Here is a 115,343-nt window from a genome sequence, read left to right as displayed (position 1 = left end):
ATACATCTTTCACATATTACTTGTGATACTTCTACTTTTCCTAAGGATATATTTGGAGATATAAAACTTAAATCATTTGTGTAAAGTTGCATGAAAAATCTATCGTCATTTAAATCTTCTATTGATTTATTTAACCAATTATTTTTACAACATTCATAAAAAAATAGCCAATTTTCATCATATAAATCGTTATTAACAATAATTTTTTCATATGGTTCAAAATTTATTGAATTATGAATTAGGCTTTTATCATTAAGTATTAAAACTAAAATGTTTACTAAGGCATTTTCGTAATAACTTAATAGATAAGCAGCTTTTTCATTAATTTTTAAATCGAATTTGTTAGCTAGACTTAATGACCATATAATTTCATAATCATTATTGATCAAACAATTTTCTTCGATTAGGGAATTTACAAATAACTCCATTAAATCTAATTGTATTTCATAACCTTTATATTTATAATTCTCTATTATTCTAAATACATCAGGCATAATTGAAGAATCAACTTGTACTGCTTGCATTAAGAGAGAGTTAAAAATCTTCCAATTCTCTCTATGAACAATATTTTTATTATGGAATAATTTTATTGCGAACTTTGAAATTCCTTTTTCATTAATATTAGATTGAAATTTAAAAATTAAATTGAAGTATTCAACTATTTGTTTTCTTTGAATGTCTATAAAAAATTCGGATTTAGGCGTTTTTATAAATTTATAGTTTACAAAATGATAAACCCATTCTGCCTCTATTTCTAAAGGAATTTTTTTTATCCCAGTTTTTTCTATATTTATGTCTAAATTGTACTCCTTTAAAATCTTAGTAATTACGCTCAGTGCTTTACTTGCTTCTTCATGTGTTGTAAAAAAGTACTCTATATCATCTGTATATCTAAATCCAGGAATTTCTCTACCCATAATTTTTTTAAATTCATTATCAATGGTAGTACCAATAATCTCTTGAATTACAACAGAAGTTAACGGACCAATAGGTATCCCCATAGTTTGACCATCTTGCATGTTTCTAATATGCATATCTAAATTGTTCCCTAGTAATGAATCATTGTTAAAATTTACTTTTGCAACTTCTTTAGTATGTAGACACCAAGGTATTGTATGAGTATAAATGCTAGGATAATATCTATTTATGTCTACTACTAGTATATATCTGTTTGTAGCTAGATATTTTATTCTTAAATCTTTTTTATAGTCAAATGAATGCTCAGTAACAAGCTTTTCATCTTTAAAAATAATTTTAGAAATTGAAATATTAGACTTTTCATAATGTTCTTCTATTTCGTTCCACCCTTCATTTATTGAATTAGCTAATCTAATGAAATTTAAAGGGTGAGGAACTGCAGCAGTTCTTCGAAAATGACCTTTTTTAGGAATTGAAAAATTTATAAGTTTAGACTTTTTATTAAAAATATTTTTTGAAAGTTTTGATTTTGTTAAATCAAGAATATTATATATTTCAGAAAGTTTTTTACTATTAAATTCTGAAGGTAGTTCTTTTGCAAAAAATCCTTCACGAATCAGATAATCTGAAATTCCATTTGTCATAAAAAATTTACTCCTTTGTGAATAAATCTATTAATAATAAGAAAATAGTTTTTACCATTCTTTGATAACTCAATATTTTTAAATATATATTTTCGTATTCCATATTTAAGACAAATAAAATTATAAAATTGAGATAGCCTAAATTTATAAAACAACATATGAACACTCTGAAAATCGGACTTAAAAAGTATTATCAATATTGTATAAACAAAAATATATATTCAAAAAATTAAAAGTTACAAAAGTAAAGTTATGATATGTAAACCATAAAAAAACTCAAATCAAACTATACATTAACTGATAATGGTCAAAGCTTTTTATCGACTTGATCCATTTATTAGAAACAAAATATCTATGAATGCGATTCTTGAAATGATAAAAATAAATAAAAAATTTTGATTTAAAGATTGAAATGAAATACTGCAAGAGTTTTTAATATTAATTCTCATATAATTTGAATCCTAAAAATATCTCCCCATTAAGTGCAGCAAACGTACATTGAGTTAGTATATTAATTAAAATAGGTGGTTTAAGAATACTTTTTATTTTTTGGGAAATCAAGTAACAATATTCTTATTTATTACATAATTTATACTCAAATTATTTCAATATTACATTCAAATAAGATTAGGAAATTTATTCTTGTAAAATTGATACATGTTACAGGAAAATCAACAAATTTCACTTGATTAAAATAAGTCAATTAAAAAAGAACCGTTTTTATTGAACGGTTCTAGTTATAAAATATTTTTTCCATATCAAAATTAAAATGTATATAGCTAATAATTTTTTATGGTTCACAATAACTTAAGCCTGCGGACGTTTCCGGCGCAAACCATAATATTGATAGAACTGAACTTCGATGTTCCCGTTATAGAGCTTCCGGCGCTTCGTCGCTGGACGACCGTACGCTTTTTCGAACTCAACATACGACGTGATCATATAGACACTATAGTATGGGAATTCTTTATATGCCGTTCCGATCTTGCGGTACAGTTGATGTACTTCACGCGCGTCTTCGAGACGTTCTCCGTATGGCGGGTTTCCGATGATGACACCAAAGTCTTCCTTCGGTTTGAAGTCTGCCGCGTCACGTTGCATGACGTTGATCGCATCGCGGACGTCTGCGAGTTCTGCGTTCGTTTTCGCAAGCTTGACCATCTCTGGATCGACATCGCTTGCGTAAATTTTCAGTGGTTTGTCCCACTCCGCTTTTTCGTTCGCTTCGTTGATCGCATCGAACCACGCTTTCTTCGGAATGCATTTCCACTCTTGTGAGACGAACTCACGGTTGATGCCTGGTGCGATATTACGCCCGATCATCGCCGCTTCGATTGCCAGGGTGCCTGAACCGGTAAAGACGTCGTAGAGCGGCATGTCCGGCTTCCAGTTCGTCAGCATCAGCATCGCTGCTGCCATCGTTTCTTTCAGTGGAGCTGCTGAGTGGAACTCACGGTAGCCACGTTTGTGCAATGCGTCGCCTGATGTATCGATCGTTAATGTTGCGATGTCCTTTAACAAAGCGACTTCGATCGGATAGCTCGCACCTGTCTTCGGTAACCATTCCGTTCCTTTGTTGTACTGCTCTTGCATGTGCGAGACGATCGCTTTCTCAGTGATCTTTTGACAGTCACGGATCGAGAACAGCTTCGATTTGACCGAACGACCGTTGACGATGAAGTTCGCATCCCACGGCATCAATTCGTGCCACGGTAGTGCCTTGACTTGATCGAACAATTTTTCGAATGTTGTCGCGCGGAACTCAGCAACGACAAGTTTGATCCGGTCCGCTGTCCGGAGCCACATGTTCAAACGGGGAATGTCCTCCATCTCACAATCGATGTAGACCTTTCCGTCTTCGACCGTACACTCGTATCCTAACGCACGGACTTCTTTTGCGACGAGCGCTTCGATTCCCATCGCCGCTGTCGCGATGACTAAGCGTTTTGCCATATCGCGTTCACTCCTTTATCGTTTCTTCCACTGGATCGTTTCATTGCAATAAAAAAAGAGCCCAGGGTGGACCTGGACTCTCGTTCAACTTAAAAATAACAGCCTATGTGGTCCTGTAAGCCATGTTCTGTTCCTTAGTGTTCCAAACGGTTTGACCCTCACACGCAGGCGACAATCATCTATCTCCGTATTTGCATACGCTCTCCATTGCGTTCAGTTCCGCTCCGGAAATTCCCCTACCAAATTTGGGTTTCTCGCTCGTGGGGTTTACCTCGTTCCACCTTCATGGTTTCCCATGAAGCTCCGTCACTGTGGCACCTTCAAGAAGTTTCGGCCATATCCGAAGACTTAGGCGTTCCTTCTGCCGTCAGCTTGACGCTGCCTACACTTATCTTTTAGTGTAGCACGATCACTACAGCCATCGCAGGCTGTGCGAGCATGGACTTTCCTCAAAGCATCGAAATGCCCCGCGATTGTCCGAACCAACATAGTCACTGCTTATGAGTGTAGCGTAGATGCCGCTTTCCTGCAAGAGGTAATTCTCGTTTTACAAACGAAAAAGTTGCGTCCCTGCCTCATTTCACGGTATAGTACAAGAGTTCAGAAGGAGGCATGCAGCATGAAAAAACGACGCTCTGGTACGAACCGGCGAACGGTTCGCAAGTTGACATTCCTGATCGAGATCGACGAGATCAAGGCACTTCATCTGCGAAACGGCATCTTCGCCTTCTATCGTCAAGGAGAGCTCATCCACGCGTTCGAGCCGTTCAACGTCAAGGCGCCCGATGCACTCTCAAAACGTAGCTATCATTTCGATCAACACGATATCTTGCTTATGAACGAACGGTTCCCTGAGCAAATCCCGTTGTATGATGAAGCGATGACGTTACGCTCTTGGGCCGACCAGGTCGCTTATGGTTTATACCAATTGATCGATTCCAGTCGCCTGTCGTTCGTCCATGAGGATGACACAGGATACAAGATGGAAGCGATGATCACATGGACTGGAGAGGCATTGACGCCTCCGACGCCCGTCTATAAAAAAGGAAAAGACCCGAAGTAACCTTCAGGTCTCGTACGGCGCTTCCCACTCAGTGGGAGGCGCTTTTTTATTTGACTGTCAGTAAGCGTTCGACGGTCCGCGTATGCCGTCCACCTGTCGTTGTAAAGACAAGCTTATATGACCCCTTGTCTTTCAACTTATACGTAAACTTATGCGTACCGTTCGTTAAATTCGATTGCGTGAATGTCTTAACGACCTTCCCGTCCTTATAGAGACGTGTCGTCGTCTTCGCACTCGCATACTCATCAAAATAGAATGTAAACGCCTGATTCGGCTTAACCGTTGCCGGTAACGAGATCTTTGAGATCGGTGCCGGCAGTGTCGCTAAGATTCCGGCATTCAAGCGACCTGCTCCGTAATGCAACTTCGTATCACCTGATTTTTTCGTCGCTGCAGCATATAACTTACTGCGCATCGTCGTGTTCGAGACGAATGGGTTCTTCGATTTCGCGAGCGCCAACACACCACTGACGACCGGTGTCGCCATCGATGTTCCGTCCAAGTAGCCGTACTTGTTGCCGACGATTGTCGAGTAGACCCCTTCCCCCGGTGCCATGATGTTGACTCCTTTACCGTAGTTCGAGAACGTCGAGGCACGCCCCAGCGTTCCGACGGACCCGACACCGACGACTTGACTCATCGATCCTGGGAAGAGTACTTTATTGCGCCCGTCGTTTCCGGCTGCTCCGACGACGAGTATGTTCTTCGCTTCCGCCTTTTTGACCGCTGCTTCCATGTACGGATCAAACTCATATTGTCCGAGTGAGAGATTGATGACATCTGCTCCCTGCTCGATTGCATACAAAATACCGTCGCCGATGTCGATTGATGCGGCAAAGTCTCCATCGAAGACATCGGCCCCGATCAGTTTGACACCAGATGCGACACCGACGATCCCTTGACCGTCTTCACGCGCCGCGACGATACCGGCGACGTGTGTCCCGTGATCGTCAGGTTTCCGGATTCCAGAAATCGTCGTCGTCTTATAGATGACGTCCTTGAACTCGCGGTGTTTCGTATCGATTGCATCATCGATGATTGCAACGCGAACGTCCGATTTCCCGCGGCTGTACTTCCAGTAAGCCGGAATCCGTGACTGATCGAGGTACGTTTGCTGGAACTGGGCAGAATCCGTTGCTTTTTTGACGTCCGTGATTGGAATCAAATCGGCATCGATATCCTTTTCTTCGAGATGCTCAAGCGGCTCAACGAGCGAGAATCCTTTTTGTTTCAAGGCACGAATCTCGGTCAGCCCCTGATTCGCCAACCACTCTTGTTTTTGTTGTTCTGTAAACGTCGGATCATATTGTACGTATTGAGACTGCGCGAAAGCAGACGTTGGCATGGCGACGATTGTCGCTAGCGTGAGTAGTGCAAGTTGCTTTTTCATGGGAACCCTGCCCTTCTCTGATTACGCGCCGACCGAAGAATCGTCTGGACTAAAGCGGAACCGTGCCGTCCGGTTCTTCGCTGACTTCAAAAGGAATGATCTTTCCGATCGTCACGTAAGCATAATAGCGTGCAAGGACCGCACGCCAACGCGTTGCATCGATCCCCGTCAGGTCTTCACCTAACGGGGAACCGTCGAATGTCTCGAACTGTTGGCAAAAGAAGGCTTCTTCCTCCTCGTGCCACGTCACTTCTTCGCCGATGAACCCGGTCGAAAAGCGGACAAAATCCGCAATCGAGGGTCCAATCACTTCTGCCGGCAAGCGTTCGCTCATCCGTCCGACCAGTTCATACCGGTCGCGTTGTGCTTGTTCCGCTTCTTCAATCGAATGACACAGCAGCACTTCACGATTTATTTCTACTAACACGACATAGTCACCACTCGGTAAATTGACGTGAATCATCCCTACACCCCTCGGACTGAATTCGTGCGGCTTCTAGGTGTCATTTTTTCTTCGATAATTTATAATGTCCATTTTCGATCAAATGTTAATTCAATCGGCTCGTTATCTTTCGACTTTAACATAACGACCCGCGTCGTTTCAATTTGATCGACGAGATCCGCTTGACGAAGAGACTGAATTTCCTTTGAAGAACCGGCTTCAATCCGGTCTCTGTAAGGGGCAAGCAACTCTTGTTGATTGCTTGCGAGTGCGTACCAGGCAAGACGGGCAAACGGTTCGTCCTTCGCCGTTTCAAGCGCATAACTCTCGAAGATATCTGGAAGATAACTGCTAAATTGATCAAGCGCGTCGATTCGTTCAGCGATATCTAAAATCGTCAACCAGCTCGGGAGTGAAAGCAACGATTCGCTCGACCACCAGTCGAGTAAATCGACATGCTCTTTAAGTAATTGATGAGCTTCCGGCCGGTCAATCATATGTTGTAGCGTCTGGATGAGTTCGTTCCAGGCAAGTGACCAGTACTCCTCTGATGGATTAGCTGAAAGGAAAAATTGACGATAGACCGTCAACAATTCCGAAACGTCCGTTAATGGTTCGACTTCTAACCGTTGATTGAATCGGCTAACTGCTTTTGTAAAATAATTTGGTTCAAGCGTCAGTGCCATATAGAGTAATTTTGGTGCATTTTTAATTTCGCCTTGATCGACCGTCTCAAATAATTCTTGAATCCATTCTGGTTGTGGTTGTGTCATAATCTTTTTCCTCCGTCTAGTAAATTTATTTACTATACCCGAAAAAAGATTGGTTAAATCCTTTCTTCTCTAAATCGCTCCGATTCGTTGGGCAGTTTCCTCCGAACACAAGACGATCAACGTCCCGTTTTTCGGAATCGCTTCATCGAGTCGACGGTTCAAATCGAGTCGTTTTCCATCAGATAAGATCGTGACGCCTTCTTCTAGCAAAGCATGATAGGCGTCACGGTACGTCCCCCACTCCGGTCTACTCGGAATCGAGAACATGCCTTCACCGTCCTTCGTCAACAAATCCGTCACGACCTTCGTCACACCAGGATGATGTGACGCAAGGATCGCCATCCGGGCAATCGTCTCATCACCAAGTAACACCTCATCAACCTTAACCTGTTCGAAGCTGTCGAGGTGTTCTTCAAGCATCATTTCGACGATTGTATAAATGTTCGGATTCGCCCGTTCGATGCTTGAAGCAATCAACAATGTCCGTCCGTCAGCATGGACCGGTGGAATCGAATGATCAGCGAGGACGATCGCGCGAACTGCCTTTTCGATGTGTGCCCGTTCGAGCGTCGATGTCAGTGCCTGATCACCACAGACGTAATGAAATCGTGGGTGACTGAATGGCTCGCGCTCTAAATCATCGACGAGGACGACATCCGTATGTTCGAGTAATGAATCGATGACGTGCTTCGAACGCCGACTGTAACCGAAAACGACGGTATGCCCTGTTTCTTTCACTTGTAATAACCCTCTTTCCTTTTGATTACGAATCAACTGGACACCGTCGACCAGTTTTGAGATTAGTCCCCCGACGATCCCGATTCCAAAGATGAAGACGAAAATCGTCAGAATTCGACCGGTATCAGAATTCGGGAAGAAGTCGCCGTACCCGACCGTGACGACGGTCGTCATCGTCCAGTAGACGGCCCGGAAGTAGGATCCGAACGTTTCTGGCTCAAGAGCATACATGATGCCCGCGACACCAAAGACGAAGATCAAGGACGCATATCCGAGCGTCCGCATGCGTAAAAACGACACTTTTCGTAAAAAACGTAACCAGACCATCTTTTTTTCATTCCTTTCGAACAATCCGGTCTCTTTCCCTGTCAATAAGGGCGAAGGAGGTGATACACATGACACAAGCAGAAGAAATCAAGACGAGTCTCGTCATTGTCTTCGAGCGGAAGGACAAGGTGACAGCAAACGGTGATGCCGTCGTTGCTCGCCGCCGCTATAACGGCTTACGTTCGAATCTTCCAGCAGACGTCGTCGCTTCGATCGGTCAAGCGGTCGGCAGCTTACTCGACGGACGCTACGCGCTGACGGAAATCAGCCGTGACTACGCTCTACTCAAGGCATAACTTATCTCTACATTTCATGAAAGGAGTGACCATTGATGGAACATACGATCGTCCTGACATTTGATACGGTGACAAAAAAACCGTATCGCTTGCGGATCGCTGGTGCGAAGGAAAATGCGACCGTGGCTGAGATCAAAGCAATCGGTGACTTGTTCGTCGCCCATGACCCGTTCATGAACGGTGTCACACGTCTCGCGTCCGCTGAATTGCAAAATAGTTCGGAATCGCCATTCGTCTTGTAAGCTTTTTCAGTCCATCGTCACGGGATTACGTGACGATGGCTTTTTTTTGGTATACTAGAAACATCAACCAGCTGAAAGGAAGTCAATTTATGGCCAAACGCCCACTCACTCCTCGCGAATGCGAACTCGTCGTCTGTAGTCTCTACGTAATGGAACTCATCCCGTTCGAAGGCATCATGGAACGTCTCGAATCCATTACGCTCCGAGACATCATCGGCCCCGTCGCACGTGGTGAATCGACGCGGGAGCAAGCTGCTGACGCGCTTGACCAGTACATCAAGGTCCGACGTCGCCGGTTCCGCAACGTCCCACCGGAACATTTGTGGTCGCTTGACGACCGGATTGAACAAGAAGCATTGCGGATGATCCGCAAGCGTTCGCCGCTCTCGGCAGGAGAAAAGCTCCAGCCGAAAGCCATTCCACATGAAATGGGTGATACGGTCGAGTTGAAAGTGACCGAAATTCAGGATCGCAACAACAAAGTGACCTTGATCGGGAAAGTCGGAAACGTCACGGCGAAGCTCCCGGTCGCGAACCGTCAAGCCTATAAAGGCAATAAGACGATCTCTGCCTGGATCACGGGTGTCGAGAAAAAACCTGCCTTACTTCATCTGTCGACATCCGACTACGGTAAGCATCAGCCGTCAGACGACGTCAAAGCAGCGTACGCAACTGCCGTTGCCGCGTTACGTCGTTATTTCGAGACGAACGAACTCCCGACGACCGAAGAAGTCGATCTCGCGAAATCACTGTTCCAACGGATGATCCGTCGCGATCAGAATGATTGGTTCACGGTGTACGTCGCGATGGGTCGTCCGCAACTTGATCACGTCCGGCGCTGGGTCAAGGTCATTCAGATGCTCGCCCGCTCACTGCGCGGAGACGAGGAAGCGACACAACAACTCGCTTCGCAGGAAGATCGTTTCTTCAAGGATGCCTTATTGCGTGCCTGTAAAGCGACAGAGAAAAATTTCACGTCTTGATGCTTTCGCCCTAGAACGTATCGATTCCTAGTCAAAACGAAAAAAGAACGCTTCGGACCGGATAAGTTTTTCCGGGACGAAGCGTTTTTCGTGGATCATTGAACCGCAAAATCATAGATACGCGTTCCTTTTTTACGATTCGCATCTTTGATTTCTCCTTGATACATCAGTTGCTCATTCTTCAGATCGATCACGGACACTTGGAATCCATCGTTTGTCTCGGAAGAGAGATAAAGCTGCATCTCGTCCTTCGAATCCAACCAATCAATCTTTTTCAAAACGAGCGGACTGCTTACGCTATGCTCGGATAATCGTTTCATTTCCAAGTCGAACATCGACCATTCGATTCGTTTCGTCTCCCCTTCCGGCAGGCGGAAGCCGATGAGATAACGACCGTTCGCATAGGGCGTATAACCGATTTGCTGCTGATTCAACTCCTTGATGGAACGAACGCTCTTCCCGTCATCGAGGAAATAAGATAGTTTAGTGTTCTCCTCATCGCTGTCAGACGGTTGTTCCGTGTAGACGACCTCATTTTGATGAATCGCTAAAAATTGACGAGCGTGTTTAGGCGCTACTGGCTTTTGAAGAACGATCTCTTCAACCCGGTCGCTTGTTAAATCGAGCACAAGCAGTTTCGTTTCCCTTGGCTGATCGACTCGATCAAGTTGAATGTAGACCTTCATCGCCTGTTTATCGACGACACTGGCTTGTATGTCCATCCCCGTCTCAAGTTTTGTATCATACTGAAATGTTTTCTCGAACATCTCCTCCGTCTTAAACGTAAACATCTTAAATTGCAGTTTATTGTGTTTGATCTGAATCGCATACTCTGATTGTCCATCTCCACTTACATTCGTTTCCATATGCGTCGTGAATTCGTAATATTTATCTGGCAAATCCGTCATGCTATCTTCACGGAATAGTTGTCCGACGTAAGAATTTGACTGTTTTTCGATGTCTCCCTTAGCGTTGACATCATAAATCGTCGAACGCATGCCTTTCGTCTGAAGACGTAAATTAAAATTTTCGATTTGCGAAGGTTTTCCACTGACGGTCTCGAGCGAAAAGTCTGCTCCTTTGATCGACAGCGTGTAGCCGATGTAGCTTCCGATTGTTATGAGAATGATCACTCCATAGATCAGAAGTTGACGATATCGTTTCATGAGATTTCTCCTTTAGACGGATAGACGCGTCTGGACTAACCGCAGATTTTTGTACGACACATATAACGTTAAGAGCACGATGTACCCGAGATAAAATTGCATGTGCAGTTGACTCAAATCGTTCGAAATAGCTGACAATGCTAAGCCCAAAATGATATAACCGCCAATCAACGCAATCCCATGTAATCCGACGAGCAAGAACGCTTTTCCCTTTCGGAACGATCGTTCAAGTAATACTGTCATGAAGACGAACGAGATGACGATGAATGTCATCAGTAAGATGAATAAAATATCACTCGGATACATCGTATAGAACAACTTCATATAGATGGAGTATTCATTGATGCTGGCTGTGACCTGTTGAGCATCTGGTAACAACCATAAGTAGAGATTACGACTAAGCAACAACAGCCCCCACTGAATTCCGATCAAACTAGTCACGACAAGTAAGAGTGCCGTCATTTTCGACCCAAAAATCGCCCGGCGTGATCCCGGTAACAATAGCAATCTGTAGATGTACTTCGTCTCACCTATCCAGTCGCGGTACCAAATCCAAAACGCAAACAGGATGATCATCCCCATTGCTAATACAAGGATTGAATCGTAAAAATCCGTTGCCTGTGCGAATGTCAACGCACCACCTGCTCGCGCAATTGCGTCCATTTCTGATATCTGTTCAATCCGCATCGTTTTCTCGATCGTGCTTTGATAATCGTAAATTTGATAGAGCAGAGACGCGATTTCCGCGACGATCAAGCCTGAAATCAACAACACCAATACTTTCGTACTTCGTTTCAGTTCTTCATTCGTTAATAACAACCAGCGTTTCATCCTTGATATACCTCCCGCATCCGGTCTTGGACCGATTGATGATGATGACCTCGCAGTTCATCCGTCTCTTTGACTTCGACGATCTGACCGTCTCGTAAGAACAACACTCGGTCGATCACTTGCTCGACTTCAGCGATTTCGTGAGTCGTCATCAGGATACTCCGTCCTTCCATGAACTCACTTGAGAAAATCCAGGCAATCTGTTCCTTCATGAACAAATCGATTCCCGCGAGCGGTTCGTCGAGTAATATGTATGGACGATCGAGGGCGAATCCTAAGACGAGATTGAACTTCGCTTTGTTCCCTTTTGATAAGTTCGCCATTTTATCCGTCGTAAACAGCTGAAACGTCTGCAGTAACCGTTCCGCTGTCTCTTGATTCCAGTCTGGATAATGATCTGCCATATATGCGAGCGCTTGTCCGATCGTCATGTAGCTCGGCATCGTCTGAAGATCAGGCACGAACGCAATTTTGTCGCGCGATGTTTTACCGTCGACCGTCACCGTCCCGGCATCTACCGGAATCAGACCGAGAATTGCTTTTAGGATCGTCGACTTCCCTTCCCCGTTCAAGCCAATCAGACATGTCACTTCGTTTAGACCGACGGAGAACGTCACGTCACGTAAGACCTGTTTTTTCCGTCCATATCGCTTCTGTAATCCTTTTACCTCAAGCATCCGGTTCACCCTCCTTGATTATCACCATTGTATTAAGACAATAGTACATCTGTTAACTGTATGGTACATGCCATACAGTCTAGCGTCAACTTGTTTTTTTCCTGCTATCATCCAGAAAATGAAAAAGAGCCGGACAATCCTGTCCGACTCCGCGAGTATTCGACTTCGTTTTTGCTTTTTAATTTATGAAAGAAGAGAGACGTGAGACGTTTGGTTCACTCGAAATCGCTTCCTAAGGAAAAACAAGCAGGAGCGACCCTGCAACGAAGTGAAGCGGCGCGATGCTTGTCCCAGGAAAACGATTCGAGATGAACAAAAAAGTGCACGCTGTCTTCACGACGTCGAATTCTCTCGATTCGTTGATTAAAAAAAGAGAGGACATCCTAACGGACGCCCCCTCTGAAAACGTGACTGGTGCTTCAATAAATATCAATCGTTGACTCCAGTGCCCGGCATGTCCGACGCACGGTCGGTAAGAAGTCGGTCCGTTTTGCGACACCGCCTTCAATCTGGACATGCTGAATGCCTTTCGTCCGCTGCATCGCTGTTAAGACGGTGACCAGCTCAATGAACCAATTCGAGATCAGTTCGACGACCTGTTCGTCAAAAGCGGCAGCGCCATACACATCATACCCGTTCTCGCAGAGATGGTTCGGGAAGCGGGCTTTGAACCGATGAATCAAAGTGTCCGTCGTTGGAATCAAAAATTCGTTATAGACGACACGTTGTTCGGCATCAAGCGTTTGTTCTGTCACACCATCCATCATCAAATGTGGCTGATTGCCGATATTCAATGTCCAACTCGTCTTTTTTCGCTCGCCAGTGGAAGTGATCGTTCGCATGGTTTCATCCATCTCCTTTTGATGTGTAAGCGTTTACCTTCTCATTTTACCTGTCATTTGACATGTTCTGCAACCGTCAACTTGACCATTTTAACCGATGACTTCGCTTGACATTCAGTCTACCAAATTCAACGCTTTTTGACGATGTCAGGAATTAACATCGTCCTTGTAAATGTAGACAGCAACGAGACCGATCAAGACATGGATAATGACCAGCGGCCAGAGTGTCTCAAGTGCTAGGTACAAGTAACCGAATCCCGCCCCGATTAGTCCTGTCACGAGGATTGCGAACCACCCTTGATAACGATGCGCGACACCAAACAAGATTGCCCCGATCCAGACGAAACTGACGTCAGAAAACGGTAAAAATAATCCGAGAGCATGAAAGAGGAATCCGCGATAAATCAACTCTTCCGTCACTCCTGCCATCAGCGCGACCATCTGAAACCCGGTCCGTTCCTCTTTCGTTCGTGGCAGAATCAGTCGCTCCGCCTCACTTTGATAAAGCGGCAACAAACGTTTGCGAAACGCCGGAACGGTCGCCGTCAAAAGCAAGACGATGCAAAGCAAGACGATTAGTCCGATCGTCGCGTACCAGACCGGACCACTTGGGACAAAAAACGTCAAGCCGATTTCCGGCAACTGTGTGCCGCTGATCAGTGTTCCACCGACGAGCAACAAACATAAGATCCCGCTTGACTGGACCATCGAGGGGTAGAATTCCTTGCGAGGAACGATCGTCAAATCGACCGGACGGACCGCTGCGATGATCGAAAGGACGACGAGTAATCCGAGTAAAAACCCATTTACGAAGAGATACATGACTTCGACTCCTTTTTTGATTCCACACTCCCGTCACAGAAAGTGCTATTAGACCCTACTAAAATATGATACCATTCAGTGGAATCCTAAACAGAGGAGAGAACAATATGCGAAAAGTTTTTCGAATCAGCATCTTGTTCGTACTGTTCGCCCTCATCGTCAGTAGCTTCATCTACTGGCAAAATCGGGAACGTGTTCAAAATGAAATGTATCGTACGTATTATGGACAGCATGGCGTACCTGCCGAGAACATCGACATCTACGAACAAGCCGCGGCACGTTACGGCATCGACTGGAAGCTACTCGCCTCCATTCATCGCGTCGAGACGATCTTCTCGAACTCGTCAGCGATGCAATCGTCCGTTGGCGCCATCGGCCCGTTCCAATTCATGCCGAAAACATGGGTCGGTTGGGGATACAAAGGTGGCACGTCGCTCGGTGACATCGAGCATGACGGCATTGACGTCACGGATCCGGAAGCCATCGAGAAATATGGTGGTCTCGGAGTGGACGCGGACGGCGACGGGAAAGCCGATCCGACAAGTCTCGTCGATAGCGCCCACACGGCAGCGAAATACCTGAAGCAACACGATGTCACACAGACATCCGACCGAGACACGCTCGCGACAGCACTGTTTGAATACAATCGCAGTGAACAATATGTCTCTGACGTGCTCGCCCAATACGATCGTTACCAGCAACACGTCGAGGCGATCGATGCGAACGACCTCGACCTCAAGAAGAAGACACTCGCGTTCTTCCTTCGCATCAGCTCACGTTTGACCAATTAAAAGGAGGCACCACCCATGACACCAGCCGATTCTTCCGAACTCTTGATTGAGGAATCGTCGATCCGCGTCCAGACGACGTTTGATCGAGACAAGACGAAACGCTATTTACGCAGCTATATCTTTGACGACATCGCAGAAGGAACGCACGTCGCCGCTTTAATTTACACACCACGGACGACGGATGCCTTTCTCTCTGGAACGACGACACAACGTGCGTACAATTTGATGAAGAAGTATGTCAATGACCCCGTCAAACAATATGACATCATCAGTTTGATGCCGGACCTTCTCGTCAGCGAGGATCTACCGTTCGCTCAAGCAAGCTTCGATGAGACGAACTATGAGTTCGTCGCGAAGACGCTTGCCGATGTCAAAGCGAAAAATGGCGTCGTCCTCTGTGGCTGGGGTTCTCCTGGTCGTCTGATGCACCACTTGCCGGCATATGAGGAACTGTTTGATCAATATGCTGACATCCTTTATTGCTCCGGCATCACGAACAAAGGTGAACCGAACCATCTGCGCTTGACGATGGACGATAGTCCAATGATCACGTATAACGACATGAAACAAAAAGCGAAAAAATTGCGTCGTAAATGACACAATAGACCCTTCCTTAATGGATAGGGTCTTTTTTCGAAACATTTTCCAAACATATTGCGTATAATCAAGGTCTACATCAATCATTACATAGTAAGGAAGGTCATATGATGCCATTTTGGGATGAAGATCTACAAGAAGAAACGATCATTTCAGTCAAAGAAACAGACATCACACGAATCGAGCAAGCTGTCAGCGGTCGACTCCCCGCTCGCTACCTCAAACAGATGCGAAAGCAAAACGGTGGAGTTCCAGAAGCGAAGGTCGTGATGGTCGAGTTCGAGAATACATGGTCGGACGAAGAAACGGGTCTACATCTTCCGCTCTGCTCGATGACATCATTGACATTCGAGCGGTATCTGGACGAATTGTCGGTCCTCCGGGAATGGGACGTCGAAGGGAACGTCATGATGTTCGCTGAAGGAGAAGGTAGCTATTTTTGGTACTTCCACTTTACGGAAGATACTGAGCCGACTGTCTGGTGTCTCGACATTTCGGACGAGACGACCCATTTCGTTGCGTCAACCTACGACGAGTGGTTAACGAAGCTGAGTAGCGATGTTCCGGAAGTCGTCATGCCGGATGTCGTATTTCTGACGTTACCTGAAATCAAGGACATTCTCCGTGGAGATGATGAAAACGAAAAACTCCTCGCCTACTCCCACTGGATGATTCTCGATGAAGAACAAGAAGAACTCATCGAAGCGTTCATGACACTGATCGAACAAAACGACCAGCCTGATTTCCTTGGCTCTTATGCGTATTACCTCATAGAAGTCTTGACGAACAACCCGGATTTATTAGACCAGAAACGAGATGTCGTCACTGCCTTGATTCTCAGCAAAGGTGACGATCTCGATGCAGAGGATCTGTTGTCTTGGATGGACGAAGAGAAAGACGAAGAGTTATGACCTAAACCATAAAGCCAGTATTCCTCGTCCAAACGGATGACGAATACTGGCTTTTTGCATGCATATAAAATCTTTTAAGACAACATCAACTCAAGCAGGCAGTCGACAAGATCCTTCTCCAGTTCAAGTGCTTGCAACTGGTGCATCATGTTGACCGGATCGAGCTTTTGTGACAATAGACGATACAAACGATCCTTCAGGTCATAGCTGATTTCCGCTTGATCGAGGAACGCATACAACCGGTCCATCTTGTTCTCGTTCGTCGAGATCTCGACTTGGAGCGACAACGTGATCGTATCCGTCACTTCACCGAGTTCGACACGAAGTGACTGCGTCGCATGATCATAGACGCCGGTGACACTTTCCCCGTCGCGCTGGACGTAACCTTCGCGGACCCCGCGTAAAATCAATGTGATTGACCGATTTTCCGGTAGCAAGTCACGATGTCCAGTGGGTGCAGCGATCGTCAGTTCACGCGCTTCCCAGTCGAGCGCGAATGTCGTCTCAACATTGACGCCATCGCGGTGTGCGATCCCTGTGCTGTCGTCTTCAAACAACGTAAACCGGTTCGAGGCTCCTGGGAAGACGACAACTTCGAGATCGTCCGGATTATGCAATGCATTCGAATGCTCGAGATGACGACCGAGTGGGACGATCGCACCGGCTTTCGCAAGTACGCCTTGGTCTTCGAGATAGCGGAACAGACGGATCTGTTTGCCACCTCGATAACGGTGCCCATTGAAGAAATCGAACCATTCTCCTTCTGGCAACCATGCAGTCGCAGCCGTCATGTGCAGTTTCCGGTGCATCGGTGTGACCATCGGCGTGACGATCAATTCCGTTCCGAAGTAGAACTGATTCGGGACATTGTATGCTTGATCGTCTTCTGGATGCTCATAATACATTGGTGAGACGAGGGGCAAGCCGTCAAAGTGATTGCGGGCATTCATCGTGTAGATGTACGGCACGAGCTGATGCCGAAGTCGTAAATATTTCTTCATGACGTTCGCCGCATCGGTCGAATAGCGCCATGGTTCCTTCCCATTGAAGATGCTCATCGTACTATGCAGACGCATAATCGGACTGAAGACACCGTACTGGAGCCAACGTGTCGATAACTCGTCATCTTTTTCCCCGCGCTGGTGACCCCCGATATCATGACTCCACCATCCGTAACCGATGTTCGACGCCGTCGCCGTGAAATACGGCTGGAATTGGAGTGATGCCCACGAGATGATCGTATCACCCGAGAAACCGACCGGATAACGGTGACTTCCGGGTCCCGCGTAACGTGAGAAGATCAACGGTCGATTACCATCACGTGCGATATCGAGTGCGTGGTAATGATTGAGCATCCAGAGCGGATCAAGCCCTTTCATCTTCGAGTTCGCACCCTGTTGCCAGTCGATCCACCAGAAGTCGACGCCATCCGCCTCATGCGGATGATGCAACTTCGTGAAGTAGTTCTCGATAAACGTCCGGTCCGAAAAATCAAACGGAATCCGGACATCCGATTCGGGATCAACACCCATCGCGACCGCCATCGCCTCGTATGCTTCCTCAAACCCACGCACACCGTCCGCCGGATGCAAGTTGAGCGTGACCATCCGATCGTCGTCCTTCAACCATTGCAAGAAGCCCCGTGGATCCGGGAACAAATCACGGTTCCACGTATAACCCGTCCAACCGCTCCCGTATCGTTCCGGAATATCGGTAACGTGCCAGTCCATGTCGATAACGCTGACCGAGAACGGAATATCTTCCGTCTTGAAGCGTGTCATCAAGTCCTTATATTCTTTCTCACTATAACGCCAGTAGCGACTCCACCAGTTGCCAAGTACCTGACGCGGTAACATCGGTGTCGGTCCTGTCAGGTGGTAGAAGTCACGCAGTGCCTGTTTGTAGTCGTGACCGTATCCGAAATAATAGATGTCATGCGTACCAGAGCGACGCGGTTCGACGAAGTGGTCTTCCGTCAGTACGAAGGCGTTCGAATCGTCGATCGCCGCGTATCCTTGCCGTGAGACAATTCCTTCCTCGAGAGGAATGACACCGTCCGCGTGGTCAAGCGTCCGTGCCGTTCCTTTTAATGTCCGGAGCGGTCCGCCGAACGTATAACGGCTGTAATAGGTACTGAAGTTCCCTAAGACATCGATATAAAGTGTGTTTGCAGCGAACGGTCCCTTTGTATAATGCAGATGGACGTGCTCGGTGATGATTTGCAATTCTTCCTCGTTTTCAACGATGCGGTAAGCAGGTACCGGGAAATCACGATTGAAGACCGTTTGGGTCGGTCGATCCTCGAATTGTCCATCCGCCGCGTATTCGAGTCGAATCATCCGACTCGTCAAGACCGTGAAACGGTAGACATCTCCTTGAATGATAGCGTCTGGTCGTGCTTGTGGTTTCATGTCGCGCGTGTAGAAATGGGATTCATCAATTGTTCGCATACGGGTTCGGGACTTCCGTCCCTTTCACTTCCTTCCAGGCTAAGTAGTGTGCAACCGATTACACATCTAGTGTATAAGAGTTCATGTTCCCACTTCAAGGAAGAATCAACCTAAAAATGTCCCGCACCTGAAAATAGATGCGGGACGTTACGTCATAATAAGGGTGAAATCAAGCGCGAAAGTGACTCGAAAATCCGGAAGCGGAGCGGGCGTTTGACGTAATCATTCGATGATAACTGAATCGAGACGTCGAAATCAGCAATGAAGTCACGCTCGAGCTGCTCGGCACTTTCCGTATCATACAGGAACGCCATTAGTTCATAGTTGAGAACAAAACTGCGAATGTCCATGTTTGCCGTTCCGACAGCCCCAATCTTGCCGTCGACGAGAAATAGTTTGGCATGGATGAAGTGACGGTTGTACGTGTAAATCTTGACCCCATCTTTCAGGAGTGGTCCAAAGTAGGAACGGGTGCCGTAGTAAGACGTAAAACTATCGCCTTTCCCCGGTGTCAGGATGCGGACGTCAAGCCCGGCACGTGCAGCAAGTCGAAGTAGCGTCATCGTCTCATTGTCCGGAATCAAATACGGTGTCGCAATCCAGATCGAGCGTTGCGCCGAGATGATGGCCGCAATCAAGGCATTGCGAATCGCGGGATCCTTTGAGGTCGGTCCGCTCGTGACAATTTGAATCGCTCCGTCGGACGCAACATCATGTTTCGGGAAGTACTGGTGGATTGTCTCTTCCCCCGCAAACGTCTCCCATGTGTCGTCCGATTCGATTTGGGCATAAATCCAGTCATCGAGGAACGTCGCTTGTAATTCCTTAACGGCACGTCCTTCGAGCCGTAAATGCGTATCGCGCCAAAACCCGAACTTCTTACTCTTGCTGTCGTATTCATCACCGACGTTCAGTCCACCGGTGAAGCCAACCTTCCCATCAACGACGACGATTTTCCGGTGATTGCGGAAGTTCGCCGTGAAGATGAATAAGGGACTCGAGATTGGATCATAGGCTGCGATATGTGCCCCAGCGTCGCGTAACGGACGTAGGAAATTCTCACCAAGCATATAGCTTCCAAGTCCGTCATACATGAACCGCACTTCGACTCCCGCTTCGAGTCGCTCGATCAATGCTTCCCGGATTGCCTTGCCTGTCTCATCGTTTCGATAGATGTAGTACTGGATGTGGACGTGATGTTTCGCTTGACGAATTGCGTCAAGAATCGCCGGGAACGTCTCTTCCCCGTTCGTCAGAATCTCACTTGCTGTATGAACGTCCACCCCGCCACCACCGAAGTTGCGAATCGTGTTCGCAAGCTTCAAGTGATTCGGTGGCAATTCACTGACGGCAAGCGACCGGACTGGACGAATCGCTTGTTTCAGCAATTTCCGTTCGTCATGCGAACGGCGATTCCGGCGGCGACGCCGCGGATTCCGACCGAACATCAACCAGATGATGACACCGAGAATCGGTAAGAAAATCAGGACGAGAAACCAAGCGATCGTTGATTCCGCTGTCCGGTTCTCGATGAAGATGATCATGATGACGGCGAGCGGCACAACCGTCGCTGAAATCGTTAAGACATAAAATAAATAGCCGAGTTGATATAGTCCCCAAATAATTCCGCCGGCGACTAAAAATACAAGCGCGAATTGTAAAATCCGGTTGCGCACAGACCTTCCTCCTTCAATTAACATACCTTCACTAGTATTCTTTTCCCATTCACTATGAAAATATAACAAAAAAGAGAAACCGCAGATACGGTTTCTCTAAAGATTGACCTTTTATAAAAAGTTTTCTTCGTACATCTCACGACCGGGTATCGGATCGTTCAGAGATGCCCAGTCTGTTTCGTCTTCCTGGACGAGACTCGCATCAAACAACGCTTCGAGCTTCTCTTGTTCTAGTCCGATCCCAATCAAGACTAGTTCCGTCCGTCGATCCTCGTCTGATGCAAAGCGACCGGCGTATTCCATGTTCGACGCATATCCTGCCTGATGGAACAACAGTGCCATCTCAGGACGTGTCGCGAGGAACAAGAATCCTTTCGCCCGGACAACTTCTTGCGGCCAATCTTCGATCAAGGCAAGCAAACGCTCAGGATGGAATGGAATATCGCGCCTGTAAACGAATGAACTGATCCCGTATTCTTCCGTTTCCGGAATATGTGCTTCGGCATTCAACTCGCGGATCCAACCGGCACTTGCTGCTGCTTGTTCGAAGTCAAATAGATCAACGTCTAATATCTCTGTCGGATCGACTTGACCATACATCGTCTCAATCAGACGAGCCACTGGATTCAATGCCTTTAGATAGCCGATGACGGTATGGCGTTCTTCCGGTGTCAGGCGATCGACTTTATTTAAGACGATGATGTCCGCAAACTCGACTTGGTCGACGAGTAGATCGACGACTTCGCGCACGTCTGTCTCATCGACTGCCTGTCTGCGCTCGATCAACGACTCACCGGATTCGAAGTCCTTCAGGAAACGGTACCCATCGATGACCGTGACCATCGCATTGATTTTCGTGACATGTGATAAATCGATTGCGCTGTCCGGATCTTCATACGTGAAGGTCTGGGCGACCGGAATCGGTTCCGAGATACCACTCGATTCGATGACGATCCCGTCAATATTGCCTTGGTCGACGAGGCGTTTGACTTCAAGCAACAGATCATCACGCAATGTGCAGCAAATGCAGCCGTTCGAGAGCGTGACGAACGACTCTTCCGTCCGCGAGAATCCGCCTTGCTCAATCAATGTCGCGTCGATGTTGACCTCACTCATATCGTTGACGATGATCGCGAGGCGGCGCCCTTCGCGATTATGTAGTAAATGGTTCAATAGTGTCGTTTTACCGGATCCTAAATAACCGGATAAAACGGTGATCGATATCGGTTGCATCATCATCCATCTCCTAAAACGTAATCGTTACGCTTTATAGAGTAACCGACTTTTTAACTGACGTCAATCGTAATGATTTCGATTTATTTTGTTTCCTAAAAAAAGCCGATAAGTGTCGACTCAAGGAGTAGACGGGGCTGACTCCAAAAAAATGACGCATCTTCTCACGCCCTTTCCTCAGGCGAGACACAAGCCAGTTTTCCTGCTTCCTTCAAGCAGGAAAGCGGATCTTGTTTGTCTCTGACAGCGCATAATGCGCTTTTTCCTGTAGGAGTGGCGTGTGACGCGTCATTCTTTGTAGATACTGGCTTTAGAGTCAGCTCCGTCAGATATTCCGAAGCACAAGAAAAGAAACGTTTTGTAAGCTCGGAATCGCTTCCTAGGGAAATACAAGCAGGAGCGACCCTGCAACGAAGTGTACCGGCGCGATGCTTGTCCCAGGAAAACGATTCGAGCTAAACGAAAAAGCGTAACCTTACTACTGACTTTGAATCGGTAAATCCCATGTCGAGCCAATCAAATCCGTGATCCGCTCCGCTGCCTCGTAAGAAAATCCGGCGATCGTGTAATGATTCGTATCTGCAATCACATGATACATTCCGTTCGGTAAACTGTCGGCGAACGCAGCGTGAGCCGCATTGATTTGTTCGGTCAATGCCGGGTTCAACCAACTTTCTGGCATACCACCCGCCCAGTTCGAAGCGGACAGGACGAGGACCGGCTGCGTCACGTCTTCGATCAACGAAAGAATCATCTGATTGTTCTCCTCTACCGATTGCCATTCATCGAGCGTTCCCCGCCAATGCCCAGGTGCCGCAAAATGCTGCCACATCGGCAATTGATCAGCCTCCGGTAAGACACTGAACATCTTTTTTCCCAAACGGTCAGGGATCATCCAAGCAATCGGTCGAATGTGACTAAGAAAATAGAGGAATCGATTCCACTCTTCTTGTGTTCGTTCGTACCAGTTCGGCAATGCCGCATCGACATCTGGGTGCGACGGATCAAGCAAGACGATGCCGCGTGTCTCGTCTGCAAATAATCGTCCACTCGCGAGCGAAATATAGGCTCCGAGCGAGTGACCGATGAAGACATACGGTCCTTCAACTCGAAGCATCCGTAAAACATCTGCCAACTCATCCGCTTGATGTGTAAAGAGTCGTTTGTTTTTGCCACGACTCGACCGCCCATAACCGAGACGCGAATATTCAAAGACCCGTCCCCTTTTCAATAATTCAGTTCGGAGCCAACCCCACTGATGCCGATTCGACATCATCCCGTGATCGAGGACGAATGTGACGTCCCCGCTTCCCGTCAACCGGGTATCAAATCGACCGGCTGATGTTTCGACGATATATTCCATACGCTATCCCTACTTCCATTCATTCAAATAACGAGATCTCTAATTCGTACCCAAGGATGTTCAAGTAATCAAATAACTGGGATCGATGATGATAGAGATGCACGACTGCTTCAATCGCCCAACCATGCATCGAATCGGTAACTCCCCAGTACGTCGGACGCGTCGAAAATCCGGCCGTGACTTTTTCTTGATAGACCCGAAACGCTTGATCGATTCGCTCAGATAACTGATTGCACGTGACCGGTTCCGCATAAAGTGCCTGCATCGCTTCAGCCGTCGCCCCTTCTGCGAGCATCAAATCGGCTTCAAGTAATACAGCGAGATGGACGGCGACTTCACCGACGGTCCGCTTCCCAGGGATCGGTTGCGTGTTCCAGTCCTTTGCTTCGATCTTCTCAAACAAGACTTTCGACGTCTTTACACCAACACTGACATGGCGAATGAGGGCACGTTCCCAGTCAGTCATGCGCGTTCCCCCAAGCAATTGCGCGGAGTTCGAGTTCCTTGACGAACGCATCCTTACCGGCGATATAGGCTTCGATATCAAGCGGATATGTTGTCGCTAACTGTTCCTTTAATGCCCCGTAAGCAGCGGCTTCTTCTGGATGTTTGCGTAAGTAATCCCGGAAGACGAGATGGCGCTTGATATCAGGATCTCCCGTCGCATAGAGATGGATGTGATGCGTCCGTTCGTCTCCGCCTTTTCGGTAATAGCGGCGCCCCGGCATGCCGAATTCACCCTTCGCTTCATAACCGAGTGCTTCCATCGGTTCATCAAACTGCTCGATTCCCTCGAGCGCATCGACGACAGGCAGGATATCGATGATCGGTTTTGCCGCGAGTCCTGGAACTGATGTACTTCCCATATGATGGATTTGCTTAAGACGTACTCCGAACACCTCTCGTAATCGGTCCGCTTCTCGCTCGTATTCACTCGCCCATTCTGATTGATAAGGTAACACAATGACTTGTCGCATGATCGTCTCCCCCTCTTATCTCAGTATGCCAGTTTTTAGGGTAAAACAAAACGACCATCCGTTTTGGAGGTCGTTTTGCTACATATGATGTTAGAGAAGTGTTAGTCCTTTAGATAATCAAACAGTTTCGCAGGTCCACCGAGTCGGAGATCAGCGATGATATGCTGAGCATCGACGACCTTTCGAACAGGGAAGTCAGCGAGTGGTGCCATGACATGTTCAAACAATTGAAGCCGAGCCGGTCCACGGTATGCTTCTTTAATCTCAAGATCCGTGATTTGACTGCGTGTCAGTTCAGAGATGATCAACTCGCCTTGATAACCGCGATGTTGTTTGAGCATGAACTGCGGCGCACCGACAATTGACTGTGCCTCTTCGACTGCCATCGGAACGTATTTGTATCCCATCGTCGCTTGTGCAACGCGGAGCGAATGATAGTCAAGCGTTCCAACGAGTACATCATTGTCGAGATACAATCGGGGTGAACCATACTTCTTCGGAAAAGCAGCTACTTCTCGACCAGAGGCGATCGCCGGCTGATTGTTGACATACATCGATAGGTAGAACTCACCGATTTCCCCTTGATACCGAACCGGAATCACTTGCCCGCACTCAAGATAACTCCCAAGACCGGTGCTATCTGGCATATTGATGATCTCGAACTTGATCTGATTGCTCAGCACCTCAAGCGGTTCCGGAACGACTGCTTGTAACGCTTCGATGTCCGTCTCATAGATGATGTTCAAGTATTCCCGATTCCGAAAGAAGATATCGACTGCCGGAAAAACCGGCGCATTGATCGGCGTCGCGACGACATTTTGTACATCTTCCTGTCTCATCTGAATCCCTCCTTTATGCATTCAATAATGTTTCAAAGCGTGCGACACTTGTTTCAAAATCAGGAACTGTCTTCGCTGCTTGCGCTTCTTCGACGATTTCTTGAATGAGCGAGTTGAACGGCGTTTTGATATCGTACGTGTTGCCGTACATCGTGACGATCCCATTAATGAAACGAATTTCGGTCGGTTGACCTTTTTGTAAGTCCTGCAACATGCTTGCTTCTAAGTCACGCGACCCGTGCATCAATTGTGGTACGGTGATCAGTTTTTCATCGATATCCTCTAGTGTTGCGTAAGCTGCCGGCTCAAACGTACTCATCAGCGCGAATGTGATGCCGTGGGCGTGACCGACCTCAACGACTTCCTGCATCGTATGGATTGCTGCCCGTAACAAGACAGGATGATCGAGAACGTCGCCGTACGTACCGTTACACGCAGCGGATAACCCGCTGAACGTACTATTGATGACGAGTTTTGACCATTTCGTTCCCGGTAGATTATCAGAGATTTCTGTCCCACCGATGTGATCAAGGATTTCCTTCAGTTGGACGATCCGATCCGTCTTCTTCCCGTCCAGTTCACCGATTTGCATCGCATACGTCTTGAAATGTTCGTAATCTGATGTCAGGCGTGACTCACCTGGTCCGACGTATGTCGCTCCGAACTCGACGGATCCCGCAATGATACGTTCGCTTGGAATCTGTTGTTGAATGAACTCTTCCGGTACACCGTTTTGCAAGGAGACGAGAATGCCGTCTTCCTTCAAGATCGTCCGCACTTTCGCGAGGACCGGTTCATTGTAGACCTGCTTCGTCAGCAATAATATGATATCGTACGTCTCTGTGATGTCATCCGGATGAATTGCATGAACAGCTTGCGTTAAATCCGGACCAATGACGTGTGCCCCTGTTGTGTTCAGTGCCTCGATATGTGCGCGGTTCGTATCAATCAGATCGACATCTGCATACTGTTGACTTAGATAAGCTCCCATGATGGTTCCAAGGGATCCTGCTCCGTAAATTCCGATTTTCATTTCTATCACCTCTGGTATATACGGTATACTAGTTTCATCATAAACAGAAATATATATAATTATATGTTTTGATAACCTATAGGTTATGTCAGGAGGATATCATGGAACTCTTACATTTAAATTATTTTCGTCACGTTGCAGAGGAATTGAACGTGACGCGTGCTGCCGAACGATTATTCATCAGTCAACCTGCCCTTAGTGCGACGATCAAGAAACTCGAGCGTGAATTGAACACGACATTATTTCATCGAAAAGGTAGAACGATCAGTTTGACTGACAATGGTCGACTGTTACTTCAGTCTGTCGAAAAAATCGAACACGAGTTGACACGTGTTCAGGAACGAATGGTACGAAACGATGCATCAACGAAAACACCACTCAGTCTTGCCAGTTCACATGGTCGTTTCATCCAATTGATTCTACGGGAGTTTCTTCTTCCACAAACTGCTCCCTTGTTCAACTCGGACATCCTCTCGAACCGTGAAATCCTGAGCGGTCTCCTTCATCAAGAATTCCATTTCTCAATCAGCTTCATGGAACTCAAACATCCGCTCATTACGAGTGAACCAATCGTGGAAGAGGAGATCGTCATCACCTACCCTGCTTCCTATTCAGAGAAAGAAGCGATTACAGCACTCTATACGGATGCAACGGAGACTGCCTTTTTGTTTCCCTCCCACAATAAGGACTACAACCGCTTCATCCAATTGAAGATGGCGGAACTGAACATCTATGCCGATACCACGCACTACATCGATGATGTCTCACTTCAGCTCGCCTTACTCCAGCAACGGTATTTCAGCTTCGTTCCTGTTTCCGTTTGTCGGGAGATGGGACTTCCCTTCATTACGGACGATGTATTTACAGTGAAGTCACGACTCTACATGTCGCATGCGACGGATCAATTGACGGTCGAACAAGCAATCATGTACGAACGCATTAAACGGTTTCTACTTTCGCAACGCGCATATCTAATCAAATAAAAACGGATGCCTGCATATGCAGACATCCGTGTGAGATATTACTTCGTGATGAAGTAGCGTGACTGATCGAGATGATCTTTCGCTGTATAGATGTTGAGTTTGTACGAGCCGTTCGTCAATGCCTTACGCATCTTCAAGACATAGTTCCCGTGCTGATCCGCCACGTCTTGAGCAATCAATTGATAACCAGACTCTGTTTTTTGGTAGAGGCGGACGATTTGTCGTTTTTCGACTTTACCTGTCAACGTCTTTTTGCCTGACCATTTTTTGACCGGATACGTGTTCTTAATCGTGAACGACGCCTTTTTCGTGATCTTGTTCGAGATGTCTGTCGACTTGACCGTGTACGTACCTGTCGTTAGACCATTTTTGACCGCAATCTTGAAGCCGCTTGCCGTCGTTTTCGCTTTCGCGATTTTTGTTGATCCTTTATAGAGCGTCACGTCAAGACCTTCCGTTGCTTTACCGCGGAGGATAGTTGATCCGTAAACTGCTGATTTTTTATCGATCGCCGGTGTCGCAACGACACCTGTTCCGACCGTGACGTTCGTTTCTGTCTTCATGAAGCTGAGTTCTGAGACAATCGTCAACTGATCACGCAATTTAAGCGGACGTGTCACGACTTCATATTGACCCGCTTCGTTTGCTGTTGCTGTTCCAAGGACTTTATCACCGAGTTTGACCGTGACTGTTGCGCCCGGAACGGCTTGACCAGTAACGACTTTCGCACCTGGTTTAACTGCTTTTGCCGAGACCGTGAAGTCTTTCATCGGCACGTTCATGTTGAATTTAAGGAACGTACCTGTCTCGCCCGGACGTGTTACACCTGTATTCGTGATGCCTTCATACCGCTTGACGTACGGTGCAGCTGCAGCCGCTGAATCAAAGCTGACCGTCATCGGTTTGCTTGCGACGAGTGACCAGTTGTCGTCCGCTTTATAATCAACCGGTTGTTTCGCTTTGATGAAGTCCGAGATGACGTTACGTGTTTCGTAAGCCGATTTGTAGACGATGTTCTTTCCGCCGCCAAGACCTGGGAACGTCGCACTACCAGCGCGATAGTTGTTCGTCGCAACGAGGAATTCTTGATCGTCTGTGATGGCTTTTCCTTGATATTTGATGTTTTGAACACGACTTGCATCTTTATTGGCGACACCACCGTTATAATCGAATTTCGCCGGTTTCGTGATGTCGATTTCATATGTCAGTCCATCGAGGATATCGAAGTTGTAGCTCCGGAATTCTTTGTTCAACAACTCTGTCTGCTCACCACCAACTTGGTTGAATTGACCGGCAGACATCTCGAGCCAATCTTTGACGTCAGCACCTGTTACTTTGACGACTTCGAGTGTATTCGGATAAACATAGAGATCGGCAACGTTCTTCAGTGCGATCGGTCCCTTTTTGATCAATGTGTAATCGGATGCGTTGACTTGGTTACGACCACCTGTTTTGAATGGTGCACCTGCTGATAACAACGGGAGATCTTTATATTTCGCAAGATCCGCATTTTCGTTGAGTTGTTTCTCGACATACCATTTTTGAGCGTTCGTCACGAACTGAACCGAATCATCGTCTTGCGCGAGGGCAAAGAAGCTCTGGATATCGTCATTGATCGTCCCGACTTCTTGACGAATATAAGCGAGTGTTCCTTCATGCGCTTTTTCGATCAACTTGACGGCACCTGCATCTGCTGTCGTGTCTTTCGTCACGTCCGCTAATTTAGCGCCAGATGTATCAACGACCCATTTCCCGTCGACTTGCTTCAATTGAAGATCGATGACACCGACGTTTTTCCCTTGCGTGTTCGCCATGACGACCGGTTTGCCATTGATCAAGCCGTTCGTTGCATCAACGTTTGGTAGTTTATTAAACGCCGAATCGGCTGCCGGGAATTTGCCATGCTGGTGACCGGTCATCAAGACATCGATGTCTGCGACTTTCGTCAACGCGTAGCCAACGTTCTCATCACCATCTTTTTGATCAGTCGTATCCCCGATACCTGTGTGTGCGAGTGCCACGACAACGTCTGCGCCAGCATCTTTTAATTTCTTCGCTGTTGCTTTAGCAGTCGGGATGATATCTTCAGCCGTGACTTTCCCCGTCAGGTTCCCCGCATCCCATGCCATGATTTGTGGCGTGACGACTCCGAACACACCCACTTTGACTGTGTTCATGTCACCGTTCTGGTCCTTGACTTGACGTTCGATGATTTGATAGTCTTTTCCATCTTTGTTGTAGTCCGCGACGATTGGCTTTTTCGTGACCGCATCCAATACGTTCGAGTTGACGAACTTGATTGAACCGCTCGAAGCACTCATCGCTGACTTAAGGAAATCAAGACCGAAGTTGAATTCATGGTTTCCGAGCGTGACCGCATCATAACCAAGGTATTCCATCAATTCGTACATCGGATGTTTGCCTTTGTTTCCTTTGTCGTACTGATTCTTGACGTAATCACCAAACGGTGTTCCTTGAAGAGTATCTCCGTTATCAAATAAGAAGCTGTTCGTCGCGCCCACTTCCGTTTGTTGCTGTTTGATGACTGTAGCGGCTTTGACAAGACCGATCGTCTCGTCCTGTGCATCCTTGAAATAATCGTAGTTCATTGAGTTCGTATGTAAATCCGTTGTTTCTAAGAAGCGTAACTTGACGACACTGTTGTCGGCAGCAAGTGTCTTGACTTGAACGACTGGTACGAGCATCGGTGCGATCAATGTCGATGCGATGACAAGTTTTGTAGCTTTTTTCATATGGATTTCCCCCCAGGAAGTTTTAACTGCTTCATTAATTTAGCATGGTTCGATTATAGCTAATAGTCCTTTCAAATAGGTCGGACATCCGTCTTATTTAACCTACTTAACCAATTCCAAATACTGGCTTTACATTGTTGATTTTACCTTTACAAATCAGGTTCACATGGTAAAAAAAGGGGATGATACAAATGAGATGAACCACATAAAAAAACGATACATTTTAGGACATGAACCTGAAAACGTATCGTTTATAATTGATGTAGAACGTAATTGTTCATTCTCAACTCCTACAGGAAAAGAAAGCACGTTTTTCGCTTTCGTCAGGGTCAGGTGAGACCCGGTAGACGAAACGTAGTTTAGGATACCGCGGCTTACCTCCCGCCTGTGGAAAGCAAGAATGACAATAACGTTCGTCGTCTCCATTCATGGCACATCTCCTAGTGGAAGAGCTTCATCACTCCACGTCTCTTAAACCGTTTTGTCGGGCTTCCGCCGGACGACATAACCAAGAATTCCACCAAGTAACGCAAGTCCTGTTGCGAAAAGCACCGTCCATCCTGCCGTCTGTTGAGCGAACTCGAATAAGACGTCACTCCGCCACTTCATCGCGAACTGAACATATGAAGCTTGACTGACGATGAAGCTGATGACACCGATCGCGATCGCAAAAATGAATGGGTCGATGATCGACTTGAAACTCCGGATACTACAGACGAAGTAAATCACAAATGTCACGAGTAACAACACCCAATACGCACTCTCACTTGAGATGTTTGGTGCCGTCGTTCCGGCCGATTCAGCATCAATTGCTTGGATCGTCTGTCGTGCGACACCGTAATCAACAGGATCAAGCTTCAATTGTGTCGCTGATAAATCAGGACGTTCTCCACCGATTAACGTCAGCAATTGTTCCGTCACCCGATTCGTATCAATCCCATCGACAACTTTCTGAATCGAGTCATTGAGCTGTTCCGTTGAAGTCTCCCCGTTTAGCATCGAGACCGGGATTTCCGCATTCGCTCCAAGGACGTCTGCTTGATACACGACTTGTCCACCATGAATCCAGTCATACATCCCTCCACTTCCGGCGTTCAGACTCGCAACGGTCAATGCCGTTCGTAGTGAGGAATCACCGTCATACTCCGCTTCGTCCTGCACCGTAAAGACAAGTTGGAGCGTACTCGCGAACATCAAAATCAGCAAGCTGGCACGTCCGGCAGCTGTCAGACCGGATAACTTTTGCGGGAAAAACGCCATCCAACCAAGCAGACTGACGACGAGAAGTGGTAAGATCCCGCTCATCGCATAGCCGTCTTGTAACGCAAGGAATGGGACACTGTTTCCGCGTCCGGCAAGGACGAACCAGATGATTCCGACCGTTAAAAAGAAACTGACCGATCGAATCGTCCACCCAAGACGACTTGCCTTAATCCGTAACACTAAAAATAACAGGACGATCAATCCGATACCAAAAACAGAATAAAGCAACGTGCCGTAAGAGACATCGAACGTCAATGGCGCAAGGACTTGTTTTAAGTCAATCCCAAACAACGATAAGACGTCGCCGGCAGAACTTGCATCAAGCACCTGATTGATGATCCCTTCTCGGACTGCGCTCGGCATCGTGATCGACAGCCCACCGACGAACAAAAGCATCAACGAAACAGTGATGTCTGTTTCTTTCCATGTGATATCCGCCTGTTGCATCTGCTTCACGAGATCCTGATAGTCTGAGGATGAGGTGATTTGTGAAGTCAAAAATGCCATCACACCGTAGATGACACCGAAAAAGATGAGACCGATGAGGACGCCATACAGGACGTCCCAGACGGAAAACCGTCGTTGTTTCCTTTCTTGCCTTGACTCCATCCCATTTCCTCCTTTTTATGTCTGATGTTTGAATATTCCTGCTACAACGAAACCAAAAACATCAAATTCATTCAACAGCCATTATATCCCACCTTTTCTCTGACTGTCTCCATCGATTTCCAAAACAAAAACCGACTTCTCAGAGTGAGAAGCCGGTTGAACGATCTTTTGCCATAGTATTTTTTTCTCTATTAGATGCCTTCGTATGCTTGTTCCATGATCGTCCGTAATTCAGCGACAAGCGGCATCTTTGGATTCGCTGTCGTACATTGATCTTCGAAAGCATCGACTGCCATCTTATCGAGTTTTGCCTCAAAGTCTGCTTTTTGAATACCTTGCGCCTTGAATGACATCTTGATGTTGAGACGTTGTCCAAGATCGGCAACTGCTTGAATAAGTGATTCGACCCCTTGTTCTGTCGTTGCTGCCGGAAGACCGAGGTAACGTGCGATGTCGGCATACCGTTCATCGGCGACGAATGATTCGTATTTTGGGAATGCTGCCAGTTTCGTTGGGCGTGACGCATTATAACGAATGACGTGTGGCATCAGGATCGCGTTCGTCCGTCCGTGTGGTGTGTGGAATTCCCCACCGATTTTGTGCGCGATCGAGTGGTTGATTCCGAGGAAGGCGTTCGCGAAAGCCATCCCTGCCATCGTTGACGCATTGTGCACTTTCTCCCGAGCTTCTGCGTCAGATCCGTTCTCGTACGCTCGTGGCAAGTAGTCAAAGATCATCTTGATTGCTTTGAGTGCCAGTCCATCCGTGTAGTCGTTCGCAAGAACCGATACGTATGCTTCTGTTGCATGAGTCAAGACGTCCATTCCGGTATCAGCAGTAATCGAAGCCGGTACAGTCATGACGAATTCCGGATCAACGATCGCGACGTCGGGTGTCAAGGCATAGTCAGCAATCGGGTATTTGACGTTTTTCTCTTTATCCGTGATGACGGTGAACGGTGTCACTTCTGAACCCGTACCCGATGTCGTCGGGATCGCGACGAACTTCGCTTGACGACCGAGTGCTGGGAATTGATACGCCCGTTTGCGGATATCGAGAAATTTTTGACGTAAGTTCGAAAACGTTTCGTTTGGCTGTTCATAGAAGAGCCACATTCCTTTTGCAGCATCCATCGCTGACCCACCACCAAGAGCGATGATCAAGTCGGGTTTGAAGTCACGCATGGCTTGGGCACCTGTCTGAACAGTCGTCACCGATGGATCTGGTTCGACTTGGTCGAAGATCCGGTAACTGACAGACTGTGGCAAGTTTTGAATCACTTTATCGGCATATCCGAACTGTACCATCGTTGGATCGGTGACAATCATGACGCGTGAGACGTCAGTCATTGACCGGAGGTACTGGACGGAGTTCTTTTCGAAGTAGATTTTTTCAGGTACCTTGAACCATTGCATGTTCACGCGTCGTCTCGCCACCTTCTTGACGTTGAGTAAGTGTTTCGCAGTCACGTTCTCAGAAACAGAGTTTTTCCCATATGAGCCGCAACCGAGTGTTAGTGATGGTGTCAACTCGTTATAAAGATCACCGATTCCGCCATGAGCAGATGGACTGTTGACGAGAATCCGGCAGGCTTTCATGCGGAGTCCGAACGCTGTCATCAAATCATCGTTCGTCGTATGAATGACGGCGGTATGACCGAGACCCCCGATTTCAAGCATCTGTTCAGCAATCGTAAACGCTTCTTCGGTGGATGCAACGCGGTACGCACCGAGTACGGGACTGAGTTTTTCATGCGACAGTGGTTCTGCTGCCCCGACGTACCCGAGTTCCGCGACGAGCATGACCGTCGTTTCCGGAACATCGATCCCAGCTTTTTCTGCAATCCATGTCGCAGGTTTCCCGACGATGTCCGCATTGACGGCACATGTATCGGTTTTGATGACGAGTGATTCGAGGCGTTGTTTTTCTTCCGGTGTACAGAAGTAACAACCGAGTGCTTCCATTTCAGCACGGACCGTTGCATATATTTCTTGGTCAACGATGACGGCTTGCTCAGACGCACAAATCATCCCATTATCAAACGTTTTTGAGAGAACGAGATCGCTGACTGCCCGTTTGACTTTTGCTGATTGTTCAATGTAGCAAGGAACGTTCCCTGGTCCAACACCGAGTGCCGGTTTACCTGTTGAATACGCTGATTTGACCATTCCTGCACCACCTGTTGCCAGGACCATGGCGATGTTTTCATGGTTCATCAAGACTTTCGTTGCTTCAAGTGATGGTTCTTCGACCCATTGAATGCAGTCTTTCGGCGCCCCAGCTTTGATGGCTGCATCGCGAAGTGTTTTCGCCGCTTCGACGGAACACCGTTGTGCCGACGGGTGGAACGCGAAGATGATCGGGTTACGTGTCTTAATCGCAATCAATGCTTTGAACATCGTCGTTGACGTTGGGTTGGTGACTGGTGTGACACCACAGACGACACCGACCGGTTCAGCGATATATGTGATGCCGTTTTGGACATCTTCTTCCAGAATCCCGACCGTTTTTTCATGACGTAGACTGTTGTAGATGTATTCTGTCGCAAATATATTTTTAATCATCTTATCTTCAAAGACACCGCGCCCTGTCTCTTCTGTTGCGAGACGAGCGAGTTCGACGTGCCGTTCTAGTCCGGCAAGTGCCATATCACGGACGATCGTATCAATTTTTTCTTGATCGAATGTCAATAACTCCTGTAATGCACGTTGTCCTTTTTCAACAATTTGTCCAATTGATTGTTCGACCGGCGTTACCGTCGATTTTGTTTTTTCTTTCACAGCCATGAGTGGTTTCCTCCCTGTCGTGGAACGAATCTGAGTTTGATTTGCCAACCATTATGTCAGGAATGCCAAGCTGTTTTTCAATAGTTTGTGCTTTCCTTCACAAATCAATCATAACTCCTTTTTCCTGTTTTGTGCATGACCATCCTGTGAATTCCCTCACATCCTTGGTAACGTTTACATCTATTGCGGATTCTCCTTTTTCATCGTTTTGCTCTATGTACGAAGACGTGTGCGATTTGTCACACTCGCATTTTCGTGACTTGATAGCCATTTCATCATCTTGTATTCTGATTATGGGGTACATATTAAGAGCTACCACTAAAGGAGGACACTTGAATGTCAGTTGTACAGGAAATGCTAGCTTTCAACGAGCGATTCGTCGCCGAAAAACAGTATGAGCAGTTCGTCTCGGATAAGTTCCCGGACAAAAAGGTCGTCATCCTGACGTGTATGGATGCCCGCCTAACGGAACTTCTTCCACACGCACTCGGCCTTAAGAACGGGGATGCGAAGATCATCAAAAATGCCGGTGCTATCCTATCGCACCCATTCGGTTCTGTCATGCGTTCGATTCTCGTCGCATTGTATGCACTCGGTGCCGAAGAAGTCGTCGTCATCGGTCACCACGACTGCGGCATGAGCACGATTGATCCTAAACATATGATCAGCGAAATGAAGGATCGAGGTATCGACCAACAGATTCTTCACACGCTTGAAGTATCAGGTGTTGATTTAAATCAATGGTTGCGTGGCTTTACGTCAGTTCAGGAGAGTGTCGCCCACTCCGTCAGTCTCGTGAAGAACCACCCCTTACTGCCACCTGGTACGAATGTCCATGGACTCGTCATCGATCCAGGGACCGGTAAACTCGACGTCGTCGATTGCTGATTGCTCTCTATAGAAGAAACTCAACGAGATTTGGATATTCTACTCCATCTTAAATTAAAGATAACGTGCCATTTTCTTTTAAAGGAGAAGGATGGCACGTTTTTTTGTGTGAGCCATTTTTAGTGATCAAAACGCTTTTCATCTCATGCTTCCGGGTATAAAAAAATGTGACTTTTTATGCAAAGCTAGAAAGCCTATCGTGAAGTCCTTTAATACGAGGTCAGACTTTTATCCTTGACAGTGTTCCACCATGGCTGTAAGATACTTTAGTATAGTGCAGTGATAACAAAAGAAAGTGTGGTTTTACCGAATGATTAACGCCGTATTGTTTGCCGTCTTTTTACTATTCATCTTAGCGATCTTCCGCGTCCACATCGTGCTCGCGATGGTCATCAGTGCGTTCGCCGGCGGTCTCGTCGGCGGTCTCGATTTAACGAAAACAACCGAAGCATTTGCAGGTGGTCTTGGCGATGGGGCAGAAATCGCTCTTAGCTACGCGATGCTTGGTGCGTTTGCTGTTGCCCTCTCGAAAACGGGCTTACCGGGTGCTCTCGCTCACGCATTGATTGCACGTTCACGTGGTAACGCAAGTGCCGCATCGGTCAAAAAATTAAAAGGATTCGTCTTGTTTGCGATTCTGTTACTCGCAATCAGTTCACAAAATGCTTTACCGATTCACATCGCCTTCATTCCGATCATCATTCCGCCGCTTCTTGGTCTCTTTTCTCAGTTGAAGATGGACCGACGTCGAATTGCGATCATCATGACATTCGGTCTCGTCACACCGTACATGTTCTTACCGATCGGATTCGGAGACATCTATCTGAATCAGATTTTACTGAAAAACCTTAAAGCTAATGGTCTTGATACGACGGGAGTTTCTGTCATCGAAGCGATGGCGATTCCAGCACTCGGAATGGTCGTCGGTCTCTTGATTGGTCTTTATACGTACCGGAAAGAGCGGACGTATGAAATTCGTGATATCGCCCCAGACGACTATGAAATCCCGGTCATCACGAAAACGAAACTGATCTTAAGTGGTGTCGTCGTCATTGCGACATTGATCGTTCAACTGCAGACGGAATCAATGATTCTTGCTGCAACGACGGGACTCATCCTCTTCTTGTTGCTTCGTCTCGTTCGATTCAGTGAAGCCGATGACGTCATCACGCGTGGTATGCGGATGATGTCATTCATCGGTTTTGTCATGATCTCAGCGAACGGATTCTCGAACGTCTTGCGTAAGACGGGTGATATCGAACCGCTCGTTGAGAACTCAAAAGCATTGATGGGCGACTCCCAACTTGTTGCCGCGTTCGTCATGCTCTTGATCGGTCTTCTCGTCACGATGGGCATTGGATCAAGTTTCTCAACTGTTCCAATCATCGCTGCGATCTTCGTTCCACTTTGTATCCAGTACGGCTTCAGCTTAGAAGCGACGGTTGCGATCATTGGGACAGCTGGTGCTCTTGGTGACGCTGGTAGCCCCGCGTCAGACTCGACGCTTGGACCTACGAGTGGTTTGAATGCCGATGGTCAGCACGATCACATGCGAGAAACCGTCATTCCGACGTTCTTGCACTACAATATTCCGTTGCTCATCTTCGGTACGATTGCTGCGGTCGTATTATAAAAACAAGACGGATTCGCTATCATGGTGGATCCGTCTTTTTAATTGTCTCCGTTTTTTTCCTTTTCATTTGATCTTCGGTTCTCTAAAATAAAGGAATGTACTGATTACAAAGGAGTTGTCTTACGTGTTATCTCAAATCGTCAACCAGATTTTGCTTTCACTTGCCGATCTCGGATATTTCGGTATCGCCCTCGGGTTGATGATTGAAATCATACCGAGCGAAATCGTTCTCTCATACGGCGGATTCATGATTTCTCAAGGAACGATTAGCTGGCCGCTCGCTGTCGTCGCCGCCGGCATTGGCGGATTGTTGTCGCAATTGTTCTTATATTGGTTTGCTCGCTATGGCGGTCGTCCATTGATCTTGAAGTACGGAAAGTATGTCCTGATCTCTGAACATCATCTGGATTTAGCTGAACGCTGGTTCTTGAAGTACGGTCAAGGTGTCATCTTCGGAGCTCGCTTCATTCCTGTCGTCCGCCATGCCATCTCGATTCCAGCTGGTCTTGCGAAAATGGATCAAACGAAGTTTTCGCTCTACACGGTTCTTGCCATCATTCCATGGTCAATCTTGTTCCTCTATCTTGGAGAAACACTCGGAACGAACTGGCGCTCGATCAAGGAAGTCGCTGCACCATATACGAATGGTGTTTTGATTGCTGCCGTCGCCTTAATCATCGTCTATTTCTTCTATAAACGCCGTCAACGGTCGGTTTAACTTATCAAGCAGTCTGTCTGTCGACGGACTGTTTTTTTACAACACATAGGAGGTCCTGCCATGCTCACATACCCGCTCGCCCATTTCCCGTTACGTCGTTTGACCGCATCCTATCGTTCTGGAAGCCCGGTCGCGACTGGCATCACTGTCAGCGGACATATTTTAATCGTTGAAGAAACCATCGACGAATTGCTCGAAACATCTGTGCTTTCCATTCATCAATTGAAAGATGATTGGCGAAAGACGACGATCGTCGAAAGAAACGACATCGACTTTTCCTTCGTTGATCGTTTTCCAGACGGACGGCTGTTACTCGTCGCTTCTCGTTGTGATGATGATATCGACGGCACATGGTTGCCGAACGCCTTTATCTATGATTCTCAAGGTCAGTTACTAAATAGCTTTTGTTTAGATGATGGGATTCAGAATATGCAAATCGACGAACAAGGTTGGATTTGGGTTAGTTATTTTGATGAAGGTATCTATGCCGATGCCGTCACGAGTTCAAATGGTGCTTTCGGTCTGGTCGCTTTTGACGATACAGGTGAAGTGCAGTATAAGAATCGCCAATATCCGATTGATGATTGTTATGCTCTGAATGTCTGTTCATCAACAGAAATCTGGTTCTTCTACTACTCCGATTATCGTTTCATCCGTATCAATCAAGCGGATGATCTCGTTTGTGAGGCTCCTACGATCGCCTTTTCTCAGTTTGCTCGGTACGATGACCATCTACTTGCCGCATACTCTGATGATGTACAGTTACTTGAACGAAACGGAACACGTTTTAAGAGCATTCGTTCGATTCGTTTCATGACCGAACAAGGAAATTCCCTGTCAGGTGACCTTACAATGCGTAATGATTTGATCGTCTTAGCAACTGCTGAGCATCTGTATGTTGGAAGACTAGGTCAACAACTTGACACTCTACTAATGGGCGAATGAAAGCTGTTACATGTTTGTTTCATTAATATCTGATTATTGAAAACTCTATTTCAAATTTTCAAAAAGACTAGCCGAGCCCTATCCGAGGATAGTATACTCAGCTTTATAGTTCTTACGACAAGTTGTCTGAACATTATGACGTCACAGATTTTTTTTGGGGGAAACGATGAGTTCGAATTTGAAACGAGATTTAACAGCACGACAGGTACAAATGATTGCACTCGGAGGAACGATCGGGGTCGGTCTTTTTCTTGGAGCATCGAGTACAATTGCTTGGACGGGACCATCCGTCTTACTCGCGTACATGCTAGCAGGAGTCTTTATCTTTTTCATCATGCGGGCACTTGGTGAGATGGTCTACACCCATCCGCACAGTGGTTCGTACGCAAAGTTCGCAAACGATTATATCCATCCAGCTGCTGGTTTTTTAACAGCAAGTAGTAACATCTTCAACTGGGTCGTCGTCGGAATGAGTGAAGTCATCGCTGTCGGGACATATTTACGCTTCTGGTGGCCGGAACTACCAACATGGATTCCAGGGGTCATCGTTATCATTCTCTTGACGCTCGCGAACCTCGCTTCCGTCAAGATGTTCGGTGAACTCGAGTTCTGGTTCGCCTCAATCAAGGTAATAACGATTCTTCTGATGATCGTCGCTGGCTTCGGAATCATCTTCTTTGGTCTAGGGAATGATGGAAACCCGGTCGGCTTCTCGAATCTTTGGGCGAACGGTGGATTTTTCACGAATGGTTTCACCGGCTTCTTCTTCGCGCTCTCGATCGTCTTCGCCTCTTACATCGGTGTTGAGTTGATCGGCGTAACAGCTGGAGAAACAAAAGATCCAGAGAAAAATATTACGAAGGCGATCAATGGTGTCGTCTGGCGAATTTTGATTTTCTACGTCGGATCCATCTTTATCATCGTCACGGTGTATCCGTGGAATGAGTTATCGGATCTCGGCAGTCCGTTCGTTGCGACATTCGCCAAGGTCGGTGTGACGATTGCTGCCGGCATCATTAACTTCGTCGTCATCACGGCCGCTTTATCCGGTTGTAACTCAGGAATCTTCAGCGCCAGTCGGATGATCTATGCATTAGCGGAAAAAGGGCAAATGCCGTCTTTCTTCTTAAAGGTCAATAAACGTGGGATTCCGCTCTATACAGTTCTAGCCATTTCAATCGGGATTTTCTTTGGTGTCATTCTCGATATCATTCTCCCGCACGTTCTCGGAAAGGATACGAACATCTTCGTTTATGTCTACAGCGCTTCGGTACTACCAGGGATGGTGCCGTGGTTCGCGATATTAATCAGTCATATCCGTTACCGAAAACTCGAAAGTGAACGGACAGCCTCGCATCCGTTCAAGATGCCAGGTGCGCCGGTGACGAACTATTTATCGATCGTCGCGCTGATCACAGTACTCGTCGGCATGCTGTTCAATGACGAGACACGCGTCTCAATCTTAATCGGAATCGCCTTTTTGATTTTAAGTACGATCTACTACATCGTAAAAGTACCGAAAATCGAAAAATAATCGTTTGTTTCTCCTCTCATGACAGTATGAGAGGAGTTTTTTTCATTCACTGTATTTTTATTTTGACGTCACATATTATTCATAGTGTTCGTGATTTCCCGAACGTCTAAACAATTTAACGACAGAAAGGAGAGATGAAATATGAATGGATTCAATTGTTTCCTGCTCGTCTTAATCGGTATTCTCAGTTTAATCAGTGTCGTCAGCATCTGAACAGTCGTCGATTTCCCGGCACCGTTCGTTCCAAGAAAGGCGAAGATTTCCCCTGCTTGCACGTCAAACGAAATCCCTTTGACGACATCCTTTCCATCGTACGTCTTCGTCAAGTTCACGACATGAATCATCTTCATTCCTTCTTTCCATGAATTCAAAGTCATGTCCAAGATTTTCCTATTTTTTCTGTTCGAAAATCAAAAAAGACACCTGAATCGGTGCCTTGATTCAATCTCTAACGATTACTCTACAATCTGGTATACACCATATACGGCACCTGCAGACAAGGCGAGCGTTACGACTACCGACACCAGCATCATCTTAAACTCAACTCCTTTTAAGCGAACGGCTCGCGCTAACGCGAGACTAAACGATAGTACCGCGCCACTCGTAAATACAAACGCTCCTGCGAACAGTAACGTAGGATTAATCCAAACATCTCCGATGACGAGCCATGTGTAAGTGACACAGGCTAAAAGAGCGGTCATGATGAGCCATTGTTTCGATGTTCTCTTTTTCAACATATCGGTTTCCTCCTGGTTTGCTTCTACATACTTGTTCGACTTTTCCCATCAGATTCCTGTCATTAAAAAATCGTGCCTCCTGCTATCAGGAGGCACGATCCACTTATGACGCCACTTGCCATTTCTCTTTTAATTGCTCCATCTCTTCCTGTCCTTCGTACGACTGCATCCAGAGGTTAAAGACATCGACGACGTCCCCTTCTGACTCCCGGACGAGGTAGCTTTTCTCCGCCGGAATCCACTTTTCTTGAATTCTTGGTGCCGCGAGTCGTTGATCGAGTGCTTCATAATGAATCGCCTCGACCGTATCAGTGATCATGACATCAACTTTACCTGAGGCAACAGCATGCGGGATGTCGAGGTTTTGCTCATACATGACGATGTTCGCCTTCGTAAACGTCTTGCGGACGAATTGTTCATTCGTTCCGCCTGGATTTAGACCAATCGTCACGTCCGGTCGATTGATTTGTTCAATCGAAGCGAGGCGTCCGGCATCTTCTTTACGGACGAGCGGTGTCTTTTGGAATGACAGGTAACTTGACGTGAAGTCGCCAATGATCTCGCGCTCGATGTTTTTCGTCACTCCCCCGACGACCATATCGAATTTCCCGCTAGCGAGATCAGCAGACAGCGTCGGCCATGTAGTCGGGACGAACTCCACATCGATGCCGGTCGTCTTCGCGAAAGAACGGATCACTTCGATGTCGAATCCTTCGTACTCGTTCGTCTTCCGGTTCAAGTAGGTGAATGGTTTATAATCGCCGGTCGTTCCGACGACGATTTTTTTCGTCGCAAAGACGTTCTTTGCTTGTACACGTCGTGGTTGCTCCGTTTGCCAAAGTGTTAGTAAGCTGGCAAACAAGACGCCACCTCCGACGACGATCCATCCCCATTTACTCATGTGCTCCCGTTCCTTTCGCTCCGACCGTCTCACGCGTCGAGACGATGTTCCATTTTTCCTTCAGTTGTTGCACCTGCTCTTGTCCTTCCGCACTTTCAATCCAGACGCGGAAGACGTCTCCGAGCTGCTTTTGTCCTGGTTTCATCAAATATGCCATCTCGGCTGGTTCCCATGCTTCAGTGAGTTTGGGAACCGCAAGATTCAGTTCTGTTGCGTAATGCAACGCTTCGATGTCGTCTGTTACCATGACGTCGACTTGACCGCTTTGGACGGCTTTTGGAATGTCTAAATTATTCTCAAAGACAGTCACATCCGCCTTCGGAAAATGTTTCTTCACGAACGCCTCGTTCGTCCCACCCGGATTGACACCGATTTTGACTGCTGGATCATTGATTGCAGCAAGCGAATTCAAGCGTTTGACATCTTCCTTCTTTACGAGCGGTGCTTTTTGAAAGGAGAAATACGACGACGTAAAGTCTCCGACGACCTCGCGTTCGACTTTCTTTGTAATCCCACCGACAGCGATATCAAACTTACCTGACTTCGTATCCTCCGATAATGTCGGCCATGTTGTCTTGACGAACGTCACGTCAAGATCCGCTGCTTTAACAAACGCTTGGATGACTTCAATATCAAAGCCTTGATAACGATTCCGTTCCTCGTTCCAGTATGTAAAGGGTTTATAATCCCCCGTTGTTCCGACAACCAGTTTTTGGTCTTCGAAGATGTCATGTGCTTCGGCATTCGTCTGTTGATTCCAGATCATCCAAGCGGCAACGCCTGTCAGGACAAGTCCAGCTAATAGCCATGGTTTCTTTCTCATCGTATCTCTCCTTTCTGTTTCGTCGTTGCCCATTCACCGAATATTGCCACAATTTAACCTAAACGATTTTCGGTGTGGGTAATAGTCATTATCCTACCACACTTACACGTGATTTCAAGATAATTTGACGATTTTATGCATAAAAGCGTTAAAAAGATGTTTTGATGACGGTTACAGTTCCATAAGTCGTCTCTCTTTACAGAATCCCCTCGTCTTTTCCATACTGAAACAGAATCATCAAATCGTGAAATGGAGGAATGGAACATGAGTCAGATTTTTATCATTGGTGCAAATGGTAAAGTAGGTCGTCACGCTGCTCGTTTACTGCAGGATTCGGAGCATGATGTCAAAGTAGGATTACGTTCCAAGGACCAATTCAGTGATTTTGAGAAACTCGGTCATACCCCGGTCCATCTTGATCTTGAAGCCGACGTCGCAACAATCACGGAAGCATTACAAGGATCAGATGTCGTCATCTTTACGGCAGGATCAGGTGGTCATACAGGAGCCGACAAGACGATGCTGATCGACTTCGATGGTGCCGTCAAATCGATTGAAGCAGCAGAAGCAATCAAGGCGAAACAGTTCATCATGGTCAGTGCCTTGAACGCCGATTCGCCGGAAACATGGTCTGACAGCATGAAGCCGTATTACATCGCGAAACGCTACGCGGATCGTGTCCTGAAGGAATCGTCACTCAACTACACGATTCTTCGCCCAGGCGGACTATCCGATGAAGCCGGCACAGGAAACGTCACGACGGATCCGTCCGAGCAAGCGACTAAAAAAATTCCACGCGAGGATGTCGCCCGTGTTATTTTAGCTGCGATCGGTCATGATAAAGCATCGAAACAAGTCGTCACACTACTCGAAGGTGACACACCAATCAACGAGTTGTTCTAATACAAAAGCTCACGTCTCCATTTTCGAGACGTGAGCTTTTTTGATCAAATTAATCATTCGTATAGTTGCATATATCATCCGCATCGTTTCAGCAATCATCGGTAATGAAAACACTTGATGTTTCCTCGCTAGCTCAGATTCCGATGTTTAATCTTGCTCCGCAATGGTACGTAATCCACGTAACGTTTGAATTTTACGTTCGTGGCGTTGCATCACAAATGAGAGACCTGTTACGATTGCAAGATTGAACCAGATCATCGTATCTGTAATCGGATTAAACAAGTTAATAAGTACGGCGATGATGTTAACAAAAAGCACGACCTTATAGAGTTGCATAATCCGGTGTTCGTGATGGATTTGCGAGTCAAAGTCAGAGTACAAATGAAATGGTTCATTCGAAGTCCGTTTTCTAAGAAAGACCCAGCGGAATGATGTATCGACGACTTCGATGTCCATTTCTTCCAAAAATTCAAAGTACTCTTGCGACTTCGGATGTTTCGGCATGTATTCTAACAATTCGATTCGATACGTATACAGGTCAGGTTCACCTTTGATGAATTCATAACAACCGAGTCGAAACCGTTGTAAATACCAACCTTGATTCGCCATCTCATTTAACCACACTTCTTCTTTCGCATAATCAGCATAAAAGCGATAGACCGTTTTTTTATTGCTCACTTTGCTCCACTCCCATCGTTTCTTGTCCATGTCGCACGAGTTCTTTTAGTCGATCTAGCTCTTGCTGTAATCTCACTCGTCCCTGAGTCGTCATGATGTACTCTTTCTTTCGACCCGCTTCTTGGTCGATTGATTCAATCCACCCCTTATCTACTAAACTGCTAAGTGCCCCGTACAAGGTACCGGCTGCTAACTTGACACGGTCGTTACTCAGCTCCTGCACGAATTGCATGATGCCATAACCATGGCGTGGTTGTTGGAGCGAAAGTAAAATATAATAGACCGCTTCTGTTAATGCTGTCGCTTGATCCGCGCGTGTCATTTCCCAACTCCTTATTCCGTCTTCCGTTATATCGGATACCGATATACTAAAAATATCCTATTTTGTATCCTGTGACAACAAAAACATGTCTGAGCTGGGCTCAAACATGTCCGATTCTTACTTATCTTTTTATTTCTCAAGCCATGGCTTGCTGCCTAACGCTCTCTCTTTTCCAGACTGTAATGAGACATGTCACCAAGAAACTACCAACAAAAAGTAATGATAAATGCAGGGCTTGCGTTTCAACCGATCCATCCATGAATAATAACCGACCAAATCCAGAGACGGCATTCGGAACAGGTAAGAACGTTCCGAGCGATTGATAAAACGGTGCCAGCATCTTCGCCGGGACAATATTTCCGGCAGTCATCAACTGGAACGGAATCAAGGCGACATTAATGAGTGGCGCCACCGGTCCGAATATCGCAAAGTTCATCTGCGTGACGGCGATACAGGTCGCAACAACGAGGAGCTCGAATGCCCATAACTTCACGAACGGTGTCGTGATATCTGTCAATAGATGCGCCATCGAGACGAGGAGTAACGGTACGACGAGTAAGACGATGCCGTGCAAGAGTTGGCGACTCCAAAAGAGATCCCATTTTGTGTGACGACTCTTTAAAATCGTACTGACGAGATTAAATTGTATCCCCATCGTCATCATTGCGATGTAAATGACAAAACCGAGAACGAGCGGAAGCATTGATAAAGCAAAATCCGAGACGGCATGTTCCGTAACGATTGACGTCGTGAACGTCGGCTCACCATTCAACTGTTTGCTGATCGTTTCCGTTGCTCTCTCGAGGATTGCATTTGCGAATTCCGCATTCGTCTGACTGACGTGTGCCGTTAGTTGATGCGTTGCATCATCTTTTTGTAAGACGAGATCGACTTCATTCGCATCAAGTGCTTGCAACCCTTTTGTTTCTGTTGCAACCGTCTGAACCGTGAACGGTGCTTGTTGCAACGACTGGATGAACGGATCATTCGCTTCTGCGACGACCCCAACATTTAATTGATCAAGACGTTCTGTCGTTCCTTGGTAACCCGTCATCCAGACAACGAGGAACAAGAGCGGGACGACGATTGCGAAGACGAGCCCCACTTTCGTTTGTGTCATTGACCAGACATCTTTCCATGCTTTCATATTACAATCTCCTTTTACATGCATTACTTATAATATCACGTGCAACTATATGTCCGAAGGAAAACCATTCACGTCACATTCCGGTGAATGGTCTCAAGTGTTACTTTTAATTGCTCGATTTGCTCTCGCGATAGTCCACGGAACGCTTCGAGTTGTAGCTGATCGAGCTCTGGCCCGAGGCGATCGACGATGTCGCGTCCTTCTCGTGTCATCAAGAGCAGAACCGCTCGTCGGTCCCGGGGGTCCGGCGTCCGAACGATTAGTTCTTTTTTACCGAGCTTATCGAGAATCTTACCGATCGTCGTTTGATCACGTTCTGTCACGAGTGCCAGCTGCTTTTGCGAAACACCATCTTGTTTAGCGAGTTCGCTCAGGACAGAAAACTGCTCTGGTGTCAGACCGAACGCTTCCATCCGTTTAGCAGCAGCACGTTTGAACGCATAATAACTACGGGATAATTGCATTCCAAGCGACCATTCCGATTCTTTCATCCCATCATCTCCATATAGTTGCACTACTTATTATTTATTCACTATACCTGAAGGAGAATGAGCTCGTCAACGGTCTCATTTTGCCTGTCGTTGACGAATCCCATCGATATGCGCTTGTTGGGTGGCACGATCGACTTGTGAATGAACACCGAGTTTTCCTGCAATCGTATCGACTTGACTCGGTGTCAACGGCTTTTCTGTCGCGAGTTGCTCGATCGTCTTACGTAAGATGTTTCGTTTCAAGACACGGACATGCGCTGAATCGACCGTGATTTTTTTCAGTTCACAGCGTTCGCTGAAAACGATCAAGGAGTGAAAGAGCGCAGGATCCGTTCCTTCTAAGAAGCGTTGCATGCTTTTGAGATGCCCTTCATTTTGTTTGATCGGATTATAAAACCGTTGTTTGAAGCGATTCTGGAACTGCTGCGTCCACTGACGGTCCTGCTCGCGTCCGAAAATCCACCCGCTGTAGTTTTTCGATTCGAGTACATAGATGCCACTTTCATGAATGAACGTCACATCGATTTCCGTCGTTCCTTCTCCACGCGCACGTGGTAAGTATGTATTAAAGACATACGTGCCGTATCCGGACACTTGATCGAGTTGACGTGTCGTCAAGTACTCGCCCCATTTTCCTTTATCACGAACAATCCGTAAAAACGGCTCGCGTGTCAGTCGGTAATACCGGCTATTATGATATGAACTTCGTTTGACGAAGAAGAACAAACCGAACGTTCCGAAGAAGAACAGCACCATGAGCAGTCCAACTTGAATCAAGAATGGCAAAAATGTCACTAACACATTGTCCACTAGATTTATCTCCTTTCCATATTAACCCTTTCTTTTCCACTATATCAGCATAATCAATTTCCACCTCATTTTCCACTATTTGTTATGGTGACTATCCTATGGTACGGTGAAACAAAGGAAGGTGTTCACTATGGATTCTGTCGTCACGTTCGCACCACTGATTGTCTTATTCTTCATTTGGATGTCCTTATCGCAAAAAGCGGACGAAGCAAAACGCCGCCAACAAACGATTCTAAAAAAATTGCAACGAATCGAGGAACACCTCGGTCTGAACGAAGTGTCTTTAGAAGAAGCAGCGTTACAAGTCGAACTGGTTCAGTTGCTCAAAGAAGGCAAAATGGTCGAAGCAGTTAAACGCGTTCGCGAATCACTCGGTTTATCCTTACTCGAAGCTAAACAATATGTTGATCAACTAAAAAGCGAGCACAGACTTTGAACAAAAAGACCATCTGACACGCATGCGTCAGATGGTCTTTTCTTCATTCCGTTACTTCATATTGTTCGTCCGAAACTGCCTCGAGCCAAATGGGAGTTCCAGCAGTGATCGCAATGTGCGAAAACCAGGAAGAGCGTGTTGCCCCATGCCAATGCTTCACACCATCATGCGTGACGACAACATCTCCTGCTTGCAAATGTCGAGCGGGTCGTCCTTCTTCTTGATACCAGCCTTCCCCTTCCGTGACGAGTAGAATTTGATATCCTCCATCATGGATGTGCCAATGATTCCGTGTCTCGGGCTCGAATGTCACGTGCGAGACGGAAACGGGTAACGATTCGTCGACGAGTGATGCTAAATAACTGACACCCGTGAACACCGCTTGATACACTTCGTTCTTTTCACCTCGTGGAAACATCAATACTCCTCCTTTCTTTACCATGGTTGAGTCGTCGGACCAACCGTAAATTCACTCACATTCGTATCTTCTGGTTGATCGATCGCGAAGGCGACGATCCGTGCGATACTGTCTGGTGAAATACCATACTGGTCATACAGTGCCGTCATTCCGTCAAGTGACTCTCCGTGTGAAATCGTCTCGAGTAATTCGGTATGAATCGCTGCCGGATAAATCGTCGCTGTGCGGATATTCGTTCCTTCCTGCGCCGACTCCATCCGTAAGACCTCCATTAAGTTACGTACTGCCCACTTCGTTGCACCATATACCGCTCCACCTGGATATGCCTTTAATCCGGCTACCGATGAAGTCGTTAAAATATGACCCGCACGTTGAGTGGTGAACGTCGGCATGACAGCAGCAATCCCGTTCAAGACACCTTTGAGATTGACATCAATCATTTGATTCCACTCGCCTACTTTCAAAGCAGATAGTGGCGAACTCGGCATCAGTCCCGCGTTGAGGAAAATCGCATCAATTCGACCATAAGCCGTCAATGCTGCTTCAATCAATCGTTGGTTGTCCTCGAGTTTCACGACATCTGTCTCTTGGTAAATCGCTTCCCCACCGTCCGCTTGAATCGAATCAACGAGTTTCGCCAGCCGATCGTTACGACGCGATCCTAAGACAAGCTTTGCTCCCTGTCGTGCGAGTAAGCGTGCCGTTGCTTCTCCAATACCTGAACTTGCTCCTGTGATGATAATGACTTTACCTTGAATGGCCATGTTAATGACGTCCTCTCTTGTTTTCTTATCGTTCCGTGCTCATTTGAACACGTACTGTATCAGCTGATAATAGTTCTGGTAGTCGATTCGGTTCGACCCAACCAATTCGTGTGTATGGAATATCTGTCTGGAACGTCTCGTAAAACAGGACGAGACAATCTGATCCATACAACATGAGATCACCCGCTTGGACCGTTCCGACATTCTTTGGATTCGTCGGTAACGAGAATGGAACGTAATGATACTTTTCATTCCCATTCATCTCTTTCATCTGCATCGTCAACGGCAGTCTTTTTTGCAGTGCCATCGCTGTCTCATTGTCCGCAAAACGAATCGGGACGGTTGTTTCATCGATTTGGAGCAAGACGCTTTTCAACTCCTTTTGTTCTAATTCACTCGGTCGTGACGATTCTTTCATGTCGGTGCATCCACTCAATAGAAAAAATGCAAGTAGACAACCGTACCATCTACTCATCCGACATCTCAACCATTCGAATGATTCTCGCCGGAGTACCTGCGACGATCGTACGGGGCGGAACATCACGTGTAACCGTGGCGTTCGCTGCGACGATCGCATCCTCACCAATTGTCACGCCAGGCAAAATCGTCGCCCCAGCGCCAATCCAAGCATTACGCCCGACATGAATCGGTGCTGTCTCAACGCCACCTCTTTTCGTTGGTGCTTCCGGATGGTTGACCGTCAGCAACCGTGCGAATGGACCGATTAAGACATGATCGTCTAACCGAATCGACCCAAGATCCGTGAACATGACACCTCGATTGAGGAAAACATGCTTACCGATGGATAGATGCCGTCCGAAATCCGTAAATAGAGGCGTTAAGACTCTAACAGACGAATCAATGTCTTGCCCTGTGATCACGGCAAGTGCCCGTCTTCTCTCTTCTTGTGAGACCGCTTGATTCAATCGCTGTAATTCCGGTTCGATTTCATCTTGAATGGCATGAATGCGCTCAAGGACCGGATCCGCTGGAAGAATCGTACGTTCTCTTACATAGGTTTGCAGTTCAGTCATCGTACATCCTCCTTTCTCTCGATCGCTTGGTCTCATCTTACGGCTGACAACCATTCATGTCTAATGCTAATATTAAGTAATAAATCATACGATTTTTGCATGGATAGAGGTGAAATGATGGAATTACAACAACTACGCTATTTTTTAGCTTTAGTCGAAGAAAAAAACATTACAAAGGCGGCACGGATCCTTCGTTTGTCGCAACCGGCATTATCGCGTCAGCTGCAACAACTAGAAGATACGATCGGGGTCGAATTGTTCGAACGCTCGAAGCAAGGGCTACGTTTGACTGAAAAGGGACGATTCTTTGAAGAGCGCGCACGCGAGATGGTTACACTAGCAGATAAGGTATTGGTCGACTTGAACACAAAAGAAGTATTGACGGGTGAAATTCATATCGGTGGTGGCGAAACTCAACAATTGACGACGGTGTTGGAAGCGTTTAGAGACTTACACACCATTCATCCTGATGTAACGATTCGTATGTATAGCGGCAATGGGAATGATGTACTCGACCGGCTCGAAAAGGGATTGCTCGATTTCGGACTTGTCATTGCTCCGTTTGATGTATCCGCGTTTCATTCCTTACGGTTGCCCGGTCAGGACCGTTGGGGAATATTAACACGTCGTGATGCCTCGATCGCACAGTCTAAGTCGATTTCACGAGAACAACTTGTCACCCTCCCATTACTCTTATCCGAGCAGACACAACTCGATACGTATTTCCGTGAACAGAGTGGTCTAACGCTTGAGGATTGTCAAATCATCGGAACATATAATCTGTTGTTCAATGCGTCCTTACTCGTACGCCAAGGAGTGGGTCACGCTCTAGCAATCGATGGCATCATCGATACGACCGCTTCCGATCTAATCTTTCTTCCCCTTGATCCTCCCGTCGTCTCGGACGTCCATTTGATTTGGAAAAAGGAGGCGACTTTATCGCCCAGTGCGCGTGTGTTACTGCGAACGATCAAGGAAGGATTTCATTCATAAGAAAACGGTGAGCACCTATTTGGGCGCTCACCGTTATTTGTCATTTCGATTTGATTGCATCAAGAATCAACGAAGGAAATCTCATCTGTTCTGCATTCCGGGGATCATATTGCTTCGAACGGAAAATGACACCGTCTGCGCCATCCCAGTCCGCTTGATGGAAGATTCCATCCTGATCGAAATATTCGAGAAGACGCACCTGAAATCCAGCCTCTTTAAATACTTGTCGTAATGTTTCGTGCGTATAAACGATTTTGTGACTCGCCGCTGGATGGTCATTTGGACCGGGTCCACCGACTTGAACAATCGATTGGTATGCGTCATCCCGAAAATAACCGTCCGGCACAGCACAACGGACGTATCCCCCTGGTGCAAGGTATGTATAACAATGACGTGCCGCGTCAATTCCTTCTTCGAACGTCAAGTGCTCCCAGACATGTTCCGCAAGAATCGCTTGCAACGTGTCGTTCGAACACAATCGTTCCCAATCGGACCGATTGAGTAGATTCAGCTCATCTTCCTGTGTATGATACCAACCGGGATTGTTGTGGTACGGTCCTGCTCCAATGACGATACGTTCTTTCATATGGGATCCTCCTTCTCGTTTCACCACTCTTTTATTTCTCATTTCACATAATCATCCCTGCTTGCGACAAAAAACGAGGCTGACTCAACAAAAAGAATGACGCGTCTTTTCACGCCCTTTCCTCAGGCGAGACACAAGCCAGTTTTCCTGCTTCATTCAAGCAGGAAAGCGGGTCTTGATTGTCTCTGACAGCGCATAAATGCGCTTTTTCCTGTAGGAGTTGCGTGTGACGAGTCATTTTTTTTATTACGAGATAGGGGTGGCAGATCATCATTCTGCCACCCCTATCTTTGTAGAGACTGACTTTTGAGTCAGCTCCGTTGCTGTTAATCCCGCGCCGCGAGGCGATATAAGAGATCGAGTAATTCGATATAGAGCCAGATGATCGTCACGATCAATCCGAATGCTGCAACCCACTCCATCGATTTCGGAGCACCCGCACGAACTTGTTGCGAGATAAAATCGAAGTCCATCACGAGTGACAGGGATGCCACGATGACGATGACGAACTGAATACCAATCGCAAGCGGTGAGCTACCTGTCATGAATGGGAGGTCGACACCAAATAACGAGAGAATCAAGTTGACTGCATACAAGACGAAGATCGAGAGAATCGCTGCTGTTACCGCAGAACGGAAACGTTGCGTCACTTTTATCATGCCTGTCGAGTAGACGAACCACATCGCAAATGCAACGACGAATGTCGCAACGACTGCCTTCCCGACGATTCCTGGATACATGCTTTCGAACATGAGCGATAACGCTCCGACTGCCACCCCTTCAACGATCGCATAGACCGGTGAAAGAACCGGTGCCGTCGCCGGTTTGAATGTGATGACCAAGGCAAGAATTAGACCGATGACCAGTCCACCAATCAAGGCTGGGAACATCAATCCTTGGTTTTCTGCGAGGAAGAACCAACTTCCACCTGCTGCTGCCGTGACGAGAGCGAGCAGTAAGAAAATCTTACTCATCGTCCCGCTTTTCGTCATCGGTCGTTCTCCGACACGTGCCGTATCGAAGCCACGACGCAATGCCGGGTTAACTTTAAAACGTGAAGCCATTGCATTCACTCCTTTTTATGATTCTGCTTTGTATTACGAAAGCTTCCCGAAAAAGTTTCAAAATAACCATTGATCGAGTGCTTTTAATTGCAACATGACGACTGGGATCGAGGCTTTGGCATCGATGCGGTGTGATTTCGCTTGCCCAATCAAACCGGACGTCACGAAGTCCGACCCTTCGAGCGCTTCCCCGATCGGACCAAATGCATCACTATCGACTTGACGGTGTCGGTAATGGATGAACCGTTCCGTCGTTCCTTCTCTGACTTTACAACCGTCCTCGACGTCCGGGCGATTCAGTCCGTATTCGGCATAATGCCAGACGGTCGTCGTATCCCAAGGCGAACCGATATGCAGGATTTGACCGTCGGCCTCGATGAAGCGTTCAATCGGTGAACCCGGACCGAAGCCATTTTCTAGTGTATGATCGGCAACGAATGTCGCCGCATCCTTCCCCCATGCGGTCACCGACCACATCGGATGATCGCTTCGAACGACGCCGGGATACGTTCGAAAGACCTCCGGTACACGACCGATGCCGCGTGTGACCGTTTTTGCCGGGTCATATGCCGGCATCTCCCGGCGGATCGTTTCCCACCATTCTTCCGGTACAGCCGGTTGGCTCCAGTTCTTCGGATCCGAATTATCGGTACTTTGCGCCGGCATCATGATTAACCCTTCCGTCGTGACGACCTCCTGCAAGGCTTCGATCAACGCTTGTACGCCACCGGGAATCCAGCCGATTTGTTTAAGTGACGTATGGACGAACAGTTTCATACCGGGCGTCACACCTAATTCGCGTAACGCCTCTTTGATTTGTGATTTCGTGACCATGTTTCGTGTTTCCATCGTTCTGATCTCCTTACTCGACGACTAATGCTATCGTCGACCCCGTTTTTCCTTGCTTGACCTCGATTTTCGCATCAACACGTGACTTCAGCTCCTGCACATGACTGATGATTCCGACCATACGGCCGCTCGCTTGAATCGAGAGCAACGTCTCGATCGCTTGTTCAAGCGATTCCGGATCAAGTGTTCCAAATCCTTCATCGATAAACATCGTCTCAAGCGATACTCCTCCACTTGCTTCTTGCACGACTTCCGATAGTCCAAGCGCAAGTGCAAGGGACGCCTTGAAGCTTTCTCCACCGGACAACGTCTTGACGTGACGTGTTTGCGACGTGTAAGCGTCAAAGACATTTAAATCAAGTCCGTATTTTTTGAGTCCTTTTCCTGCCTCCGTTTTTCGCTCGAGCTGAAAACGACCCGATGTCATCTCATGCAGATGTCGGTTTGCGGCGAACAAGATCTCATCGAAGTATGCCGTCTGAACGTACGTTTCGAACGTCATCCGTTGTGCGTTCTCGCCGACACCGACGCGAGCGAGTTCACCAATGACCCCATATCTCGCATCCTCATCTTCGATTTGGCGTTGCAAGTTTTCCCACGCCGTTATCAACTGATCAATATGTGCGCGTTCCTTCTCGAGCCCGACACGTCGATCGGTCCGCTCCGTCAGTTCGAGCGACGCCGTCTTCAAGTCCATCCGCAACAGTTCAAGATCCGGACGCACTTGACCTTCCGTCTTCAAGCGAGCTTGTTCCTGTTTCAGCTTCAATTCCTGCCGCGCTAGACGATCTTGTTCCAAACATTCTTGGAGGTGACGGAGTTCGTCACGAGACCGTCTCGCATCGCGGAAGGCTTCGATCGTCGGAAACGCTTCTTCTGACAAGACTGCTTGTAATTCGTTTTCGCGCTTCGTCAGACGGTCGCGCTGTTCCGAAAGAGCTTCGATCAATTGACGCAATCGTCCTTGGTGTTCCGCTAAGTCACGATCGAGCTGTTCCTTTTCGCGTAACTGGCGCTGTTTATCTTGCTCGAACTGCTCGATGCGTGTTTCTGCCTGTTGTTGTTCTTCACGAAGTGCTGATAACGATTTTACGAATTCTCCAGATTGACTCAGGCGACCAGTCAAGTGTGCCAATTCCGATTCGATGACAGTTTGGTCTTTTACCACCCTATCAATCTTCAACTGTAGTTGCTCTAGCGATTGTTCGAGTTGTTGAAGACATGTTTCAAGACGTTCTTTTTCCGTCTGTGCTGACGCTAATCGGACTTCCGTCTGTTCGACTTCCCGAAGCTGTGCTAAAACTTCCGCATGAGTTGACTCGTTTTCACTAGTTTTTTGAATCTCGATCGTCAGTTGTTGCAGACGCTCTGCAACCGTCCGGTAAGAGGCTTGTAACTCTTGATGCGCTTGTTGTGCTTCTAAGAACCGCTGTTGTGCTACATCGACCGATAGTTCCTGTGCGACGGCGATAGCATGTTGCGGATGCGATGTACTGCCACAGACAGGACAAGCCAGCCCGTCCGTCAATCCCTTCGCAAGTTCAGCAGCCAGTTGTTCCCGTTCACTTTTACGAGCTGCTTCATACGCACGCGCTGCCGCCTCTTTTTGATCCCGGACGCTTGTACCGCGGACGATCAACTGCTGTCGCTCTGCTTCCAATTTGTCATACTCTGCGAACTTCGTCGCCAACTGTTGCAGGGTGAAGCGTCGTTCTTGCGCCTGTAAGCGTTCTGCTCCGACGTTCTGCAATGGTCGTAGCTGTTCCTGAACGGTCTTTCGCTCCGTCCGCGTTTGTTCAAGTTGTTTCCGGAACGGTTCCGGATCAAGTTGCTTTAAGCGTTCTGTCAGTTGTTGCTGTTGTTGCCGTAAAAGGGTCTCCGCTTCCAACCGTTCGCATTCTTCTTGAATTTTCTCAAGTCGACGACTCAGTTGTTCAATCTGCGGTTCTTCCGCCAGTAGTTGATTCACTTTGTCTTGAACGGTGCCCTGCCGCTCTGTCAAGCGCGTGACGTGCTGTTCGGTTTCCTGCTGTTGCCGTTTGATTCGTGTTAGCTGTTCTTGATCTTGTTGCCATTGATCAAAAAGTGGTGCGACGATTTGAGCACGTTCGGCAGCCGTTGCTTCTTCTTGCATCCGCTTAATGTCTGATGATCGTTCAAGCAACAACTGCTCCGTCCGTTGAAGTTGCTCTTGCTCTTGGAAAGCTGCTTCGAGTTGTTCGCCCTGTTGCAACCGTGTCGTTTTGTTCTCGACGATCGTACGTGTTTGTTGCTCCGCTTCATGAGCCGCTGTCAACCACTCATCCCGTTCCGTCGTCAACGCTTCCATTCGTAACCGGATGTCCGCTTCCGTTAATTCACTCCAGTTTGCTTGTAGGGGTAACTCCTCAAGCTTGGCCCATTGTTTCGTCTTCGTTTCCTTGATGCGTGCCGCAAGATCGAGCGCTTGTCGGTGCAAGCGTTGTTGGAACTCACCATAATGTTCCGTCTTGAACAGTTGTTTGAGAATCTGTAATTTATCTTTTGACTCTGCCATCAACAGTTCCCGGAACTTATTTTGCGGCAACAGGAGAATTTGTGAAAACTGTTTATGGTCGAGCTGGATCAATTCTTGAACGCGCTGCTTGATTTCCGGAATCTTGATGGCAAGTGGTTTCCACGCCACGCCGTCGAACCGAGCGAACTCTGCTTCATGCGAATAGCCGGTTTTATTGACCGGATGCGGTTGACTCGGTTGCCGGATGATGCGATACCGTTCCCCTTTGAGCGTAAACTCCAGTTCGACTTCCGTCTTTTGTTCAGGTACGGCAAAATGACTTCGCAACTCACTCATTTCCCGCTCACCACCGGACGTCTCACCATACAGGGCGAACGTCAATGCATCAAAAATCGTCGTTTTCCCAGCCCCTGTATTCCCGGAAATGACGAACATCGTCCGTCCAGCAAGTGCCGTGAAATCAATCGTCTCTTCACCAGCAAACGGACCAAAGGCGCGTAATGTCAGTCGTTCTGGGCGCATGTCGCTTCCTCCTTCAAGACGGCTCGCATCGCTTCCGTCGGCTTCTTCTCACGAACTGCTTCATAAAATTCACTGAACAGATCCGCAACAGAAGCATCTTTGACCTGCTCACGCGATGCTTTGACCGCCCGCGTACTCTCGCGGACGAATCCGATTCGCTCGAGGTGCAGGATGTTCGGATAGATTTTTTTCAGCTTGCCCATCGGATCCATCAAGGCTTCGCCGTCCGTCAGGTTGATTTTTAAATAATCATCCGTGACTTGCGTCGCAACGAACGCAGGATCCGTCAATTCATCGAGACTACCAGTCAGTTCTCGCAAATCACGTTTTGGTGCAAGCGGTTCGAATCGACGATCGAACGTACCAGTATTGTTCAACGTCAACACATCGACGCCTTTGACGTGATGTGCTTCTGAAAACGAATATTTCAAGAGCGATCCGCTGTATCGGACCGTCTCGGATTGAATTGCAAGCGGGTTGTGCAAATGACCGAGTGCTGTATAGGTAAACGGTGCAAACTGGCTCGCACTAACTTGCCCTGCCGTTCCGACGGATAATTGCCGCTCCGAATCTGTCTCGAGTCCACCGATGACAAAGGCATGACCGACGAGAACACTCGGTCCGTCTGGGACACATCCGGCAAGGATCGTCCGCATTGCGTCATCATGCGTCTTAATCGTTTCATCATTGTGCACATACCGGACGGTCGCAGGATCAGCGAACGGCACCGGGTAAAATGATACTCCCTTGATCGCGACCGGCTTGATGACCGGCGTCAATTTTCCAACAAGGTGTAGACCCGCCCGTTGAAGTAACGTCGTTCCGAAACTTAACCGTTCGGCTGAATCATGATTTCCGCTGATCGCAATGACCGGTATGTCCCGGTCAAGAATCAGAGCAGCGAGCGTCTCATCGAGTAGTTCAACGGCTTCTGTCGGCGGGACGGCACGGTCGTATAAGTCACCCGCAATGACGATTGCATCCGGTTGTTCGCGATCGACGAGTGTCAAAAACTCGCTCAGGACCGCCCGTTGGTTCCCGAGCATCGACTCGCCATGAACGATTTTACCGAGATGCCAATCGGCAGTATGTATCCATTTCATCTTCATCACACTCACTTTTTAAATATAGTAGCTTAAGTGTAGCATGCGAGCGTTCGTTCTGCGACGAACATCTGTTTGGAACACAAAAAGGAGGAGTTATCCTAACACACAGCGACACTACCATACATTTAAACAAAAAAAATTAGAATTTTTTTGATCAAAAACTACTTTATCTTTAACATCAAGTCAATTTCCGTTGACCTTATACCTTTTGATGACTTGGAACTTCAAAAAACTGCTAAGATATAAGGTATACATTTCCACTCGAATCGAAGGAGCAAAAATATGAAGAAATTATTAATGTTGACTGTATTATGTACTACTTTATCAGCCTGTAACGCAAACGATTCTAAACTCAGTTTTAGTGAGCTAAAAATAGTACCTAACGCTCTCCAATCGAAAATAAATCCTGCCACTACTTTGCAAATGATCAACACGAAAGACGATATCGCCTATATTATCTATCGCACAAAGAAAGCAGTCGCTTCTGATCTTGAAGCACAAGGAGATACGCTGAAGATTAAATTGAATGAATCTAAAACTCATAAGAAGACAAAGCAGCATGTCTATAAATTAACTTTAGATCCTGAACATGAAATCATCGATGTTTACGTAAACGGTAAATCTACCGCGTTTGATAACATAACGAACTGATAAATCTAGAAATATCAAAATAGAAACAATATACATACGAAAATCCCTTCTTTTCTTTGTGAAATGAAGAGGTTGCCAAAAAAAAAAGAAGGAGGCGAATGCCTCCTGCTTTTTGCGCTTTCACAACGAGCGTATTACTTCGTCCGTTGCTTTCTAAAACGTTGAACGGAACGAATCACAGAAACTGATCCGCCGATGATCGCACCGACACCGACGACGATGCCTGTCTTAAATTTTTTGCCCGTTGGTTCGGATGTATGCGTTGCTTGATTGTGTTCAAAAAGTTGTTGGAGGGGCGACGACGTCTCGACTTCGAGAATCTTCGATGCATCCTGATGCACATCTTCTCTACGTTCGACACTACAAGGTGACAGATAGAATGGGTTCAAGTTCGTCCGGTACCGGTCCGGATTCCAGTTGGCTTGCTGGACAACCGCCTGTGTTTCTTCCGTCTGTGCTTGATCCTTCATCGGATCGAATTCTTGTTTCATCTGAATCACTCCTCTTCACGTTCAAAACCTGTAGACCGATTTATGTCTGAAGTCTTATTTACCTGTTTTTTAAACATTTAAAACATATATTTTTAAAATTAGTTTTACTGTTTTATGAACGTTTATCCGAAATAGGCGTGATACAGTCGTTTTGCTTTAACAGGATCCGCTTCACCATGAATCAGAACTCGTCCATCTCGAAAAGCGACCATTCGATGCTCATCCGTCGTAAACGCCAGCAAGTATGGATTATGGGCGGAAATCGACGCAACCGGCTGGAGGCGTTGTTTCAATTGTTCGAGATCTCGCTGTCCGTCTCCACGGATTTGAATGGCATCGCGACCGCACAGTGCCGTGAAACGCACCGTTTGATTCGATAAATAAGGATAAGACGGCTCGATGCCGCACGAGGGGCACTCTGTTTGCTTCAGTGACTGGACGTTGATTTGTTGGAATGTATTCGACCACACGTCAAAGGCAAGCAGACGTGTCCGCAGCGCGTCCGTCTTCCCGCTCAACCACTTCAACGCTTCCGTCACTTGTAGAGAGGCGACCATCTGAACAGCTGGACCGATGATTCCCGCCGTATCACACGTCTCCTGATCACGTGGTAATTGATCGAGCAGACAATGCAGACATGGCGTCTCTCCCGGGCGAACAGTGAAAGTAATCCCGTAACTGCCGATGCAGCCGCCGTAAATCCACGGAATCGAGCGCAACAATGCCATATCGTTCATCAGTAAACGAATATCGAAATGATCCGTCGCATCGATGATGAGATCGATATCATCGAGAAGCCACGTCAGCGCTGCTCGGTCGACATCTAATACATGTGCTTCGATCGTCACCGTCGAATTAATTGCTTCAAGCCGCGCTTTTGCAGCAATCGCCTTCGGTACGCTGTGCCGTGCATCATCCTCCGTATAGAGTTGTTGCCGTTGTAGATTACTCCACTCGACATAATCGCGGTCGACGATTCGGACGACGCCGACACCAGCGCGAACGAGTTGTTCTGCCGATGCTGTTCCGAGTGCCCCCATCCCGATGATTAGTACCTTTGCTGTTGCGAAGCGTGCTTGTCCTGCTTCTCCAATCGGTTGAAATCGAGTTTGACGTGAATAACGTGTCATCGAATCAATCCACTCGTTGGACTACTCGCGACTGCATACTGTTTCTTCTCGATTCTTCCCGCTTCGTAGCCGAAGCGCCCTGCTTCGACGGCTAGTCGCATCGCGTGCGCCATCTTGACTGGATCCTGGGCATGGGCTACAGCGGAGTTCAATAAGACACCATCCGCTCCCAGTTCCATTGCATAGGCGACGTCAGTTGGAGAACCGATTCCAGCGTCGACGATGACAGGCACCGTCGTCTGCTCGATGATGAACTTTAGGTGGAGCGGATTGAGGATGCCTTGCCCAGACCCGATCGGTGACGCTGCCGGCATGATGGCATGACAGCCGAGTTCCTCGAGTCGTCGTGCAAGGACGACGTCGTCCGATGTATACGGTAAGACGATGAATCCTTCTTTAAGTAACTCTTCAGAAGCCCGTAACGTCTCGATTGGGTCAGGTAGTAATGTCTTATCGCACCCAATCACTTCGACCTTGACCATGTCGCACATACCGGATGCCCGCGCAAGTTTCGCTAGCCGAACCGCTTCTTCCGCTGTCTTCGCACCAGCCGTGTTCGGTAGTAAATCATACTTCGTTAAATCAAGCGACTCCAAGAAATTCGGTTGTTGTTTGTCGAAGAGATCGAGCCGCCGGACAGCGAACGTCAAGATTTGTGAAGCGGACGCATCGATGGCCTCCTGCTGCACCGTAGCATCCGTATATTTCCCCGTTCCAAGTAATAACCGTGATTCGAATGTCTTTTCTCCAATTTTCAACATCTTTATCCTCCTCCTACGAAATGAACGATTTCGAATGTGTCATTGTTCCGAACGACCGTTTGATCGTAAGCTCCGCGGTCGATGATCTGTCGGTTCTGTTCGACGATGACAAGTTTTTCCCCTAAGCCAAGTTGCGTGAGCATGTCCTCAATCGTCTCAATCTGTTCAATGGTGTGGTCGTTGCCGTTAATCGTAATGTTCATCGAACTTCCTCCTTTAGGGTCAAACGTAATGTGTTTGCCAAAACTTCCGCTGTCGCCGGTGCGAGTAATATGCCATGCCGATGATGCCCCGTCCCTATAAAGATCCGCCGGGATGAATCAGCGACTCCGATATATGGCAAGCCGGACTCTGTTTGTGGTCGTACGCCTGACCAGACTTCTTCGATGACAGCATCACGGATCGGTGGATAGAGACGCTCTGCTGCTTGAAGCAGTGACGTGACTCCTGCGACACTAACACCGATCGTCTCGTCGTGCGGTAGTTCGGTCGCACCGATCAATATCCGTCCGTCCGCTTTCGGTACGAGGTAGACGGCGTCATCAAACAGGATCGAGCGTAACGGCTGACCCGCGAGACGGACTGCGAGACACTCCCCTTTGACCCCATATGTCGCAATCGAAATGCCAGCTGTATCGAGCAAGGCTTGGGACCCGCGTCCGGCAGCAACCGTCACCGTTCGTCCCGTCCACGTTCCCGTGTTCGACTCAACCCTAATGAAATCATTACTCTCCTCGATTCGCGTGACGTCCACCTGTTCTTCGATTGGTACCCCACGATTTCGTAAGACATGCATCAATGCAGTCGTTAGTCGTCGCGGATCGATTTGACCGACCGATGGAAATAAGTATTCTTGCCCATTTTGTTTCAATAAAAATGGTTGTTCCCGGTAGCCACAATCGATCCCGGTCTCGCGCGTGAGGCGTCGCGCAAGTAACGGATACAGACGGCGACTTCGCGCGGCAAGCGTATGCAATTCTTCTCTCAGCTCGATGTCCGTCGCAAGCATCCCGGCAGCCGCCCGACTCGTCCCTTGTCCGCATGTTCCGCGATCAAGGACAAGAACGGATTCGTTCTGACAAGCGAGACTGTAAGCAAGCGTCAAACCGATGACTCCACCACCGATGATGATGTGATCCGTCATACCCGTACCCCCTGATAACGCTGAATGGCAGCATGCGGGTCCGCTTGACCGAGAATACCGGATAAGACGGCGATTCCGCTTGCACCGGTCGCTGCGATCTCAGGAATGCGATCAGGAGTGATCCCGCCGATTGCGATGACTGGTTTCGTCGTGAAAGTAACGACTTGTTTGAGAGCGTCGATCCCTCGCGGTGGCACGTTTGGTTTCGACGCTGTCGGATAAATATGACCGTACAGCAGTCGGTCGGCTCCTTCCGCTTCCGCTGCAAGTGCTTCTGCTAGAGAGTGGACGGATTTCCCGATGATGAGATTCGGAAAGTGTCGCCGAACATCGCGGACACATAAGGATCGTCGAGTCAACTGCACACCGATACCAGCGACATGGGCGACGTCGACCCGGTCATGAACGGTTAATTGATCAGACGAATACCCTTTTGCAAGGAGCGCGTCAATCAAATCTAGCAATTCTGTTGCCGACAAATTTGGTTCTCGAAGATGAAGCTGATCCGTATATGGTTGAAGCGATTGAAAGGTTTCCACTCCATCGCGTGGATTGATGAATCCCGTCGAAATCAGATGTAGACGCATCATGTTCTTCCTTTCCATACGAAAAAGGACCACTCCCGATGTTGAAGGGAGTGGTCCGAAAATGCGCTGAAGCGCTAAGGATATCTAAGGTTTCGAGCCACTTCCCTCCGCTAGTACGAACTAGATCAGGTTCAAAGGGTCCGGATACTTCCGTCTCAGTCTGCTGCGAGACTCCCCTAGTGTCTTTTCGTGTTTAATTGGCTTGCCCCATTAGTCTAGCATGAGTCGCTTTGCTTCGCTAGTCCTAGTTGAGCGCTTCCACTTGCTGAACAAGCTCCGATTTCGTCGGTCGCTGTTGCTTCTGGCTATCGGCATAGGTCTGCTTCAGCTTTAAGATCCGCATCACTTTAGCATCGAGCATCTCTGACGACAACGTTTTTTCTTTAACGGCTTGCATCACTTCGGTGTGGACCTTCGGATAGGCACCTGCTTCCGAAAACATCGCCATATCAGCTCCATTGACAAGTGCCTGGCGTGCCGCTTCCGCGAGACCATATCGTTTCGTGATCGCTCCCATGACAAGGTCATCCGTGATGATGACACCCTTGAATCCGAGTTGTTGTCGCAAAAGGTCAGTCAAGATCGGCTTCGAGAGCGAAGATGGATTTTGATCGTCATACGCGGGATAGAGAATATGGGCGACCATCACCATCTCGGCGCCCTCTTGAATCGCTTCTTGGAACGGTAACAGTTCCGTTCGCTTCAGTTCTTCCTTTGATGCTGTCACTCTCGGCAAACCGACATGGGAATCGACACTCGTATTGCCGTGACCGGGAAAATGTTTGACGACCGGAATCGTTCCCGTCTCTTGCATCCCATGCATCAGGGCCGTACCGAGAGTCGCGACGGTCTTCGGATCAGCACTTAACGCACGGTCGCCGATGATTGGATTGTTCGGATTGCTATTGACGTCAAGGACCGGTGCGAAGTCCATGTTGAACCCATAAAATCGTGACAGGTGACCGAGCGTACGTCCGACATCTTCCATTTTTGCAGCATCTGCACCTTGCGCCATCCGTTGACTCGTCGGGAGACGTAATCGTTGATCCGGTACCCGGCTGACCCGTCCGCCCTCTTCATCAACCCCGACGAAGGCATACGGTTTTTGGTTCGTTTCTTGAATGGCACGCGTGAACGTCAAGAGTTGATCTTCTGACGTAATATTCCCACCAAGCAGTAAGACCCCACCGATCGCATGCGTCTGCAACAATTTCCGGTCAGCTGCTGAAAGTTCCGTTCCGGCAACTCCGATATAGAGCAGTTGATCGATCTTTTCTGACGTCGACATCGCTTCAAGTTGCTGCTTTAATCGTGCTTGTTGTTGTTCTTCCTTTGTCGGTTCAGGCTTTGGTTTCTTCGCCTCCGTCGGTTGCTTCGTTGCTGGTTGTGATGGTTTCGTTGGTTCCGTCGTCTCCTGCGCACACCCTGCAAGCAACAGGCAACCGATCAGTGCTACTTTCTTCACAAAGGATCCTCGCTCCGGACACCATTGATGGAATAATAGACGGAAATCTCAGCGTTCAAGGATTGCGAGACCGAACAATATTTATCTTTTGATAACGAGATGGCGCGACGGACCTTATCTTCCGGGAGATCACCTTCAAGCCGGTAATGAATCGAGATCGACGTAAAACGCCGCGGATGATCCTCTGCCCGTTCCCCTTCGATATCCATTTCGAAATGAGTAATCGTCAAGCGCATCTTCTCTAAAATCGAGACGATGTCGATTCCAGTACAGCCGGCAACGGCATGTAGTAGCAGTTCAGTCGGTCGTGGTGCTTGATTTTCGCCACCGTTCTCCGGTGCTGCGTCCATCGCAAGATGATGCCCTGATTCCGTCTGTCCACTAAACCCCATCTGTTTGTTCCATGTCACTGTCGCTTGCATCGTTTCCACTCCTTTGTCAGTAGTCTTCATCTGTAGTATACGCAAAAAACAGCAAGCCTGGAAATTCTCACGCTATTTCGAATAATGGTTCTTTTCCCGAATTCTCGCTTTGCGATACCCGACGAAATCGTTTCATGCTATCCTGTTACTCATAGTTTCGCGCGCAAGCGCCAGAATTGAGGAATCATCCATGTCACCTACTACTCGTTTAAGTCGACGCGATTGGCTGTTGATCGCCACGTTGTCGCTCCTGACGTTCGTTCTCGGAACAAGCGAATTCGTCATCGTCGGGATCCTCGCTGAAATCTCCTCAGCTCTTAATATCACGATCGCAACAGCCGGTACGCTCGTCTCGGCATTTGCCATCTCCTTTGCGATTGGTACACCGATTGTCATGTCGCTGACCGGTCACTTGGAACGGCGTCGCCTGATTCTACGTCTGTTACTCGTTTGGGTCTTACTGAACCTTGCCAGTAGTTTTGCTCCAAGTTACGAAGTATTGCTCGCCACCCGCATCCTGACTGCCATCCTGACCGGTGTCTTGATCTCGCTCGCAATGGTCGTCGCAAGCGATGGCGTGCCTGTCGCGAAGCGCGGTGTCGCCGTCTCATTCATTTTCGGGGGTTTTACACTTGCGAACGTCCTCGGTGTTCCGATCGGTACGTTCATCGGTCAACACGCTGGCTTCGCAGCCACGTTCTGGCTGACGACAGTCATGGGAATGATTGCGTTTCTCGCTGTGTGGAAGATCGTTCCCGTCCAGCAATCGACGGGTTCCGGTTCAATCAAGGAGCAGCTTGGATTGCTCGCTAATCCACGGATCCTGATTGCCTTCTTCATTCCGTCGTTCGGCTTCGGAGCAACTTACGTCGTCTACACGTACCTCGTGCCGATCCTGCAAACGGAACTCGGCATCGCGAAGACATGGATTAGTCCGATCCTGCTCGCTTACGGTGTCGTCTCGATCTTCAGTAACATCCTTGCCGGCAAGATTGCAAGTAAAAATCCGATGGGTCGCTTACGGTTCGTCTTCGTCGTGCAAGCAATCGTCCTTGCTGCATTATACTTCACGACAGTATCCCTTTCACTTGGTCTGTTTAACATCGCCTTGATGTCATTGATGTCGATTTTATTGACGACTTCGACACAAATCTACTTGATTGACCTCGCCGAAAAGTTCAATCCGGAAGCAAAAGGACTCGCCGCTTCCTTGATGCCGGTTGCAAGTAATGTCGGGATTGCCTTCGGTTCGGCACTCGGTGGCATCGTTTATGCGAACGGTCCGATGATGAACACGGCACTGGTCGGTGGGCTTGTTGCGCTTGTCGCTGCTTTATTAACTGCAATCAGTCATCGTCTCGATCAGCGGTCATGAAAGGCTACCTTATCCTTTTTTGTAACAGGTCGATGACGGTTCGATGACGTTATGATGATAGTCCCCATCTTACTGATGATTTTTCAGTATGATGGGGACTATGTTGTAGTAGAGGAGTGTTTGAAAGTGAAAGCATTACACATCATCGGCATCAGTTTATTGACGATCATCCGGCTCTGGCTCGGAATTCAGTGGTTCATCGCCGGGATCGGCAAGTACATCAATGGCTTTGATGCAAAACCGTTTCTTGAAGGGGCGCTAACGAAAGCAATAGGCGAAGACGCACTTGTCAGTTCGTGGTACACGACGTGGATCGAGCAACTCGCCTTACCAAACGTCGGGCTGATCAACGTCTTGATTCCGTTCGCGGAACTCGTCGTCGGGATCTTGTTGATTCTCAGTCTGTTGACTGTTCCTGCACTGGTCGTCGGGAGCATCATGAATCTCAATTACTTACTTGCTGGAACGATTGCGTTAAACCCGTTGTTCTTAGCAGCCTCAATCGTCTTACTTGCTGCAGGACGCTTTGCGTATCAAATCGGTATTGATCACTGGATCATGCGCTGGTATCGTTCGTCGCAACAACCACATCCCCTCGACCGGATTCCGGTCTAACGAAAAAACTCTCCCAAACGCGGGAGAGTTATTTTTTTTGTTGCTCGAGAATCGTCTGCTGTGTCGGAACCCCGCCGACTGGGACTGTCCGCTCGAGGAACAGATAAGGTTTGCCATCGACTTCAAAGCGACGGTCACCGAGATAACGCGCTGAACGTCCATCCATTGCAAGCTTTTGTTCGATGGCTGCGACATGTTCATCGAGTGAATAAAACCGATCGTCAAACGTCAGCGTGATGTTTTTCTTACGGTACCCCAGTAAGAAGCTGTAGTAGAACCAATACAGAGCACCTGCGAAGATGACAAAAATCAAGAATTGCATGTGAGTTCCCCCCTTGTATAGTCTTTATACGTTGGAAGAAAACAGGAGGTTTCAAATAAGTGAATAAAATTTCTATATTTTACCTCAATCGCATATCGCTTAAAGATAACTCAACCTTCGCATTTTTATTCGAAATGTTTCCTTCATATTCAATATTTGCTGATGTCGGATTGAAGACTAACACTTTATAATCATTGTTTTTCAGCTGATAAGAAAAATAGATGCGTCCATTTTCCAAAATCGAGACTGGGAACCCACCTCCATCCGGGAATCTTTTACGATCAGGAAGTGGAACTTTATGTACTGTATATTTTCCCGATTCCATATCGAACGTATTCCAGCTTAACTGTGTATCATCATTTTCATTTATCGTCACGATTAATTTTCCTTCATTTAAAATTCGAGTGTTAAAATCCTCTCCTTCCAGTTGCTTTAATCGTTTCGTTTTTTTTCCATCTGTCATTAGCAAACGCTGCTGTTCAGTATCGGGGTTATTCTTAGGAAAATACGTTTGAGAATAAAGCAATTGTCCATTATAGAATGATTCAATGTATTCATTCTTCTTTAATTCTTTTGGTAATTGTTGTTTACGTACGCTCTTATTTTTTAAGTCAATGACATATATAAAGCTTCTTTGGGTTTGCTCATCCATCGAATAGCGCTCCACATAAAGTAGATCTTCTGTTCGTTGAAAGGGTGAGTAGGCGTACTTTTTATTATTAACTTCTGAGGGAGTGCTCAATTGTTTTGTCGTCAATTTTTTAGTTTTAAGATCCCAATATTGCAACTCCCAACTACCGTCTTCTCGACCTTTTAATCCGTAAGTCACAGAATCTTGCATGAGAGTATACGTTTCTTCTTGCATGAACTGTTTAAATGACCGTGGCGCTCCATCGTTTAAATAAACACGATCGAGAGACATATTATTTAGATATGATGATTTTGATTCAGAGACTTGTCCATCTTTAATCGAAACAGAGTAGTCTGTAGGTTGACGAACTACATCGATTAAGTTGATTTGTAGATTTTGAAGAGTGCTTTGCTTCGGGCTACCGCTCTTGGTTTCAACTACTAATTCAGGTTTTTCTAAAGTTAAGACGTATCCCACATAAAAAGCTAGTGACGCGACACTGATTAGTATAAAACTTATAAAATATTTATATGATCGCATATTATCCTCCTTAGACCGAGATTTTCCATTTCAAAAGTCGTAAACTTCTCCACAAGGCGTAAATCATATAGACAAAAACAAACCCTATGAATAAAGCATCTTTTTCAGAACTTAGTAATAAATGTGTCTGATCTAAAAAATAGATACAAATGAACGAATACGCTATAAAAATTGTAATTTCAATCGCGATTCGAATCATTCCTTTTACTTTTCGATACGATCGTTCCAACAAAACGAGCAAAAAGATTAAACAGATAACCATTGTAGAAATAAGGATGATGAGAATCATATTAGTTAAATTCGTAGTATAAAATTCTTCCAATGAACTACTGAATATATTCGTATTAGAACTTTTTTGATACTCCGCTTGGATCCACCAATCAAATAAATAAGATCCAACCTTAAGAAAACACCATTGCAAACCAATAAAGCTAATCATAACCAGAAATACAGCAGTTAATTTTGAAAAGAAGATGCTATATCTGCTCCCTGGAAGCATTAATAGTCGATAGATGTATTTTGTTTCCCCAAGCCAATCACGATACCAAATTTGAAATGCGTAAATCACAACAAATACAATTCCTATTAAGGTCATAAATACGAAAAAAGAAGTCGTATCCGCGTAATCTAGCTTTCCGATTTGCTGAAGTGCGTCTGATAATTTTGCACGATTATTCTCCATGAAATTCTTGATTTCTTGCTCATGAAGCATCACTTGTGCAATGACTGATATCAATTCAATCGCCGCCATCACAAGCACGGCAATTACATATAACTTAAAACTCCGTTTAATCTCTTCATTCGTCAATTGTATGTATTGTTTCATCGCTGATAGACCTCCCGCATCCGGTCCTGAACCGACTTCCCGTACAGTTCTCGCATCTCTTCTGTCTCATGTTCATCGATGATTCGACCGTCCTGTAAGAAGACGACCCGGTCGATCAAATGCTCGATTTCCTGAATTTCGTGTGTCGTCATCAGGATACCGCGCCCTTCCATGAAGTGGCTTGAGAATAATCCTGCAATCTGTTCTTTCGTAAACAAATCAATTCCTGCGAACGGTTCGTCGAGTAATAAGTACGGACGATCGAGAGCAAATCCGAGAATTAAGCTGACCTTCGCCTGGTTTCCTTTTGATAAGTCGGTAATCTTATCTGTTGAAAGTAGCTGGAAAATTCGCATCAATTCATTCGCAGTCTCTTGATTCCAATCAGAATAATAATCCGCCATATACGTCAGCGCGTCACCGACCGTCATGTAGCCGGGCATTGTCTGAATATCTGGAACGAAGGCGATCTTATTTCGGTTGATCTCGCCATCGACGAGAATCGTTCCTGCGTTGACTGGAACAAGTCCTGCGATTGCTTTCAGGATCGTCGATTTCCCCTCACCGTTCAAACCGATCAGACATGTCAATTGATCCATCGGAACGGAGAACGAAACGCCTTGAAGGACTGGTTTTTTTCCGTACTTCTTTTGTAAGCCATGAACTTCAAGCATCGATCTTCCTCCGTTCCGTTTCCTGATAGACGGTCTCAACTTTCGAGACGACCTCATCAAGTGGAATTTGAATCGCCTTGACGGCATCGATGAATTCAGAGACTGCTTCTTCAAGCATCTCGGTCCGTACTTTTTGGACGACTTGTGGATCGCGTGTAATCTTACTCGGGACATTCCGTTCTGTCGTAATCAATTGCTGCTCCTCCATCTCTTTATATGCTTTTTGTGCGGTATTCGGATTGATTCCGAGCTGTGCGGCGATTTCGCGGCGGGACGGGATCTCTTGCCCGCTTTGCAATTCCTCGGTCGCGATTCGTTGTTTGAACCAACGGACGACCTGCAGGTACACCGGGCTTCTTTGGTCGAACTGCATCGGTAGACCTCCCTTTCCTGTGTAATGTATTAAAACATTAATACACTTCTCTTCTGTATCATACTCACCATACAGTTTGTCTGTCAAGCTGGTTTGTCTTCTTAATCATGAAAAAGTCACCATCCGATTCTTGGACGGTGACTACGGTCAACTCATTAATAGGGATTTGGATCTTCCTGAGGTGTATCGGGAATCTCGGTTGGTTCTGGGAACGTATCCGGTTCCGGTTGACGGACAGGATCTTCCTGTGGTGTGTCTGGCACCTCGCTCGGTGGTGCTTGCGGAACTTCGTCCGGTTGATGATCCGGTTCACGTTCAGGCACTTCATTCGGATTTTTCTTCATCATGTTTTCCCCCTTAAGACGTGATGTAATCGCCGCCGTTGATATGAATCGTCTGACCCGTGATGTAACTCGAATCACGAGAAGCCAAATAGACATAAGCCGGTGCATTTTCTGACGGTTGTCCCCGACGCTTCATTAATGTGTCTTCCCCATGCGACTCGACTTTCTCCTTCGAAAACGTCGCTGGAATGAGAGGCGTCCAAATCGGTCCCGGTGCGACAGCATTAACGCGGATTCCTTTCTCGATCAAGCTTGAAGCAAGCGAGCGTGTCAATGTCGTAATAGCGCCTTTCGTCGCCGAGTAGTCGATCAGCGACGGTGCTCCGCGATACGCTGTCACCGATGAGGTATTGATGATTGCATCTTCTTTATGCAAATGTGGAAGCGCAGCCTGAATCAAGTAGAACATCGAAAAAACATTCGTTTCGAACGTTTCCTTCAATTGATCTGGTGTGATCGCAAGGAAATCATCTTGCGGGAATTGTTTTCCGGCATTGTTAACGAGAATGTTCAATTGACCGAATTCTGCAATGACGGTATCGATGATCGCTTGCGCATTTTCCGGTTGACTGACATCTTTAGCGATTTTTAAGGCTTTGACCCCGTAGCCTTCAATCAACGATTTCGTCTTTTCTGCGTCTTTTCCCTCATTTAAGTATACGATTGCGACATTTGCCCCTTCTTTCGCATAAGCGACAGCAACGGCTCGACCGATTCCACTGTCTCCACCTGTGATCAGTGCAACCTTACCCGTCAGTTTTCCTGAACCGACATAATCCGGATCATCGTAGATCGGTTCCGGTTTCATGGCGTACTCGACACCGGGTTGTTGTTCCTGCGTCTGCCCTCGTGCTTCTTGATGCATCGCTTCGAACTGCTCTTCTCTCATGAACGATCAGCTCCCTTATCATTGTGGAATGAACTACATGATTAACCATTCCCTTGCGATACATCTATAAACGTTTTTCCGGAAAAGTCAGATGTCATTCGTCAATAGCGTTGGAAAAACATTGGTTTGAAGCATTTTTGATAATCCGCTTGGATACAATGTATATTGATCCAGTTTATCGAATGGAACGAACCGGTACGTCAATTCTTCACCTTCGGGACCGTAAAAGTCTTCCGTTGAAAGTGGTAGTGGTTCTCGACATGTCACTTCATAAAACATCCCCAGTTCATGAAACTGATGGTCTGCGTAATTAAAGAAATTTTCATGCAGGAAACGGAAGACCGGTGGCTCGATTGACTGTCCTAATTCTTCTAATAATTCACGTTCAATCGCTTTGGCACCACTTTCACCAAATTGTACCCGTCCTCCCGGTAATGACCAAAAATCATCTTCTCCTTGCCGATGGATCAAAAGATGTCCATCTTGAATCAACAGCGCCACTGCGCGAATGTTAAGCTTTTTTTGATTTACTGCAAACGTCAAATCCATCTCATTACCTACTCTCATTTTATTAGACTCCCATACTTTCTCATCATTTCCCACGATTGCGTTTTGTCATCAAATTCATCTCGTTGTAACACGGATTCATCTTGATTTTAAGGGATTCTGAGATTGAATATGTATTCAACATTACAAGAATTGTTATTAAAATATATCTAAGCAATCGAATTGAAATACAAACGTCTGACTTTTCAATGCTATACTCTCGTTAGTCAAATGACGACAGCATCATCTACTTCAATTCACCACACTTTACACCACACACATTCTATATACATGTCATTTCCGACAAGATCTCGATTTACATCAAGGAGGAACATTCATGAAAAGAACAATCACGACACTTGCAATGAGCGCGCTCGTTGTTTCAGGTTTTGCAGCTACGGGTACAGTTAAGGTTGACGCAGCTACGAAATCTACGTACAAAGTAAAAATCAAAGCAGACGGACTTCGCGTTCGTACTGGCCCATCTCTTAAATACCGGATCGTCGACGGCGTCAATTCGGGACAGACTTTCAAATACTTGGGTCATCGCGGAAACTGGACCAAAATTCTTCATAAAGGACATAAGCGTTACGTCTACTCAGGTTATGTGAAAAAATATCGCGTTTCTGGTCATACAGCGAAGAAAGCTTCATTCTCGACTTCATCAAATGGCTTCTCGCGTCCGACAAGCGGTCCAGTAACACAAGGTTATGGAAAAACTAGCGGCATCTTCGGCTACACGTTCCATAACGGCGTCGACTTTGGTGCACCAATCGGAACGCCCGTTCATGCAGCAGCGGCAGGTAAAGTTGTCACATCGTCTTACCAAGGAGCATATGGAAACCATGTCATGGTCAAACATAAAGTGCACGGTATTTCGTACACAACGGTATACGCTCACTTAAGCAAACGCTCTGTCTTCGTCGGTCAAACGATCCCGAAAGGCGCAACGATCGGTGCAGTCGGCAGTACAGGAAACTCGACAGGTGCTCATCTTCACTTCGAAATCCATCGCGGTAACTATGTCTATAGCGGTACTTCTGCAGCAAACAGCGTCAATCCACTCGCCTTTTTATAAGCATTTAAGGTACCTCAACCGGGGTACCTTTCTTATTTTTAATGGGCATTTCATCATATCCAATTCCATCCAATCTTGTCAAAGAATTTTATGGATAATTGGATAATGAATAAAATTAAGTCTGTTTAATATAATTTATTGAAATAATATCGAAATGCGAATGTAACATTTAAACATTTTCGTAAATGTTATACTCATCTATGAAATTTACATAACGGTTTAGTCACACAGATTACATATTCAGGAGGAATGAATCATGCATGGTTTTTGGAAAGGTGTTTCAGCGACAGCCATCGCTGTGGCAAGTTTTGCTTCGTTTGCCATACCACGTGCGGATGCAGCAACGACGTTCTATAAGGTGAAAGTCATGGAGGACGGTTTGCGTGCTCGAACGGGTCCTTCGACATCATACGGTACGATCACGAGCTTTGAAAAAGGTGATACATATAAGTATCTCGGACGGACAGGCAACTGGACGAAAATTCTGTACGGTTCAAAAAAAGTCTATGTTTCTTCTACATATGTTAAAAAATATTCTGTAACACGTATCTATAAGATTAAAGTCAATGTCGACAACCTTCGTGTTCGTAGCAGCAGTTCGACGAGCAGTACAGTCGTCGGAAGTGTCGATAAGGGCGAAACGTTCCGCTACCTCGGTCGTACAGGCGATTGGATCAAGTTCTTATACGGTGGAGATAAACGATTCGTCCATGCGGACTATGTCTCGAAATACGCTGTTTTGACACTGACGAATAGCAGTGGCGCATCAAAAGCGTCAACGTCGACATCAAAGAACTTCGCGACGCCAACGAGCGGTCCGATCACGCAAGGTTATGGACCTTCTAGTGGTGCTTATGGTTACACATTCCATAACGGGATCGATTATGGTGCAGCAAAAGGTACACCAGTCTATGCGACAGCAAGCGGTAAAGTCATTACGTCTCAGCTCAAAGGCGCGTACGGCAACTATGTCATGGTTTCACATACGATCAACGGATCGCCGTTCATCAGTCTGTATGCACATATGAATAGCCGCTCGGTCTCGGTCGGTCAAACCGTCACGCAAGGTCAAAAGATCGGAACAGTTGGCGAGACAGGTAACGCTTTCGGAACACATTTACATTTTGAACTCCATAAAGGATCGTACGTCTACAGCGCAACTTCTGCTGGTAGCAGTGTCAATCCACTCGATTATCTGTAAAATGACAATAACCCTCGCCGTCTCGGCAAGGGTTATTTTTTCTTAGTGTTTTCGTTTTGCTTGATACGCTTTTGAATAGCGATCGGCAGCGATGATCGCATCAGCGACTTCGTCCGCCGTGACGTTGAATCCGCTGTGGATCGTCTCACCTTCAGCAGTTGCTGCCTCTCCGACTTTGACGATATCTTCACGTGACGCATCTTTTAGCTTGACGTCCTCGAGTGTCACCGGTAAACCAAGATCCGTGTAAAGCGCGATATAGCGCTCGATTTCTTCTTGTGGATGTTCTTCGAGCGCCAACTGGACAAGTGTACCAAAGGCGACCTTTTCTCCATGCGTCAGGTGGTGAATCTCACCGTCAAGTGCCGTAAAGCCATTATGAATCGCATGCGCCGCTGCTAGTCCCCCACTTTCAAAGCCGAGCCCACTTAAGAGGGTATTCGCTTCGACGACGGCTTCGAGTGCTGGTGTGACGACTTGTGCCTGAACGGATTCATACGCCAGACGCCCGTGCTCGAACAAGACTTCCTCACAACGTTTGGCAATCGCTTGTGCCGCAATTGTCGGTCGTCCTCCCGCCATCGTCTGTCCACCAAAGGCGACGACACTTCGAACTTCGACCCACGTCGCGAGAGCATCGGCAATTCCGGACGCGAAGAAACGTGCTGGCGCTTGGGCAATCAGTTTCGTATCAACGAGAACAAGATCGGGATTCTTCTTATAGAAACGATAGCTTTCGAAAATCCCTTCGTCGGAATAGATGACGGACAGAGCACTCGTCGGTGCATCGGTCGAAGCAAGGGTCGGTACGATGACGACGGACACGTTCAGCTCATCCGAGACGGCTTTTGCTGTGTCGAGCGTCTTTCCACCACCAACTCCCATGACGAAACGAACATCCGCTGCTTTTGCTTGCTCAGCGATTCGTTTTACTTCATGCCGTGAGGCTTCACCACTAAAGTCTGCCTTCTCGATACTGACGTTTTCGCCGGACAGCGAATGCTCGACACGTTCTTTTACGATTTTCCAGACGACATCGTCCGCGATGACGAGCGCTTTTTCACCGAACGGGCTCACATATGTACCGAGCCGGTCAATGACATCCTTTCCTTGGACATACTTCGAGGGACTAATGAAGACACGTTCTGACATGTTTCAACATCCTTTCTGTAAGGGACACGATGGTCAATGATATACAGTAGAGGAATTGCCGTTTCCGCTTATGCTTAAACCCACAATCGAGTGAACAAAAAAAGCGGACTTTGATCATACGATCAAAAATCCGCTTCCCTTTATACATGACAACTTAAGCCACACGTGACGACGATCGTGTCTCCGCTTTTTTCTTACCGACGATCGCTCCGATCACCCCACCGATGATAGCAGGAACGACCCAACCGAGACTGACAGAAGCAAACGGTAATACCGCATCAAACACTTTTGTGACGGCTGAGACGTTGATCTTTGCTGTCTTCAATCCATCAAACAAGCTGACGAGGAACGTCATCCATAGCGCCCCTTGATACACGGCTGGCTTCCCTTTAAAGAGTGGATGCAAGAACGTTAAGAAGATCAGACAGATCGCGAGTGGATAAAGTGTCATCAAGACTGGTTTAGAGACAGCGAGTAATTGATTCAGACCGATGTTCGCAACGAGTGCGCTGAAGACCGATAGACCAATCGTCCATTTGACGTATGAGATTTTTGGGACGAGTGCCGTGAAAAACGCGGCACATGCCGTGATCAAACCAACACTCGTCGTCATACAAGCGACTGTGATCATCAGACCAAGCAAAATCGCCCCATACTCACCGAAGTAATGATCCGACACAGCAGACAAAATCTCTGCGCCGTTCGCGAGCTGTCCGATCTCAGAGACACTTGACGCGCCCATGAAGGCAAGCGCCGTGTATGTGATTGCAAGCAAGGCTGCGGCAATCAACGAGGCTTTCGTACAAATCAGTAGCAACTGCCGCTTCGAAGTGACACCTTTTTCCTTGATCGCTGCGATGATGATGATACCGAAGACAAAGGCACCGAGCGCATCAAGTGTCATATATCCCTCTTGGAAACCATTAAAGAAAGCATTTGTTCGATATGTCTTCAAAGGATTCTGAAAACTTCCGATTGGATGCAGAACGGCAACGATGATCAAGAGACCGATGAACGTGATTTTAATCGGTGTCAGTACTTTCCCGACGACATCGACGATCTTTGTTGGGTTTAAGGACAATAGACAAGCAATCGTGTAAAACAAAATCGTGAAGATCAGTAACGGCAAATGGCTCGTCGATTCACTGAAGAACGGCTTGATTCCGATCTCATACGAGACCGTTCCGGCACGTGGAATTGCGAAGAATGGTCCAATCGCAAGATACAAGATGACCGAGAACCCGATTCCGAAAGCAGGATGAACACGTGACGCCATCGCTTGTAGATCGCGTTCCCCTGAAAACGCGAATGCGAGAATCGCAAGCAATGGTAGACCGACACCAGTGACAAGGAATCCGGCATTGGCAACCCAGACATGCTCCCCTGCGAGCTGTCCGAGCATCGGCGGAAAGATGAGATTTCCTGCCCCAAAGAACAAGGCGAAGAGCATCATGCCGATGACGATGATAAATGATGTTGGAACAGTTTTAGACATAATAAACCCCCACTGATAATTTCCGACTTCATCCGCTCCCTAAGCAGATGAAGTACTTCGTTCGAAAGGATAACATACGTTTAGGAGCTCGTGCTAGGAGTTTATCTGGAGAATATTCTGAAAATTTGACAGAAAGTTTGGTAGAGCTTTAAGTTAAAGAATCTGTCACGTCTTCGCGTCAAAGTATGAAACCGGATTCATAAGTTCATCTGACTTGATGAGAACAGCAAAAACATCAGACATAGGAAGTAATTCTCTCTACGCCTGATGCTTTCAACATTCCTTAGCTAACTTCATATGCTTTAACGATCGTCGCCACCCCTTGACCGCCACCGACGCATAACGTCGCAAGACCATGCGTCTCACCCGTCCGCTCGAGTTCATGGATCAGCGTGACGAGAATCCGCGCACCGCTCGCACCGATCGGATGACCGAGCGCGATCGCACCGCCATTGCGGTTGAGCTTCTCATGCGGGAACTGTAGCTCCGCATCGACCGCGAGAGATTGTGCCGCGAATGCTTCGTTCGCTTCGATGACATCGATCTCCTCAAGCGTCAAACCTGCTTTATTGAGTGCCTTTTGGACCGCTTGGACGGGACCGATTCCCATGATGCTCGGGTCGACACCGGACGTTCCGTTCGCGACGATCTCAACGAGTGGTGTCACGCCGAGTTCTTTCGCCTTCGCCTCTGACATGATGACGAGCGCCGCAGCCCCGTCATTGATGCCAGATGCATTGCCTGCCGTGACCGTTCCGTTCTTCTTAAACGCCGGGCGCAAACGACTGAGCGTTTCGACGGACGTTCCGGCGCGCGGAAACTCATCTTGATCAAAACGGATCGGATCGCCTTTTCGTTGTGGAATCAGCACTGGCGTGATTTCTGAGACGAACCGTTCTTCCGCTAATGCCGTCTGCGCTTTTTGCTGACTCGTCGCGGCGAACTGATCCTGCGCTTCGCGGGAAAGTTCGTAGACGTCTGCTAAATTCTCTGCCGTGATCCCCATATGATAGTCATTAAAGGCACATTCGAGCCCGTCCTGGATGATCGTATCGACGAGTGGTTGGTCACCCATCTTTAGTCCAGACCGTGCGCCCGCGAGGACGTAAGGTGCTTGACTCATGTTCTCCATCCCACCAGCAACGATGACATCGGCTTCGCCCGACTTGATCGCCTGATACGCGAGATGGACGGCTGAGAGACCGGATCCGCAGACCTTATTGACGGTCATCGCTGGACATGTCTCCGGTAACCCGGCAGCGAGGGCTGCCTGCCGAGCTGGATTTTGACCAAGTCCTGCTGAGAGGACGTTACCGAAAAAGACTTCGTCGACGTGATCTCCTGCGACACCAGCTTTTTCAAGTGCCGCGCGAATGACTGTCGCTCCGAGTTCCGTTGCTTTGACGTCCTTCAAACTTCCATTGAAATTCCCGATCGCCGTGCGCGTCGCACTGACGATGACGACTGCTTCACTCATCTGCTCCATCTCCTTATTGAATCGTGTATCCACCATCAAGGACGTTCGCTTGTCCAGTGATGCCTTTTGCTTTGCGGCTCGCAAGGAACAATGCATAATCTGCAATCTCCTCGACAGCAAGCAGACGTTTTTGCGGAACGAGCGGATAGATGACTTCTTCAAGTACCTTCTCAAGCTCGACGTGTCGCGTTTTCGCTAAGTCTTCCATTTGATTACGAACGAGTGGTGTATCGACGTAACCCGGACAAATCGCGTTGACGGTGATCCCGTATTCCGCTCCTTCAAGGGCTGCGACCTTCGTTAGACCAAGCAATCCATGCTTCGCCGAGTTATATGCTGCTTTCCCAGCAAAACCAATCAAACCATTGATCGATGCCATGTTGAGAATACGTCCGTAACCTTGTTCCTTCATGATCGGAAAAGCATGTTTGATGGCCATGAACGGTGCCGTCAACATGATCTTAATCATCAATTCGAACTTCTCTGTCGGAAACTCTTCAATTGGTGAGACGTGTTGAAGACCCGCGTTGTTGATCAAGACGTCAAGTCGACCAAACTGTTCGACCGTCTGCTTCAAGACGGCTTCGACCTGTGCTTCATCAGTAACGTTGAGTGTCATGCCGACCGCCTCATGACCAGCTCCGCGAATCGCTGCCGCAGCTTCCTCTGCTGCTTCCGCGCGGACGTCCGTTACGATGACCTTCGCTCCTGCCGCAGCGAACGCCTTTGAGATTTCTAGACCAATTCCGCTTCCTGCACCTGTGACGAGTACGATATCTCCTTGAACCATCTGCTTCACTCCCCTACCGTCACGCGCTCGAGTTCCGGACTGACCGTGAATCGTGCTTCCGTGACTTGTTTGACGTCTTCAACCGTTTGACCATTCAGCGTCTCGATCAAGACCATCCCGTCCGGCGTGAAATCAAAGACGGCCCGGTCCGTAATCAGACGGTTGACGACGGCGCGTCCTGTCAACGGCAAGGTACACGACTGTTTGACTTTCGATTCGCCGTGTTTGTTGACATGCTCCATGATGATGACGACGCGTTTCGCTCCGTTGACGAGGTCCATCGCTCCGCCCATTCCTTTAACCATCTTGCCCGGAATCATCCAGTTCGCGAGGTCACCGTTCTGATCGACTTCCATCCCACCGAGGATCGCGAGGTCGATGTGCCCACCGCGAATCATCGCGAACGATTCAGCACTGTCGAAGTAAGAAGCTCCGGATTGTGCCGTGACTGTCTCTTTGCCGGCATTGATCTCGTCCGCATCAACTTCATGATCAAGTGGATACGGTCCGATGCCAAGAAGTCCGTTTTCGGATTGCAGCATGACATGCATATCGTCCGGAATCGCATTGGCGATCAATGTCGGAATCCCGATCCCGAGGTTGACGTACATCCCGTCTTCAACTTCCTGAAGCGCGCGTTCAATGATGATCTCTCGTGTCGTTTTCATATCGATCTCCTCCTCAAGCTTCCCGGACAGTCCGGCGTTCGATGCGTTTTTCATAATCCGTTCCAACAACGATGCGCTGGACGTAGACAGCAGGCGTGTGGATCTCGTTCGGATCGAGTTCGCCGACCTCGACGAGTTCTTCGACTTCGACGATCGTTACTTTTCCAGCTGTTGCGACGATCGGGTTAAAGTTGCGTGATGTCTTCCGGAAGACAAGATTCCCGAGACGATCTGCTTTCCATGCTTTGACAATCGCAAAATCGCCGACGATTCCTTCTTCGAGCAGATAGGTCTTCCCGTCGAACTCCTTTTGTTCCTTTCCTTCAGCAATCGGTGTCCCGACGCCTGTTGGTGTATAGAAACCAGGAATACCAGCACCACCGGCACGGATACGTTCCGCTAGCGTACCTTGGGGAACGAGATCGACTTCGATCTCGCCACTGAGGTACTGTTGTTCAAACGTCTTATTTTCCCCGACATACGACGAAATCATCTTCTTGATTTGTCGCGTCTGCAAGAGGAGACCAAGTCCAAAATCATCGACGCCACAATTGTTACTGACGACCGTCAAATCCTTGACGCCTTTCTCTTGTAACGCCGTAATGGATTTTTCCGGGATTCCGCAGAGTCCGAAGCCCCCTACGACTAGCGTCGCCCCGTCAAAAATGTCTGCTGTCGCTTCCGCGAATGATTCGTAAACTTTCCCCTGTTTCATCTGATGATGCCCCCTTTTAAATCATTAATACAAACCAGTTAAGCTATACAATCCGATCATCAAGAAGACTGTTACTGTCTTGAGGATCGTGATCATGAAGATATCCTTATAGGACTGACGGTGCGTCAGTCCTGTGACCGCTAGCAACGTGATGACGGCACCGTTATGCGGTAACGTATCCATTCCGCCGGACGCCATCGAGATGACGCGGTGCATGACTTCTGGCGGTACACCACCTGACGTAATCGCTTGCGTATATTTATCCGACATCGCACTTAACGCGATTCCCATCCCGCCTGATGCGGAACCAGTGACACCGGCAAGCGTCGTCGTCGTGACGGCTCCGTTGACGAGCGGATTCGTAAACGTCTCCGAGATCCCGCTTGAGACGGACTTAAATCCTGGGAGTGCTGCGATGACGCCACCGAAGCCATACTCAGCACCTGTATTCATGACCGCTAAGAGCGCACCACCGATACTGACGTTCAGACCAGCTTGGAAGTTCGTCTTGATCTTTCGGAAGTCATAGAGCATCGCTGCGAGAATTCCGATCAATAACGCCATTTGAACGGACCAGATCGCAAGAACAGCGGGTGTCTCGATCTTTCCGAATGCTTCTAGACCGATTGCTGAAAAATCGAATCCTTCTGGATACCATTTCGGAATCGAGAGTGTAAAGACTTTGTTCATTACGGCAACAAGGACGAGTGGGACAAAGGCAAGGACTTGGCGATAGACTGGTTGACGATCCGTCTCGAGCGTCATTTCTGGTTCGTTCTTTAACTCCATTTGCGGTGCAGTACTTGCCGCTGTCGCTTCGAATCCAGCGTACCCTTCACCCGCTTGATGCGCTTTTTTCTTGCGTGACTCGAGATACCACATGCCGACGACTAAGATGAACAAGCCACCGACTGAACCCATGATCGGCGCAGCATAGATATCTGTTTTGAAGAACGTCGTCGGAATGACGTTCTGAATCTGAGGTGTTCCTGGTAAGGCATCCATCGTGAACGTGAACGCACCAAGGGCAATCGTTCCCGGAATGAGTCGTTTCGGGATGTTTGCTTCGCGGAACAAGTTCGCAGCGAACGGATAGACAGCAAATACGACAACGAATAAGCTGACGCCGCTATATGTAAGAATGGCGCCGAGTAAGACGATGGCAAGGATAGCGCGCTTCGCACCAATCATACGAATGATTGTCTTTGCGATCGACTCCGCGATACCGGACATCTCAACGACTTTTCCGAAAATCGCTCCGAGGAGGAAGACCGGGAAGTATGCTTTGATGAAGCCGACCATCTTTTCCATGAAGATATTCGAGAAGAATGGTAACACCCAGTCAGGGTTCGTCAGTAAGACGGCGAACAAGGCACAGATTGGTGCAAATAGGATGACCGAAAAACCACGATAGGCAACGAACATCAATAAAGATAAGGCAAGAAGAATGATGACGAGTTCCATGAGTAAGATCTCCTTCAAATTTAGTAAGCGCTTTCATACCGCTTCTTCATCATTTAACAATGCAGTGTCGAGGAGGTCAATCAAATTCCCTAAAACCATAAGTACAGCTTATAGAAATCATAAGTTCACATTATAGACACAATTGATGGGAAGAGTTTATTTTTTCGATAAACAGGAGTTAGTCCGTTTATGGCGTATATTTCTTAAATAACGTACTTTTTTCGAAAGGATGGACGATTCATGAAAAGCATCCTTTTTGACGTCTTACATAACGTGACGCTATTAATGGCTGGTTTTTATCTACTTGGAAAATTATCACCGCTTCCGATCACGCGAGAATCTCCACGTCTCACCCGCGTACTGTATGGTCTTGCCCTGAGCATGATCTCCTTACTGCTCATGCAGATGACAATCGAAGCAGCCCCCGGTGTCATGATTGATTTGCGCCATGTTCCGGTCATTGTCGCCGCCTACTTTGGAGGCGTTATTCCAACAACGATCGTGACGGTCGCGATCATTGTTTATCGCTTTAGTCTGGGAACGAACTTGGCTGCATTCACTGCATTTGGTTTCATCGTCGCTGTCGCCCTCGGAACGAGTCTGATTGTTCGTGAAATGCCGCCTTACGCAAAACGGACCTTTACACTCGTGACGCTCTATGCGACGGCTTTGCACGCCCTTGTCTTATGGATCGTCTTACCGAAACAAATCCTCTTACTCGAGGTCATGTCGGTCGTCATTCCCGCTTCTTTCGTTAGCAGTTGGCTCGCCCTTTTGATCATTCGTGATATCCGCCTGACGAAACAGTCGTTACGGGTGCTTCGGCAGAAAGCACAACTCGACTTTTTGACGGGATTGAATAATTCACGTGCTTTTAACGAATACTTCACGGATCTCAAACAACGATTGATCTTGAACAAACAGTCCATCGTGTTGTTGACGATCGATATTGATCATTTTAAACAGATCAACGATACGTATGGACATGAAGCGGGTGACGAAGTGCTACGTCAGTTTGCCAGCCGACTGCGTGATGGCGTCGCAGAGAGCGGGTATTTATCTCGTAACGGCGGTGAAGAGTTCTCCGTCTTGTTTGAAGGCGTTCCGCTCGCTGAAGTGATTCCTTTAGCAGAGCAATTACGTGAACGTATCGCCTGCAGCCCGTTCCGACTAGCGACGACCGATCTGCCACTTACAGCATCATTTGGTTTAGCCGCGTATGATGAGACGACATCTCAAATCGACCATCTCTTACCGGATGCGGATGCCGCGCTTTATCAAGCAAAACAACAAGGACGGAACCAAGTCGTCCTGTTTTCTCCTAATGCAGAATCTGCCGTCAGCTTCCAAGAATAACGATGGACGTCACCTCTAAAATCCGCTACCTTTAAAGTAGAGGCAGGTGATTGATATGAAGTTAACAAAAGGTCCTTATATACTGATCGGTCTTCTCTTAGGACTCGTGTTCGGATTCATTGGTGACAACTTCTATTTGTATGTATCAGCAGGTATTCTCGTCGGAGCACTGCTTGAATTGTATGTTGCATACGAACAACGCAAAAAAAATAAAAAATCATGATGGAGGTACCAGCATGACATTCAGTGATCTATTCCTTTCAACGCTCTCGTATATCGGTGTCGCGACCGTACTCCTTGCCATCGGTGTTGTCCTGTTCGAGGTGACGACGAAATCGAAGGAACTCGAACTCATCCGTAACGGGAAGAAAGCGGCCGTCTATGCCTTCGGTGGACGTATTCTTGGTCTCGCCATCGTCCTCTATTCGAGTATTTCGAACTCTGTCAGCATTCTCGATATGGTGTTGTGGGGTGCACTTGCGATCGTTTTACAAATCGTTTTATTCTATCTCGCGGATTTACTAATCCCACGTTTGAGCATGACGAAAGAGATTGATGCGAACAACGAAGCAGTCGGCTTGCTGCTCCTCTTCTTATCGATTTCGATCGGTTTGATCATTGCTGGGTCGCTTACATATTAAAACGCATGAAAACAGCCCTGGATCATTATATCTAGGGCTGTTTAGATTGTATATCATTTAATCCATATTATAGATTCTAGCTTTATAAGGTCGTAATCTAACTGTGTCATTCGAAACGTTCAAATTTATCCATCCTAAACCCCATCAATATTAATTCCAAACTGAAGTGATTTCTTTTTCAAACATGACGGCCTCTCCTTCTTGAGAACGATCGACCTCATCTTTTATATGATGTACAGGTGCGACGACCTCATTCCAAGCACTCTTCAGATAGTTTGCTTGATCGACGTTCATCGATTCCTTACGATGCATATTGCTTGCAACATATTCAAGCGCCTCAATATAAGTAGTATAGTTCTTCGCTACTTTTTGTAAGGATTTTGATTCTGGATCATTCGACTTGAATTGGAAAGATTTTTCGATGTGGTGCATCGTATCAATCTTCGACCTCAGTTCATTCATGGTCACATTCTTTGTAATGGAATCACCCGTCGAATAAGGTGCAAAGTTAGCCATATCTCGCATCGATCTATCGATGTAGTCTTTTCGATTGACTGAATTGACGGTCTTAGCATCCATCAACTTCTCATGCTCTTTATCTATATAAGGTGTTGTATAAGGGATATATCCTGCTTGATACGAATACAAGCTTCCCCCGATTAATACAATGACTGTCGAATAGAAATATAAATATCGTTTTTTCAAAATACGCTCTCCTTAATGCTATGGAATTTTATGTATCTTACATCCTTCTATTAAGATCTGTAAAAAATGTTCGGGAGCAGTAGACTCCTCATAACATCATTCCTTTCTTTCAAATTGCTAATTTTTCAATCCTTCATCGACTTTTGATCCACGATAAGAAATTTAGAAACTATTACAAAAAGTGGATACGTTAATACAATGGTGATTAAAATGAAGCCTAAACCAGGGCTTGGCATGTCTCCCTCATTCGTGACTGGAATAATCCTACTTATGAGATATGTGAATAAAACAAAATAGACGAACCAGGAAAGACAGATGATTCGTTCAAATGACTTATGTAGAGTGGACTTGAAGGTGATCCGTCTAATTAAAAATGGAATACTGGTTAGAGTGATGCATCCGATCATGATATTCAGAGTCCAAAACATACTTGAAGACATATCAGTAAGTCTTATGATTCGATTGATATTTAGCATGAATTGTAATGGAACAAATAAAGCGATGGCATATAAAAAGCTAGCTATGTTGATGTTTAAAAAGGTTTTCATTCAATGAATCTCCTTTCGAAAACAATGTTTTTCCTTGAATCATGATTGATACAATCCACATCTTACCAGACCGCGCTTTAGGAAAAGAGATTTTGAGTGCTGTTTTTCACTTTTTTTAATATTTAAAGTAAGATAGTTCTCTTTTAAATCGCGGTCAAGACTCTTCCTTTGTACGTCTAATAAATGACTCCCTTCCAATGTGTCGTTCAATAAACTAGAATCCTTAGATGTCTATGGGATGAAAATGATATATTAATTAAAGACTGCATCTTATATCGTTGTACCTAAAGTGTTGTCAAACATTCAATTTTGTTAATTATCGATGAAATCTAACTAAGGGAGACAGTATGAACGAAATACTAATGTATACCAATCTTGCTATTGCAAGTCTTACGATCCTTATTTCCTTTACAAAAAAAGTAGAGCAACCAAATTTTCGAGTACTAGTAATTGGTGTCAATTTATCTATTGTTATAGTAAGTATCGTGCTTTTTATACTTAAAGATAGTGCCACATATAGCACGTTTGTAAAAACACTCTCGATTAGTATCTATATGATATTATTTGTAACCTATGACATCGCAACTAATCGACTTAGAAACATATTAATCTGGTCTTTCCTAGTATGTGCGACTGTACTCATCTCTGGGCTTTTATTAGAATAAAATAATAGCGTTAAAATGACCTGATGTAGCAATCAGGTCATTTTAACGCTATTGAGATGAATGTTTCGAGTAAGGAACGAATTCAATCTGCACAGTACATGATAAGCTTTTCAAACATCGTTGTAATGAATAGATACGTAAAATGATTTTACGGAGTAATCATCACCATAACGAAAAAACATACAACAGCCGCTAAAATAGCACCTGTTATCATTTTGAAAACAAATGCCCAGTAAGATAAGGATTGTCTGTTATACCGATCCAACTGCCGGATAGGTAAATTAAGTACGAGCAGAATAACTCCAAATGTTAAAATCATAAAAATATTTGTGTTGAGTTCATAGCGACCAATTAGCATTGTCGTGATAAACAGTATAAAACAAGCAATATAACACCGTATTAATAGTCCTTTATTCACATATCCACCTCACGGTTCAGCATGATTGTTTCCACTTTCATATTATTGGATTACTATTAATGACTCCTACAAATTTGCCTACAATCCATGAGAACACGGTTTATAACCCATTCTGAATGACGTACATGATAAGTGTGCCACAAATCATACCTACAATTGCTAATAATACTTTTTTCATCATTCTTCCTCCCAGCAACTTCTGTATTCTGTGCTGTAGCGACTATTAATCTCTTAATGTTCTCTTTTGGTAAATCATGAAGACTAAAGCACTGGATAATATACCAGCCATCAAAATAACGATCAGATTAATGGATAGCGAAGAGAAAGAGGCACCATCCTCAACCTTTTTAGCTAGCTCCAATAGTTGTAAGTTTGGCAAATAATCGACAATCGAAAGTAACGGATATTTATCAGAAACCTGCTGAAGCAACGTTCCGAATCCGAATAAAAACATGACAGGTAATACAGCGACAGAAGCTTCCATCACAGAGGAAGTCATCAATCCTAGAAGCGTTCCTAAAGCAAGGTAGAACAAGCATGAGACGAGAAGTCCAATTATTATGATGAAAAGATGTGACGGAGCATAACCCGTAATGACGGCACTGATGACTATAGTGAAGAGTGTGATCAGAGCAGTCAATATACTTTTGCCACCTAGAATCTCTAGAGTGGAGGCAGGTGACAACATCAAACTACGCAACGTGTTCTTCTCTTTCTCTTCTGCGATCAATGTACATTGAACGAATGCTGCTACTGAAGAGAATGTCAAATTGATGACGGTGTAGTGAATTTCTAACGTCACTTCGCCAATATTCTTATAGACAATTGCCATCAAGATAGGAACCAAAAGTGTCGTACCGACAAATACGTTTCGTGACACGTCTTTTACATCCTTCTGAAAAATGGCCATTGTACGATTGATTGAAAAGATCATCTGAGTTCACTCCCTGTTACTTTTACGAACACATCCTCTAAAGTAGGTTCGTTAGAATGGATAGATACAACCTGATTAGTACGTAACATTTCATAGATATGACGAGCATCTTTCTCATTCGATTCGAAAACGTGTTCTAGGCCGTCTAATGATTCGAGTGTCAACGTCTGATCAGCAAAACGCTGTTTGATCGATTTTGGTGATCCTAGCAATTGGATATGACCACGATTTAGGAAGGCGACACGATCGCAAAGGGTGTCCGCTTCTACCATATCGTGAGTCGTTAAGAAAATCGTCGCACCGTCTCGATTCATATCTTTAAGGGCAGCGTAGATGGCTTGAGTGTTGACAGGATCTAATGCAGAAGTAGGTTCATCTAAAAATAAGATTTCGGGTTGATGTAAAAAAGTTCGAGCGAGCAGGACCCGTTGTTTCATCCCTTTCGACAGTAAGGCAACTTTCTTATTCTGCTCATTACCTAAGTTGACTAACTCCAGTGCACGATGAATACGGTTTTCAGAGACAGAAAAAATTTTGCAAAATAACTTTAAATTGTCTTTTACCGTCAAGCGATCGTAGAGACCACTATTGTCTGTCATGATACCTACTTTCTGAAAGGTGTTCTTTTGTTTGAGTTTTTCAGAGGGAATTCCAAGTAGACTGGTTGAACCCGTGGATGGTTTCATTTGACCAGTCAATATTTTAATCATGGTAGTTTTACCAGAGCCACTGGGACCAAGTAGCCCGAAAATTTCTTTTTGCTTGATATAGAAACTTAAATCGTCAAGAGCCGTCTTATCTGAAAAGTGTTTCGTCAATGATTCAATTTCGATTACCTTTTCCATAGTATAGTTCTCCTCTCGTTTTCTAACCTTAGAATAGTAGAGAGCGCTATACATCGCACTATTTTAACGATGAATGGAGTTAATAAGCTTATGAAAAGAGTAATTAGCTTGCTAGAAGATCGTCACTTAATGCCGAGCATTTCTTTAAGAATGTGTATTTTATTCTTAGATAAGGGCACTTCAGTACGATCGTCGAGAACCAGACTAAAACTGTTCCGTGTCCACGTGACAATCTCGCGTACTTTCTTCAGATTTACAAGATAGGAACGGTGACATCGGAAAAAATGCCGGTCCTGAAGAGTCGTTTCATACTCATTCATTGTATATAGACCGGGCAACATCGTATCCGCTACATGAATTTGAACATTTCCCGATGCGCTCTCGAAAAATTTGACCTCATCTATATCTAGTAAAATAAGATTACGTTCAAGTTTAGCAACAACCTTGTTCAGTTCGAGAGGCGAAAAGGGAGCGGATTTTTCAAGTCCATTGATCTCTTCATCATTTTCTGAGATTGCTTTCTCTTCTTCTTCCTCAATTTCTGTATTGATGCGTGTAAGCCCAACACTACTTAATACATAAGATTCTTCGGATAAAGTAATTGCACTCTCCGTACTTCCTGTAAGTATTAAGAGACATTTTTCTTCCTGTAGCAACAATTCGATAACTTTAAATAGAATGTTCTTGGTATATTGATCAATGTTTTGATCCGGCTCATCGAAAACGACCACCGGTGTATCTTGTAAAATAAGAATTGCGAGTTGCAGACGTTTCTTTTGAGAACGATCTAGTTTATTTGTTCTTTTCTTTGCTATCTCGATTAATTGTGTAACTTCGAGTGTGTCTGAAATCGCTTTTGAGCTGTTATACAATTTTTTATAAAAAGCAAGATGGTCTAAGATGGTTAATCTATCGTATGTATATGGATGCTCATAATAGAAACTGATTGACGAACGATATTGTACAGTATTTCCTGGGTGATGATTGTTTACATGAACATGTTTACTTGCACTGCGGATACGACCTTCAAGTATCTTTATGAGTAGCTGACGATGGGTAATATTAGAACTAATCGCCAATGACTTTCCTGGAGAAACAGAAAACGTGAGTTTTTCGAGTACTGTCGTTTTATCTTTCTGGTCTATGTAATTAAGTTCGTTAATAAATAAAGTCACGCTAGTCCCCCCCTCTGGGATGAATTCCCCCTTGAAAATATACATCCACCTTATCATAAAAATTACATAATTTAGGATTATAAAATAGAGGATACTAGAACAATAACTAAATATAATGTGTTACAGCTATCTATGATTTATTACTGTAGACGTTAATAAAAACAGCTTAGGTCCGTTTAAATAACGAACTTAAGCCGTTTAAAGAATCCTTTAAATACTTTTTCAACTAACAGAAAAAAACACTTTCGCTGCTTTTACTATTTTTCAAGCTCTTCTAGCTCCACCCGCGAACGCGGGAACCCATTCGCTTGCCACTCAGCTCGATAGATGGAATCGAGTTTCGTCAATCCGACCTCATCCGGGTCCTTCGTAGCATCCGGACTCGGATCCTGATCGAGATGCGCTAAATATTCACGTAGTGCATCTGTTTGTGTGCCCTGTTCCCGCTTCCTTAACAAAAGTAGACTCGTTCCGGCAATGATGCCAGCTCCAAATAAATACCGTTTTTTCAAGCCCATACGGTTTCCTTCTTTCTTTTCTTAAACCAACCCACCACCGTCACGCAGGCGAGGATGCGCGATGCGTTTGACCTTTCCCTCTTCGACCGTCAGGACATGATCGGGTTGTCGCTCGAAGTAACCGGTCTCAAGCACTCCAGACCAGCTCTTCACTTCTTTTGCGAATAATCGAACGTCCGAAATGGCTGATACATCAACGTCAAGAATCACGTGACCTCCATCTGTAACGAAGGGACGATCATCTTTCACGCGTAGTGTTGCTGATACATGCTTATCACGTAGACGTTGCCGCACGTAAGGTAAGGCAAACGAATCCAGTTCGACAGGTAACGGTCCACTTAAATGATGGACGAACTTCGAGGAATCGGTCAGATAGAGCAATTCGCGACTCATCAGAGCGACAATTTTTTCACGAAATAGTGCACCGCCACCGCCTTTAATGGTTTGAAACTGACCATCGATTTGATCAATTCCGTCAACTGTCACATCGATTTCCATTCCCTCTTCCAGATCAATCAATGGGATTTGTAACTGATCAGCGAGCTTTACCGTCGCAAGCGACGTCGCCACGCCACGAATCTGTAATCCAGCCTGTACGAGTGGACCAAGCGCCTTGATAAACCGTTCCGTCGTCGAACCCGTCCCAAGACCCACTATCATTCCATCCTTGACGTAAGTTAGTGCTGCCTCAGCGACTAATTGTTTCTCCTGTTCATACATCCGCATCCCTCCCTACTTTTCTGTTCCCGTTTCGATTCGTCTTCAATCGACGGAGAGAGAGGATTCCGTTAACGACAGATACTGCTCAATCGCCTGGACGAGCGGTTGCTGAGCTTCGACCCAAAACGCGATAGATGTTGGATCGGCGTCGAGGTGACGTTTAACGATTTCATCGATCGTCGCTTGACCGGAATCGTGCATGACGGCATCAAAAACTGTCGAAAATTGACTCGGATCCGCTTGAACCGTCTGATAAAGACTATTGCTAAGCAGATAACCGATCGTATACGGAATGTTGTAGAACGCAAGGTTCGGATTAAACAGATGACTGATGTACATCCATTTGTAGCGCGCTGGTTCAGGCAGCACTGGACCATAGGCTAAGCGCTCTTCCTCTTGTAAGAGTTCACTCAACCTTTCAGCATTGATCGTACCATGCTGACGTTCCGCATAAAAACGTTGCTCGAAACGGAACATTCCGGGAACGATGCTGGCATATTTCAGCCCCTCTCGAATCTTGACCTCTAGAAGAGCAAGTACTTCCTCGCGCTCCGTCGTCTCTTTGATCGCAGCATCGAGGACGAGATTCTCCATGAATGTTGAAGCCGTCTCCGCGATACTCGTTCCTTTGACTTGGTTTAAATACGGTTCATCTTGCAGAACATAATTATGATAGGCATGACCGAATTCATGAGCAAGTGTCGCGACGTCTGGATAACTGTCACGGTACGTCATGAAAATCCGGCTCTCTTTTGCAATCGGAAAGGCAGCGCAGAATCCGCCTTCCGCTTTTCCGGGACGATTCTCCGCATCGACCCATCCCTCGTTAAACACGTTTTCAGCAAAAGCACCGAGCTTTGGATTCAACTGTTTGAATTGTTTGCTTACGATTGCCTGTGCCGTCTCAAACGGAACATGCCGCGCGGAACGATACGTATTCGTCTCAAAATCATGCCATTCTCCCGTCACCTGCTCTGCCTGGGCAATCTTGCGGGCATAATAGGCGTGAAAGAGGTCTCGGTGCTGATCGAGTGCTTCGATCATCGCTTTTAAGCTCGCTTCTGAAATCCGGTTCTGCTCAAGCAACTCTGTCAATGGTTGCTCCCAGTTCCGCATCTTGTAGGATTGCAATCTGAAGCCGGAGATCCGGTTCAAGATCGTCGCAAACAAGTCAGCCTCTTTGGCACAAGCGGCGTCAACTGCAATTGCTGCCGCTAGACGAGCCGAACGATCAGGCGCGAACATCGCTTCATGCAATCCTTGACCGATCGTGACCTGCTTTCCGTTCAAGTCGACCCGTAACGCCATGAAGCGCTGATTGTAGAGTTGTCCCCAGCCCTGGAATCCATCCACACCGAGATCCTGTAACAATTGTTCTTGAATCAGTGGTGCACGACGGGACTGGATGTCACGGCGTTCGTTTAAGAAAAAGGCGTACGGTGAATCCGTAACGAGCGCTTCCCACTCTTCTTGAGACAGTGCTGCGATCTTTGTATCGAGTGCTGCCACTTCACTGCGTACCATCGCTTGGACGACTTCGATCTCTTCAAGCAATGGATGGACTTCAACACGCGTGACATCTTCAGCGTACAGGCAATAAATGAAGTCGCTCCATTCCTCGACGTCGCGCGCGACTTGCTGATAACGCTCGACCTGTTCTGCCACATCAATCGGCCGATTCGACAATGCTGTTTGTATGGAAGCGATGCCTGCTTTGACGTCATCAATCATATAGAGTGTTTCTAATTGCCATCGTGTGTGTTGCATGTGATTTCCCCCTCTTCGTGATCTTTCCGTTCTTTCATTCGTGGGGACACTCGACTTCTCCTGTATTTTCCATATAGATACAAAAAAACTCCTTCAGTCATTGACTAAAGGAGGACATCATCATAACACGAAGAAGTAGACACATAGGAAATGCGCTAGACTACCGAGTAGTACGAAGATGTGGAAGATTTCATGGAATCCGAGATGTTTAAACGATAAGACACGCGGCTTGAATCCATAGATGATGCCACCGATCGTATAGAAGATACCACCAAGGAACAATAGACCGATGCCGAGCGGTGATAAGACTTGCGCGAGTGGTGTGATCGCAAACACCATGATCCAGCCCATTCCGATGTAGAGCGTCGTCGATAACCAGCGTGGACTGTTGAACCAGACTAATTTGAAGGTAATTCCGGAAACAGCAATCAACATGACGATGCTAAACAAGACCCAACCCGTCGGACCATTCAGACTGACAAGACAAAACGGCGCGTAGGAACCGGCAATCAACAAATAAATCATCGAGTGATCCAATCGTCGCCAGATCGCAATCGCCCGGTCGCTCGCAAGGACCATATGATACGTTGCCGAAACAGCATAGAGTGCCATCATGCTGACCCCAAAAATAATCGCTGCGACGATGGCGAGTGATGCTCCGCGTTCTAACGATGCTTTAATGACGAGTGCGAGTAATCCGACAAAAGCAAAGACAGCCCCTCCCAAATGTGTTAATCCATTAATCGGTTCTCTCATATAAGCTTTCACTTTTGTTCCTCCCCTGATATGTAGTTTTGAATACTACATGGCGTTATATACATATTCTATCATATGATGAAGAAGTAGAAAGTCCTATTTTAACGATTTTGGAGGTTTTTTTATGACACGTTCTGACGACACGAGACATGATCGTCAATTACAGCTCGCAGATATCCCGAACATTGATCTTTATATGGATCAAGTCATCCAACTGTTTGAGCGAACATTCGAGGAAACGACGCGGAATGCGGATGAGACAATCCTGACGAAGACGATGATCAACAATTATGCCAAAAAAAAATTATTTTTTCCGGTTACGAATAAAAAGTATACGAAGGAGCATTTGATTTTAATTAGCTTGATTTATCAGTTGAAAAGTTCGTTTTCGATTAACGATATCAAGACGATCCTAACGCCCTTGAACGAAGGCATCGAACAGAATCAACTCGATCTGGAAGACTTTTATCGCACTTACCTTGAACTGACAGAACGAAATACAGCCCGTTTCATCACCGAACAAGATGCTCTTACCGCCTCGACGACCGATCCACTGGAACAGATTTTAGCGCTGGCTCATATGAGTAATCTGTACCGGCGTGCAGCGGAACAATTGATCGATACCCAACTAAAAAAATAAGATAACGCTTTCACTGCGTGATACACTATAAGAAAAAACAGAGGAGGAACAGTCATGGAGATGGCGACGACTTTCTTGCGACAACTGGATCATATCGCACCAGAATTCAGAACGTATCAGGACGGTATTCTCATCGAATTGGCATTTGACCGGACGATCGGAACGGAGCAGGTATCCGCAAGCACGTTACTTGAGACAGCAGACGATTTAACGACACGATTGCGCACGCAAACTACGCAGGCTTTGCTGCTCGCTTCAAAAATCCATGCTTTTGACGCTCATGCACCGAGCCGCATCGCCGAGATGATGTCGCTTCACGGCTATTTTAAATCCCATCGTTTGTCGCATCCCCTGAATGCCTACTCCACTGCGCTGTTCATTAGTCGTATTTCTCCACAAGACATGGTACTCGAGCGGACCGTTCAGTTATACACTCTTCTTAAAAAACAGCATCGTTTCATCGTATCACCGCTGTTGACCTCCTTCGTCTATTTTCATGCTGCGACACGCGGTGATTTAGACGAACTCGCTTCGCGTATTGAAGCAGTCTATCAACGACTGAAACGACGTTTCGGTCGCGCTCAACAGACGTATATCGTCGCCTTGTTATTCTCTTTATTACCAGAGGACGATTGGGATCGTTATATCGCGCAATTGGAGTCGTCCCGTAAATTACATCGTAAGCATCATGTCCCGCTGTCATTCCACGGAATGCTTGCACTACTCGGCGACCCCAACATCCATGCTTCGGCACTCCAACAGATGGCAGAGACGTTACGCTCCGATTTACGTTTTAAGTACCGGAGGGACTTGGTCTATTTGACGGCGATCCGATTATACTTGAGTCAACAAACGATCCTGCAACAACTCTTCCCATCTTCGATTCTTCCGCCGGATAGCGCCGATGCGACTCCGCTCTTGCTCTTCCCTGTTGATTTGACCGATACGTCACATGCGACAGATGGCGGAATTGACGGTGGATTCGATGGTGGAAGTGATGGCGGTGGGAGTGGCGAGTAACCGTTTAAAAATAATACATTAAAAAGGGCAATCGACGTGTGGCATTTCTGCCGGACATCGATTGCCCTTTATTTTAGTCATTTTTAACCTTGTTGGTTCTCTTCATCGGATGGCTCGACATCGCCATCTTCATCAGAAGCATGCGACAAATCGGGTGCCTCTTCACTTGAAGCTTCGTCATCTGGTCGTTCTGTTTTCTCAGCTTCTTGATCTTGATGCTTCGTTTCTTTTTCATCCTTCGATTTTTCCGGAACCTCCGTATTGTCTTGCGGGTCACGTCCGGCAATCTCATCCTTCGTCATCCGGTTTCCTGAAGTAATCGGGTCCGTCTCTTTATCATGTTGATCAGCCATTTGGCATCCCCCTTAAAATGTACTTGTTCCACATTTTAATGTATTCCCGACTGAAGAACGGTTAAACCTCAGCACGCCCTCGAACGATGTCCTCGATGAGTAATTGTTCAATCGGCTGAGGGTGATGGACCTCGTAGCCTTGCATATAAAGTTGCTCATCCAACACTTGAATCTGTTGCAATTGCGACGCGGTCTCGACTTCCTGAATCACGAGCGCGATGTTTAACGTCGACGTCAAGGAATGAACAGAGCGAATCATCGAACGCTCTAACTGATTTTGCACGAGTCGACGTGTAAAGATTGGATCGAGCTTGACTGCTTGGACTGGTAAACGCAATAACGAATTAAGTGACGCGTAGTGACTACCGAAATGATCGACCGTCAGACGGTAGCCTGCTTGGCGCAGCTGCTCCAAACGTTTGATTGCAAAACGACGACGCGTCTGCAATACTTCCTCCCGGATTTCAAGAATGAGTCGTTCGCCCGGGAAATACGATTCTTCTGTCAGTCTCAGTAATTCTGAAAAGAGTTGATCCGACTCGAACTGACTTGCCGATAGATTGACGGCGACGGAAATCTTACGTCCAAATGTCTCCTCCAAGCGCCGTTGATCCAGGATCGCCTGACAGATCGTAAATCGACCGATGTCTGGGAAAATCTCCATCTTCTCGGCAATCGGAATAAAATCCGTCGGACTGACGAACCCAAGCACAGGATGATTCCAGCGTAGAAGCGCTTCGACCGCGACGTAGCGTTCTTGTTTCGCATCAACGATCCATTGATAGTAGAGCTCGAATTGTCCCCGTTCTAGTGCATGCGAAAGCTCTGATTCAAGAACTGATGCAAATGGATGCTGTTCCGCATTCCGATTTGGATTAACAAATGAGGTTCGCTGTTTCCCCTCGTGTTTGACTTGTTGCATCAAGGCTTCTGCTGCGTAGATTTGTGTCTGGCGACTTGCCATATCACCGGTCAGAAGACTGACGCCAGATGATGCCGTCACCTGAATCGGTTCGGCTGCAACACCAACGATCGGTTGCTCAATCGCTTCCGTGACGATGCGAGCGTAATCTTCCGCATATTGTTCGAATTCCTGTTCCTGTTCAAGTGCTGCTAAGACGACGAATTCATTCCCATCCATTCGACCGACGACATGATTCGGTAAAGGAACATATTTCAGCCGATTCGCGATTTCGCGTAGCACTTCGTTCCCTGCCCGGTACCCATGCGTCGCATTAATCGCATGGAAACGGTCGAGGTTCAACACCATTAAGAAAGCAGGATGAATCGTCACACTCGAGATCAGTCGATTCATGTATCGTTCGTTATAGACATCTGTTAGCGCATCCTTGATGACATACGTTTCGACGTTGATCGATTTACTAATAATATCCGCATACCGCTCGACGAGTGCGATATCCTGCTCCTTGAAGTCGAATGGTTGATCATCAAAGGCACATAATGTCCCGATTTTTTCATTTTCCGCATTTTTGATCGCTACTCCTAAAAAGCTACCGTTCCCAAGAGCTTTCGTGACCGGATGATTGACGGTCAATGGATCGTTGAGCAATTCATTGATCGAGACCTTCCCGTCCATCTCATCGACGACCAGCTTACAGAGGACATGTTGGAAGACATGGGTCGAGCCTTCTTCGATCAACTGACGTTCTTGATTGATTGCCTTGACGACAAAGTTGCTGTATGAGTCGTTCAATGCAAAAAATAACGTATTGACGCCAATTCGTTCACTCAGCTTTTCAAGAATTTCCTCAACGAGTGGATGTAATGCTTCATAACGAATATGTGAGTTATTCACCGTGTCTTCCTCCTTTCTGAGTCTGTCGTCGGTCATACGCCGATCGGAAGTTGAATGATGAAGGTACTGCCTTCCCCTTCCGTCGATTGGACGGAGATTGCTCCGCCATGATCGAGGACGATCATCCGACAAATCGCGAGTCCTAAGCCCGTTCCGCCAATTTTGCGCGTATCCGAGTTATCTGCTCGGTAAAACTTATCAAAGATGTAAGGGAGCGCTTTTTCTGGAATACCAAGCCCTTCATCTGAAATCTCAATTCGTAATTGATCTGACTGATTTGATCCTTTGATCCGAATCGCGCCGCCTTCGGGCGAATATTTAATCGCGTTCATGATCAAGTTCGTAAACAGTTGTTTCATCTTCTCACTGCTGGCTGAAATCGTATAGGATCCCGGACTAAATTGGACACTGATGCGATGTGCGCGACTCGCAAGATCGAACATCGGCTTCATCTCGAACATCAATTGTTTTAAATCAAGTAATTCTTTTTGTGTTCCGTGTGTCGAGTCTTCCCCTTTTTGAATTTCCAAGATGTCATTGATCAATTCCGCCAATCGAACGGTTTCTGAATGAATCGTCTGCAAATAGCGTTTCTGCCGCTTTGGATCGACTTCTCGTTTCATCAATAACTCCGTGAAGCCCATGATCGAAGAAAGCGGTGTCCGCAACTCGTGCGAAACGATCGAGACGAACTCTGCCTGCTTAAGGTCGAGCTCCTTGTCTTTCGTCACGTCACGTAAGACAAGCATCATCCCCCATTCAACGTTCGCAATCGCAATCCGTTCAGCATAGGCACTGAGCAACAAGTTCCCCCTGAATGCCGATAACTCGATCGTTTCTCCCGGAATATCCCCGTTCATCAGTTGACCGATGTAATCATGAAGTGCTTCCGGCTGATCGACATGTTCAAACAGCGACGTCGCCCGTTCATACGCGTGACGGAACCCTTGCGCCTGATTGACGAGCTTTGGTGGAAACATGTTCAATAAGGCTTGGTTCGCATAAATCTGCTCCCCGCTACTCTCGATATATAGGACAGCTTCCCGAATCGAATCAAGTAGCTGATACGTCTTGATTTTTTCATGCTCCATTTGATGGAACAGGAGATGGCGTTCAAGCGTCATCCCAAGTTTTCGTGATAGATCAAGTAAATCCCCGACTTGTTCTAAATTGAACTGGGCGAAGGCATGGCGGATGTATAGCAGTCCGACGACTTGTCCGTTGCTTGGAGACTGCACGGGAATTGCTGACTCGAACTGGTCGCCGAGTGGCAATTGGACCGATTTACGCATGACGAATGCGCGACGCAAGACCGAATATTGATCGAGATCTTTTTCGATCAGCTCCATATCGTCGATCCCTTGTGCGACGAAATGATTTAACTGCTCCCGCCGGTACAAGAGGATAGCTCCTTCTTCTACCTCGAGCAGTTGCAACAAGATCATCAAGACAGTCTCACAGGCTGCTTCAACATTTTGTGTCGCCAACGCTTCCATGATTTCATTGCGTTGCTTCAATTTCACTTCGACGTTTCGTAAATTCTGTTGTAATCGATTGATTTCACGTTGATCGAGTGATGTGAATCGTGCCTCAGTTGATGCCGGAACCGTTCCTTGGCGCAATCGGTAAGGGCGATCCTTCGAGTGGTCTCGTAAAATTCGTTTCAACGTGTATCCTCCTTTCTGAATTCATTCATGCTTCAAATTATATCACGGTCCGTACCGTATCAACAGTTCCAGCACTGTCTTCCTTACATGCTGGTTTGCACTAATGTACGAAATGATTCTTCAAAGGAACGGTCCGCATCACGCGTCCGTTTTTTCGGTCCCTTCGTACGCCCGCCTGCTCGTCGGATTTGTTGTCCGACATGGCGAGTGTGGAGCAATAAATCGATATTATCGTTCGTGAACTGGCGACCATTTTGATCAATTGCGAATCCCCCTCGCGCTAAGACGAGTGCTGCCAGACCAAAATCCTGGGTCACAACGAGATCGCCACGTTTCATCCGATTGACGATCGCATAGTCGACGGCATCTGGTCCTTGTCCGACGGTAATCGTCGTCGCTCCTTCTCGGATCATCTGGTGTGCCGTATCACAAACTAAAAAGACGTCACGTCCCTGTCGGTGTCGAATGACAAGATCGACAACGGGACATCCGTCCGCATCTACGAAAATAGACATTTGAATCCTCCCTTATTGTTTCCACTATCAGTGTCACAAATCGAAAGATTTTTTGTCAAGTCGCGCTTCCCATTTGACCGTCTCTTCGTTCTTCCGGACAATAGAAAAGAGAGGATGTGTTGAAATGAACGCTGCGACGTTCCAATCTTTTTACCTGTTATTGAAAAAAACGAAACCACCGGTCGGTTTATTATCTGCCGCCGTTTCCGTCTCCGTCATCCAAGCGCTGGCTGCGCTCGCCATTCCTTGGTTCTTAAAGACGTTGATTGATGGTTTTACTGTCGATCGACTGACACCACAATTGATCAGTCTATTTGTGATCGTTTTCCTCGTCCAAGTCGTCGCGAACGCTTTATCGATCTATTGGTTACAGATCGTCGGTCAACGGATCGTCGCCAATTTACGAACGCTTCTATGGAAGCATCTATTGACGCTATCGATTCCGTTCTATGATGAGACAAAATCCGGTGAGCTCGTCTCACGACTCAATAGTGACGCAACGACACTTCAGCAATTGCTATCGGAACAACTCGTCCGTTTGCTGACGTCACTCGTCTCAATCATCGGAGCAATCACGATCCTGTTCTTCCTCGATTGGCAAATGACGCTCGTCATGGTCATCGCTGTCCCCGTGACCTTGTTGATCATCATTCCGCTCGTCCGCAAATTACACAAGATTTCTCGTGAGACTCAGAAGGAACTTGCAGGATTATCCGGTTTTTTTGCCGAGATGCTCGGTGAGGTCCGACTCGTCAAATCACAAGCAACAGAAGACTATGAGCTGGGACGAGGAAAAACGCGGATTGAGAACTTATACGGATATGGTGTGAAGGAAGGACGAATTCAAGCCCTCTTGTTGCCGATCTTTAACGTCACTCTAACGACGATGCTGATCTTGATCATCGGTTTTGGTGCCTACCGCGTTGCGACGAACCAGATCACGGCGGGTGAACTCGTCGCCTTTTCGCTCTATTTGTTCCAAATCATGACACCGCTCGTGACGATGACTGAATTCATCACGAAGTTACAGAAAGCACGCGGTGCGACAGAGCGAATCATCGAGCTTCTCGATGAATCACCGGAAGCACCTGGAACGCTTGTAGCATCACGTCCGTTTACGGACGTGACGGTCGAACACCTGTCATTTGGATACAATGAGACGTCGATCTTACAGAATGTCAGCTTTACGTTACCACGCGGCAAGACGACAGCAATCGTCGGTCCGAGTGGCTCCGGTAAAACGACATTATTTGCGTTACTTGAGCGATTTTATCAACCGACGTCAGGACAAATCCGTCTCGGAGATCAACCCATTTCTGATTTGACGTTATCGTCTTGGCGACAGGCAATCGGATATGTCGCGCAGGATTCCCCCGTCTTATCAGGAACGATTCGTGACAATCTCGTCTACGGTCTGACAGATGACATCAGTGAAGACAAAATCCGTGCGGCTGCACGGATGGCGAATGCCGATACGTTTATCGAACGATTCCCGGAAGGTTATGCGACTGAGATTGGAGAACGGGGTGTCAAACTATCTGGTGGTCAACGCCAACGAATTGCGATTGCACGTGCACTCCTCCGTGATCCGGAAATTCTGTTGCTTGACGAAGCGACATCCAGTCTCGACTCCGAGTCGGAACGTGTCGTTCAAGAAGCACTCGAGCGATTAATGGTCGGACGGACAACGTTTGTCATCGCCCATCGTCTCGCGACGGTCCGTCATGCCGATCAAATCATCGTTCTTGAAGATGGTCAGATTTCAGGTATCGGGACACATGATCGACTTGTCGTCGACAATCCATTGTATAATAAGCTCGTAACGCAACAATTCATCGGCACGGAACGTGCAAGGGGGAATCACGTATGAAGACAGTCGGTTTCATCGGATTAGGTGTCATGGGACAAGGCATGGTCCGTAATCTGCGTAAGGCAGGTTTTACAGTCAAAGGATACAATCGCACGAAAGAGAAAGGACTCGTCCTTGAAGCAGATGGTGTCGAAATCGTCGATACGATTCAAGATGTCGTCACGGATGTCGACGTCGTCATCTCGATCGTCGGTTATCCGCAAGACGTCGAGCAGATCTACTTCGAAGACGGCATACTCGATCATGCGACACCAGGAACGATTCTGATTGATATGACGACGTCTAGTCCGGCTCTTGCTGAACGAATCGCGCAGGAAGCGACAGCACGCGGTCTTCAGGCACTTGACGCACCTGTCACGGGCGGTGATCTCGGTGCGAAGAACGGAACACTCGCGATTCTCGTCGGTGGTGAAGAAGCGGCTTTCGCACAAGCGAAGCCATTATTCGAGGCGATGGGGAAATCGATTTCACTCTTCGGTGGTCCTGGTAAAGGGCAATCGGCGAAGCTCGCGAACCAAATCGCAATCGCCGGATCGATGATTGGAACAGCGGAGATGTTGTTGTTCGTCACACGATCCGGAATCGATCCGACACAGTTCATCGAGACGATCAAATCTGGTTCTGCCGGTAGCTGGAGTCTTGAAAACTTGATTCCGCGCGTCATCGCCGAAAACTACTCACCTGGTTTCTTCGTCAAACACTTCATCAAGGATATGCGTCTTGCCCTCGAACGCGGCGCTGAGATGGGTGTCGCGACACCTGGTCTCGCACTCACGAAAGACTTATACGAACAACTTGCTGAGCTGGGTCACGCCGATTCCGGTACACAAGCGCTTTATCTATTGCTTGCTGAGCGTTCACGCGCTTCGGTGGAATAAGCAAAAGCCTCTACGCTACGTCTACTGACGTAATGTACAGGCTTTTTTACGTTCATCCCTTAACGGAACGTGTTGGTTTCAAGCGTTCATAGAAGTGTGCCATCGTCGTATCGAAGTATGGCGTCAAGAAGATGACACCCACTGTACTGAGTAGTGCGAGGATCCCCCAGCCGATGAAACTCAAGTAAAGCATGATCAGTTCACGCTTATGCCCTTTCATCATCCGGCGGCTTTCACCAAGTACTTGCCAAAACGATAATTCCGGTCGATCGACTAAAATATACGGAACGAGACGATATGCTAGGTAAAAGTATAGTGCCGGTAAGATCAAAAATGATCCAACATAGACCAATACCGTTACGATCGCATATGCGGCAATTGTCCGGAAGGCACGTCGAAACGAAGAGAACCCTTCGAACAGTGTTCCGATTCCGGCAGACTCCCCGCGGGTGAAACGTAAGTAAGCAATCGTTCGACCAACTGTCACTGGAGCCAGGACGATCGTGACGACCATGTTCAGTGCGATGAATCGAACCATACTATCAATGTCATCTTGATCAAATGACATCCGGCTTGCAGCGAGCGCAAAAATAAGGAAGTAGATGATCGAGATGCTTAATCCGACCAACCATTGTCCTTTTAACGTACCAAGAGCAGCTTGTTTCAATTGTTTAGGGTTCATGTCGTACTCCTTTATATCCACTATTTCCACTTTTGATTTTAGCCCAGTTCCTTTGAAAAACCTAGTTCTCCCACTCTGCTTTTCATCTGCTTGAAGCGAATCGTCGAAAAGTCGTCACGAGCGCATGAAAAAATCCATTTCCCTCATCTCAACAGATCAGAAAAATGGATTGATTCACTCGATGATCATCCTAGGAGTCGTGTCAACGCCTCAACGCGTTCTTTTTGAATGGCACCGTCTTGTAAGACCGCCGATCCTACATGCAGTTCGGACGCCTTCGTTGCTTCAAGAAGTGCCTCTGCATTTTCAAGTGTGATGCCGGATCCTGGTAAGATGATCAAGTCCGGATAGTCTGCAATCAAACGTGCGATTGTCTCTTTACCTTCTAGTGCCGTCGCTTGACCACCTGACGTCAAGATCCGGTCGACTTCCGGAAAATCAGCGAGTACTTCTGCCGCTTCAAAAATATCACGACTACTGTCGATTGCTCGGTGGAACGTCAATGACAGTTCCCCTTTATGTTTGATGATGCGACCGAGGAAACCTTCGTCGACACGACCGTCTGCTGTCAATGAGCCGACGACGATCCCGGCTGCACCGAGTTCACGGATCAAGTCAATATCCGTGATGATTGTCTCCTCATCTGATTTCGAATAGACGAACGACTTACTATGTGGTCGCACGAGGACGTGAACCGGAATCTCGACCGTCGAGACGACTTGACGGATCAGTCCGTAGCTCGGCGTCAATCCCCCTTCGGATAATGCGGAAACGAGCTCAATCCGGTCCGCTCCGGCTTGTTCTGCTGCGACCGCTTCTTCTACGGTCGATGCGATGATTTCTAACATGATACATCCCTCCCGCATCAGTGTATCATGAGACGACCATCCAGTTCACGCGTTCGTTGAACAGTTTCATCTCCCATGATGGCGGATAGGAAGCTGGACTGAGGACGATTTTCGCGCGCCGGAACTCTGCCACTTTATATTTTCGGTTTCCTTGGAACTCGTCATTGGCTAAGAAGGCGTAGACATCTTTTGTGCAACTAATGACCGCTTTTTGGATAAGTGACGATTCGATATCATCACTGACGAAGCCTCGCTCAATCTCAGCACCATCAAACGATAGGAAACAGGCATCAAAAGCATAGGCATCCAGCGCTTGCAATACCTCGACCCCGACCGTCTGTCCGTATGCATCGACTGTTCCGCCTAACAATCGAATTTCCCCAGTGAACGGTCCCGTCTTACGGCACTGCTCCAAGTGACTAGCGACGATCAGTGAATTCGTGACAATCGTCGCGTTTCCCGTTAAATAAGGTAACAAATGCTCGACCGGTTCTCCCCGTCCGAGAAAGATACAGGAATAGTCACTGAGCCACCCTTTCGCATAGCGCGCTAAACGGCGGGACAGCTGATCCGTTCGCCGTGAGATCGGCGTCTCCCGTTTTCCTCCTTGATAGATAGCACCGCCATAGACACGCTTCAATTGACGTTCGCGTTCCAACTCCTCTAAGTAGCGTCGTACCGTTTCTCCCGAGACATCGAGACGTTCGATCAAATCCTTCGTCATGACTTTCCCTTCCTCTTCCAGCCATTCCATGATGCGTGATTTCCGCTCTTCTCCTAATAACGACACGTGCGCTTCCCCCTTTACAGACCAGTTCTAGTTCTAGTGTAGCGAACGTCTGTAAAGGTCTTGTAAATCCGATGTAAATAAACGTGTAGTTCCTATGAAATGTCGTTGAATTCGTCCGTTATCCGACTCTTTCATCAAACGAAAGACGCGCCTGCCTCTCAATGAGTGAGATGCAGACGCGTCATTAGTCGTTCATTCAGATGATTTCTTTGCAAAGAGTGGAATCTTAGACTCTGTTCCTTGGCGAATCCGTTGGATGTTATCACGGTGCTTGAAGATGACGAACAACGCAAGAACCGTAAAGAAGGTCGGAACGATCCAATCGTTCGTCAAGACGCCGATCGTAATCGACACGACAATCCCGACACTTGCTGCGACGATCGAACTGAGCGAGACCATCCGGCTCAGGCGAAGTGTCGTCAAAAAGGATACGAGCAGAAAGATGAAGAGAATCGGACTCGTCACGAGCAACATCCCACCAGACGTCGCGACTGCCTTTCCGCCCTTGAACTTTGCGAAAATCGGATAGATATGACCGACGACAGCCGCTAATCCAGCAAACAGCGGATGCACATCTGCGCCCATCAAGATCGGAACAAGGCTCGCGACGGCTCCTTTTCCAAGATCACCGATCAAGACGATGATTCCTGCCTTTTTCCCCAAGACACGGAACGTATTCGTCGTTCCGAGATTCCCGCTACCTTGTTGACGAATATCGATTCCGTGTCCCCATTTCCCGACAAGTAATGCGAACGGAATCGAACCAAGCAGATAGCCAAGAACCAAAATCCCTATGATTTCAATCATAGTCAACCTCCAACCTCTTAGTGACCGACTTTCATATATTCCTCAAGAGTCTGTCCGTTATTTTTAATTTGTGTCGCGACATCGACTCCGACATAACGAATGTGCCATGGCTCATACGTATAACCCGTCCGCGACTGGAAACCACGGTCGTAACGAACGATGAAGCCGAACTTCGCTGCGTTATTCGCGATCCATTTTCCTTCTTTCGTATCACCAAGAGCGGCTGTTAATCCATTACCTACACTTGGTGCCGAAATATCAAAAGTGAGACCGGTCTGGTGTTCACTGTGACCAGGGCGTGCTGAATATTGATCAGCAGCTGCCTTGCCGTCACGTGCGACATAATTATTATACAATACTTTTTGACGTGCGCCGGAACGGAATCCGCTAACAGCGTTCAATGTCACGCCTTCTTTTTTAGCAGCAGCGAACATCTTTTCCATCTGTTTCGCAGCTGGCGCTCGCATGTAGCTTTGTTCAAGTACACCCGAATAGGAGAAGCTGACGTTTGGAACGACGAGATCCGACGGCTTGTAGTCGATTGGCAAGCTATACTTCTTGTTGACAACGACGAGCATTCCAAGCGAAAGATCGGCTTTGGCATCTGCTGATTTATCGACGTCTGGCGTCTCATCTTCTGGTTTCGATGGTTTTTCCTGCTCTGGATCCTGAGACGAACTATCCGGTTTATCCGTCGATTCGTCCTTTTTGTCTTCTGTTTTGTTCTCTGCTGCAGGTGTATCATCTTTCTTTTCTATTTCATCCTTCGTTGCCTCATCCGAAGATCCTTGGTCCTCTTGTGTCGTCTCATCGGATGATTTGTCTTCAGATGACTTGTCTTCTTGTTTTGCATCTTCTGACGTATCGTCTTTCGTTGTTTCATCTGTTTTGTCTGTTTTGTTTGTTTCTTCTTTGTTCGTGTCTTTTGCTGTGTCTTCTTTTTTCGTTTCGTCTTTTGATTGTGTTGTCTCATCTGATTTCTGTTCAGTTTTCGTCGTATCGTCCGCTTGTTGATCTCCAGGATTACATCCTGCAAGGAGAAGCGCTAACGTACTAACGGTTACGATTTTTTTCATGAGTAAGACCCCTCTTCTTTTTATGCTTCTCTATGTTACCGCTAATTGTTCCATCCGTCGAGCCTACTTCCAACAGATGGACTAAGACCCTACCTTACTTCAGCTTCTTTATTTTCGCAAATGATTCTGACTTTGTCATCGGTCGTTAGTACCAAGTGCTAAATTTTACTGTTCAGGGTGCAAATAAAAAAAGCGGAACCGATTCAATAAAATCGATCCCGCTATTGTTGTACATCTTCACGCTTCCGTTAAGAGTGCTGCGTCCGTCTCACTCATCTTCTCGTAGATGTCGTGCCAGTTTGGGAACACCTTCGGCAAACGAATCGGTCGGAAGTTTTCCTTCTTGACGACGACATGTGTCGTCTTTGCCGATACCGCAAGTTTTCCGTCTGGATGCTTGACGGTATAACCATAAATCGTCCGTAAGCCATCGTAATGATCAATCCAGACCGTGACGACCGCCGTATCACCGTACGTCAACGAGCGCTTATAATCGAGATTGACATTCGTAACCGGGGAGACATAACCCGCATCTTCCATCTCCTTGTAATTAAGACCCAAGGACTGGATTAATTCTGTCCGTGCCAGTTCCAGATAGACGAGATAGTTCGAATGATAGACGATGCCCATCATGTCCGTCTCGGCGTACCGAACAGGTATTTCAATCGTATGCATGTAGCTTCCCCCTTAAAAATCCTCTTTTTCAAGATAGGACCATTCTGAACCGGATAAGCTAACTTTGTCAATTAATCGCATCGATTGTTTCGCGATCGCCTGTTCGACAATCGTGATCGCCGCCCGTGCGTTTCCGTTCGGAACGACATCGATTTTCTCGGTAAGCGTCTGTCGCGCGTCCTCCGTCAGCTCATATCCGAATCGTGCCGCATATCCTTCAATGATTTGAATCAACTCGTCTGGCGAATAATTGGGGAAGTGGAACGACCGCTTGAAGCGCGACTTCAATCCCGGATTACTCGCGAGCAAGGCGTTCATTTGTTGCTCGTAACCAGCAAGAACAACAACGAGATTGTCTTGATGTTTCGTCATCTCATCCACAAGCGTATCGATGGCTTCCTTCCCAAAGTCATTTGCTCCACCGTTTAACGCATAGGCTTCATCAATGAATAAGACACCACCCAGCGCGTCTCGAATCGCGTCGCGTGTCTTTTGCGCGGTCTGTCCGACATATCCGGAGACGAGGTCAGCTCGGCTGACGACTTTCAAGTGTCCGCGTTTTAAATAGCCGCATTGTCGTAACACATCGGCATAAAGCTGAGCGACAGTCGTCTTACCGGTTCCACTATTGCCGCTAAAGACCGCATGCAGTTCGACCGGTAATACCTTATAACCGGCTTCACGACGGCGTTTTTGCATTGATAATAAGGCTTCGATCTGTTTCAATTCATCCTTTAAATCAGACAATCCGACGAGCGAAGCGATCCGTTCTTCCACCGTCGCGTCCGGTTCTTGCACCATCTCGAAATCTTCTTGTTCGAGTAAGGCAAAGTCTTCGTGACTGGCACTCTCTCCAAGGCTTGCTCCCTTCTTGAAGATCGCATCAAGCACGATATTGCGAACCGCCCGTCCGTTTCCGAAACTCGCGTCGACGCGCTCCCGCTCGAGCCGACCGAGCAACGCCCGCTCTGCTTGTTCCGTCAAGACGTAATCATTTGCCGTCGCAATCGAGCGTCCGATCGCGAGCAGCTCTTGATCCGTATAGTCTGCAAGCAGATAATGATTCGATTCCGGGAAACGGCTTCGTAGTCCGGGATTTGCCTTCAGGAAATCACGCATCTCTTCCGGATAACCAGCGAGGACGACTGCAAACCGTCCCGCATATTCCCCACTCGTCATCGCAGCGACGAGCGTATCGATCGCTGCCTGCCCATAGTCGTTCCCACTTTGTCCGGCACGCTTTAAGGCGTAGGCTTCATCGATGAAGAGTACACCTCCGACAGCTTCCCGGACTTTGCTCATGACTTGTTCTTCCGTTTGTCCGACGAAGGCACCGACGAGCGACGAACGATCCGTCTCGACGACTTCTGGTCGTTCGAGTAGTCCAAGTTCATGGTAGATCTTCGCCATCAAACGGGCAAGCGTCGTTTTCCCGGTCCCCGGGTTCCCCATGAAGATCATGTGTAGCGATGGTTGATCACTTGAACGATAGCCGTCTTCCGACCGTTTTTGTTGGTACTTCAAAAAACGATACATGTGGTGGACCCGTTGTTTAATGTCTTCGAGACCAATCATCGCGTCGAGTTCCTCGAGTGCTGATCGTTCAACTTGTTTGCTTTCGACGGGAAGTAAGGCAACGACACGCTTAAGATCCTGAATCGTCGTCGCCTTCAATTCCGTCATCTCACGGAACGCTTCTCGGGAATAGAAGCGTTCTTGTAAGCTATCGACGAATGTCTGCGCCGTCTGCTCGAGCGTTGCACTCGAACGTAGCAATGCCGTTCCAGCATCGAACAGTTCCGTCCAGCGTTCGGCATCTAGCCGACGAAGTCGTTCTGTCAGTTCGACGATTTGATCCGTCTCCTCGACGATTTGGCTCGCTTGGAGAATCAGTTCCTTTGTCGCAGATCGTTTCGCGTTTGCATTGTCCGTCTCACGAATCGTCGGGAACGTATGCGCGACGAGACGCTGATACGTACTTTGTAGTTGTTGCTCCGTTAATAACTGCTCAAGACGTGCTGGCAAGCGACCATGCTGACGGATTTCTTGCATCCAGCTCTCAGCTAAGGCGTCCAGTCGTCCTGTCATGATATAGCGATGCTCGACAAGTAACGCTAAGATACGGACGAGTGCTTCCGTTTCTCCAAGTAGCCGACTACTTTGGGCATAACGTAGCGCAAGCACCTCCTCAACTTTCGCGCCCTCTTCCCACGCCTTGATTTGATTGAACATCTCCTCTTTCGAGAATGCTTCCATGTTGAACCTCCTGCGTCTCGAAAAAACCGACTTTGTCCGCTACCGTTTCGTAGCGTCATCGCCGGTCGTTTCTTGTTTATTTTGCTTTTAGCCATTCCTTATCGAACGTATCAATTGTCTCAAAACTCTTCATCTTGACAGAGTAGAACAATTTACCATTATTGCGTGATTCGGCACCGAGGACTTTCGAACGGTCAGATGCGATATAATACGTCGCTTGTTCCTGGTTGTTTTCTTTATCGAAGATCGATGGATACTGTTTGATCCATTCTTCAGGAACCGTGCTCGATGGTTCTTTTTTCACGTAAACGTCCGCAGCCATCCCTGCAATGTCTGCTTCTCCCTCGACTTGTCCAAAGTCCCCTTTTTTAATGAAGGCGAGAATCTGTTCATTGAATCCACGAGAGAGGAATGGACGCGGCGCACTGACGCTTTTGCCTGCTTTCGTCTCATTGACTAACTTCCCTGTCGCATCATACTCACGGAACATTGTGCCGTTCCAGATCGCAAGCGATCCTTTTGACGGTCCGTCTACGACTTCTGTCCGAAAATGCCCTTTGTCGTCAAACACGACTTCATATGTCCGGGCTTCGAGCTCATCTTTTTTCGTTGCGAGTTTCTTCTCGACATATTGAATGCGTGTCATCGTATAAAACGGTTTGACCGTTGCGGCTTTTTCATCGCTTGCGGTCTGCGTCTTGTTCAAGAGATAAAAATTGTAGGCAAGGAGGATCGCCATTGCCACGATTGCTACTGCAATCCACGTGCTCGTTCGTTTCGTCATGCCATGTACACCTTCCTAGCTCAAGTCTCTATTCCCTATCATCGTATCGGTTTTAAAGGGGAAATACAAAGGGTTTGTCCAAGATTTCACGATTTCTGAGTAAATTCGTCAGACTTTTGAACAAATCAGAAAACGTTCAGGACGACAGAAAAAGGCGAACCGAATGAATTCGGTCCACCCTTGATTACGTTTACGCTTCCTTCGGCGTCAGCGAGACGATCATCGACTCATCGACCAAGTAATAACTATGATGTGGCATTTCACGTAAATAACCATCCTGAAACAACATCGCACAGTCGACTTGAAACGTTTTGCTATACGGTTTTAAAGGAAGTTTTTTCACCCGGTCAAAATAGCGATCGACAGCAACCTGGACATGATCCATCTCATAGACGAGTTCCCGGTCTTTTGCTTCCATGATGGTGAATGTCTCACGCGACATGTAAAACACTTGTGTCGAGCGTGCTTTCAAATACGGCTCCAGCTGTTTCAGGTCGATCCGCTGCTCATTATCCAGAAGCACTGTCCGATTCGTCCCTTTCGGTAGTTCAGATTCAAACGCATGCGTCGCTTGTTTGACTTCATCAAGCGTCACGTCACGCATCGGCAACGGTCGGTCTTCCTTCGGTTGAAACCACTTCTTGAATCGATTCATCGAATTCCTCCTCTCGTCAAAAAAAGGTGGGGTTTCCCCCACCTTTGATTAGACAACTTATGCTTGTTGGAGACGCTCACGAAGGACCATTGGTAAGATCCCGCCGTGACGATAGTAATCGATGTCGACTTCTGAGTCGAAACGAGCAATCGCTTCGAATTCAGTGACTTTTCCATCTGCCGCTGTTGCCGTGACTTTAACGATGTCACGTGGACGAACAGACTCATCGATTGCGATACTGATCGCTTCTTCCCCTGTTAGACCAAGTGTTTCAGCTGTTGTGCCTGCCACGTATTGAAGTGGAAGAACACCCATCATGACGAGGTTTGAACGGTGAATCCGCTCGAAGCTCTCCGCGATGACGGCTTTGACGCCGAGTAAGTTCGTTCCTTTTGCTGCCCAGTCACGTGAAGAACCCATACCGTAGTCTTTACCAGCGAGGATGACGAGACCTGTACCATCTTCTTTGTACTTCATCGCAGCATCGTACATCGCCATCGTTTCGCCTGTTGGCCAGTACGTCGTGAAGCCACCTTCTGTACCTGGTGCTACTTGGTTACGGATGCGGATGTTCGCGAACGTTCCGCGCATCATGATTTCGTGGTTACCACGACGTGAACCGTACGAGTTGAAGTCTTTTGGTGCAACCCCTTCGTTGACGAGGTATTGACCGGCTGGTGTCGTTTTCGAGAATGAACCAGCTGGTGAGATGTGGTCCGTCGTGACTGAATCAGCGAACTTACCGAAGACACGGAGTCCGTTGAGTGCTTCGACTTGACCCGCTTCCTTCGCCAAGTTCTCGAAGAATGGTGGGTTTTGAATATATGTCGACTCACCGTCGAAGTCATACTGATCGCCTGTTGGCACGTCAAGGTTGTTCCAGCGTTCGTTTCCTGTGAAGACTGAATCGTATTCTGCACGGAAGCTTTCTGGTGTGACGACCGTGTTGATGATCGTTTGGATCTCATCACGTGAAGGCCAGATGTCAGCGAAGAAGACTTCTTGTCCGTCTTTGCCTGTCCCGAGTGACGCGTTCATGATATCGACGTCGACTGTTCCTGCAAGTGCATACGCGACGACGAGTGGCGGTGAAGCCAAGTAGTTCGCTTTGACGAGCGGGTGGACACGACCTTCGAAGTTACGGTTTCCTGAGAGGACAGACGAAACGAGCAAGTCTGAACCGAGGATCGCATCTTCAACAGCGCGGTCAAGTGGACCCGAGTTACCGATACATGTCGTACAGCCGTAACCGACCGTGTTGAAGCCGAGTTCGTCGAGATACGTTTGGAGTCCTGATTTCTCGAGGTAATCCGTAACGACCTTCGATCCTGGCGCAAGCGATGTTTTGACGTATTTCGGAACTGAAAGACCGAGTTCGATCGCTTTTTTCGCGACGAGTCCCGCACCAATCATGACGTATGGGTTTGATGTGTTCGTACAGCTCGTGATTGCAGCAATCGCCACATCACCCGTACGCATCTCAACCGCTTCGTCTTCGAACTGAACGACAGCGACTTTGTTCGCTTCTTCTTCCGCTAAGCCGAATCCAGCGTTTCCTTGTGGAGCCGTCAACGCTTTTTTGAATGATGTATGGACATCCGTCAAATCGATCCGGTCTTGTGGACGTTTTGGTCCAGCAAGGGCAGGAACGATCGTTGAAAGATCGAGTTCGACCGTTTTCGTGAATGTTGGATCTTCGTTTTGTGGCGTGTAGAACAAACCGTTTGCTTTCGAATAGTTCTCGACTTTTTCGATCAATGCTTCATCGCGACCTGTCAAACGAAGGTACGTCAATGTCTCTGTATCAACTGGGAAGAATCCACATGTTGCACCGTATTCTGGCGCCATGTTTGCGATTGTTGCCCGGTCAGAAAGTGACATTAAGTGGAGTGATGGACCGAAGAACTCGACGAATTTACCAACGACGTTCTCTTGACGGAGCATTTCCGTTACACGAAGGGCAACGTCTGTTGCTGTCGTTCCTGGGTGCATCTCACCTGTAATACGAACACCGATGACTTCAGGTACTGGGAAGAATGACGGCTGTCCGAGCATGCCCGCTTCCGCTTCAATCCCACCGACTCCCCAACCGAGGACGCCGAGACCGTTGATCATCGTCGTGTGTGAGTCTGTTCCGACGAGTGTGTCCGGATAGACATCAACTGTACCGTCTGCTGTTTCCTTTTCAAGGACGACAGATGCCAAGTACTCGAGGTTGACTTGGTGAACGATTCCTGTTGCTGGTGGTACGGCACGGTAGTTGTCAAATGCTGACGTTGCCCAGCGAAGCAATTTGTAACGCTCTTCGTTACGCTCGAATTCGAGATCCATGTTTTCTGCAAGTGCACCAGCAAAACCGTAGGCATCGACTTGAACCGAGTGGTCAACGACGAGGTCTACTGGTACTTCTGGGTTGATGACCGATGGGTCTCCGCCGAGATCTTGCATCGCTTTACGAAGTGATGCGAGGTCAACGACCGTTGGAACACCTGTGAAGTCTTGAAGGATGACGCGTGACGGTTTGAACGGAACGTCGACATCATTCGAAACTTGAGCTGTTCCCCATTTCGCCAAGTTCTCGACGTGTTCACGTGTGATCGAACGACCATCTTGTTGACGAAGTACTGACTCGAGTAGGACACGAATCGAATATGGAAGGCGTTTGACTTCCGTCAATCCGAGTTCTTCCAATTTTTCAAGACTGTAGTACTGATAATTCTTACCGTTTGCTTCAAACGAACGGCGTGCGCCAAAGACATCTTGCGACACATCTGTTTGCTTCATGGTGATTCCCCCTTTAAGTGTTCACGACATCAAGCCCCTGATACCGCTTACTTGTACAGTTCTATCATAGTATAATATGGATTCCGTTACAATTTGAAAGAACAAAAGACTTTCGATAAGTTTTACTTATTGCCGATATTAGAAAATTATTCTGTTGTCCTGTTCTTGCCATATTTCCAGTCATGCGTTTCCATTTAGAATGTTCAGGGTACTTAAAAAGTGTAGTATGATATCCGATTCTTGTGGAGGCGTTTATTATGGCGAAATATAAAAGCGATGCAACGCACGTCATTACGACGATTATTTTCAATGATTTAGAAAAAGCGCAAACAGGCTTCGCGATGATCAAAGACCTCGAAGCGATCAAGGAAATCGACATGGACCAGATGGTTCTCGCAAAACGCGACGAAGCAGAGGGGTTCTCTTTCATCGATGCGATCGACTTCACGCAACAGGATCAATCGTTCAAGGGTTCATTGATCGGCATGGCAATCGGCGTCATCGGTGGTCCGTTCGGGATGCTCGTCGGTTCCGTCGCTGGCTACTTGATTGGTGCGAATCGGGATGAAAAAAACGAACGAGATTCGTTTGATTTGTTTAACCGGACACTGAATCAGATCAATCCCAATCATTACGGTGTCATCTTGATCAGTGAAGTCAACGAAGATTCAGAAGCCGTCAATGCGATTGCCGCTGAACTCGGAGCGACGATTCGCCGGACAGGTGAGACATTGCCGGATGGTGCCGTCTAATCAAATCAAAGTTGTCATCTTTACGTTCTCGTTTTAAACGGGAGCGTTTTTTAATTCGTGAATCACCTGTTTTGCTGCCTCCTGCGTCGTGTCAGGATCGACTTTATATAAAGCATTTTGTTGCACGGATATGAGGATGTTTTTGTAGCTGATGATGATAAGATCAGACTGATTCGATAGCTTTTGATTAAGCCCTTTGTAGCCATCACTTGATTGATACTGCATCACGTCATTGCCTATGTATCGATCTGTATAAGTAAAATGGATCGCTAACCGCGTATCTTGTTTTTGATTTTCAAAATAAAGTGTCTCTTGTGTCGACGGTGTGTCTATCGTTCCGTCAACGGTTAACCAACGTCTCTTCCCAAAACTCAATGATCGATCTACAGCCGTGAAATCTGAACCTATCGTACTTGCCTGCAACTGAAATTGATCCATCTTCAGGTGTTCATCCATATACTTGAACAGCTTTTCATACTGAACAGGATGTAAGATGGGATGTTTTGTCTTCTGATTCGTATGAGTAGTAGTTTTGACTTCTACTTTTTTCTGTTCCGTCGTGACCGCCTCATCCGTACATCCTACACTTAAAAATACACTCGAAAATAGGATCGCCATGTTTCGCTTATAGCGCATACACTATCCTCCCCTTTTGAAAACACCCTGATATCACTTTGCCTTAAAGTTGTATAGCGGTTTAATGATCTCGACGACATCGACCGTTTCTTTCGTATTGCGAATGATTTCGTCCATCGGTTTATAGACGAAAGGCGACTCGTCACGCGTCGACGCGACGACAGAACTTGACCAGACATCGGTCATCGTCTTTTCGAATGCATCGAGTTCAACTGTTTTGAACGCTTTAGATCGTGACATGATGCGTCCTGCTCCGTGTGGCGCGGAATAATTCCAATCAGGGTTTCCTTTTCCGACGACGATCAAGGAGCCATCGCGCATGTTCATCGGAATGATTGCCCGCTCGCCGGCTTTCGCAGAGATGGCACCTTTTCTTAAAATCATCGCATCAAGATCAATGTAGTTGTGGATCGTATCGAACTGATCCTCTACCGTCCATCCCATCGCCTCGAAAATGACTTCGGTCATCGCTTGACGGTTTAATGCTGCGTATCGTTGGGCTATCTTAAGATCATGGAGGTAACGCTCCATCGTTTCTCCGGAAACAGATGCTAAATCTTTGTTAAACGTAGATCGTTTTTCCTTCAATTGCTGCAAGGTCGCCTGAATATCCGATTCGCGCCCCTGCTGCTTTAATTCCTCAATGATTTGACCCGCATCAAATTGGAAGCGTGCCGTCTCGGCTTCTGCCTGATAATGTTCAGCAATCGTCTTCCCAAGGTTGCGACTGCCGGAATGAATCACGAGATAGCGCTGTCCTGCTGCATCCTGGTTCAGTTCGATGAAATGATTCCCTCCACCGAGCGTCCCGATCGACAACCGTGCCCGTGTCTCGTTGAACGGTGCAAGTACTTGATCAAACGGTACCTGTTCTGACAATGGATGGGCTTGCTGACGCACCGACATGCCACTTGGAATGAGATGCTGGATCGTTGCGTCAAGCTCTGCAAAGTCGATTGGTCCCTGTCCAGCAAGTCGTGTACATAACATGCCGCAACCGATATCGACACCGACGAGATTCGGTACGACCTCGTCCGTCACATGCATCGTCGTTCCGATGACGGACCCTTTTCCAGCGTGACAATCCGGCATGATCCGAACGCGACTATCTGTCGCAAATTGTTCCTCCAACATGGCTGTTACTTGCTTAATCGTCAGTTCGTCGACGTTGTCCGTGAAAATCTTTGCTTCCCCATATGTGCCTTGAATCGTTTTCATTCGATTGTTCCTTTCTTATCCATTTAATTATTTTGCTGTTTCTTGCATGATTTCAATGAATTGTTTCGTCAGTGTCGTCGGTCCCGTCTCCGTCAACCAGACAAAGGCTGTCGTACTCGCGGCACCTGACAGGTATGTCTGATGCAGTCCTGCCATATCCAGTTCCCGCAACGTACTCTCCGGCAATACAGTCACAGCCTTCCCCTTTCGGACGAGTCCAATCAGCGTCAAGACGTCAGAACACGTCTCTTGCGATACGACACCGAGCCGTTGACTTAATGTCTGAAAGACACCAAGTCCTTCCTGACTTGGAATGATGAGATCCGCTGTCGGATGATCAGGATGCCAGACTTGATGAAACGGCTCTTCCTCCATCCATTCAATCGAGACGCCTTGCGCATCAATCGGCAAACGGACCAACGCTGCATCAAGCGACCGCTCTTTTAACCGTTCGATGAGCGCACTCGATTCTCCTTGGTGGACTTGTAAGATAATACCAGGATGTAGTCGTTTCATCTGTTCGATCCAGTCAACAAGCCGACTGGCTGATAACGTGTTGACACCAATCCGCAAAATT

116 protein-coding genes, 1 other RNA gene, 1 pseudogene and 1 riboswitch (2 of these 119 running past the window's edge) are annotated in these 115,343 nt (G+C 47.0%); of the genes and pseudogenes, 29 read left to right on the top strand and 89 right to left on the bottom strand.

Translation table 11 applies throughout. The features are described from left to right. The 3 genes from ASG02_RS03335 to rnpB form a co-directional block, all read right to left on the bottom strand. Positions 1 to 1,562 carry the 5' portion of an RNA-directed DNA polymerase gene (locus tag ASG02_RS03335; protein WP_056060772.1) on the bottom strand. 433 nt of this gene lie to the left of the window's left edge, so only the first 1,562 of its 1,995 coding nucleotides appear in the window; the start codon lies at positions 1,560 to 1,562; its stop codon lies beyond the left edge, outside the window. 807 nt (positions 1,563 to 2,369) lie between these two features. Continuing rightward, positions 2,370 to 3,515: a class I SAM-dependent RNA methyltransferase gene (locus ASG02_RS03330; RefSeq protein WP_029341397.1), complete on the bottom strand. Its 1,146-nt coding sequence runs from the start codon at positions 3,513 to 3,515 to the stop codon at positions 2,370 to 2,372. A 111-nt stretch (positions 3,516 to 3,626) separates the two neighbouring features. Next, positions 3,627 to 4,000: RNase P RNA component class B (gene rnpB / locus ASG02_RS15405), an RNA gene on the bottom strand. Positions 4,001 to 4,134: 134 nt separating this feature from the next. On the opposite strand from rnpB, the gene ASG02_RS03325 reads away from it, so the two are divergent. Further along, positions 4,135 to 4,578 carry a hypothetical protein gene (locus ASG02_RS03325; RefSeq protein WP_029341396.1) on the top strand — a complete coding sequence of 148 codons (444 nt, stop codon included), beginning with the start codon at positions 4,135 to 4,137 and terminating at the stop codon, positions 4,576 to 4,578. A 46-nt stretch (positions 4,579 to 4,624) separates the two neighbouring features. Here ASG02_RS03325 and ASG02_RS03320 read toward each other — a convergent pair whose 3' ends face one another. From ASG02_RS03320 to ASG02_RS03305, 4 genes are all read right to left on the bottom strand, one after another. Then, positions 4,625 to 5,968 (bottom strand): S8 family serine peptidase, encoded by a 1,344-nt coding sequence (locus ASG02_RS03320; RefSeq protein ID WP_056060769.1) that lies wholly within the window; start codon positions 5,966 to 5,968, stop codon positions 4,625 to 4,627. 49 nt (positions 5,969 to 6,017) lie between these two features. Beyond that, the gene (locus tag ASG02_RS03315; protein WP_023467922.1) at positions 6,018 to 6,431 is read right to left on the bottom strand and encodes a hypothetical protein; all 414 of its coding nucleotides are present in this window, start codon (positions 6,429 to 6,431) and stop codon (positions 6,018 to 6,020) included. Between the two features lie 59 nt (positions 6,432 to 6,490). Next, a complete protein-coding gene (locus tag ASG02_RS03310; protein ID WP_056060766.1) occupies positions 6,491 to 7,183 on the bottom strand; it encodes a hypothetical protein in 693 nt (230 codons plus the stop codon). 69 nt (positions 7,184 to 7,252) lie between these two features. Continuing rightward, on the bottom strand, positions 7,253 to 8,248 hold the full coding sequence (locus tag ASG02_RS03305; protein WP_235513992.1) for a TrkA family potassium uptake protein: 996 nt from the start codon (positions 8,246 to 8,248) through the stop codon (positions 7,253 to 7,255). Between the two features lie 68 nt (positions 8,249 to 8,316). Here ASG02_RS03305 and ASG02_RS03300 point away from each other — a divergent pair, with 68 nt between their 5' ends. From ASG02_RS03300 to ASG02_RS03290, 3 genes are all read left to right on the top strand, one after another. Then, complete coding sequence (locus ASG02_RS03300; RefSeq protein ID WP_035408455.1) at positions 8,317 to 8,544, top strand: hypothetical protein; 228 nt, start codon at positions 8,317 to 8,319, stop codon at positions 8,542 to 8,544. Positions 8,545 to 8,579: 35 nt separating this feature from the next. Then, positions 8,580 to 8,786: a DUF2922 family protein gene (locus ASG02_RS03295; RefSeq protein ID WP_035408457.1), complete on the top strand. Its 207-nt coding sequence runs from the start codon at positions 8,580 to 8,582 to the stop codon at positions 8,784 to 8,786. An 89-nt stretch (positions 8,787 to 8,875) separates the two neighbouring features. Continuing rightward, positions 8,876 to 9,769: a hypothetical protein gene (locus tag ASG02_RS03290; protein ID WP_056060761.1), complete on the top strand. Its 894-nt coding sequence runs from the start codon at positions 8,876 to 8,878 to the stop codon at positions 9,767 to 9,769. A 95-nt stretch (positions 9,770 to 9,864) separates the two neighbouring features. Here the strand turns inward: ASG02_RS03290 and ASG02_RS03285 are convergent, their stop codons facing one another. The 5 genes from ASG02_RS03285 to ASG02_RS03265 form a co-directional block, all read right to left on the bottom strand. After that, entirely contained in the window at positions 9,865 to 10,935 is a 1,071-nt protein-coding gene (locus tag ASG02_RS03285; RefSeq protein ID WP_056060759.1) for a hypothetical protein, read from the bottom strand. A gap of 12 nt (positions 10,936 to 10,947) precedes the next feature. Next, positions 10,948 to 11,766, bottom strand: coding sequence for a hypothetical protein (locus tag ASG02_RS03280; RefSeq protein WP_035408462.1), 819 nt, complete (start codon positions 11,764 to 11,766; stop codon positions 10,948 to 10,950). Continuing rightward, on the bottom strand, positions 11,763 to 12,443 hold the full coding sequence (locus tag ASG02_RS03275; protein ID WP_056060756.1) for an ABC transporter ATP-binding protein: 681 nt from the start codon (positions 12,441 to 12,443) through the stop codon (positions 11,763 to 11,765). Before ASG02_RS03275 ends, ASG02_RS03280 begins: the two co-directional genes overlap by 4 nt. Positions 12,444 to 12,862: 419 nt before the next feature. Then, a complete protein-coding gene (locus ASG02_RS03270; protein WP_035408466.1) occupies positions 12,863 to 13,285 on the bottom strand; it encodes a hypothetical protein in 423 nt (140 codons plus the stop codon). Between the two features lie 147 nt (positions 13,286 to 13,432). Beyond that, entirely contained in the window at positions 13,433 to 14,107 is a 675-nt protein-coding gene (locus tag ASG02_RS03265) for a CPBP family intramembrane glutamic endopeptidase (protein ID WP_056060753.1), read from the bottom strand. Between the two features lie 107 nt (positions 14,108 to 14,214). On the opposite strand from ASG02_RS03265, the gene ASG02_RS03260 reads away from it, so the two are divergent. The 3 genes from ASG02_RS03260 (at position 14,215) to ASG02_RS03250 (ending at position 16,406) form a co-directional block, all read left to right on the top strand. Further along, on the top strand, positions 14,215 to 14,898 hold the full coding sequence (locus ASG02_RS03260; RefSeq protein WP_056060751.1) for a lytic transglycosylase domain-containing protein: 684 nt from the start codon (positions 14,215 to 14,217) through the stop codon (positions 14,896 to 14,898). Between the two features lie 15 nt (positions 14,899 to 14,913). Next, entirely contained in the window at positions 14,914 to 15,495 is a 582-nt protein-coding gene (locus tag ASG02_RS03255) for a DUF1643 domain-containing protein (RefSeq protein WP_035408471.1), read from the top strand. Between the two features lie 110 nt (positions 15,496 to 15,605). Next, entirely contained in the window at positions 15,606 to 16,406 is an 801-nt protein-coding gene (locus tag ASG02_RS03250) for an SMI1/KNR4 family protein (RefSeq protein WP_056060748.1), read from the top strand. A gap of 74 nt (positions 16,407 to 16,480) precedes the next feature. Here the strand turns inward: ASG02_RS03250 and ASG02_RS03245 are convergent, their stop codons facing one another. The 8 genes from ASG02_RS03245 to ASG02_RS03210 form a co-directional block, all read right to left on the bottom strand. After that, positions 16,481 to 18,856: a glycoside hydrolase family 31 protein gene (locus tag ASG02_RS03245; protein WP_056060745.1), complete on the bottom strand. Its 2,376-nt coding sequence runs from the start codon at positions 18,854 to 18,856 to the stop codon at positions 16,481 to 16,483. A 152-nt stretch (positions 18,857 to 19,008) separates the two neighbouring features. Then, on the bottom strand, positions 19,009 to 20,532 hold the full coding sequence (locus ASG02_RS03240) for a cardiolipin synthase (RefSeq protein ID WP_035408477.1): 1,524 nt from the start codon (positions 20,530 to 20,532) through the stop codon (positions 19,009 to 19,011). 111 nt (positions 20,533 to 20,643) lie between these two features. Next, positions 20,644 to 21,765, bottom strand: coding sequence for a GTP-binding protein (locus tag ASG02_RS03235; RefSeq protein ID WP_056061915.1), 1,122 nt, complete (start codon positions 21,763 to 21,765; stop codon positions 20,644 to 20,646). A gap of 478 nt (positions 21,766 to 22,243) precedes the next feature. Next, positions 22,244 to 23,128 (bottom strand): alpha/beta fold hydrolase, encoded by an 885-nt coding sequence (locus ASG02_RS03230; protein WP_056060742.1) that lies wholly within the window; start codon positions 23,126 to 23,128, stop codon positions 22,244 to 22,246. 19 nt (positions 23,129 to 23,147) lie between these two features. Next, positions 23,148 to 23,594: a DinB family protein gene (locus ASG02_RS03225; protein ID WP_056060740.1), complete on the bottom strand. Its 447-nt coding sequence runs from the start codon at positions 23,592 to 23,594 to the stop codon at positions 23,148 to 23,150. Then, positions 23,587 to 24,105 (bottom strand): GrpB family protein, encoded by a 519-nt coding sequence (locus ASG02_RS03220; RefSeq protein WP_056060737.1) that lies wholly within the window; start codon positions 24,103 to 24,105, stop codon positions 23,587 to 23,589. Before ASG02_RS03220 ends, ASG02_RS03225 begins: the two co-directional genes overlap by 8 nt. A 101-nt stretch (positions 24,106 to 24,206) precedes the next feature. Then, positions 24,207 to 24,944, bottom strand: a complete 738-nt coding sequence (locus ASG02_RS03215) for an acetoacetate decarboxylase (RefSeq protein WP_056060734.1) — start codon at positions 24,942 to 24,944, stop codon at positions 24,207 to 24,209. Between the two features lie 13 nt (positions 24,945 to 24,957). After that, the gene (locus tag ASG02_RS03210) at positions 24,958 to 25,977 is read right to left on the bottom strand and encodes a ketopantoate reductase family protein (protein ID WP_056060731.1); all 1,020 of its coding nucleotides are present in this window, start codon (positions 25,975 to 25,977) and stop codon (positions 24,958 to 24,960) included. Between the two features lie 101 nt (positions 25,978 to 26,078). Here ASG02_RS03210 and ASG02_RS03205 point away from each other — a divergent pair, with 101 nt between their 5' ends. Further along, a complete protein-coding gene (locus ASG02_RS03205; protein WP_056060728.1) occupies positions 26,079 to 26,960 on the top strand; it encodes a LysR family transcriptional regulator in 882 nt (293 codons plus the stop codon). A 38-nt stretch (positions 26,961 to 26,998) separates the two neighbouring features. On the opposite strand, the gene ASG02_RS03200 is transcribed toward ASG02_RS03205, so the two are convergent. From ASG02_RS03200 to adhE, 3 genes are all read right to left on the bottom strand, one after another. Then, a complete protein-coding gene (locus tag ASG02_RS03200; RefSeq protein WP_056060725.1) occupies positions 26,999 to 29,713 on the bottom strand; it encodes a bifunctional 2',3'-cyclic-nucleotide 2'-phosphodiesterase/3'-nucleotidase in 2,715 nt (904 codons plus the stop codon). Positions 29,714 to 30,184: 471 nt separating this feature from the next. Continuing rightward, positions 30,185 to 31,585, bottom strand: a complete 1,401-nt coding sequence (locus ASG02_RS03195; RefSeq protein WP_056060722.1) for a hypothetical protein — start codon at positions 31,583 to 31,585, stop codon at positions 30,185 to 30,187. 191 nt (positions 31,586 to 31,776) lie between these two features. Beyond that, complete coding sequence (gene adhE / locus ASG02_RS03190; protein WP_035408492.1) at positions 31,777 to 34,371, bottom strand: bifunctional acetaldehyde-CoA/alcohol dehydrogenase; 2,595 nt, start codon at positions 34,369 to 34,371, stop codon at positions 31,777 to 31,779. 336 nt (positions 34,372 to 34,707) lie between these two features. On the opposite strand from adhE, the gene ASG02_RS03180 reads away from it, so the two are divergent. The 5 genes from ASG02_RS03180 (at position 34,708) to ASG02_RS03160 (ending at position 40,089) form a co-directional block, all read left to right on the top strand. After that, positions 34,708 to 35,259: a carbonic anhydrase gene (locus ASG02_RS03180; RefSeq protein WP_023467896.1), complete on the top strand. Its 552-nt coding sequence runs from the start codon at positions 34,708 to 34,710 to the stop codon at positions 35,257 to 35,259. A gap of 313 nt (positions 35,260 to 35,572) precedes the next feature. Then, on the top strand, positions 35,573 to 36,892 hold the full coding sequence (locus ASG02_RS03175; protein ID WP_056061913.1) for a Na+/H+ antiporter family protein: 1,320 nt from the start codon (positions 35,573 to 35,575) through the stop codon (positions 36,890 to 36,892). A 124-nt stretch (positions 36,893 to 37,016) separates the two neighbouring features. After that, a complete protein-coding gene (locus ASG02_RS03170) occupies positions 37,017 to 37,610 on the top strand; it encodes a DedA family protein (RefSeq protein WP_056060719.1) in 594 nt (197 codons plus the stop codon). Positions 37,611 to 37,670: 60 nt separating this feature from the next. Continuing rightward, positions 37,671 to 38,555 carry a hypothetical protein gene (locus ASG02_RS03165; RefSeq protein WP_052019050.1) on the top strand — a complete coding sequence of 295 codons (885 nt, stop codon included), beginning with the start codon at positions 37,671 to 37,673 and terminating at the stop codon, positions 38,553 to 38,555. A 166-nt stretch (positions 38,556 to 38,721) separates the two neighbouring features. Next, complete coding sequence (locus ASG02_RS03160) at positions 38,722 to 40,089, top strand: amino acid permease (RefSeq protein ID WP_035408498.1); 1,368 nt, start codon at positions 38,722 to 38,724, stop codon at positions 40,087 to 40,089. A 158-nt stretch (positions 40,090 to 40,247) separates the two neighbouring features. Here the strand turns inward: ASG02_RS03160 and ASG02_RS15755 are convergent. The 4 genes and pseudogenes from ASG02_RS15755 to ASG02_RS03140 form a co-directional block, all read right to left on the bottom strand. Further along, a pseudogene (locus ASG02_RS15755) lies at positions 40,248 to 40,433 on the bottom strand (ATP-binding cassette domain-containing protein); the annotation flags it as partial. A gap of 111 nt (positions 40,434 to 40,544) precedes the next feature. Then, the gene (locus tag ASG02_RS03150; RefSeq protein ID WP_056060713.1) at positions 40,545 to 40,826 is read right to left on the bottom strand and encodes a hypothetical protein; all 282 of its coding nucleotides are present in this window, start codon (positions 40,824 to 40,826) and stop codon (positions 40,545 to 40,547) included. Positions 40,827 to 40,929: 103 nt separating this feature from the next. Beyond that, positions 40,930 to 41,727 (bottom strand): transporter substrate-binding domain-containing protein, encoded by a 798-nt coding sequence (locus tag ASG02_RS03145; protein ID WP_056060710.1) that lies wholly within the window; start codon positions 41,725 to 41,727, stop codon positions 40,930 to 40,932. Further along, positions 41,720 to 42,550, bottom strand: coding sequence for a transporter substrate-binding domain-containing protein (locus ASG02_RS03140; RefSeq protein WP_056060707.1), 831 nt, complete (start codon positions 42,548 to 42,550; stop codon positions 41,720 to 41,722). Before ASG02_RS03140 ends, ASG02_RS03145 begins: the two co-directional genes overlap by 8 nt. Before the next feature lie 264 nt (positions 42,551 to 42,814). On the opposite strand from ASG02_RS03140, the gene ASG02_RS03135 reads away from it, so the two are divergent. After that, positions 42,815 to 43,453, top strand: coding sequence for an SDR family oxidoreductase (locus ASG02_RS03135; RefSeq protein WP_056060704.1), 639 nt, complete (start codon positions 42,815 to 42,817; stop codon positions 43,451 to 43,453). Positions 43,454 to 43,600: 147 nt separating this feature from the next. Here the strand turns inward: ASG02_RS03135 and ASG02_RS03130 are convergent, their stop codons facing one another. From ASG02_RS03130 to ASG02_RS03110, 5 genes are all read right to left on the bottom strand, one after another. After that, positions 43,601 to 44,131 (bottom strand): DUF2812 domain-containing protein, encoded by a 531-nt coding sequence (locus tag ASG02_RS03130; protein WP_056060702.1) that lies wholly within the window; start codon positions 44,129 to 44,131, stop codon positions 43,601 to 43,603. Next, the gene (locus ASG02_RS03125) at positions 44,121 to 44,453 is read right to left on the bottom strand and encodes a PadR family transcriptional regulator (protein ID WP_056060699.1); all 333 of its coding nucleotides are present in this window, start codon (positions 44,451 to 44,453) and stop codon (positions 44,121 to 44,123) included. The genes ASG02_RS03130 and ASG02_RS03125 overlap by 11 nt, the downstream gene beginning before the upstream one ends. Positions 44,454 to 44,589: 136 nt before the next feature. Beyond that, positions 44,590 to 45,600 (bottom strand): ABC transporter permease, encoded by a 1,011-nt coding sequence (locus tag ASG02_RS03120; RefSeq protein WP_056060696.1) that lies wholly within the window; start codon positions 45,598 to 45,600, stop codon positions 44,590 to 44,592. Positions 45,601 to 45,668: 68 nt separating this feature from the next. After that, positions 45,669 to 46,091, bottom strand: a complete 423-nt coding sequence (locus tag ASG02_RS03115) for a MarR family winged helix-turn-helix transcriptional regulator (protein WP_035408512.1) — start codon at positions 46,089 to 46,091, stop codon at positions 45,669 to 45,671. 75 nt (positions 46,092 to 46,166) lie between these two features. Then, on the bottom strand, positions 46,167 to 46,901 hold the full coding sequence (locus ASG02_RS03110) for a nuclease-related domain-containing protein (protein ID WP_035408514.1): 735 nt from the start codon (positions 46,899 to 46,901) through the stop codon (positions 46,167 to 46,169). A gap of 130 nt (positions 46,902 to 47,031) precedes the next feature. Here ASG02_RS03110 and ASG02_RS03105 point away from each other — a divergent pair, with 130 nt between their 5' ends. Continuing rightward, positions 47,032 to 47,337: a hypothetical protein gene (locus ASG02_RS03105; protein WP_035408516.1), complete on the top strand. Its 306-nt coding sequence runs from the start codon at positions 47,032 to 47,034 to the stop codon at positions 47,335 to 47,337. Between the two features lie 43 nt (positions 47,338 to 47,380). Here the strand turns inward: ASG02_RS03105 and ASG02_RS03100 are convergent, their stop codons facing one another. From ASG02_RS03100 to ASG02_RS03085, 4 genes are read right to left on the bottom strand one after another with little or no spacing between them, the layout of a single operon-like run. Continuing rightward, entirely contained in the window at positions 47,381 to 47,755 is a 375-nt protein-coding gene (locus tag ASG02_RS03100; RefSeq protein WP_231496868.1) for a cupin domain-containing protein, read from the bottom strand. A gap of 17 nt (positions 47,756 to 47,772) precedes the next feature. After that, positions 47,773 to 48,519 (bottom strand): SDR family oxidoreductase, encoded by a 747-nt coding sequence (locus tag ASG02_RS03095; RefSeq protein ID WP_056060692.1) that lies wholly within the window; start codon positions 48,517 to 48,519, stop codon positions 47,773 to 47,775. Positions 48,520 to 48,544: 25 nt separating this feature from the next. Beyond that, the gene (locus ASG02_RS03090) at positions 48,545 to 48,937 is read right to left on the bottom strand and encodes a cyclophilin-like fold protein (protein ID WP_052019053.1); all 393 of its coding nucleotides are present in this window, start codon (positions 48,935 to 48,937) and stop codon (positions 48,545 to 48,547) included. Positions 48,938 to 48,986: 49 nt separating this feature from the next. Beyond that, a complete protein-coding gene (locus ASG02_RS03085; RefSeq protein ID WP_056060689.1) occupies positions 48,987 to 49,553 on the bottom strand; it encodes a DapH/DapD/GlmU-related protein in 567 nt (188 codons plus the stop codon). A 117-nt stretch (positions 49,554 to 49,670) separates the two neighbouring features. On the opposite strand from ASG02_RS03085, the gene ASG02_RS03080 reads away from it, so the two are divergent. Further along, complete coding sequence (locus tag ASG02_RS03080) at positions 49,671 to 50,546, top strand: LysR family transcriptional regulator (RefSeq protein WP_035408527.1); 876 nt, start codon at positions 49,671 to 49,673, stop codon at positions 50,544 to 50,546. Positions 50,547 to 50,586: 40 nt separating this feature from the next. Here ASG02_RS03080 and ASG02_RS03075 read toward each other — a convergent pair whose 3' ends face one another. From ASG02_RS03075 to ASG02_RS03055, 5 genes are all read right to left on the bottom strand, one after another. Further along, positions 50,587 to 51,132 (bottom strand): methyltransferase domain-containing protein, encoded by a 546-nt coding sequence (locus tag ASG02_RS03075; RefSeq protein ID WP_035408529.1) that lies wholly within the window; start codon positions 51,130 to 51,132, stop codon positions 50,587 to 50,589. A 326-nt stretch (positions 51,133 to 51,458) separates the two neighbouring features. Next, on the bottom strand, positions 51,459 to 52,196 hold the full coding sequence (locus ASG02_RS03070; protein ID WP_035408531.1) for a Bax inhibitor-1/YccA family protein: 738 nt from the start codon (positions 52,194 to 52,196) through the stop codon (positions 51,459 to 51,461). Positions 52,197 to 52,253: 57 nt separating this feature from the next. Next, entirely contained in the window at positions 52,254 to 53,045 is a 792-nt protein-coding gene (locus tag ASG02_RS03065; protein ID WP_035408533.1) for an aminoglycoside N(3)-acetyltransferase, read from the bottom strand. Positions 53,046 to 53,058: 13 nt separating this feature from the next. Continuing rightward, entirely contained in the window at positions 53,059 to 56,064 is a 3,006-nt protein-coding gene (locus tag ASG02_RS03060) for an AAA family ATPase (protein WP_056060686.1), read from the bottom strand. Beyond that, entirely contained in the window at positions 56,046 to 57,167 is a 1,122-nt protein-coding gene (locus ASG02_RS03055; protein WP_056061912.1) for an exonuclease SbcCD subunit D, read from the bottom strand. The genes ASG02_RS03060 and ASG02_RS03055 overlap by 19 nt, the downstream gene beginning before the upstream one ends. A gap of 285 nt (positions 57,168 to 57,452) precedes the next feature. On the opposite strand from ASG02_RS03055, the gene ASG02_RS03050 reads away from it, so the two are divergent. Further along, the gene (locus ASG02_RS03050) at positions 57,453 to 57,821 is read left to right on the top strand and encodes a hypothetical protein (RefSeq protein WP_056060683.1); all 369 of its coding nucleotides are present in this window, start codon (positions 57,453 to 57,455) and stop codon (positions 57,819 to 57,821) included. Between the two features lie 134 nt (positions 57,822 to 57,955). Here ASG02_RS03050 and ASG02_RS03045 read toward each other — a convergent pair whose 3' ends face one another. The 8 genes from ASG02_RS03045 to ASG02_RS03010 form a co-directional block, all read right to left on the bottom strand. After that, on the bottom strand, positions 57,956 to 58,312 hold the full coding sequence (locus ASG02_RS03045; protein WP_035408542.1) for a hypothetical protein: 357 nt from the start codon (positions 58,310 to 58,312) through the stop codon (positions 57,956 to 57,958). Positions 58,313 to 58,434: 122 nt separating this feature from the next. Continuing rightward, positions 58,435 to 59,442, bottom strand: coding sequence for a ThiF family adenylyltransferase (locus tag ASG02_RS03040; protein ID WP_056060680.1), 1,008 nt, complete (start codon positions 59,440 to 59,442; stop codon positions 58,435 to 58,437). Continuing rightward, the gene (locus ASG02_RS03035) at positions 59,439 to 60,203 is read right to left on the bottom strand and encodes a thiazole synthase (protein WP_056060677.1); all 765 of its coding nucleotides are present in this window, start codon (positions 60,201 to 60,203) and stop codon (positions 59,439 to 59,441) included. Before ASG02_RS03035 ends, ASG02_RS03040 begins: the two co-directional genes overlap by 4 nt. A 2-nt stretch (positions 60,204 to 60,205) precedes the next feature. Next, positions 60,206 to 60,406 (bottom strand): sulfur carrier protein ThiS, encoded by a 201-nt coding sequence (gene thiS / locus ASG02_RS03030; RefSeq protein ID WP_056060674.1) that lies wholly within the window; start codon positions 60,404 to 60,406, stop codon positions 60,206 to 60,208. After that, positions 60,403 to 61,347, bottom strand: a complete 945-nt coding sequence (locus tag ASG02_RS03025; protein ID WP_056060671.1) for an FAD-dependent oxidoreductase — start codon at positions 61,345 to 61,347, stop codon at positions 60,403 to 60,405. The genes thiS and ASG02_RS03025 overlap by 4 nt, the downstream gene beginning before the upstream one ends. Continuing rightward, positions 61,344 to 61,937 (bottom strand): thiamine phosphate synthase, encoded by a 594-nt coding sequence (locus tag ASG02_RS03020; RefSeq protein ID WP_069201457.1) that lies wholly within the window; start codon positions 61,935 to 61,937, stop codon positions 61,344 to 61,346. Before ASG02_RS03020 ends, ASG02_RS03025 begins: the two co-directional genes overlap by 4 nt. 82 nt (positions 61,938 to 62,019) lie before the next feature. Next, a riboswitch (TPP riboswitch) is annotated at positions 62,020 to 62,122 on the bottom strand. Between the two features lie 56 nt (positions 62,123 to 62,178). Next, positions 62,179 to 63,399, bottom strand: coding sequence for a beta-N-acetylhexosaminidase (gene nagZ / locus ASG02_RS03015; protein ID WP_056060665.1), 1,221 nt, complete (start codon positions 63,397 to 63,399; stop codon positions 62,179 to 62,181). After that, entirely contained in the window at positions 63,396 to 63,821 is a 426-nt protein-coding gene (locus tag ASG02_RS03010; protein WP_023467853.1) for an OsmC family protein, read from the bottom strand. Before ASG02_RS03010 ends, nagZ begins: the two co-directional genes overlap by 4 nt. A gap of 190 nt (positions 63,822 to 64,011) precedes the next feature. Here ASG02_RS03010 and ASG02_RS03005 point away from each other — a divergent pair, with 190 nt between their 5' ends. Both ASG02_RS03005 and ASG02_RS03000 read left to right on the top strand, forming a co-directional pair. After that, positions 64,012 to 65,196: an MFS transporter gene (locus ASG02_RS03005; protein ID WP_056060664.1), complete on the top strand. Its 1,185-nt coding sequence runs from the start codon at positions 64,012 to 64,014 to the stop codon at positions 65,194 to 65,196. Positions 65,197 to 65,322: 126 nt separating this feature from the next. Next, on the top strand, positions 65,323 to 65,811 hold the full coding sequence (locus ASG02_RS03000; RefSeq protein ID WP_056060661.1) for a DoxX family protein: 489 nt from the start codon (positions 65,323 to 65,325) through the stop codon (positions 65,809 to 65,811). A gap of 28 nt (positions 65,812 to 65,839) precedes the next feature. On the opposite strand, the gene ASG02_RS02995 is transcribed toward ASG02_RS03000, so the two are convergent. From ASG02_RS02995 to ASG02_RS02960, 8 genes are all read right to left on the bottom strand, one after another. Continuing rightward, positions 65,840 to 66,133, bottom strand: coding sequence for a hypothetical protein (locus ASG02_RS02995; protein WP_056060657.1), 294 nt, complete (start codon positions 66,131 to 66,133; stop codon positions 65,840 to 65,842). A gap of 79 nt (positions 66,134 to 66,212) precedes the next feature. Next, a complete protein-coding gene (locus ASG02_RS02990) occupies positions 66,213 to 67,304 on the bottom strand; it encodes a hypothetical protein (protein ID WP_056060654.1) in 1,092 nt (363 codons plus the stop codon). A 10-nt stretch (positions 67,305 to 67,314) separates the two neighbouring features. Beyond that, a complete protein-coding gene (locus ASG02_RS02985; RefSeq protein WP_056060651.1) occupies positions 67,315 to 68,130 on the bottom strand; it encodes a hypothetical protein in 816 nt (271 codons plus the stop codon). Next, complete coding sequence (locus ASG02_RS02980) at positions 68,127 to 68,804, bottom strand: ABC transporter ATP-binding protein (protein WP_056060648.1); 678 nt, start codon at positions 68,802 to 68,804, stop codon at positions 68,127 to 68,129. Before ASG02_RS02980 ends, ASG02_RS02985 begins: the two co-directional genes overlap by 4 nt. Continuing rightward, positions 68,797 to 69,177: a GntR family transcriptional regulator gene (locus tag ASG02_RS02975; protein ID WP_056060644.1), complete on the bottom strand. Its 381-nt coding sequence runs from the start codon at positions 69,175 to 69,177 to the stop codon at positions 68,797 to 68,799. Before ASG02_RS02975 ends, ASG02_RS02980 begins: the two co-directional genes overlap by 8 nt. A 155-nt stretch (positions 69,178 to 69,332) precedes the next feature. Further along, the gene (locus ASG02_RS02970; protein WP_231496870.1) at positions 69,333 to 69,524 is read right to left on the bottom strand and encodes a hypothetical protein; all 192 of its coding nucleotides are present in this window, start codon (positions 69,522 to 69,524) and stop codon (positions 69,333 to 69,335) included. Positions 69,525 to 69,534: 10 nt separating this feature from the next. Continuing rightward, positions 69,535 to 70,410 (bottom strand): SDR family oxidoreductase, encoded by an 876-nt coding sequence (locus ASG02_RS02965; RefSeq protein WP_035408573.1) that lies wholly within the window; start codon positions 70,408 to 70,410, stop codon positions 69,535 to 69,537. An 87-nt stretch (positions 70,411 to 70,497) separates the two neighbouring features. Then, entirely contained in the window at positions 70,498 to 70,977 is a 480-nt protein-coding gene (locus ASG02_RS02960; protein ID WP_056060641.1) for an NUDIX hydrolase, read from the bottom strand. Positions 70,978 to 71,293: 316 nt separating this feature from the next. On the opposite strand from ASG02_RS02960, the gene ASG02_RS02955 reads away from it, so the two are divergent. Together ASG02_RS02955 and ASG02_RS02950 are read left to right on the top strand one after the other, a co-directional pair. Then, a complete protein-coding gene (locus ASG02_RS02955) occupies positions 71,294 to 72,034 on the top strand; it encodes a peptidoglycan DD-metalloendopeptidase family protein (protein ID WP_056060638.1) in 741 nt (246 codons plus the stop codon). 256 nt (positions 72,035 to 72,290) lie between these two features. Next, a complete protein-coding gene (locus tag ASG02_RS02950) occupies positions 72,291 to 73,235 on the top strand; it encodes a peptidoglycan DD-metalloendopeptidase family protein (RefSeq protein ID WP_035408580.1) in 945 nt (314 codons plus the stop codon). 42 nt (positions 73,236 to 73,277) lie between these two features. Here ASG02_RS02950 and ASG02_RS02945 read toward each other — a convergent pair whose 3' ends face one another. From ASG02_RS02945 to ASG02_RS02915, 7 genes are all read right to left on the bottom strand, one after another. Next, positions 73,278 to 74,387: a glycerol dehydrogenase gene (locus ASG02_RS02945; protein WP_035408583.1), complete on the bottom strand. Its 1,110-nt coding sequence runs from the start codon at positions 74,385 to 74,387 to the stop codon at positions 73,278 to 73,280. Between the two features lie 154 nt (positions 74,388 to 74,541). Further along, complete coding sequence (gene brnQ / locus ASG02_RS02940) at positions 74,542 to 75,882, bottom strand: branched-chain amino acid transport system II carrier protein (protein ID WP_035408585.1); 1,341 nt, start codon at positions 75,880 to 75,882, stop codon at positions 74,542 to 74,544. A 283-nt stretch (positions 75,883 to 76,165) separates the two neighbouring features. Further along, positions 76,166 to 77,359: an acetyl-CoA C-acetyltransferase gene (locus ASG02_RS02935; protein WP_056060635.1), complete on the bottom strand. Its 1,194-nt coding sequence runs from the start codon at positions 77,357 to 77,359 to the stop codon at positions 76,166 to 76,168. A 13-nt stretch (positions 77,360 to 77,372) separates the two neighbouring features. Next, the gene (locus ASG02_RS02930; protein WP_056060632.1) at positions 77,373 to 78,149 is read right to left on the bottom strand and encodes a 3-hydroxybutyrate dehydrogenase; all 777 of its coding nucleotides are present in this window, start codon (positions 78,147 to 78,149) and stop codon (positions 77,373 to 77,375) included. 5 nt (positions 78,150 to 78,154) lie between these two features. Further along, positions 78,155 to 78,817 carry a 3-oxoacid CoA-transferase subunit B gene (locus tag ASG02_RS02925; RefSeq protein ID WP_056060629.1) on the bottom strand — a complete coding sequence of 221 codons (663 nt, stop codon included), beginning with the start codon at positions 78,815 to 78,817 and terminating at the stop codon, positions 78,155 to 78,157. Positions 78,818 to 78,830: 13 nt separating this feature from the next. Then, the gene (locus ASG02_RS02920; RefSeq protein ID WP_056060627.1) at positions 78,831 to 79,532 is read right to left on the bottom strand and encodes a CoA transferase subunit A; all 702 of its coding nucleotides are present in this window, start codon (positions 79,530 to 79,532) and stop codon (positions 78,831 to 78,833) included. A gap of 24 nt (positions 79,533 to 79,556) precedes the next feature. Continuing rightward, entirely contained in the window at positions 79,557 to 80,765 is a 1,209-nt protein-coding gene (locus tag ASG02_RS02915; RefSeq protein WP_369814198.1) for a GntP family permease, read from the bottom strand. A 471-nt stretch (positions 80,766 to 81,236) separates the two neighbouring features. Here ASG02_RS02915 and ASG02_RS02910 point away from each other — a divergent pair, with 471 nt between their 5' ends. From ASG02_RS02910 to ASG02_RS02905, 3 genes are read left to right on the top strand one after another with little or no spacing between them, the layout of a single operon-like run. Continuing rightward, complete coding sequence (locus ASG02_RS02910) at positions 81,237 to 82,352, top strand: diguanylate cyclase (protein ID WP_056060621.1); 1,116 nt, start codon at positions 81,237 to 81,239, stop codon at positions 82,350 to 82,352. A 55-nt stretch (positions 82,353 to 82,407) separates the two neighbouring features. Next, entirely contained in the window at positions 82,408 to 82,575 is a 168-nt protein-coding gene (locus ASG02_RS15680; RefSeq protein WP_197026221.1) for a hypothetical protein, read from the top strand. Between the two features lie 13 nt (positions 82,576 to 82,588). After that, entirely contained in the window at positions 82,589 to 82,993 is a 405-nt protein-coding gene (locus tag ASG02_RS02905) for a DUF350 domain-containing protein (RefSeq protein ID WP_023467822.1), read from the top strand. Between the two features lie 150 nt (positions 82,994 to 83,143). On the opposite strand, the gene ASG02_RS02900 is transcribed toward ASG02_RS02905, so the two are convergent. The 8 genes from ASG02_RS02900 to ASG02_RS02855 all read right to left on the bottom strand — a co-directional run bounded on the left by ASG02_RS02900 (position 83,144) and on the right by ASG02_RS02855 (position 92,056). Further along, positions 83,144 to 83,698, bottom strand: coding sequence for a hypothetical protein (locus ASG02_RS02900; RefSeq protein ID WP_035408597.1), 555 nt, complete (start codon positions 83,696 to 83,698; stop codon positions 83,144 to 83,146). A 1,854-nt stretch (positions 83,699 to 85,552) separates the two neighbouring features. Next, on the bottom strand, positions 85,553 to 86,263 hold the full coding sequence (locus tag ASG02_RS02885; RefSeq protein WP_056060618.1) for an ABC transporter permease: 711 nt from the start codon (positions 86,261 to 86,263) through the stop codon (positions 85,553 to 85,555). Further along, entirely contained in the window at positions 86,260 to 87,108 is an 849-nt protein-coding gene (locus ASG02_RS02880; RefSeq protein ID WP_056060615.1) for an ABC transporter ATP-binding protein, read from the bottom strand. The genes ASG02_RS02885 and ASG02_RS02880 overlap by 4 nt, the downstream gene beginning before the upstream one ends. A gap of 122 nt (positions 87,109 to 87,230) precedes the next feature. After that, entirely contained in the window at positions 87,231 to 88,283 is a 1,053-nt protein-coding gene (locus tag ASG02_RS02875; RefSeq protein WP_162236126.1) for a LytTR family transcriptional regulator DNA-binding domain-containing protein, read from the bottom strand. 257 nt (positions 88,284 to 88,540) lie between these two features. Beyond that, a complete protein-coding gene (locus tag ASG02_RS02870) occupies positions 88,541 to 88,801 on the bottom strand; it encodes a hypothetical protein (RefSeq protein WP_035408609.1) in 261 nt (86 codons plus the stop codon). Between the two features lie 21 nt (positions 88,802 to 88,822). Further along, positions 88,823 to 89,521 (bottom strand): ribose-5-phosphate isomerase RpiA, encoded by a 699-nt coding sequence (gene rpiA / locus ASG02_RS02865; RefSeq protein ID WP_035408611.1) that lies wholly within the window; start codon positions 89,519 to 89,521, stop codon positions 88,823 to 88,825. 42 nt (positions 89,522 to 89,563) lie between these two features. Further along, positions 89,564 to 91,288, bottom strand: coding sequence for a M3 family oligoendopeptidase (locus ASG02_RS02860; RefSeq protein WP_056060609.1), 1,725 nt, complete (start codon positions 91,286 to 91,288; stop codon positions 89,564 to 89,566). Between the two features lie 120 nt (positions 91,289 to 91,408). Beyond that, entirely contained in the window at positions 91,409 to 92,056 is a 648-nt protein-coding gene (locus ASG02_RS02855; RefSeq protein ID WP_035408614.1) for a hemolysin III family protein, read from the bottom strand. Between the two features lie 112 nt (positions 92,057 to 92,168). On the opposite strand from ASG02_RS02855, the gene ASG02_RS02850 reads away from it, so the two are divergent. Together ASG02_RS02850 and ASG02_RS02845 are read left to right on the top strand one after the other, a co-directional pair. Continuing rightward, complete coding sequence (locus ASG02_RS02850) at positions 92,169 to 92,684, top strand: DUF1836 domain-containing protein (protein ID WP_035408615.1); 516 nt, start codon at positions 92,169 to 92,171, stop codon at positions 92,682 to 92,684. Positions 92,685 to 92,738: 54 nt separating this feature from the next. Beyond that, a complete protein-coding gene (locus ASG02_RS02845; RefSeq protein ID WP_056060607.1) occupies positions 92,739 to 93,704 on the top strand; it encodes a DUF4003 family protein in 966 nt (321 codons plus the stop codon). An 83-nt stretch (positions 93,705 to 93,787) separates the two neighbouring features. Here the strand turns inward: ASG02_RS02845 and ASG02_RS02840 are convergent, their stop codons facing one another. From ASG02_RS02840 to ASG02_RS02825, 4 genes are all read right to left on the bottom strand, one after another. Further along, on the bottom strand, positions 93,788 to 94,057 hold the full coding sequence (locus ASG02_RS02840; protein ID WP_035408622.1) for a hypothetical protein: 270 nt from the start codon (positions 94,055 to 94,057) through the stop codon (positions 93,788 to 93,790). Positions 94,058 to 94,118: 61 nt separating this feature from the next. Continuing rightward, positions 94,119 to 95,873: an EAL domain-containing protein gene (locus ASG02_RS02835; RefSeq protein ID WP_235513991.1), complete on the bottom strand. Its 1,755-nt coding sequence runs from the start codon at positions 95,871 to 95,873 to the stop codon at positions 94,119 to 94,121. A gap of 32 nt (positions 95,874 to 95,905) precedes the next feature. Next, positions 95,906 to 97,540, bottom strand: a complete 1,635-nt coding sequence (locus ASG02_RS02830; RefSeq protein ID WP_231496873.1) for a cell wall metabolism sensor histidine kinase WalK — start codon at positions 97,538 to 97,540, stop codon at positions 95,906 to 95,908. 83 nt (positions 97,541 to 97,623) lie between these two features. After that, complete coding sequence (locus ASG02_RS02825; RefSeq protein ID WP_035408624.1) at positions 97,624 to 98,055, bottom strand: YaiI/YqxD family protein; 432 nt, start codon at positions 98,053 to 98,055, stop codon at positions 97,624 to 97,626. Between the two features lie 124 nt (positions 98,056 to 98,179). Here ASG02_RS02825 and ASG02_RS02820 point away from each other — a divergent pair, with 124 nt between their 5' ends. Together ASG02_RS02820 and ASG02_RS02815 are read left to right on the top strand one after the other, a co-directional pair. After that, positions 98,180 to 99,925, top strand: a complete 1,746-nt coding sequence (locus ASG02_RS02820; protein ID WP_056060602.1) for an ABC transporter ATP-binding protein — start codon at positions 98,180 to 98,182, stop codon at positions 99,923 to 99,925. Beyond that, positions 99,922 to 100,803 (top strand): NAD(P)-dependent oxidoreductase, encoded by an 882-nt coding sequence (locus tag ASG02_RS02815; protein ID WP_056060600.1) that lies wholly within the window; start codon positions 99,922 to 99,924, stop codon positions 100,801 to 100,803. The genes ASG02_RS02820 and ASG02_RS02815 overlap by 4 nt, the downstream gene beginning before the upstream one ends. Positions 100,804 to 100,855: 52 nt before the next feature. Here the strand turns inward: ASG02_RS02815 and ASG02_RS02810 are convergent, their stop codons facing one another. From ASG02_RS02810 to acnA, 10 genes are all read right to left on the bottom strand, one after another. Next, positions 100,856 to 101,485 carry a DUF975 family protein gene (locus ASG02_RS02810; RefSeq protein WP_035408632.1) on the bottom strand — a complete coding sequence of 210 codons (630 nt, stop codon included), beginning with the start codon at positions 101,483 to 101,485 and terminating at the stop codon, positions 100,856 to 100,858. Between the two features lie 185 nt (positions 101,486 to 101,670). Further along, entirely contained in the window at positions 101,671 to 102,333 is a 663-nt protein-coding gene (locus ASG02_RS02805) for a copper homeostasis protein CutC (RefSeq protein ID WP_056060596.1), read from the bottom strand. 25 nt (positions 102,334 to 102,358) lie between these two features. Next, positions 102,359 to 103,123, bottom strand: a complete 765-nt coding sequence (locus ASG02_RS02800; RefSeq protein WP_056060593.1) for a DeoR/GlpR family DNA-binding transcription regulator — start codon at positions 103,121 to 103,123, stop codon at positions 102,359 to 102,361. Between the two features lie 192 nt (positions 103,124 to 103,315). After that, positions 103,316 to 103,930: a glycerol-3-phosphate 1-O-acyltransferase PlsY gene (gene plsY, locus ASG02_RS02795; RefSeq protein WP_035408639.1), complete on the bottom strand. Its 615-nt coding sequence runs from the start codon at positions 103,928 to 103,930 to the stop codon at positions 103,316 to 103,318. Positions 103,931 to 103,947: 17 nt separating this feature from the next. Next, positions 103,948 to 105,006: a M15 family metallopeptidase gene (locus ASG02_RS02790; RefSeq protein WP_056060590.1), complete on the bottom strand. Its 1,059-nt coding sequence runs from the start codon at positions 105,004 to 105,006 to the stop codon at positions 103,948 to 103,950. 237 nt (positions 105,007 to 105,243) lie between these two features. Continuing rightward, positions 105,244 to 105,681 (bottom strand): thioesterase family protein, encoded by a 438-nt coding sequence (locus ASG02_RS02785; RefSeq protein WP_035408645.1) that lies wholly within the window; start codon positions 105,679 to 105,681, stop codon positions 105,244 to 105,246. A gap of 12 nt (positions 105,682 to 105,693) precedes the next feature. Next, a complete protein-coding gene (locus tag ASG02_RS02780) occupies positions 105,694 to 107,937 on the bottom strand; it encodes an AAA family ATPase (protein ID WP_035408647.1) in 2,244 nt (747 codons plus the stop codon). A gap of 76 nt (positions 107,938 to 108,013) precedes the next feature. Then, complete coding sequence (locus ASG02_RS02775; RefSeq protein WP_035408650.1) at positions 108,014 to 108,721, bottom strand: hypothetical protein; 708 nt, start codon at positions 108,719 to 108,721, stop codon at positions 108,014 to 108,016. A 190-nt stretch (positions 108,722 to 108,911) separates the two neighbouring features. Further along, positions 108,912 to 109,376, bottom strand: coding sequence for a DUF3939 domain-containing protein (locus ASG02_RS02770; RefSeq protein ID WP_035408653.1), 465 nt, complete (start codon positions 109,374 to 109,376; stop codon positions 108,912 to 108,914). Between the two features lie 57 nt (positions 109,377 to 109,433). Further along, positions 109,434 to 112,160, bottom strand: a complete 2,727-nt coding sequence (gene acnA / locus ASG02_RS02765; RefSeq protein ID WP_056060587.1) for an aconitate hydratase AcnA — start codon at positions 112,158 to 112,160, stop codon at positions 109,434 to 109,436. 257 nt (positions 112,161 to 112,417) lie between these two features. On the opposite strand from acnA, the gene ASG02_RS02760 reads away from it, so the two are divergent. Then, positions 112,418 to 112,912 carry a hypothetical protein gene (locus ASG02_RS02760; RefSeq protein ID WP_035408657.1) on the top strand — a complete coding sequence of 165 codons (495 nt, stop codon included), beginning with the start codon at positions 112,418 to 112,420 and terminating at the stop codon, positions 112,910 to 112,912. Positions 112,913 to 112,945: 33 nt separating this feature from the next. On the opposite strand, the gene ASG02_RS02755 is transcribed toward ASG02_RS02760, so the two are convergent. The 3 genes in view from ASG02_RS02755 to ASG02_RS02745 are tightly spaced (at most 33 nt apart) and all read right to left on the bottom strand, a layout consistent with a single transcriptional unit that may run on beyond the window. Next, positions 112,946 to 113,548: a hypothetical protein gene (locus tag ASG02_RS02755; protein ID WP_035408660.1), complete on the bottom strand. Its 603-nt coding sequence runs from the start codon at positions 113,546 to 113,548 to the stop codon at positions 112,946 to 112,948. 33 nt (positions 113,549 to 113,581) lie between these two features. Next, a complete protein-coding gene (locus ASG02_RS02750) occupies positions 113,582 to 114,766 on the bottom strand; it encodes an RtcB family protein (RefSeq protein ID WP_056060584.1) in 1,185 nt (394 codons plus the stop codon). A 27-nt stretch (positions 114,767 to 114,793) separates the two neighbouring features. Further along, positions 114,794 to 115,343: the 3' portion of a LysR family transcriptional regulator gene (locus tag ASG02_RS02745; protein ID WP_056060581.1), read on the bottom strand. The gene runs 272 nt beyond the window's last position; 550 of the gene's 822 nt are visible here — the last part of the coding sequence; its start codon lies beyond the right edge, outside the window — the gene reads right to left on this strand; it ends in the stop codon at positions 114,794 to 114,796.

This window comes from Exiguobacterium sp. Leaf196 (assembly GCF_001423965.1).
GTDB lineage: Bacteria > Bacillota > Bacilli > Exiguobacteriales > Exiguobacteriaceae > Exiguobacterium_A.
Note: the sequence above shows the minus strand (reverse complement) of the source record. Positions and strands in the feature narration are given on the sequence as shown.

Bases quoted from the DNA above. Each gene is read 5' to 3' on its own strand.
- ASG02_RS03230 (WP_056060742.1), bottom strand. From the start codon at position 23,128: ATGGAATATATCGTCGAAACATCAGCCGGTCGATTTGATACCCGGTTG.
- ASG02_RS03035 (WP_056060677.1), bottom strand. From the start codon at position 60,203: ATGTTGAAAATTGGAGAAAAGACATTCGAATCACGGTTATTACTTGGA.
- thiS (WP_056060674.1), bottom strand. From the start codon at position 60,406: ATGAACATTACGATTAACGGCAACGACCACACCATTGAACAGATTGAG.
- ASG02_RS03005 (WP_056060664.1), top strand. From the start codon at position 64,012: ATGTCACCTACTACTCGTTTAAGTCGACGCGATTGGCTGTTGATCGCC.
- ASG02_RS03265 (WP_056060753.1), bottom strand. From the start codon at position 14,107: ATGTATCTCTTCGTAAATGGGTTTTTACTCGGATTACTCGTCGTCCTT.
- ASG02_RS03250 (WP_056060748.1), top strand. From the start codon at position 15,606: ATGCCATTTTGGGATGAAGATCTACAAGAAGAAACGATCATTTCAGTC.
- plsY (WP_035408639.1), bottom strand. From the start codon at position 103,930: ATGATTGAAATCATAGGGATTTTGGTTCTTGGCTATCTGCTTGGTTCG.
- ASG02_RS02810 (WP_035408632.1), bottom strand. From the start codon at position 101,485: ATGAACCCTAAACAATTGAAACAAGCTGCTCTTGGTACGTTAAAAGGA.
- ASG02_RS02925 (WP_056060629.1), bottom strand. From the start codon at position 78,817: ATGAAAACGACACGAGAGATCATCATTGAACGCGCGCTTCAGGAAGTT.
- acnA (WP_056060587.1), bottom strand. From the start codon at position 112,160: ATGAAGCAAACAGATGTGTCGCAAGATGTCTTTGGCGCACGCCGTTCG.
- ASG02_RS02815 (WP_056060600.1), top strand. From the start codon at position 99,922: ATGAAGACAGTCGGTTTCATCGGATTAGGTGTCATGGGACAAGGCATG.
- ASG02_RS02935 (WP_056060635.1), bottom strand. From the start codon at position 77,359: ATGAGTGAAGCAGTCGTCATCGTCAGTGCGACGCGCACGGCGATCGGG.
- ASG02_RS03105 (WP_035408516.1), top strand. From the start codon at position 47,032: ATGGATTCTGTCGTCACGTTCGCACCACTGATTGTCTTATTCTTCATT.
- ASG02_RS02985 (WP_056060651.1), bottom strand. From the start codon at position 68,130: ATGAAACAATACATACAATTGACGAATGAAGAGATTAAACGGAGTTTT.
- ASG02_RS03085 (WP_056060689.1), bottom strand. From the start codon at position 49,553: ATGACTGAACTGCAAACCTATGTAAGAGAACGTACGATTCTTCCAGCG.
- ASG02_RS02775 (WP_035408650.1), bottom strand. From the start codon at position 108,721: ATGACGAAACGAACGAGCACGTGGATTGCAGTAGCAATCGTGGCAATG.
- ASG02_RS02990 (WP_056060654.1), bottom strand. From the start codon at position 67,304: ATGCGATCATATAAATATTTTATAAGTTTTATACTAATCAGTGTCGCG.
- ASG02_RS03300 (WP_035408455.1), top strand. From the start codon at position 8,317: ATGACACAAGCAGAAGAAATCAAGACGAGTCTCGTCATTGTCTTCGAG.
- ASG02_RS02805 (WP_056060596.1), bottom strand. From the start codon at position 102,333: ATGTTAGAAATCATCGCATCGACCGTAGAAGAAGCGGTCGCAGCAGAA.
- ASG02_RS03165 (WP_052019050.1), top strand. From the start codon at position 37,671: ATGCTCACATACCCGCTCGCCCATTTCCCGTTACGTCGTTTGACCGCA.
- ASG02_RS03125 (WP_056060699.1), bottom strand. From the start codon at position 44,453: ATGACACGCGCGGATCAAGCGACAGCATTAACAGAAGCGGTCTATTAT.
- ASG02_RS03145 (WP_056060710.1), bottom strand. From the start codon at position 41,727: ATGAGTAAATGGGGATGGATCGTCGTCGGAGGTGGCGTCTTGTTTGCC.
- ASG02_RS02825 (WP_035408624.1), bottom strand. From the start codon at position 98,055: ATGTCTATTTTCGTAGATGCGGACGGATGTCCCGTTGTCGATCTTGTC.
- ASG02_RS03215 (WP_056060734.1), bottom strand. From the start codon at position 24,944: ATGAGACAGGAAGATGTACAAAATGTCGTCGCGACGCCGATCAATGCG.
- ASG02_RS02885 (WP_056060618.1), bottom strand. From the start codon at position 86,263: ATGATCTTTTCAATCAATCGTACAATGGCCATTTTTCAGAAGGATGTA.
- ASG02_RS02840 (WP_035408622.1), bottom strand. From the start codon at position 94,057: ATGGCTGATCAACATGATAAAGAGACGGACCCGATTACTTCAGGAAAC.
- ASG02_RS02955 (WP_056060638.1), top strand. From the start codon at position 71,294: ATGAAAAGAACAATCACGACACTTGCAATGAGCGCGCTCGTTGTTTCA.
- ASG02_RS03055 (WP_056061912.1), bottom strand. From the start codon at position 57,167: ATGAAATGGATACATACTGCCGATTGGCATCTCGGTAAAATCGTTCAT.
- ASG02_RS03270 (WP_035408466.1), bottom strand. From the start codon at position 13,285: ATGCGAACGATCACTTCCACTGGCGAGCGAAAAAAGACGAGTTGGACA.
- ASG02_RS03060 (WP_056060686.1), bottom strand. From the start codon at position 56,064: ATGCGCCCAGAACGACTGACATTACGCGCCTTTGGTCCGTTTGCTGGT.
- ASG02_RS03280 (WP_035408462.1), bottom strand. From the start codon at position 11,766: ATGAAACGCTGGTTGTTATTAACGAATGAAGAACTGAAACGAAGTACG.
- ASG02_RS03325 (WP_029341396.1), top strand. From the start codon at position 4,135: ATGAAAAAACGACGCTCTGGTACGAACCGGCGAACGGTTCGCAAGTTG.
- ASG02_RS03025 (WP_056060671.1), bottom strand. From the start codon at position 61,347: ATGACGGATCACATCATCATCGGTGGTGGAGTCATCGGTTTGACGCTT.
- ASG02_RS03180 (WP_023467896.1), top strand. From the start codon at position 34,708: ATGTCAGTTGTACAGGAAATGCTAGCTTTCAACGAGCGATTCGTCGCC.
- ASG02_RS03115 (WP_035408512.1), bottom strand. From the start codon at position 46,091: ATGAAAGAATCGGAATGGTCGCTTGGAATGCAATTATCCCGTAGTTAT.
- ASG02_RS03020 (WP_069201457.1), bottom strand. From the start codon at position 61,937: ATGATGCGTCTACATCTGATTTCGACGGGATTCATCAATCCACGCGAT.
- ASG02_RS02880 (WP_056060615.1), bottom strand. From the start codon at position 87,108: ATGGAAAAGGTAATCGAAATTGAATCATTGACGAAACACTTTTCAGAT.
- ASG02_RS03275 (WP_056060756.1), bottom strand. From the start codon at position 12,443: ATGCTTGAGGTAAAAGGATTACAGAAGCGATATGGACGGAAAAAACAG.
- ASG02_RS02860 (WP_056060609.1), bottom strand. From the start codon at position 91,288: ATGCAACACACACGATGGCAATTAGAAACACTCTATATGATTGATGAC.
- ASG02_RS03200 (WP_056060725.1), bottom strand. From the start codon at position 29,713: ATGAAAAAAGCTACAAAACTTGTCATCGCATCGACATTGATCGCACCG.
- adhE (WP_035408492.1), bottom strand. From the start codon at position 34,371: ATGGCTGTGAAAGAAAAAACAAAATCGACGGTAACGCCGGTCGAACAA.
- ASG02_RS03195 (WP_056060722.1), bottom strand. From the start codon at position 31,585: ATGGAGTCAAGGCAAGAAAGGAAACAACGACGGTTTTCCGTCTGGGAC.
- ASG02_RS02870 (WP_035408609.1), bottom strand. From the start codon at position 88,801: ATGGGCTTGAAAAAACGGTATTTATTTGGAGCTGGCATCATTGCCGGA.
- ASG02_RS03120 (WP_056060696.1), bottom strand. From the start codon at position 45,600: ATGAAAGCATGGAAAGATGTCTGGTCAATGACACAAACGAAAGTGGGG.
- ASG02_RS03315 (WP_023467922.1), bottom strand. From the start codon at position 6,431: ATGATTCACGTCAATTTACCGAGTGGTGACTATGTCGTGTTAGTAGAA.
- ASG02_RS03320 (WP_056060769.1), bottom strand. From the start codon at position 5,968: ATGAAAAAGCAACTTGCACTACTCACGCTAGCGACAATCGTCGCCATG.
- ASG02_RS02975 (WP_056060644.1), bottom strand. From the start codon at position 69,177: ATGCAGTTCGACCAAAGAAGCCCGGTGTACCTGCAGGTCGTCCGTTGG.
- ASG02_RS03225 (WP_056060740.1), bottom strand. From the start codon at position 23,594: ATGACTGACTGGGAACGTGCCCTCATTCGCCATGTCAGTGTTGGTGTA.
- brnQ (WP_035408585.1), bottom strand. From the start codon at position 75,882: ATGTCTAAAACTGTTCCAACATCATTTATCATCGTCATCGGCATGATG.
- ASG02_RS02760 (WP_035408657.1), top strand. From the start codon at position 112,418: ATGGCGAAATATAAAAGCGATGCAACGCACGTCATTACGACGATTATT.
- ASG02_RS03205 (WP_056060728.1), top strand. From the start codon at position 26,079: ATGGAACTCTTACATTTAAATTATTTTCGTCACGTTGCAGAGGAATTG.
- ASG02_RS02845 (WP_056060607.1), top strand. From the start codon at position 92,739: ATGGAGATGGCGACGACTTTCTTGCGACAACTGGATCATATCGCACCA.
- ASG02_RS02980 (WP_056060648.1), bottom strand. From the start codon at position 68,804: ATGCTTGAAGTTCATGGCTTACAAAAGAAGTACGGAAAAAAACCAGTC.
- ASG02_RS03090 (WP_052019053.1), bottom strand. From the start codon at position 48,937: ATGAAAGAATCGTCACGACCGAGTGAATTAGAACAAAAGGAGTTGAAA.
- ASG02_RS03080 (WP_035408527.1), top strand. From the start codon at position 49,671: ATGGAATTACAACAACTACGCTATTTTTTAGCTTTAGTCGAAGAAAAA.
- ASG02_RS02750 (WP_056060584.1), bottom strand. From the start codon at position 114,766: ATGAAAACGATTCAAGGCACATATGGGGAAGCAAAGATTTTCACGGAC.
- ASG02_RS03260 (WP_056060751.1), top strand. From the start codon at position 14,215: ATGCGAAAAGTTTTTCGAATCAGCATCTTGTTCGTACTGTTCGCCCTC.
- ASG02_RS03245 (WP_056060745.1), bottom strand. From the start codon at position 18,856: ATGCGAACAATTGATGAATCCCATTTCTACACGCGCGACATGAAACCA.
- ASG02_RS02945 (WP_035408583.1), bottom strand. From the start codon at position 74,387: ATGTCAGAACGTGTCTTCATTAGTCCCTCGAAGTATGTCCAAGGAAAG.
- ASG02_RS02920 (WP_056060627.1), bottom strand. From the start codon at position 79,532: ATGAAACAGGGGAAAGTTTACGAATCATTCGCGGAAGCGACAGCAGAC.
- ASG02_RS03295 (WP_035408457.1), top strand. From the start codon at position 8,580: ATGGAACATACGATCGTCCTGACATTTGATACGGTGACAAAAAAACCG.
- ASG02_RS02770 (WP_035408653.1), bottom strand. From the start codon at position 109,376: ATGAATCGATTCAAGAAGTGGTTTCAACCGAAGGAAGACCGACCGTTG.
- ASG02_RS03070 (WP_035408531.1), bottom strand. From the start codon at position 52,196: ATGGCTTCACGTTTTAAAGTTAACCCGGCATTGCGTCGTGGCTTCGAT.
- ASG02_RS02970 (WP_231496870.1), bottom strand. From the start codon at position 69,524: ATGATGAAGAAAAATCCGAATGAAGTGCCTGAACGTGAACCGGATCAT.
- ASG02_RS02995 (WP_056060657.1), bottom strand. From the start codon at position 66,133: ATGCAATTCTTGATTTTTGTCATCTTCGCAGGTGCTCTGTATTGGTTC.
- ASG02_RS03255 (WP_035408471.1), top strand. From the start codon at position 14,914: ATGACACCAGCCGATTCTTCCGAACTCTTGATTGAGGAATCGTCGATC.
- ASG02_RS02915 (WP_369814198.1), bottom strand. From the start codon at position 80,765: ATGTCCGGTATCGCGGAGTCGATCGCAAAGACAATCATTCGTATGATT.
- ASG02_RS03235 (WP_056061915.1), bottom strand. From the start codon at position 21,765: ATGCAACCGATATCGATCACCGTTTTATCCGGTTATTTAGGATCCGGT.
- ASG02_RS02905 (WP_023467822.1), top strand. From the start codon at position 82,589: ATGACATTCAGTGATCTATTCCTTTCAACGCTCTCGTATATCGGTGTC.
- ASG02_RS03100 (WP_231496868.1), bottom strand. From the start codon at position 47,755: ATGTTTCCACGAGGTGAAAAGAACGAAGTGTATCAAGCGGTGTTCACG.
- ASG02_RS02965 (WP_035408573.1), bottom strand. From the start codon at position 70,410: ATGAGAGAAGAGCAGTTCGAAGCGATGCATCAAGAAGCACGAGGGCAG.
- ASG02_RS03305 (WP_235513992.1), bottom strand. From the start codon at position 8,248: ATGGTCTGGTTACGTTTTTTACGAAAAGTGTCGTTTTTACGCATGCGG.
- ASG02_RS03330 (WP_029341397.1), bottom strand. From the start codon at position 3,515: ATGGCAAAACGCTTAGTCATCGCGACAGCGGCGATGGGAATCGAAGCG.
- ASG02_RS02930 (WP_056060632.1), bottom strand. From the start codon at position 78,149: ATGGTTCAAGGAGATATCGTACTCGTCACAGGTGCAGGAAGCGGAATT.
- ASG02_RS03310 (WP_056060766.1), bottom strand. From the start codon at position 7,183: ATGACACAACCACAACCAGAATGGATTCAAGAATTATTTGAGACGGTC.
- ASG02_RS02910 (WP_056060621.1), top strand. From the start codon at position 81,237: ATGAAAAGCATCCTTTTTGACGTCTTACATAACGTGACGCTATTAATG.
- ASG02_RS03150 (WP_056060713.1), bottom strand. From the start codon at position 40,826: ATGTTGAAAAAGAGAACATCGAAACAATGGCTCATCATGACCGCTCTT.
- ASG02_RS02960 (WP_056060641.1), bottom strand. From the start codon at position 70,977: ATGAGAGTAGGTAATGAGATGGATTTGACGTTTGCAGTAAATCAAAAA.
- ASG02_RS03065 (WP_035408533.1), bottom strand. From the start codon at position 53,045: ATGGAAACACGAAACATGGTCACGAAATCACAAATCAAAGAGGCGTTA.
- rpiA (WP_035408611.1), bottom strand. From the start codon at position 89,521: ATGTATGAACAGGAGAAACAATTAGTCGCTGAGGCAGCACTAACTTAC.
- ASG02_RS03285 (WP_056060759.1), bottom strand. From the start codon at position 10,935: ATGAAACGATATCGTCAACTTCTGATCTATGGAGTGATCATTCTCATA.
- ASG02_RS03210 (WP_056060731.1), bottom strand. From the start codon at position 25,977: ATGAAAATCGGAATTTACGGAGCAGGATCCCTTGGAACCATCATGGGA.
- ASG02_RS03290 (WP_056060761.1), top strand. From the start codon at position 8,876: ATGGCCAAACGCCCACTCACTCCTCGCGAATGCGAACTCGTCGTCTGT.
- ASG02_RS02950 (WP_035408580.1), top strand. From the start codon at position 72,291: ATGCATGGTTTTTGGAAAGGTGTTTCAGCGACAGCCATCGCTGTGGCA.
- ASG02_RS03135 (WP_056060704.1), top strand. From the start codon at position 42,815: ATGAGTCAGATTTTTATCATTGGTGCAAATGGTAAAGTAGGTCGTCAC.
- ASG02_RS03220 (WP_056060737.1), bottom strand. From the start codon at position 24,105: ATGCGACAAGTCATTGTGTTACCTTATCAATCAGAATGGGCGAGTGAA.
- ASG02_RS02755 (WP_035408660.1), bottom strand. From the start codon at position 113,548: ATGCGCTATAAGCGAAACATGGCGATCCTATTTTCGAGTGTATTTTTA.
- ASG02_RS03095 (WP_056060692.1), bottom strand. From the start codon at position 48,519: ATGGCCATTCAAGGTAAAGTCATTATCATCACAGGAGCAAGTTCAGGT.
- ASG02_RS02790 (WP_056060590.1), bottom strand. From the start codon at position 105,006: ATGAAAAAAATCGTAACCGTTAGTACGTTAGCGCTTCTCCTTGCAGGA.
- ASG02_RS02785 (WP_035408645.1), bottom strand. From the start codon at position 105,681: ATGCATACGATTGAAATACCTGTTCGGTACGCCGAGACGGACATGATG.
- ASG02_RS15680 (WP_197026221.1), top strand. From the start codon at position 82,408: ATGAAGTTAACAAAAGGTCCTTATATACTGATCGGTCTTCTCTTAGGA.
- ASG02_RS03160 (WP_035408498.1), top strand. From the start codon at position 38,722: ATGAGTTCGAATTTGAAACGAGATTTAACAGCACGACAGGTACAAATG.
- ASG02_RS03040 (WP_056060680.1), bottom strand. From the start codon at position 59,442: ATGACACGTTATTCACGTCAAACTCGATTTCAACCGATTGGAGAAGCA.
- ASG02_RS03010 (WP_023467853.1), bottom strand. From the start codon at position 63,821: ATGCAAGCGACAGTGACATGGAACAAACAGATGGGGTTTAGTGGACAG.
- ASG02_RS02820 (WP_056060602.1), top strand. From the start codon at position 98,180: ATGAACGCTGCGACGTTCCAATCTTTTTACCTGTTATTGAAAAAAACG.
- ASG02_RS02850 (WP_035408615.1), top strand. From the start codon at position 92,169: ATGACACGTTCTGACGACACGAGACATGATCGTCAATTACAGCTCGCA.
- ASG02_RS03045 (WP_035408542.1), bottom strand. From the start codon at position 58,312: ATGAAACAAGAATTCGATCCGATGAAGGATCAAGCACAGACGGAAGAA.
- ASG02_RS03075 (WP_035408529.1), bottom strand. From the start codon at position 51,132: ATGAAAGAACGTATCGTCATTGGAGCAGGACCGTACCACAACAATCCC.
- ASG02_RS03050 (WP_056060683.1), top strand. From the start codon at position 57,453: ATGAAGAAATTATTAATGTTGACTGTATTATGTACTACTTTATCAGCC.
- ASG02_RS02780 (WP_035408647.1), bottom strand. From the start codon at position 107,937: ATGGAAGCATTCTCGAAAGAGGAGATGTTCAATCAAATCAAGGCGTGG.
- ASG02_RS03140 (WP_056060707.1), bottom strand. From the start codon at position 42,550: ATGAGAAAGAAACCATGGCTATTAGCTGGACTTGTCCTGACAGGCGTT.